The organism is Herbaspirillum sp. (assembly GCF_017744395.1).
Lineage (GTDB): Bacteria > Pseudomonadota > Gammaproteobacteria > Burkholderiales > Burkholderiaceae_D > Herbaspirillum.
Map to the genome: position 1 here is coordinate 1 of NZ_JAGIBI010000005.1, position 114498 is coordinate 114498.

Sequence of the window (114498 nt, forward strand, 5' to 3'; positions counted from 1 at the left end):
AAATCGTTTTGTTTGTCAGCAGCAGAGAAACGAGATTATGAAGTCATTTTTAATTTGCGTCAACTACTTTTTTAACGCTTTCTTAAAAATTTCTGCTGAAGTTTTTTTACTGCCTGACTTCAACAACCCTTCAACTTCCCTCTGCTTCGCTCGCAACTTTCGCTCTGTTTTTCACTTCGCTTTGTGCGCCGCGTCAGCAGGGGGCGAACTATAGCAACCCACCATCCTGTGCGCAAGTACTTTTTGAAAAATAATAAGAAATAATTTACGCCTTCCTTGCTCCGTCGCTCCAGGCAAGGCTTTGCCGCTATTTGACGGCGCAGACAATAACCCCAAAGAACAGGGACCGCCCCTTGCGGGGCGGTCCCTGTTCTTTTTTCTTCGCACTGAGACAGCTCTTGCCGCCGGCATTAACCGGTCTTGACCGTCAGCTCGCTCTTCACATCCTTCACTCCATCCACTCCCGCCGCCAACTGCAATGCATGCTGGCCGACCTCGGCGCTGGGTACCGCCCCCTTCAGCGTCACCACGCCATCCTTGGTGGTGACCGTGATCTTCATGGCCGAAACCTGCTTGTCCCCCACCAACACCGCCTTGACCTTGGCGGTAATGACCGAGTCGTCTATATAGGCGCCGGCTTCCTGGCCGTTCTTGGGCGCATCGCCAGCGTCAGCGGCCTGTACCGCCGGCACTGCCGCGGCAGAGGCGGCAAGGAAAGCGGCTGCCAGCAGCCTAGGGACGAATTTGGTCTTTTCCATGATGAGCTCCTTATATAGAGAGATGGGAAAACGGTGGGCGCCCGAAACGACGCCGCCTTCCCCAAGCTCCGCAAGCCCCATGCCACCCATTGGTTTCTTCAGCATTTTCAATGGTTTAGCGAATCTCCCCTATCTACGCATGAGCTCCAGGCCCATCCACATACCGGTTTTCCGTCGCTCCACAGCGACAGGCTGCCCCATCAAAAGAGGCAACCCATTGATTTCCAAAGGATTATGCGTGTCGCTCCGCAATGACACTCTCCTCCCCGCCCCTGAACATGCGCGGATCGAGTCCGTTCTTCTGCAGCAGGCGATAGAACTCCGTGCGATTGCGGTCCGCCAGGCGGGCGGCGTCCGAGACATTGCCATCGGTCAGCTTCAATAGCCGGATCAGGTAGTCCCGCTCGAATTTCTGCTTGGCCTCGGCATAGCGCAGCATGTCCAGCGTCGGCGTGCGCAAGGCGCGCCGCACCAGCGAAGCCGGGATCAGCGGCGCCGTCGACAAGGCGCACACCTGCTCCACCACGTTATAAAGCTGGCGCACATTACCGGGCCAATGCGCCAGGCTCAGCAATTCCAGCGCGTCGGGCGCGAAACCGGTCAGGCGCCGCCCATACCTGGCGGCGACCAGCTTGAGGAAATGGTTGGCCAGCAGCGCGATGTCTTCACGCCGTTCGGCCAGCGCCGGCAGGTGCAGCGCCACCACGTTGAGCCGGTAGTACAGGTCTTCGCGGAACTGCCCTTCGGCCATCGCCGCCTCCAGGTCGCGGTGGGTAGCCGAGATGATGCGCACGTCGATCGCGCTGGGCTGGTTGGCGCCGACCTGGCGCAGCGTCTTTTCCTGCAGCACGCGCAAAAGCTTCACCTGCAAGGGCATCGGCATGTCGCCGATCTCATCCAGGAACAGCGTGCCGCCATCGGCGGCCTGGAACAGCCCTTCCCGGTTGTCCATCGCGCCGGTGAACGCCCCCTTGACGTGGCCGAACAGTTCGGATTCCAGCAGCTGCTCGGGAATGGCGCCGCAATTGACGGCCACAAACGGCTTGTCCGCGCGCTGGCTGGCGCGGTGGATGGCGCGCGCCAGCAGTTCCTTGCCGGTGCCGCTGTCGCCACGGATCAGGATGCTGGCGTCCGAGGCCGCCACCAGCCGCGCCTCGGCCAGCAATGCCGCGACCCGCTGGCTGCGGCTGATCAGGTCGGCCCGCCAGGCCTGGTCTTCCATCTCCAGCGCCGGAGCGGCAAGGCTCAGGGCCTGGGCCACCTTGTCCAGCAGCAGCGCGCCGTCGAACGGCTTGGTCAGGTACGCGAAAGCGCCGCGCGTGGTCGCCTCGACCGCGTCGGGAATGGTGCCATGGGCTGTCAGCAGGATCACCGGCAAGGTCGGATGGCGGCTGCGGATCTCATCGAACAGCGCCAGCCCGTCCATGCCCGGCAAGCGGACGTCGGTGATCACCAGCGACGGCAGCGAGATGGCCAGTTGCGCCAGCGCCGCCTCGGCGCTTGGCGCGGCCACCACGCGATAACCGCTGGCATTGAGGCGCAGCGTCAGCAGGCGCAACAGGTCGGGATCGTCGTCGACCAGCAATAAGGGGGAAGAATGTCCCATCGGGGCTCCTGTTCCTGGAATGGAAACGGGCCCGACGGGGGATGGCGCTGTTACTTGCCGCCGGCCGGCAGGCTCCGTTCTATGTTCTTGAGGGCCTCAAGCTTGTCGTTGAGCTGGTCCACCTTGCGCTGCGCGTCCTTGAGCTGGACGGACGACTTCTCGGCGTTGTCGGCCACGCGGCGCAGGTCGGCGCAATAACCGACCAGCAGTTGGACCAGCGGCTTGAGCTTCCCCGCTTCGACGCTGTTATCGGCCATGACGTTCCACAACTGGGCCTCGGCCTTGGTCAGATCGATGGGATCGCGCGTCATCGACAGCGCCATCGCGCGCCGCACGCTGTTCGAAGGGCCGGCCGGATAGGCATTGATACGCTGCAGTTCGCGCCCCAGCTCGGCCGGCTGCATCTTGCGCAGCGCGGCGTTATACGCCAGCAGCTCATCAATGCTGCTGGCCGAATACACCAGCTTGATATTGGAGGTCGGCGCATCCGGCGGCGAAACGCACGCCGCCAGCAACAGGCAACCGACCAGCAGCAGGATGTTATTTTTCATCTGGCAACTCGATTCTGAAATGCGCCCCGCCCTCGGAGGTCATCAATTGCACATGGCCGCCGTGCGCCTGCACATATTCGCGCACCACCGACAGGCCGATGCCATTGCCGCGGCGCGCCCCGCTAGGCTGGTGCAGGCCCTGGTAAAACGGCTCGAAGATCCGGCCGGCGTCGGTCGGCGCCACGCCGGGGCCCTGGTCGACGCATTCTATGCGCACCATGCCCGGCGCATCCGTCAGCAAGAAGCGCACGAAGCCGCCTTTCGGACTGAAGCGCACCGCGTTCGACAACAGGTTGCCGAGCACGATGGCCATCTTTTCCGGATCGACCACCACCGTGCGCGCGGCGCCTTCGATCTCCACCTTCAGCTCGCGCGCCAGCCATTGCAGGCGCTGGTCGTCGATCACCTTGTGCAGCAGCGCCCGCAGGTCGACCGGCACCGGCTGGATATGCTGGGCATCGAAGGCCACCTCGTTATAGCGCAGCAAATCCTCGATCTGGGTCTGCAGCGCCTGCGTATTCTGGCGCAGGATGCGGGCGATCTCGCGCTGGTTGTCGGAAAGCTGGCCGGCCACGCCGTCGTCCAGCAAGGCGGCGCCTTCGCACAGGGCCGACAGCGGCGTCTTCAGCTCGTGCGACACATGGCGCAGGAAACGCGACTTCTCCGCCTCCAGGTCGGCCAGGCGCCGGCGCAGCCAGTCCAGCTGCTGGCCCAGGCGGCGGATATCGGCCGGCCCCTGCACCTCGATGCGCTGGTCGAAACGGTTATCGCCCAGGCGGCCGATGGCATGTTCCAGCTGCGCCAGCGGGCGCGACAGCCACAGGCCGAAGCCAAACGCCAGCAGCACCGCCAGCACGATGGCGCCGACCACCTGCAGCGTCAGCATCCGGCGCTGCTGCTCCAGCGCCGCCGACAGCGCATTGTTGCGGCGCTCGACCTCCAGCCGGCTCTCCTGCGACATGCGCTCGTTCAAGGCCGGCAGGCGGGCGAAATCCTGGAACATCTTCAACTGTTCCGACTTGTCCTTGCGTTCTTCGGAATCCAGCACGGCCGCGGCTTCGTCGGCATACGCGCCCCACTGGCTGAAAATGTCGCGCGGCGCCATCGGCAGCGAACCGGACAGCTCGCCCAGCGCTTGCCGGGCCTGGTCGCGCGCCTCCATGAAACGGTCGCGGAAAGCCGCATCGTCCAGCACCAGGTATTGGCGCGCGCTGCGCTCCATCGCCACGGTGCGCTCGGCCAGGCGCCGCGCGGCCTCGGTCAGTTGCACCGCCTGGCGCGCCGTGTCGCTGCTGTTGGTGGCCATGCGGTCCAGCGTCAGCAGCGCATGGATCGAAGTGCCGCTCAACAAGGCGGCGATCAGCAGGAACGCCGCCAGCAGCAACTGCCGGAAAGACAATCCAAGATAGCCCTGCCTGGCGGCGGGCTGTCTTACTAAATCAGGCGTGTGCTCGATGACGTTCTGCATGCGATGGATCTCGGGTCTTCACAAGATTGTCGGTGTCTCCTGGCGGCCGGGCCTGCGGGCAAACCTGCCCAAGGCCGTTCCGGGAACCGTACCGATATGCTTTCGGAATAAGCAAGGTGCAACGCTCAGGAAATCGCGCGGTCCCACAGCCTACATCGTCGCGCTCTTTTGTTTGTTATCGGTCGACGACTGGCCGCAGGAAAACCTGACGCGGGTTCCCTATTGTAATCAAGATGAGCTTGCTAGAAAAATTTCCAGGCATTGCCATATCGACAATGCCTTCGCGTCAATGCAACCGGCGACGTCCCCGGACCATCAAGCCTGCGGGCCGACGAAGTCCAGCAGCGTCAGCGCCATCACCTTGGTCGCCTTCTTCAGGTCTTCCAGCGCCAGGTTCTCGTCGGCCTGCTTGGCGTTGGATTCCATCAGCGTGCGCGGGCCGGCGCCGAACAGCACCACCGGGATGCCATGCTCGCCATACAGGCGGGCGTCGGTATAGAGCGCCGAACCGTTGGTGGTCAGGGTCTCGCCCATCACTTCCTGCGCGTTGCGCAGCAGGCTGTCGACCAGCTTCTCGTGGCCCGGCAGCGGACGCAGCGCGCGCGCCAGCAGCAGGCGGCGGATCTCGACGCGAATACCGGGCAGGCCGGCCACCGCATCCTCGATCAGCTTGCGCACGCCGGCTTCGACCTGCGCCGGATCCTCTTCCGGAATCATGCGGCGATCCATCTTCAGCACCACCTTGCCCGGCACCACGTTGGTATTGGTGCCGCCGTCGATGCGGCCGACGATCATGGTCGGATGGCTGATGCCGGGAATGGCAGAACGGATTTCCTTCAGGCCCGGCACCGCCGCATAGATGGCATTGAGGATGGCGGTGGCCGCCTGCAAGGCGTCGTGGCCGGTTTCGGGCATGGAGCCGTGGGTCGCCTTGCCGTGCACGGTGACTTCAAACTGCAGGCAGGCATTGTGGGCGGTGACGACGTTGTAGCTGAAACCGGCGGCGATCACGAAGTCCGGCTTGGTCAGTTTCTGCTCCAGCAGCCAGCCCGGGCCGAGCAGGCCGCCGAATTCTTCATCGTAGGTGAAATGCAGTTCCAGCGCGCCGCGCAAATCGGCGCCCAGCGCCTCCAGCGCGCGCACCGCAAATATATAGCTGGCGAAGTCGCTCTTGGACACTGCCGCCGCGCGGCCGTAGATGCGGCCGCCGTCGATCTCGCCGCCGTAGGGATCGTGCTTCCATCCTTCTCCCGGCGGCACCACGTCGCCGTGGGCATTGAGCGCCACGGTCGGCCCGCCGGCGCCATACGGGCGGCGCACGATCAGGTTGGTCACGCTCTGCATGCCGTAGTCGGCCACCTGCTGCTGCGGCACCGCATGTTTCTCCGCGTTCCAGCCCCAGGCCTTGACCAGCTCGGCCACCGCATCCGCGTGGGGCGCATTGTTGCCGGGCGGGGTATCGGTGGGAATACGGATGAGCTGCTGCAGGACGCCGACTTCCTCATCGAAATGCTGGTCGATCCATGCGCACAGGCGCTGCGACAACTGGTTCTTGGACATGCTTGGCCACTCCATCATCAAACGCGCCGGCCGCGCCGGCGCAAGCCGCCATCATAGCGCACCGTTACGGCCCCGGACACCGCCGCCAGCAAACCGCCGGTTTCCCCGCTATCATTAACTGCCCCTCATCCGAGGCCGGCCCTTTACAAATAAACGACGGACCTTGCCGCCGGCAAGCGTACCGCCCCTCACCCGCCAAACACATGTCATCGTTGCCCCCCTCCAGCGGCGCCGCCAAACCCGCCCCCCACCTGGTCACCGCCGGCGAAGGCCTGCCACCTGAACAACGCGGGCGCGCCATCCTGACGCTGCTGATCGCCGTCGGCCTGGCCACGCTGGACACCGCCATCGCCAACACCGCCCTGCCCGCCATGGCGATCGACCTCAACACCACCCCGGCGGCCTCGGTCTGGATCGTCACCGCTTACCAGTTGGCCATGATGGTGTCGCTGCTGCCGCTGGCGGCGCTGGGCGAAATCATCGGCTACCGCCGCATCTACGTCTGGGGACTTGTACTGTTTACCGCCGCCTCGCTGCTATGCGCGGTCGCCTGGTCGCTGCCCACGCTGGTAGTGGCGCGCTTCCTGCAAGGGCTGGGCGGGGCCGGGATCATGAGCGTCAATACCGCGCTGATCCGCTTCATCTACCCCACCCGCTCGCTGGGCCGGGGCGTCGGCCTGAACACGCTGATCGTGGCGATCTCCTTCACCATCGGCCCCAGCGTCGCCTCCGGCATCCTCGCCATCGCGCCGTGGCCGTGGCTGTTCGCGGTCAACGTGCCGCTGGGCGTCATCGCCGTCGTGCTGGCGCTGCCCTCGCTGCCGCATACCGCGCTGTCCAGGCATGCCTTCGACATGCGCAGCGCGCTGCTCAACGCCGCCGCCTTCGGCCTGCTGATCCTGGCCATCGGCGAAGGCGCGCACCAGGCCGCGGCCAGCGTGGTCGGCCTGGAACTGGCGGCGGCCATCGTCTGCGGCCTGTTCCTGCTGCGCCGGGAAGCGGCGCATCCGGCGCCGATGCTGCCGGTCGACCTGTTCCGCCACCCGATGTTCTCGCTGTCGGCGGTGACCGCCGTGTGCTCATTCGCCGCGCAAGGCCTGGCCTTCGTCTCGCTGCCGTTCTTCTTCCACCACGACCTCGGCCGCAGCCAGGTCGACATCGGCCTGCTGATGACGCCGTGGCCGGTGGCCGTGGCCATCATGGCGCCGATCGCCGGCCGCCTGTCCGACCACTACCCGGCCGGCATCCTCGGCGGCTTCGGCCTGGCGCTGCTGTGCGCCGGCCTGCTGTCGATGACCTTCATGCCGGCCGCGCCCAGCGTCTGGGACATCACCTGGCGCATGCTGTTGTGCGGCATGGGCTTCGGCTTCTTCCAGTCGCCCAACCTGAAGGCGCTGATGACCAGCGCGCCGCCGCACCGCAGCGGCGGCGCTTCCGGCATCGTCGCCACGGCGCGCCTGCTGGGCCAAAGCATAGGCGCGGCGCTGGTGGCGCTGTGCTTCAACTTGTCGGAAAGCCAGGGATCGCGCTTCGCGCTGGGCTGCGGCGCCGCCTTCGCCGGCGTCGCCTGCCTGGCGAGCTTCCTGCGCCTGCTGACCAGGAACCCGTACGCGCCGCCGCTGAAGAAATAAACGGCGCGGTAAAAACAAAACGCCGGGGCCAAATGGACCCGGCGTTTTTGTTTGCGGCCTGTCCGCGCTCAGTCGCGTTGCGTGAAAGCCGCGGTCGAAGCCAGTTCGTTGAGCAGCGCCACGGTGGCGCAATTGGAGACCAGGTAAGGGTTCAGTTCGCCGCACACCGAGTACTTCAGCAACAGCGAGCGGTTGACCTTGTCCAGCCGGATCTTGCCCATGGTCCACGAGGCATACTGCCGCTCGTCGATCGACTCATACCCCAACAGGACCAGATCGTGATGGCGCTCGTCGCGCTGCAACTGGCCATACATCTGGTTCACCTGGTCGCGGCCGCCCTCCAGCACCTGCACGAAGATGTTATCGCTGTAGCACAGCGCGCCGGTAATCCCCTTGGGAGGATTGTTCTTGCGCGCGCTGGCCAGGATGGCCTCGACAATCTCATGGGAAATCGGGTCGCGCGCGCGGCTTGCGTAAATCAAACGAACCAGCATGATTAACCTCGTTGACGTTGGGAAATCAGCGCCAGGAATTCGCGCCGCAGGTTGGCGTCGCGCAGGAAGGAACCGCGCATGACGCTGTTGATCATCTTCGACTCCATGTCCTTCACGCCGCGCCAGTGCATGCAGAAGTGGTCGGCCTCCATGACGATGGCCAGGCCGTCCGGCTGCAGCTTCTGCATCAGCAGGTCGGCCGCCTGCGACACCGCCTCTTCCTGGATCTGCGGGCGGCTCATCACCCATTCCAGCAGGCGCGCGTACTTCGACAGGCCGATCAGGTTGGAATGCTCGTTGGGCATCACGCCCACCCATACCTTGCCCATGATCGGGCACAGGTGGTGCGAGCAGGCGCTGCGCACGGTAATGGGGCCGACGATCATCAGCTCGTTCAGGCGTTCGATATTGGGAAACTCGGTCACCGGCGGCGGCGCCTGGTAGCGTCCGCGGAAGACCTCGTTGAGATACATCTTGGCCACGCGCTTGGCCGTGTCCTGGGTATTGTGGTCGCTCTCGACGTCGATCACCAGGCTTTCCAGCACCGCCGCCAGCTTGCCCTGCACTTCGGCCTGCAGTTGCTCAAGCTCGCCTTCCTCGATGAAGGCCGCGATGTTGTCGTTGGCATGGAAGCGCACGCCGGCCGCCTTGATGCGGTCGCGGATGCGCGCCGAAACGAGCTGGTCATGAACGCTCGGCGCGCCGGGCTGGTTTTTTTCTGTTGCCATGGTGGGATGCAGACGCCGCGAACGGCCTCTTCGGTATCGGTAAACAGCTGCCATTATGCCCCGAAAAGACGCATCGCAGCGGGCTTGGCGCCGTTCCCTGCCCCACCGGGCCGACACGCTCAGAAAGTTTGCCAGTCGTCTTGCGCGATACGTCCCGAGGCCGGTGCGGCAAGCGGCAACGCCGCCACCGGAGCCAGTGGCATGAGCCGCGTCCCCGCATCCAGCCTGAAAACGCCTACCAGCTGGCGCAGGTTCTGCGACTGGTCCTGCAGCGATTGCGCGGCGGCGGCAGCCTGCTCCACCAAGGCCGCGTTCTGCTGCGTGGCCTCGTCCATGTGGGTGATGGCCTGGTTGACCTGCTCGATCCCGGCGCGCTGCTCCTGGGTGGCGTCGCTGATCTCACCGACGATGCCGGACACGCGCCTGACGCTGGCGACCACCTCATCCATGGTCGAACCGGCCTCCAGCACCAGGCGGCCGCCGGCGTCCACCTTGGCCACGGAATCATCGATCAGCTCCTTGATCTCCTTGGCGGCGGTCGCCGAACGCTGCGCCAGCGAGCGCACTTCCGACGCCACCACGGCGAAGCCGCGGCCCTGCTCGCCGGCGCGCGCGGCCTCCACCGCCGCGTTCAACGCCAGGATATTGGTCTGGAACGCAATGCCGTCGATCACGCCGATGATGTCGACGATGCGCCGCGACGCTTCGCTGATGCCGTTCATGGTGGACACCACCTGCTGCACCACTGCACCGCTGTGGGAGGCGACATCCGACGCGCTGGCCGCCAGCTGATTGGCCTGCTGCGCGTTCTCGGCGTTCTGGCGCACGGTCGAGGTAAGCTCCTCCATCGCCGCCGCGGTCTCTTCCAGCGAGCTCGCCTGCTGCTCGGTGCGCGCGGACAGGTCGAGGTTGCCGCCGGCGATCTCAGCCGAAGCCGTGGCAATGGTCTCGGCGCCGCCGCGCACTTCGGCGACGATGCGGGTGAGGCTGCCGTTCATCTGGCTCAGTGCCTCCAGCAGCTGGCCGATCTCGTCGCGCGCGCCGGGCTCGATGCGGCTGCACAGGTTGCCGCCGGCGACCTGCTGCGCCACCTCCACCGCGTGGCGCACCGGGCGCGTGATGGAGCGCGTGGTCCAAACCGCGAAGCCGCCGCCCAATAGCACTGCCAGCGCCGCGATGGACAGCATAATCAGAGTTTTGCTGCGGTATTGGTCGGCCGCTTCCTGGCTGCTGCGCTCCATCATCATCGAACCGACCGCGATATAGCCCTTGACGCGGGCGATGTACTTTTCCTGGTCTTCCCGCAACGTGGTCAGCAGCAGTTGCGAAGCCTCCATGGTGGCGCCGGTGGAGGCCAGCTTCAGGTATTGCTGCTGGTCTTCCCGGTACTTGGCCCGCAGCGCGGCGATCTCGGCGAAGGACTTGCGGCCCTGGTCGCTGGAAAGGCGCTCCTGCAGCTTGCCCAGGTCGTCGGTAATGGCCTTCTCGCCCTCATCGACCAGCCTGATCTCCTCCAGCAACCTGGCATGATCATCGAGCAGCAGCAGGTTGCGCATCGTGCTGGCGTTCTCACTGATCTTGAGCAGCACGTCATTGGCCAGCAACACCTGCGGATAACGGTCCTTGACGATGCGCTGGGTGCCCTGGTGCAAGGTATCGAGGCTTCCGATGCCCAGCGCGGTGACGCCCGCCAGCAGCGCCAACACCAGGCCGAATCCCAGTCCCAGCCGGGCGCCCAGTTTGAGGTTTGCGATCATGAAGTACTCCGCATGCGAACCGCGGCCGGCGCGACGCATGCCGGCCACGACAATGATTCATGGAAAAAACGGCGGAGGGAAAATGCTCTCCCCCCGCCCAAGGCACTACGCACTGCCACCCCGCTCCAGGGATGGCAGAGGTAAAACAAGACTATTCGCGAAAGGATGCGCGAGCCATCAGAACGAGTGGTGCATGCCGATGGTGGTGACGAGCTGGCCTTGCCCGCCGGACACGCCGGTGGAACCCGAGGCGCCGGTACCGTTCATGACCGCGAAGCGCGCGTCGCCGCCGGCGCGCTGGTAAGCGGCCTGCACATACCACTGCGTGCGCTTGGAGAAGTCATGCACATGCGACAGGCTGAAAGTGTTCCAGCGCGCCCCTTCCAGCTTGGACAGGCCGTAACCGAAGTTGATGGTGTCCAGCGTGGCGTAGCGCCATGCCGCCCCCAGGTCCAGGTTCTTCTGCTTGGGCGAAACGCCGGTAGGCAGGTCCAGCTTGACCTGGGTATAGGCGGCGTTCATGCGCACGCTGCCGAGGGTGTAGCCGATGCCTCCGGCGTAGGTGGTCAGGCTGTTGAATACAGTGCCGGCGTTACCCAGGCCGACACTGCTGAGAAAAGTACCGGCATAACCGGCGGCGCGGTCGTTCAGCTTGGAATACGCCAGCGCCGCGCGCAATGGGCCATTGCCATAAGTGACGCCGGCGCTGATGTTGCGGCTTTTGCTATTGTCGCCCGCCACTTCGCCGAAGCCGTACATCAGGCTGCCCTGGAAACCGCCGGCCGTCGGCGAGGTATAGCGCACCGCGTTGTCGAACTGGTAGGTGTTGGCCAGGCTGTCGAGGTTGCCCGGGTGGAACAGGTACCAGTTGGTCAGCTGGAAACCGTTGGACAGCTTGCCGACATAATCGAACACCACGTCCGGCATGTGGCCCAGGGTCACCGCGCCGAAGTCGCCGGACAGCCCGATGGTGCTGTAGCGGTTGAACAGCTTGGACGAGTTGGGCACGCTGCCGGTATCGGTATAAAAGCCCCCTTCCAACTGGAAGTTGGCCTTCAGATTGCCGCCCAAGTCCTCGGTACCGCGAAAACCGATACGGTCGGGCTGCATGGTGCCCTGGTCCAGGCGCGACACCGAACTGCCGCCGAGGTTGTTGATGTAGGCCACGCCAGCGTCGAGGCTGCCGTAGATGGTGACGCTGCTCTGCGCAAAAGCGCCTGCCGAGAGACAGGATGCCGCTGCGGCAATCATTAACTTCTTCATTAAACTCCCCTTCAACGAAGTACCAACATGCGCGGCACAAGCCGCATTCACTCACTGCTTCCATTCGCCCTGTGCGAAAGGAAGGTGACCCTGCCGGCGTCCTGCCGCTGTACGCTGGCCTTGCCGGGTGGCGCGTGATCGGGCGATTTTTGTCTCACCTATGGATCAACGTTCCACTAAATTCATCAGGCTCAAAAAAATGCCCGACGCATCTGCGCGGGCATCGGCGTCGAGCGCGCCTTGCTAGAGATCCAGCACCAGGCGTTGGCCCTTGCAACCGGACACGCACACCATCATGGTCTTGCCGGCGGCACGCTCCGACTTGCTGAGCACACCGTCGCGATGGTCCAGTTCGCCTTCGATCACCTTGGTTTCGCACGCGCCGCACACGCCCTCGCGGCAGCTATGGTCGACGCTGATGCCGGCATCCAGCAGCGCGTCCAGCAACGACTTGCCGGCCGGCACCGTGACGCTGCTCTTGCTGCGCGCCAGTTCGGCGACATAGCTGCCGCTTTGTATCGGTGCCACCTTCTCGGCGGCGAAACGTTCGATATGCACGTTAGGCAAGCCCAGTTCTTCGCAGATCGATTCGAAGGCGTTCAACATCGGCGTCGGGCCGCAGCAATAGAAGTGCGCGTCCTTCGGTCTGGCGGCCAGGAAGCCGCGCAGGTCGGGCGGCGCGCCGGCCTCGTCGTCGAAGTGGCTGGCCACGCCCGGCTGCCCCAGCAGCTCGGCGGTGAAGGCCGCTTCCTTGCGCGAGCGCGCGCAATAGAACAATTCGACGGATTTGCCCTGCCGCACAAGATGCCCGTACATGCAGGAGATCGGCGTAATGCCGATGCCGCCGGCGATCAGCACCGAATGCGCCGCGGATTCATCGAGCGGAAAATTGTTGCGCGGCTCGGAGATGGTGATCAGCGACCCGACGCGCAATTGCTCGTGCACGTAGCGCGAACCGCCGCGGCTGTTGCGGTCGTTGAGCACGCCGACCACATAGCGGTGGCGCTCGGCGGGAGAATTCGACAGCGAGTAGCTGCGCACGATGCCGTTGGGCAGGTGCAGGTCGACGTGGGCGCCGGCCGCGAAAGGCGGCAGCTCGCCCCCCTCGGGCTGGCGCAGCTCGATGCTGACCACGCCCTGCGCTTCGAAGCGCATGGCCTGGACCCGGACTGAAATAGTTGGACTGCTCATGGATGCCACTTCCAGATAAAGAACTTCAGGAAACCACTTCTTGTATCGACCGCTGCAGGTCGACGCCCAGCCGCGCAAAGGCGTCGATCTCGACAACCAGCTCCGGAAACACCAGGCCGCTGACCTCGACCAGCGTCGAGCATGGATACGGCGCCCGGAAGAAATCGCGGCGCGCGCGCCCGACCTCGTCCTTGTCGCCGATGTCCTTCACGTAGATCACCAGCTTGTAGATGCTGCCGACGCTGCCGCCGGCGGCCTCCACCAGGTCGCGCACCTTGCCCAGCACCACCAGCGTCTGCTCATAGGCGCCAAGCTTGTTTTCGCGCGAGGCGGGATGCGCGGTCATGCCGGACATGACGATCTCGTCGCCGATCACCAGGCAGTTCGACCAGGTGGCCGTGGCCGGCTCGGTCACCCTGGCGCTCTTGACGCGGCGCACCACGCCCGGCTCCATCGGCGCGTTCATGCCGCCTTGGCTGCCGCTTTGGCCGCGGCCCGCTCTTCTTCGCGCGCGATCTGCTCCTTGGCCAGGCCGCGCATATGGCGGCGCAGGCGCACGATGCCCATGTCATGCTGGTACAGCATCTCGCGCTGGTTGGCGTCCGGCTCCATCAGCTCCAGCACCACGCGGTCTTGTTCCAGCACGTTCCAGTGGCGCGCTTCCAGGCGGTTGCGGTACAGGAAACGCCAGGTGTCCTTCTGCCAGCCGCTCAGCTTGCGGCAACGCCAGTGGAATACAGCGGCGACGTTGTCGACGATGGGGGTGTAGCTGCCGATGATCACGAAGCTGCCGCCGGGGCCGCCGGTCTTCGGATAGGGAATCGCCAGGCGCATCCAGTGCAGGCCGGTGTCGCCCCATTCGGTCCAGTCGAAGTTGACGTCGCGCTGGCCTTCCTTCTCGAACACGAAGCCGATGTCGGTCTCTCGAATGCCGAAGCTGGCCGTGTTGTCGCCCTCGGCCATCGAGTGCGACTGCTTGTGCAGGAAAGTGCCGTGCATCGGGTCCATCACGTTGTCCAGCACATAGCGATAATCGCCCTTCCATTCGGTGTAGCACAGGAAGTTGGAATACTCGGGGCTGGTCAGTTCTTCCGGCAGGCGCAGCGGCGGCGGCGTGTCAACGTCTTCCAGGCTGTTGTAGAGGAAGATGGCGCCGGCCGCCTCGGTCACGTGGAAGCGGCGGGTGGCCTTGGCGCCTTCCAGCTTGCAGCCAGGGCTGCCGGGCACGCTGGTGACCACGCCGTCGAAGCGCACCTGCACGCCGTGGTAGCCGCAGGCGATGCGGTCGCCCATGGGGATGCCCATGGACAGCGGCGCGCCGCGGTGCGGGCAATGGTCTTCAAGCGCGTGCAATGTGCCGGAAGGTTCGCGCCACAGCACGAGCTTCTTGCCCAGGCGGCGCAGCGAGACGGGCTTCTCGGCCACGAACTCGGACGGGCAGATCGGGTACCACAAGTCTTTCAGGCCGACGGCGAGTACGGCGTCGACGGGATCATTGGCTGTCGTTCTCATTTCTGGTCTCTCCTGTTGGCTGGCACGGGCGGCGCATTGCTCACGCGGCCAGGCGGGCGATTTCTTCCTGGTAGTTCTGTTCGGTCCACACGCCGCCGTTGTAGGGGCAGCTCGGCCCGGTGCGGTTCAGGTGCGCCACCAGGGCACCCAGTTCATGCACGCCGGCGGCGTAGGCGCGCTCGATGGAGTCGCCCAGCAGGTCTTCGTACTGGGTCGGCGGGCGGCGGCGTGCCTGGTGCGGATTGAGATAAACGTCTGTGACTGTTGCAACCATCATTGGCCTCCATTTCTGACGCGCTCGCGGATGCGCTCGCGCACGGGAACAAAATCGTAGGTGGGGTAGCACTCGGTGCGGAACACGCCCCAGGCCGAGCGTTCGAGCTCGACGTTGACCAGCGGCAGCAGCGCCGGCGGCAGCTCCAGGGTGACGATCTGGCCCAGGCCCATGGCCACGGTCCAGGACACCACGCGCGTGCCTTCGACGGGAAAACGCTCCCACCAGTCCACCTTCTTCATGTGCGACTGGATGTCTTCCAGGTTCTTGGACTGGTCATGCTTCAACACGATGGTCAGCAGCATGGTGTCCGCTTGCTTCTCTTGGCTCATGTCGGCTCCGGCGCTTCAGGCGGTCTCGACTTCCGGTTCCGGCTGCAGCGGCACCTTCCAGGCGTCGTAGCCGTATACCCAATCGGCGTTGCCGCCTTCGCGCAGCCAGTTGTTGCCGCGCGAACCGATCTGTATCTTCGAGGCGCGCGCCATGCGCAGCTGCTGGTAGGCCTGCAAGGAACCTGCCACCTCCTCCAGCGTCGAGACAGCGGCCAGGCAGCGCGCCAGCACCACCGCGTCTTCGATGGCCATGCCGGCGCCCTGCGCCATGAAAGGCATCATCGGGTGGCAGGCGTCGCCCAGCAGTGCCATGTTGCCCTTGGCCCAGGCCGGCAGCGGATCGCGCTCGTACAGCGCGGTCTTCAACACCTCGTCGCAAGCGTCCAGCAGCGCGGTGGCGTCGGGATGGAAACCGGCGTAGCTGTCGCGCAGCTCCTGCACGCTGCCCGGCGTGGTCCACGATTCGAGATGCCAGCTCTCCTGCGCGGTGGTGGCGAAGATGAAGATGTCTTCGCCGCGGTTGAGCGGGAAAGTCACGATCTGGCTTTCCGGATTCGGCCCCCACCACTTGGTGAAAGCCTGCAGGTTGGGTACGCCTGCCACCTTCTCGGCCGGCACCACGGCGCGGAACGCCACCACGCCGGTGAAGCGCGGGCTCTCGGCGCCGAACATGGCGGTGCGCACGGCGGAATGGATGCCGTCGCCGCCGATCAGCACGTCGACGCGGTCGCTGCTGCCGTCGGTGAAATACAGGGTGACGCCGTCGGCCTGTTCGTCGATCTTCTCGGCGCGCTTGGCGAAACGCACCTGTTCCAGCGGGAACACATCGGCCAGCGCCGCCAGCAGGTCGGCGCGATGGATGGTCAGTTGCGGCGCGCCGTACTTTTGCTCGGCGGTGTCGCCCATGGCCAGGCGCGAAGTTTCCTCACCGGTATCCCAGGTACGGCTGATGCGGTGGGTCGGGCGCGCGGCGGTCTTGCGCACGGCGTCACCGATGCCCAACCCGTCCAGCGCGCGCACCGCGTTGGGCGTGAGATTGATGTCCGCGCCCACGCGCAGAAATTGCTTGGACTGCTCATACACGACCACCTCGTGGCCGGCGCGGTGCAGGGCGATGGCGGCGGTCAAACCGCCGATGCCCGCACCCAGGATTCCGATCTTGAAGGACATATGTTTTCCTCTGCTGAATGAAATTATTTACCGCTCGGCGCGCGATCGGTCAGGAACTTGCCGCTCGGGCCCTGCGCGTTCTTCTGGCGGCGCGTGTTGCCGTCGATGCCGCCGTCGATGGCCCATTCGGCGAACACCGTCGGGCCCGGCTCGAACTCGCGCGGCTCCCAGTGTTCGTCGAGCTGGTCTTCATCGGCGTAGTACTCGATCAGGCCGCCGGCCGGGTTCTTGAAGTACCAGAAGTAGGCCGAAGAGATCGGATGGCGGCCAGGGCCGAGCTGGGTATCCCAGCCGCTGCGCGACATGTGCATGCCGCCGCCGAACACTTCATGGATGTCGCGCACGGTGAAGGCCACATGGTTCAGGCCCGAGCGCGCTTCCGGCGGCTGCAGCAGGAAGATGTCGTGATGCCCGCCGACGTCGGCGCAGCGCAGGAAGGCGCCGCGTTCCGGATAACGGTCGGAGGGGACGAAGCCGAAGTTCTCGCAATAGAACTTCTCGCAAGCCTTCACGTCCTTGACGAAGAACACCACATGGCCGACCTCGATCGGCGCGGCGCGCTCGTAGACCGGGCTGCGCTCGTTGATGCGGTTCTTCTCGTTCCAGGTGTTCATGCGCGCGCATTCGACCTTGACGTCGCGCTTGACCGAGACCTGGAAACGCACCGCCAGGCCGTTGGGATCGGTACAACCGACACGCTTGCCGTCATTGACGTAGCCCGGCAGCTGGCTGATGCGGCCGGCGAATTTGTCCAGCACCGCCTGCGAAGACACTCCCCACACCACTTCGCGCAGTGTCGGGCCGGCTTCGATGGCCGGCGGCAGGCCGGGATCGGCGCTGTCGCGCACGATCACGCGGCAGCCGTTCTGCGATTCGAACACCAGGCCGGCGGCGCTGTCCTGCGCCAGCGTCATGCCCCAGTCGAGGAAGAACTGGCGGCACTTCGGCAAGTCGTCCGCGCCGTAGGTGATTTCGTCGATACCCAATACGTCCATGTGCTTCTCCTGATCCTTGTTCATTGCCGGGCGGCTCAGCCGGCCCACGGCAGCGGCTGTTCGTTCAAGCCCCAGTACATGGCCTTCTGCTCCATGTACTGAAGGATGCCCAGCCGGCCCTTCTCGCGCCCCAGGCCGCTGTCGCGCCAGCCGCCGAACGGGGTCGAGATCGAAAACTGCTTGTAGGTGTTGATCCAGACGTTGCCGGCCTGCACCGCGCGGCCGAAGCGCCATGCCTTCTTGTAGTCGCGCGTCCAGATGCCGGCGGCCAGCGCGTACACGCTGTCGTTGGCCTGCTCGATCAACGTCTCTTCATTGTCGAAGGGCATGGCCACCAGCACCGGGCCGAAAATCTCTTCCTGGCAGATGCGCTGGTCGTTGGTCACGCCTTCGATGATGGTCGGGTTGTAGTAGTAGCCGCGCTCGAAAGCGGCGCCTTGCGGACGCGTGCCGCCGGTACGAATGCGGCCGCCGTCGGTAATGCCGATGTCGACGTAGCGCTCGATGCCCTCGCGGTGGCGCGCGGTGATCAGCGGCCCCATCTGGGTGCGTTCGTCGGCCGGGTCGCCCACGCGCAATGCCGCGGCGCCTGCGGCCAGGCGTTCCATGAAGCCGTCATAGATGGCGCGGGCGACGAACAGGCGCGAACCGGCGATGCAGGATTCTCCCGAGCTGCTGAAGATGCCGTACAACACGCCTGCCACCGCATGGTCGATGTCGGCATCCTCGAACACCATGGTGGGCGACTTGCCGCCCAGCTCCAGCGAGACCGGCATCATCTTGTCGGCGGCGATGTGGGCGATATGCTTGCCGGTAGTGGTGCCGCCGGTGAAGGAGACGCGCTTGACCAGCGGATGCAGGGTGATGGCGTCGCCGATCACCGAACCCTTGCCCGGCAGCACGCTGACCAGGCCCGCCGGCACGCCGGCTTCGATGCAGATCTTCGCCAGTTCCAGCGCGGCCAGCGGCGTGACTTCGGCCGGCTTGACCACCACCGCGTTGCCGGCGGCCAGGGCCGGCGCCATCTTCTGCGCTTCGCTGGCGATCGGCGAATTCCACGGCGTGATCGCGGCCACCACGCCCATGGGTTCGTAGACGCTCATGGTGAGGTTGTCGCCGCGCATGGGCGTAATCGTTTCCTCCAGGGTTTCGCAGGCGGCGGCGAAGAACTGGAAGGTGCCGGCGGCGCTGGCCACCAGGTTGCGCGTCTCGGAAATCGGTTTGCCGTTGTCCAGGCGCTGCAGCTGGGCCAGCTCCTCGCCGCGTTCGCGGATCAGCTGGGCAACGCGGTACAGCACGGCGGCGCGCTCGTGCGGCTTCCGCTGCGCCCAGCCGCTGGTGCGGAAGGCATGGTCGGCGCCGGCGATGGCTTCCTCGACGTCGGCCACGCTGGCCGCGTTGAGGTGCGCTACCGCTTCGCCGGTGGCCGGGTACAGCGTGGCGTAGCGGTCGCCGCCGCCGAGGCGCCATTGTCCGGCGACGCAGATGGGCAAGGTTTCGTTCAGGTTCATCATGTCCGGTTCAACTCAATCAGATCGACAGCGCATGGGCGCGATTTCCCAGCGCGCGCACCACGCTGTAGACGGTCAGCGCCGAGGTCTTGGGATTGGCCGCCAGCGGCTTGCCGCGCATGGTCAGCTCAAAGCCGCCGAAGGCGCCGCGCGCTTCCACGTGGTGCACGTTCTCGGTCACGCCCGGGTCGGCGTACAGGCGTACCTTGGTCTGGTCCAGCCCCAGGCCGGCCAGCGACAGCGTGGCGGCAACGTTGGCGTTCTTCGGGTACAGGCGCGCGGCCTCGCGCGCGCTGCCCTCGAAGATCACCGTGGCCTCCGCCAGCGCATCCAGGTCGAAAGCGCCGTCGGCCGGGGTGTCCTTCCAGGCCCGCGGCGGCTTGCGGCCGGTGTAGACCACCGATTCCAGGCCGCCGACCTTGGCCGCGGCCAGCGCATCGATGGCGCCGATGGCGCCCGACAGCAGTTGCACCTGGGTCTTGCCGGTGCGGGCGGCGGCTTCCAGCTTCTCCACCAGGCCCGGCTCGGACAGCGCGCCGATCGACACCACCATGCAGGCAATGCCCCGCTCCAGCGCCGGGATGATGTGCTCGCCGATGGCCTGGTGGCCGGCGCATTCGATCAGCAGGTCGGGGCGTTCTTCACCCAGCCGCGAGACCACCCTGGCCGCCGGCGCCAGCGAAGACACCACGCCGCGCGCGTTGTCCATGTGCGCCTCGGGCACCACCACCATGTCGAAGGCGACCTCGGGATCGCTCTTGAGAATCTCCATCACACCCGCGCCAATGGCGCCGCAACCGATCATCGATACGTGCAACATGGCGGCTCCTCAGGCTGCGGTGGCGGCCTCGACCGCAGCTGCGGCGGCCTTTTCCTTGCCGTTTACCGGCGGGCCGGCGAAGGCGGTCTTGAAGCTGCCGATCGAGAGCATGTCGATCTCCAGCAGGAACGGGCCCGGCTGCGACAGCGCCTCGCCCAGGCCGGCGGCGACGTCGGCCAGGTTGGAGACGCGCTTGTGGCGCAGCTTGAGCGCCGAGGACAGCTCGGCATAATCGGGCGTGTGCAGGTCGACGTAGTGGCGGCGCCCGCCGTATTGCACGTCCTGGATGTTCTTGATGACGCCGTAGCCCTTGTCGTTCATCAGCACGATGACCATGTCGGCCTGCTCCTGCACCGCGGTGGCCAGTTCGCCCAGGTTCAGGATGAAGCCGCCGTCTCCGGCCAGCGTGAAAGTCTTCTTGCCCGACTGCGTGACGGCCGCGCCGACCGCGGCGCCAATGCCCATCGCCAGGCCCTGGCCGATGCCGCCGCCCAGCGCATGCACGCCGGCGCGCGGGTCGAAGATGCGCAGGTAGCGGTTGCCCCAGGTGCTGTTGGAGACGGTGACGTCGCGCACCCAGTTGAATTCGCGGCCGGCGGCCTTTTGCAATTGCTCGACCAGCGCGCTGTAGGGACCGAGGCCGTCGACCAGTCCGCTGACGGCGGTATCGCGCGCCTTCTTCAGGTCATCCATGAAAGCCGGGGCGACCTTGATGCGGCCGAGGCGGTCGGCCAGGCCTTCCAGCACCAGCGCGGAGTCGCCGCAGACGAAATAGTCGCTGGTATAGCAGCGGCCTTCGGCGGCCGGATCGGCGTCGACGCGGTACAGCGGGCGCGGCAGCTTGAGTTCGTACTTCAGGGTTTCATTGCCGCGCAGGCGCGAACCGACCACCAGCATGGCGTCGCAGCTCTGGTAGAAATTCTCGACCGGCTTGTGCAGATTGAAGGCGCCCAGCGAGCGCGGATCGTCCTCGGCCACGATGCCGCGGCCCTGGGTGCTGGTGACCACGCCAAAGCCGAGGTCCATCAGGCGTTGCACCTGCGCGCCGGCATGGCGCGCGCCGCCGCCCAGCCACAGCAGCGGGCGCTTGGCCTTGAGCAGGCGCTCGGCCAGCTCGTCCAGCGCGCGCGCCGAGGGCACGTTCTGCGGGATCGCCAGCGGCTGCAGGTCGGTCGGCTCGGGGATCAGCGCGGCCTGGATGTCGATCGGGATCTCTACCGACACCGGCCCCATCGGCGGCGTCAGCGCGGTCTGCACGGCCAGCTTGATGGTGCTCAGCGCGGTCTCGACGCTGCGGATGCGGAAGGCAGCCTTGGAGATCGCCTTGAGCATGGCCAGCTGGTCCGGCGCTTCGTGGATGTAGGCCAGGCTCTGGTCGAGGTAAGGCGTTTCGATCTGGCCGGTCAGGTGCAGCAGCGGCGTGCCGGCGGTCAGGGCTTCGACCATGGCGCCGGCGGCATTGCCGGCGGCGGTGCCGGTCGAGGTCAGGCACACGCCCAGGCCGCCGGTGGTGCGGGCATAGGAGTCGGCCATGTTGGCGCCGCCGGCCTCGCCGCGCGCCGGGATGAAGCGGATCTTGCCGCGCTCGCCGAAGGCATCGAGGATGGGCATGTTGTGGATCGAAATCACGCCGAACGCCGCCTTGACGCCGCACTGTTCGAGGAAAGCCGCGATGGCGCAGCCGACGGTTACTTGCTTGGTGGTATTAGGCATGGCGGGAAAGTCCTCCTGAAACATCGATATGGCTGCCTGTTGTGTACGAGGAAAGCGGCGTGGCGAGGAACACGATCGCGCGCGCGGCTTCCTGGGGAAGGCCGAGACGGCCGAGTTGGATATTCTTTTTCTGCGCCAGCGCAGCGGTCCATTGCTGCCAGTCCTGGCCTTGCTGTTCGGGCGGGCGCGCATCGAAGCGGCGGCGCCACTGGCCGGATTCGACCAGCCCGATCAGGATGCCGTTGACGCGCACCCGTGGCGCATCGCCCTTGGCGAATTCGGTGGCCAGCGAGCGCACCAGGTTGTGCACGCCGGCGCGGGCGGCGGAGGTCGCCACCATGTGCGGCTCGGGCTGGGTCGCCAGGAGCGAATTGACGCACACGATGGCGGCGTCGCCGTGTTCGGCGCTGGTCTTTTGCAACTGCGGCAGGAAGGCGCGGGTCGGGTAGATCACCGAGAAGAATTTCAGGCGCAGTTCCTCGCTCCAGGCTTCGTCGGCAGTGTCGGCGAAGGTGGAGACGCGGCCCTGGCCGGCGTTGTTGACCAGCATGGCGACCGTGCCAAGCTCGCGCTCGACGGCGGCGGCGAAGGCTTGCACCTGTTCCTGCGACAGCACGTCGCAGGTAGCGGTGTACAGGCGGGCCTGCGGGAAGCGTCCGCGCAGCGCGGCCTCGGCCTGCTGCAGGCGGGCGGCGTCGCGGCCGCAGAAGGCGACAGCGGCGCCGGCCTCCAGCAGCAGCTCGACGGTGGCAAGGCCGATACCCGACGAACCGCCGGTGACCACCGCCACCTTGCCCTGGAGTGAAGTCATCGCTGCGTTCATCGCCATCAGCTCCGCCACATGTTGATGACCTTGCCGTCAGACTGCTCTGGCGAATGGTCGAGCAGGCGCGACAGCTCGGCCGCGGTCTCGCGCACGCGCGCCACGATGCCGTCCAGCTGGCCGGCGTCGATATGCGGCGACGGGATGGTGGCGCCCAGGGCGGCCACCACCAGGCCGGAGTGGTCGCGCACCGGCGCGGCCACGGTGGAGATGCTGGTCTCGAAGAAACCTTCCTGCAGCACGAAGCCGCGTTCCTTGTCCGCCTGCACCATGTCGAACAGTTCGACCACGGTCTTGGGCGTATTGCTGGAGAAGACTTCCAGGTGCTCTTCCGGATACAGTTCGCGCAGCTGCGGCAGGCTCAGGTCTTCCAGCAGCACGCGGCCCAGCACGGTGGCGTGCGCCGGCAGGCGGGTGCCGACGTTGACGTGGCTGGTGAAGGCGGTCTGGGTGACCGACTTGGCGACGTAGACGATGGAACGGCCGTCGCGCACCACCAGGTTGCAGGAGTAGCCGATTTCATTGCGCAGGCGGTCCAGCAGCGGGCGGCCGATCTCGGTCAGCTCCAGCGAGGCCAGGTATTCGAAGCCCAGGCGCAGCACCGCCATGCCGAGGCGGTATTCGCGCCCGCCGTCGGTGCGTTCGACGAAACCCATGCGCTCCAGCGTAGCCAACAGGCGGAACACGGTCGAGCGCGGCACGTCGAGGCGGCGCGCCAGTTCCGGCGCGCCCAGGGTCTTGTCCTGGCGGCTGAATTCGCACAGCAGGCGCAGGCCGCGCTCCAGGCCGGGAACGGAGTACTTGTCTTGCGATTCTTCTTCTGGCAGCACTGGCTTGTTCATGGTTTTATGTGGTTCAGTTCTGGTTGGGTTGGGCGGATTGCTCGCGGATCATCTCCGCGAACGCCGCCGGTTGCTCGATATAACAGGCGTGGCCGGCGGCCTCCACCAATTTGAAGGGCACATCAAACTTCCTGGCCAGCCCTTCGCTGGCCTCGGGTGTGGTCACCACGTCGAGCGCGCCGCAGGCCACCGACACGCCGCGCATCGGCGCCGCGCCGAGATAAGCGCCGATATCGTCGCCGCACAGCAGGTGCACCGCCTGGGTATAGCCGGCCGGGTCCAGCCATTGCATGTTCCAGCTAACCCAGTCGTGTTGCGCCTGGCCGGCGTGTTCCGAGAGCAGGCGCGAACGCTTGCGCGCCATGCCGTCGATGCCCAGCGTGCGCAGCGCGCCCAGGCGCTCCTGCTCCACCTCGCGTGCGCGCTCGCGCTTGTCCGCGGCGCCGTAGCCCTGGGCCGGGTCGGCCAGCAGGACGCGGCGCGCCCGGCCATCGCCGCCGGCCAGGTAGGCGGCGGCCATCAGGGCGCCCAGCGAATGGCCGACCAGCACGCAGTCGGCGACATCCAGTGCCTGCAGCATCTGCTGCAGGCGCGCGGCATAGTCGGATGCCCGGGGCCTCGTCATCGGCAACGGCGTCGAACGGCCGTAGCCGGGCGCGTTCCAGGCGATCACGCGGGCGCCTTCCTCCAGCTTGAGCGCGCACTGCAGCCAGGATGCGGCTCCCGAGCTGATCCCGTGCAGCAGCACCACCGCGGGCCCCGTGCCGCAGCTGCGGTAGGAGACCACGCCGCTGCCGACCTCGACGGTACGTTCGGCGAAACGGCCTTCCAGCAGCGCGAGCTGGTCCTTGAGCTCATCGGCGCAGTTGGCGGCAACGGGTGCGTTCATGGCTGGAGCTTTCCCTGCGTTCAGCGCTTGATCGACGCCAGCGGATGTTCCGGCGGATAGGTCGGGGTGATGGGCTTCTTGGAACCCAGCATCACGCACATCAGCGCATCTTCGTCGCCGATGTTGATTTCCTCGCGGTACACGCCGGGAGGCACCGAGACCACGTCGCGGTCGGTCAGGATGGTTTCGAAACGCTCGCCATCCTTCTCCAGCACCAGCTTCAATTTGCCGCGCATGACGAAGAACACTTCCTCGACGTCGATGTGCAGGTGCGGCGGGCCTTCGTGGCCGGCCGGGATGATCATGGTGGAGAAGGTGAAATGCTCGGACGGGATGACGTTGGCGTCATGCGCCACGCCGGTGCCGCCGGTGCCGATGTAGCGCATCTGGGCGCGGCGGAACTTGGGGTCGTAGTCGGACTGGAACTTCAGCGCGTCCCAGTCGTACTTGCGGGTGGACAGGCGCGCCACGCGCGACTCCATCCAGTCGGCGAAGCTGGCGCCTTCGGGGCGGTCCCAGCTGCGGGCGATGTTTTCTTGTTCGGACATGTCGGTCATGCTGTTCTCCTTGCGTTAAATCGGGTTAGTTCAAAACGAAACCGCCGTTGACCGCCATCACCTGGCCGGTAAAGAAGCGCGACATGTCGGACAGGGCGAACACAACGGCGCCGCAAACGTCCTCCGGCAGTTGGTCGCGCTGGATGGCGCGGCGGTCGAAATAGGTCTGGTGGCGTGCCTTGGGCACGTATTCGGTGGCTTCCACCAGGGTCAGGCCGGGCGCCACCGCATTGACGGTGATGTTGTCGCCGCCCAGTTCGCGCGCCAGCGAGCGGGTCATGCCGATCACCGCGCTCTTGCTGGCCACATAGGCCAGCAGGTTGGGCGCGCCCCACAGCGGGGTATCCGACGACAGGTTGACCACCGCGCCGCGCTTCGATGCGCGCAGCGCGGGCAGGCAGGCGTTGGTCATCAGCCAGGTGCCGCGAACGTTGACATCCATCACGCGGTCCCACATCTCCACTTCCAGTTGCTCGCTGCTCTTGCCGCCGGAATTGGTGATGGCGGCGTTATTGACCAGGCCGTCGAGGCCGCCCAGCCAGCCGGTGGCGGCGGAGGCGCAGGCCTTGACCGACTCCGGGTCGGCCAGGTCGACCACAAACCCTTCCACCTTGAAGCCGCGCTCCTTCAGCGCTGCCACCGATGCGGCCAACTGCTCCTGCAGGATGTCGGCCATCGCCACGGCGGCGCCCGCTTCGGCAATGGCGGCGGCGAAGGCCAGGCCGAGGCCGCGTGCGGCGCCGGTGACCAGGATGCGCCGTCCCGCCAGAAGGGTTGCCGTATTTGCTGCGGACATGTTTTCGCTCCTGTTATCCATCGCTCAGACAGTGCTGGTATTGGCCTTGGGGATGTAGTGCAAGACCTTGCGTTCGGCCCACACCACGAAACCGTAGGTGACTACGCCGATCATGGTCAGCGCCACGATGGCGACGAATACGGCCGCGGTGTTGCCCTGCCCCTCGCCGTCCACCAGCAGGTAGCCCAGCCCCTGGTTGCCGCCCACCAGCTCGCCCACGGTCACGCCGATCACCGACAAGGTGGAGGCGATGCGCAGGCCGGAGAACAGCGCCGGCAGCGCCGAGCGGAACTCGACCAGATGGAAGATCTGCCAGCGGCCGGCATTCAGGGTGCGCACCAGGTTGACCATGTCGGGGTCGACGGTACGGATGGCCGACAGCACGTTGATCATGATCGGGAAGAACACGATCAGCACGGCGACAATGATCTTGGGATAGATGGTGTAGCCCAGCCACATCACGAACAGCGGCGCGAAAGCCACTTTAGGCGCGATCTGCAACGCCAGGATGTAAGGCGAGAGCATGGCTTCGGCGCGCGGCGACAAACCCAGGGCCACTCCCACCGCCAGGCCCAGCAGCGCGCCGAACAAAAAGCCGAACACCACTTCCATGGCGGTGATGCCGAAGTGCTGCAGCAGCTGCGCGCCGTTCCACATGACGACCGATTCGCGCACCACCTGCATGAAATTGGGCAGGATGTATTCGGGCATGCCCAGCATGCCGGGGCCCCATTGCCAGGCGGCGATGAACAGCACCAGCAGCGCCAGGCTGCCGCATACGGTGCGCGCTTTTTCGCTAAACGCGGGAACGGACGGCCGGCGATCGGGCGCAGCCAATTCTTTCGCTGTAGTGGTATTCATGATTACTTCGCGACTCCGATGAACTGATTGGTGAACAGGTCATTGACCGGCGTCGCCTTGGTGACGATGCCTTCGCTGACGTAGAACTTCTGCACGGCATCCATACGGCTCGAATCGATCTGGCCCAGGGTCTTCTGGTTGGCGTACACATATTTGTTGTACATCTCGAAGGTGGCCTGGATGCTCGCTTCCTTGCCCTTGTAGCTGGGCAGCGCGGCGACGTAGTCGGCAGCGGCGGCCTTCGGGTCTTTCATGATGTCCTGCATGCCGCGCAGGGTGGCATGCACCAGTTTCTTCAGCAGCTCCGGGTTCTTCTTGATGGTGTCATCGGAAGCCAGGATGGCTTGCGCCATGCTCTTGAACCCACCGTTGTCGAGCAGCTCGACCTTGGCGCCCGCATCGGTAGCGGAGACGACCCAATCAGGCACACCGGCGAACGCCTGCGACTTTCCCGAGGTGAACAACTGCCACACGCCGGATGGACCGGCGGCCTGGATCTGCACATCGGTCTTGGTCAGGCCGGCGGTCTTGAGGCTGCCGAGGAAGGCATAGTAGGTGGTGTCGGTATAGGACATCACGGTGACGGTCTTGCCCTTCAGGTCCTTCAGACCCTTGATGCCGTCGGCCGGGTTGGCGGCGACCATGGTCACCGAACCCGCGCCCAGCACGGCGATGGCCTTGACCGGGATGCCATTGGCGCGCACCACGATCGGGGTGTCGCCAATGGCGCCGCCGATCACAGCATTGCCGGCGCCGATCTGCTTGGCCACATCGACGCCGCCCTTGGCGACGATAAAGCTGACCTTGAGATTTTCATCGGCGTAGTAGCCCTTGTGCTGGGCCAGCACCCAGGGCGCGAAGGCTGGCGAATTCGGCGGCGCCGGCAGCAGGTAGGTGACTTCTTCCGGCGCGGCGTAGGCGATGGCGGGGACGACAGCGGCGCCGAGGACGGCGCTCAGGGCCAGTGCGCCACAGGCGGATACGAAAAATTTCTTCATGTTTCTAGCTCTCCCTAGGGGTCTTCGTTGACGTGGGTTTCGGCGTGAAATCAGTGCAGTTCGGCAGTCTCTTTGCCGACCTTGAGCAGCTCCATCAGGCGGCCCTGCAACGGACCGATTTCGGGCAGCTTGCGGCGTTCCAGCGGGTTGTCGCGGAACGGCAGATCGACCTCGATCTCCTCGACGATGGTGCCCGGGCGCTCGCTCATGACCAACAGTCGGTCGGACAGGGCAATGGCTTCGACCAGGTCATGGGTGATGAAGAGCGCGGTTTTCTTTTTCTCGTAGAGCATCTTGGCCAAGTCCTGCTGCAGGACCATCTTGGTCTGCGCATCCAGAGCCGAGAACGGTTCGTCCAGCAGCAATACCTGCGGATCGACCGCCAGGGTGCGCGCCAACGCGGCGCGCTGGCGCATACCGCCCGACAGCTGGTACGGGTAATGTTCCTCAAACCCTTTCAGGTGGCATTTGGCCAGCAGCTCGTCGGCGATGCGGCGGCGCTCGGCCTGCGGCATGCCGTCGATTTCCAGTCCCAGGGTGACGTTGGCGCGGATGTTGCGCCAGGGCATGAGCAAATCCTTCTGCAGCATGAAGGCCACCTTGCGCACCGGCTTGGTCACCTTCTCGCCGCCGACGAATACCTCTCCCTCGGTGGGCAGATACAGTCCGGCACCCATATTGAGCAGCGTGCTCTTGCCGCATCCCGAAGGGCCGATAATGGAGACCACCTCGCCGCTTTTGATGGACAGGTTGACGTTGTTGACGGCAGCGCGCGGTTGCGCTGTCTGGCGGTCGATGAAGCTCTTGCCGACCTTGCGGAATTCGATTTCGATCATGTTGCCTCTGCTGATTGGCTTGGCGCCCGGTGGCGCCCCAGCTATTCTTCCCGGCCTTCCGCCTCTTCTGGGCGGGTGTCTCCAGCCGGGCACCGAAACGTTCCATATATGAAACAACAATTTATATATGGGAGATATGTGCATTGAATATAGCAGATATTTCTGGACAAAATGACTTATTTTGTTCCATATATAAACTGATGGTTTATATAAAAACCGTTTCCCGTGTTTTATGCAAAGTATGTGCCAAGCCGCAAAGGCCGATTTCAGCGCGGATTGCGGCTGCCGGCTCACCAAACGGACGCGGCGCGAACCTCGCCGGTGCAGGCGATGCACTTTGTCGAGCGCTTGTGGCAAGGACGATACAAGGCGGGATGACAACGGCCAGGAATTCCAGCCGGGCAAGGATGACGCGGCTTCGGCGCAGTCCCGGCGAGCCCGGAACCAGGACTTAACGCCCGTTGATTTTTGTTTGCCGGCATTTACACGGCGCTAACCGCCGCTTACACCATTCGCGCACATCATCCGCAACACGAGCCGCCGCGTTCCGCATCCACTGCATTGCGCCCTGAGGCGGCCCGGCAGCGCCGGACATCCAGTCCGGCCGTCCAATTCCGGGGGTGTCGCCATGAAGTTCCAATACCGTCTGTCCGGCGCGTGCGCGCTGGCCGTATCGCTGTCCGCCTGCTACAGCCCGGCGCCCATGGTGACCGGCCCGACCAGCGTGCGGCCGTCCTATCCGGTGGCCAACGTCGAGAACAACGGCGCCATCTTCCGCGTCTCCAGCGCGCAGTTGTTCGAGGAGCCGACCAGCTACAACGTCGGCGACATCATCAAGATCGACATCTCCGAATCCATCAGCAGCAGCAACAAGGCCGCCACCAACAACAGCCGCGATACTTCCCTGTCGCAGAAAGGCCCCGGCTCGGGCGCGCCGCTGGGCGGCCTGTTCACCCAGCTGTACGACGCCAATTACTCGGCCTCGGGCAGCAATACCTTCAAGGGTTCGGGCGACAGCAGCAATACCAACACCATGACCGGCACGCTGATGGTTTCCATCGTCGAGGTGCTGCCCAACCGCAACCTGGTCGTGGCCGGCGAAAAGCGCATCGGCGTCAACGGCAACATCAACACGCTGCGCTTCTCCGGCGTGGTGCGCACGCGCGACATCCGCGGCGGCATCGTGGCCTCCTCCAATGTGGCCGATGCGCGCCTGGAACAGGTCGGCGGCGGCGCTATCGCCGACGCCAGCACCGACAACAATTTCTTCCGCCGCCTGCTGACGATCTGGTGATGCGTTGCCGGTGCCCAGGAGAAGCGGAAACAAAAACGGCAACCAAGGTTGCCGTTTTTGTTGCTTGCCGCTTTTTGCTTGATGGAGATGGCGCGGATCAGTAACCGCCCATGCCGCCGCCGGGCCCATTGTCGGCGATGATGGCGGGATTGCCCGGCAGCAGCGCGTCGACCAGCGGCCCCAGCTTCTCGCCGACCGAGGCCCACTTGTCCTGGCCGAAGGCGCCGATGCGGTATTGCGCCGAACCCAGCACGCGGCCATCGCGGCGCAGCGTCAGCGAAGCGAAGGTGAGATAGGGTGTATAGGCAGCGGCGAAGGCCTTGGTGTCCCATTTGACGTAGCCGGTATAAGTCAGCGTCACCGGACAGGCGACGGCCTGGGTGCCGGCATCGTAGACGCGGCTTTGCACGCCGTGCTTCTGCAGCTCGCCCTGCAGGCCCGGCACGAAATCGCTCAGCGCCACGGCGCCGTTCCACTCGATGCAGACCTCGCGGATAGCCTCCTTGCTGTAGACGATGGGATTGGCAGGCGCATTGGGCGCAATCGACTTCACGCCGGACGCGGCGTATCCGACCAGGCTGGCGGCGTCGACCAGGGCGCTGGTGGACGTCACCACGCAACCCGGCAGCGACGAGACCAGCAAGAAGGCGATGATGATGGTACGCATGGCGGCTCCCCCGAGCGGAACCCGCGTTGTTGGGCGGCAGCGGGATTCCAGGCCGCCCATCATATCCGCGCCGGTTCCGGCGCCAGGCCGGTTTTACCTTGATTTACGCTGCTCCCCGCGCCGCTTTACACCATGCGCGCCGCGCCCGGCGCGCGCGATGCTGGCACAATACCGGGCAGGCATTTCCGTCCGCAACAGGAGACTTCCGATGAAACGATTCCTTCCTTCATCCCTGCTGGCCGCCGCCGCGCTGGCCGGCGTGTGCCATATTGCGCAGGCCGATACGCTGAAGTCCGAAGCCGAGGTCCGCGCGCTGGCCGACAAGGTCATGGCCCAGGCCGGCGCCGGCCGCACCGACGACGCCTACGGCGCCATGTCGCCCTATTCGCTGATCGACATCCGCGCGCTCGAAGCGGCGCGCGCCAATGCCCGCAATTCGCGCATGGCGATCGAGGCGCAGGTCGGCAACTCGGTGGGCTACGAATTCATCCGCTCGGAAAAGGTCGGCGATTCGCTGATCAAGCTGACCTATATAGAGAAGACCGAACGCCAGGCCATCCCGTGGCAGTTCATCTTCTACAAGTCGCCATCGGGATGGGGCATCAGCGCCTTCAGCAACGGCGACAATGTGGATGCGCTGTTCGAGCGTTGACCGCCCGCCCTTCGCTCCGGCTCAGATCGCCCGCTGCGGGCTCAGGTCGCCGCTCTCGATCTCGGTCTCCACGCCCGACACCTTATCGGCAATGACCCGGCTGGCGCCGCAGGCGGTGGTCCAGCCGTTGGAACCGTGGCCGGCGTTGAGCCACAGGTTGGGATAGCGCGTGGCGCCGATCAGCGGCGCGCCGTCCGGCGTCATCGGGCGCAGGCCGGCCCAGTACTCGACCCTGGCCAGGTCGGCGCCGTGCGGATACAGGTTCTTGAGCGACTTGATCGCGGTCGCGCAGTCGCGCGGCGTCACCTTGGTATCCCAGCTGCCGATCTCGGCGGTGCCGGCGGCGCGGATGTTATTGCCCATGCGCGTGATGGCGACCTTGTAATACTCATCCATGACGCCGCTCCTGGGCGCGCCGGCGGGATCGGCCACCGGCACCGTGATGGCGTAGCCCTTGACCGGATAGATCGGCAAGTCCAGCCCCAGCGGCTTCAACATCGGCACCGAAGCGGCCGCGCAAGCCACCACATAGGCATCGGCGCGCAGCGTGCCGCCCTTGGTGCGCACGCCCTTCACCTGCCCGCCTTCGACTTCAATCGCCTCGACCTCGGTCGACAAGTGGAACTCCACCCCATGCGCCTGCAGCCAGCCGGCCAGCGCGCGCGCGAACAGCGGGCAGTTGCCGGTTTCGTCCATCGGCATCAGCAAGCCACCCTTGATCTCATGGCGCGCCGCGTGCAAACCCGGATCGAAGGCCACGCAGCCATCGGCGTCCAGCAGTTCGAACGGCACGCCGGCCTCGGCCAGCACCTTGGTCGACAAACCGGCGTTGTCCACGCCTTCCTGGTTGCGGAACAACTGCAGGTTGCCGCCGCTGGTCTGCTCGTACTGGATGTTCAGGCGCTCGCGGATCTGCTTGAGTTGCGTATGGCTGTAGCGCGCCAAGCGGCCCATGCGCGCCTTGTTCACGGCATAGCGCTCGGGCGTGCATTGCGCCAGGAACTGGCGCAGCCACTTCCACTGGTGGGTATCCATGCGCGGCATGAAGCGCAGCGCGGCCTCGATGCCCAGCCAGCTCTGCAGCGTCCATTTCAGCGACTTGACCGGCATGCCCGGCGCCGCCCACGGCGTGGCGTAGGAGGGGCAGACATGGCCGGCGTTGCCGACGCTGGTCTCGGCCGCCACTTCGGCGCGGCGCTCGACCACGGTGACTTCATGGCCGCGCTCGCGGAGGAAATAAGCGGTAGTGACGCCGACGATGCCGGCGCCGAGCACGATAATGCGCATGGTGTTCTCAGGTAGATAAGGTATTCAGAGCGTGAGTCCGCCGTCCACATGCCAGACCTGGCCGGTGACGTAAGAGGCGGCCGGACTCAGCAAGAAGGCAATGACGTTGGCGATCTCCTGCGGCTGTCCCAGGCGGCGCATGGGGATGCGTTCCAACGCGGCCTGCCAGGCTGCCGGGTCGATGGCTGACTTGGACGGGTCGCTTTTCTGCACATAGCCGGGCGCCACCGCGTTGACGGTCACGCCTGAAGCTGCCAGCTGCGCCGCCAGCGATTTCACCAGCGCCTCGATGCCGGCCTTGGCCGCGGCCGATGCCGGAAAGCCCGATTCGCCCAGGCGGAACACATGCGCCACGAAGGAACTGACCGCCACCACGCGCCCCGCGCCGGAGGCCTGCAGCGCGTCCTTGCAGGCGGTCGTCAGCCGGAAGAAACCCGACAGCAAGGCATCCAGCGAACGCGACCAGTCGGCGTCCGACAACTCGCCGATGCGCTTGCGGTCGGCGAACCCGGCATTGGCCACCAGCGCATCGAGCCGGCCGAATTCATCCAGCGCGGTGTCGCGCAGCAAGGCGGCGGTACCCGGCTCGGCCATGTCGCCGAACGCCAGCACGCAACGCGCACCCTGCTCCCGGCAGCGCTGCGCGACGGCTTGCAACTCGGGAGACTCGCTGCGCGCGTGCAGCACCAGCGACACCTCCGGCGCCGCTACCGTAGCGGCGATTGCCGCGCCGATGCCGCGCGCGGCGCCGGTAATGAGGATCGTGCGCTGCGGGTTGGCAGCGTCGGCAGAAACAGCGGGGGAAGAAACCTGGCTCATGGTCATTTTTGGATTAGGCGCTTTCCCAATCGCTGGGAAAGCCGGCGAACGGCGCATTCAAGTGCGCTGTGGCAAGTGCGTTATTTTAGAACTCATTTCATCAACCGGCGTGAAATGGATTCACCTGAAACGCCGCTGTGGCGTGGCCTGCATGTGGCCGCCGCCTGCCGTTCTCCATTACAATTGCCGGCAACAACGGCGGCCCTTGCCCCGGACCAGGCTTCTGGTTCATCTTGAATCGTATTGAAGGAAAAACGCAGATGTATCAATGGGACTTCGGCTCGCTCTGGCAATTCAGGAGCATCATCGGCATCGGCTTCGTCTACACGCTGGGCTATACCATTGTCTGTATCGCGCTGGGCCTGTTCGTCGGACTGGTGGTGGGCCTCGGCCGCCTCTCTTCCAACCCGTTCATCTCGGGGCCGCTGCGGGCCTTCGTCGAAGTCTTCCGCTGTACGCCGGTGCTGGTGCAACTGGTGTGGTTCTACTACGCGCTGCCGGTACTGCTGGGCGTCGAGATGTCGGCCGGCACCGCGGCCTTGCTGTCGCTGTCGCTGTACGGCGGCGCGTTCTATTCGGAAATCATCCGCGGCGGCATCATCTCGATCGACGTCGGCCAGTCCGAAGCCGGCTGGGCGCTGGGCATGACGCGCTTCCAGCTGATGAAACGCGTGATCCTGCCGCAAGCCTTCAAGCGCATGACGCCGCCGCTGGTGAACCAGTCCATCATGCAGTTGAAGAACACCTCGCTGCTGTCGGTGCTGGCCGTGCCCGACCTGCTCTACCAGGGCCAGATCATCGCCCACGAGACCTACCGTCCGCTGGAAATCTACACCATGGTCGCGGTCATCTACTTCGTGATCCTGCTGCCTGCCACCATCTGGGCCAAGCGCCTGGAAACCCGCCTGTCGGCGCAGCACGGTTGAGGTGAACACAATGAGCAATAACGCGATGATCCAGATCAGCAATCTCAAGAAGGCCTTCGGCGACCACGTGGTGCTGAAGGACATTTCCATCCAGATCGAAAAGGGCAGCGTGGTCGCCATGATCGGGCCGTCCGGCTCGGGCAAGTCGACCCTGCTGCGCTGCCTGAACCTGCTGACCGTGCCCGACTTCGGCGCGGTGCGCATCGGCGAGCGCCATTTCGAGTTCGACGGCAAGAAGTCCCATCTTCCCAAGGACAAGGAACTGGCCGGCTTCCGCGCCCGCACCGGCATGGTGTTCCAGCACTTCAACCTGTTCCCGCACATGACCGCGCTCGAGAACGTGATGGAAGGCATGGTCACCGTGCAGCGCGTGCCCAAGGCCCAGGCCCGCGAGCGCGCCATGGCGCTGCTGCAGAAAGTCGGCCTGGCCGAACGCGCCGACATGTATCCGCAAAAGCTTTCCGGCGGCCAGAAGCAGCGCATCGCCATCGCCCGCGCGCTGGCCATGCAACCGGACGTGATGCTGTTCGACGAAGCCACCTCGGCGCTCGACCCGGAACTGGTGGGCGAAGTCCTGAACGTGATCCGCGGCCTGGCGGCCGACGGCATGACCATGATCCTGGTCACCCACGAAATCGCCTTCGCGCGCGAAGTGGCCGACCAGGTGGTGTTCATGCGCGACGGCGTGGTGGTGGAAGCCGGCCCGCCGTCGCAGGTCATCGACAACCCGCAGCAGGCGGCGACCCAGGCCTTCCTGGCCCGCTTCAATGGATAAACCCGACGTCCAATGAAAACGCGGTTCGACACCCTCGACGACACCGACCGCAACCTGATCGCGCTGCTGCAGGTGTCGGCGCGCGAAAGCGTGGCCAACCTGGCGCGCAAGCTGGGCGTGGCGCGCACCACCGTGGTGGCGCGCCTGGCCCGGCTGGAAAAGAACGGCATCATCGCCGGCTACACCGTCAAGCTGGGCCAGGAAGTCACCGACAACGCCCTGCACGCCTATGTCGGCATCACCGTCGAAGCCAAGACCGCGCGCGACGTGCTCAAGCGCTTCAAGCGCATGCCCGAGATCGAACTGCTGTGCTCGGTCTCCGGCGAGTACGACTACGTCGCCTGGCTGCGCGCCGCTTCCGCCGAACGGCTCGACCAGTTGCTCGACGAGATCGGCGAGATCGACGGCGTTACCCGCACCACCACCTCCATCGTGTTGTCGCGCAAGATCGAGCGTTGAGCCGGCATGCAAGGCGCGCGCGGACTTGTCCGATGCTCAAGCCTTGTTTTCCGCCGCGGCGCGCCGCTTGGATCCACGGGCCTTTTCGTTTTCCGGCACGCCTGACGCATCGCCCTTGGCCTTTTCCTCCCGCGCAAGCGGCGTCAATGTAATCCGCTCCGAATCCTTGTCGAAGCCCACGTCGACCCGGTCGCCGGAGCGGATCTTGTCGCCGAGGATGTCCTTGGCCAGCAGCGTTTCCAGTTCCTGGCGGATCTTGCGCTTGAGTTCGCGCGCGCCGAACTCGGGCTGGTAACCGACCTGCGCGAGATGGTCGACCACCTCGTCCTTCACGTTCAGCACGATGTCTTGCGCGGCCGCCGTCCGCACCACCCGCCCCAGTTGGATCTGGATGATGGAACGGATATTCTCGCGCGACAGGCTATGGAAGACGATCACCTCGTCGATCCGGTTCAGGAATTCGGGGCGGAAATGCCCCTTCAGCACTCCCATCAGCTTGTCGCGCACCTCCTTTTCGGGAGTGCGGCTTGCCGCATCCTTTTCCAGGTTGTCCATGATGATGGATGCGCCTAGGTTGCTGGTGGCAATGATGATGGTATTGCTGAAGTCGACCACCCTGCCTTTGCCATCGGTCAGGCGGCCGTCGTCGAACACCTGCAGCAGCACATTGTTCACATCGGGATGGGCCTTCTCGATCTCATCGAGGAGGATCACGCTGTACGGCCTGCGGCGCACGCGCTCCGTGAGCTGCCCGCCTTCGTCGTAGCCCACGTAGCCGGGGGGCGCCCCGATCAGCCTGGCCACGGCATGCCGCTCCATGTATTCCGACATGTCGATGCGGACCACCGCCTGTTCATCGCCGAACACGGATTCGGCCAGCGCCTTCGCCAGCTCGGTCTTGCCGACCCCGGTCGGCCCCAGGAACAGGAAGGTGGCAATCGGCCGGTTGCTCTGGCCCAGCCCCGCGCGCGACAAACGCACCGCATCGCTCACGGCAACGACGGCCTCGTCCTGGCCGATCACGCGCTGGCGCAGCAGATTCTCCATGTCGACCAGTTTCTGGCGCTCTTCCTTGGTCAAGTCGCTGACCGGAATGCCGGTCAGGCGCGATACCACCTCCGCCACCGACGCCACGGTGACCTCCAGCGTTTCCGAACCGGTCTTGCGCTGCCAGACATCGGTTTGTTCGTCCAGGCTGGCCTGCTTCTCCTTGATCCGCTCTTCGAAGCCCTTCGCCTCGTCAAAGCGCTTGCGCGAAGAGGCGTAATCCTGCTCGCGCTTGAGCTGGGCGATTTCCGCCTCCAGCTCAAGCATGCCGGCCGGACGCGAGGTCGACTGGATCCTGACCCGCGCCGCGGCCTGGTCGATCAGGTCGATCGCCTTGTCCGGCAGGAAGCGGGACGTGATGTAGCGGTCCGACAGCTCCGCCGCGGCGACAAAGGCGTCATCCGCAAACGTGACCTGGTGGTGCGCCTCCAGCGTATCGCGCAAGCCGCGCAGGATCACGATGGTTTGCTCCACGCTCGGCTCGGCCACCAGCACCGGCTGGAAGCGCCGCTCCAGCGCCGCATCCTTCTCGATATGCTTTTGGTATTCGTTCAGCGTGGTCGCGCCGATCAGGCTCAGCTCGCCCCGGGCCAGCGCGGGCTTGAGCACGTTGGCGATGTCCAGCCCGCCTTCGCCGCCGCCCTGGCCGGCCCCGACAATGGTGTGCAGTTCGTCGATGAAGACCACCAGTTCGCTCTGCCGGGCCGTTATCTCGTCGATCAGTTGCTTGGCCCGCTCTTCGAATTCGCCCCGGTACTTCGCGCCGGCCACCATGGAGTTGATGTTGATCTCGACCAGCCGCTTACCGCGCAGGTTTTCCGGGACGTCGTCGTTGACGATGCGTTGCGCCAGCCCTTCCACGATCGCCGTCTTCCCGACTCCCGGCTCGCCGATCAGCACCGGGTTGTTTTTCTTGCGCCGCGCCAGTACTTCGATGGTGCTTTCGATTTCCTGCGAGCGGCCCAGAACCGGGTCGAGCTTTCCCTGCCGGGCCATCGCGGTGAGGTCGCGGCCGAACTTGTCCAGGGTAGGCGTGCCTGTCGGCGCATCGACGCGCCCGTCCTCCGCGCCCTTGCCGACCACCTTGACGATCTTCTGGCGCAGGGTTTCCGGCGTCACGCCGTATTTCTTCAGCAGCCCGCCAGCGATGCTTTCGGGCACCATCGCCAGCCCGATGAGCACGTGTTCGGGGCCGACATACGAGTGCCCCAGTTCGCGTGATGCCTGGAAGGCATGCTGGAACGCTTTCTTCAGGCGCGGCGACACCGCCAGCTCGTCGGCGGATATCTCGGCTCCCGCAACGCCCTTTTTGGCGTGCTCGTCGATATAGGCCTTGATATCCTGGGGCGCGAGCTTGATCTCCCGCAACAGCGCCGAGACCACATCCGTATCCGCCAGCACATACAAGACATGTTCCGTATCCAGTTCCGTGCGATGCAGTTCAACGGCTTTTTCAGCGGCGCGCTGCAGCAGTTCCAGCGTCTGTTGGCTGAAGGCGTCGGTGATATCCACCGATTCGCGCGGCACGGACGCCCTCAGCCCCCGCTCCCCGGCGCCATCGCCGGAGAACAAACCCGGCAATCCCCCGCCGAGAAGGGTGTCGAAGGGATTGAGCATGCTCTGGTGCCGCATCAGCTGGCGATAGTCGTATTCGCAGATCGACATCGACTTGCGCTCGCCGTCCACCACCGCCGTGACCTGGGCGACCGCCGGACGGGCATTACAGATTTCGCAAAGAGTAGCCATGATGAGTCCTTCCGAAAGTAGAGGAAAAGAAAGGGGGAAGCCTGAAATCCTTCGGCGCGCCGGAAGCGGATGGTCTTGGGCGCCTCAGGATTTCGCCGCCATCACCAGCAGGTGGAACGGCAATGCCAGCAGCGCCATGCCCAGCACGCCCGCCAGCCACAGCAGCAGGAACCAGACATACTGGCGTTGCGCCAGCTTGCGTAGCCATAACTGAATCCGGAACATAGTTGTGTCCTCCGACCGATATGCGGTTCAAGTCAGTTGATACGGCAGGTGCGGCTTGACCGGCTCTGGCAGCGGCAACTCGCACAGCTCGCAGATCGAACGCTCGATGTTGCGGGCCATCGCGTCCAGGGCCAATGCGTTCGGGGCCAGCCCGAAAGGTTCCGCGACTTCCCCGGCGATGGCCTCCAGCGCAATCAATGTATAGGCCAGGAAAAGGCACAGAAGCGGGGTGAACAATTCCGTGGCATCCACCAGGCCGAACGGCAGCAAGATGCAGTAGGTGTAGACCGTGCGATGCAGCAGCACGCTGTAGGCGAACGGAATCGGCGTATAGGCGATGCGCTCGCAGCCGCCCACGGCCTTGCCCATCTCGGCGAGCTGGGTATCCAGCGTCCAGAACTGCACGTCGGACACCTGCCCTTCCCGGTTCAGCTTCACCAGCCTCGCGCGCAACTCATGCAGCAAATCGCTCGGCTTGTAGACCTTGCCGGCCAGTTTCCCGCAGGCATCGGGGCCGAGGAAACGGCGCAGGTCCTCCGTCGGATCGGTGTGCCGCAATTCATGCTTGAGCGCGTAGACCACGGCGAAGATGAGCTGCGCCAACTCCTGCACAACCTCGCGGCGCGGTATATAGCACAGCATCTGCGAGATGATCTGGCGGGAGGCGATCAGCAGGTTGCCCCACAGATAGCGCGCCTCCTTGAAACGATCATAGCTGGCCGTGTTGCGAAAACCCAGGAAGATCGCCAGCGTCAATCCGAACAGGGTCAGCAGCGTGGTGTTGAGCGGGATCTTCTCGCCGAAGATGCGCCCATGCGTGAGCACCGCCACGCAACTGACCGCCCCGATGAAGAGCAATTGCGGCAGGATGGACTGGAGCACGGAGCCGTTCCAGACGAACAGCAGCCTGAGCCAGCTTTGCGGTGGGCGTACGATCATGATGCGTCGTTCCTGCCCAGGTCAGTGGTAGCCGGCATCGCCATGGCGCACCTTGCCGCGGAACACCCGGTACTGCATGACGTTGTAGACCAGGATGATGGGCAGGACCACCAACGTCCCCACCAGGGCGAAGCTCTGGCTTTCGGGGCTTGAGGAGGCACTCCAGATGCTCAGCGAAGGCGGCACGATATTGGGCCAGATACTGATGAGGAGGCCCGTGTAGCCCAGGAAGCACAGCGCCAGCGTGAGCAGGAAGGGCTGCACTTCATGGCGCTGACGGATCGACCTGAAGATGCCTGCCACGCATACCGCCACCAGCACCGGCACCGGCAGGAACCAGCCCAGCAGCCCGCTGCCGAACCAGCGCTGCGCCACGGCGGGCAGGCCCAGCACCGTCCAGATGCTGACGATCGACACCATGACGAGCAACACGACTACCAGCGGCCGCATCGCCACGCGCATGCGACGCTGCAGTTCGCCGTCCGTCTTGTAGATCAGCCAGCCGCAACCGAGCGTGGCGTAGGTCACCAGCACGCCCAGGCCGCAGAAGATGCTGAATGACGACAGCCAGTCGAACGGCCCGCCGGCGAAGCGGCCGTCGACCACGCGCGTTCCCTGCAGCAGCGAGCCCAGCACCACGCCCTGGCAGAACGCGGCCAGCGCCGAACCGCCGGTAAAGGCCAGATCCCACGCATGCTGGGTACGGCGGGCCTTGGAGCGCAGCTCGAAGGCGGCGCCGCGAAACAGCAGCCCCACCACCATCAGGATCAGCGGCAGGTAGTTGGCGGGCAGCAGGACCGAATAGGCGATCGGAAAGGCGCCGTACAGGCCGGCCCCGCCCAGCACGAGAAAGGTTTCGTTGCCGTCCCAGACCGGCGCGACGGTATTGAGCATGACCTGCCGCTCCTCCTTGTCTTCAAAGAAGGGGAATAGCAGGCCGATGCCCAGGTCGAAACCGTCGAGCACCACGTAGAGAAAGACCCCCAGGCCGATGATGGCGGCCCAGACGATGGGAAGATCGATATGCATGATGGGGCTCCCGTTCAATGGAAGGACTGGAATTGGTCGCGGTTGCTCAGGCTCGGGCGCACGGCGTGGTCGTTATCGTGTTCGACATGCGGCTGCGGTCCCTGGGCCATGATCTTGAGCATGTAGTACACGCCCACGCCAAAGACCAGGACATAGGCAACCACCAGGATCAGCAGCGACACGCCCGCCTGCTGGCTGCCGATGGGCGATGCCGAATCCACCGTGCGCAGCAAGCCATACACCGTCCAGGGCTGGCGGCCGACCTCGGTGGTGACCCATCCCGCAATCAGCGCGACCAGTCCCGATGGCCCCATGCAGAACACGAAGCGCTGGAATGCCCGCGATTCGTACAACCGTCCGCCCCGGCGCAGCACCAGCCCCAGCACGGCCACCAGCAGCATCAGCGTTCCCAGCCCGGCCATGATGCGGAAGGACCAGAAGACGATGAGCGAATTGGGCCGGTCCTCCTTGGGGAATTCCTTGAGCCCGCGGATCTCGCCATCCCAGGAGTGCGTCAGGATCAGGCTGCCCAGGTGCGGCACCTGCACGGCATATTTGGTTTCCTCGGCCTCCATATCGGGGATGCCGAACAGGTTGAGCGCGGTGCCGCCCTTTTCCGTTTCCCACAGCCCTTCGATCGCGGCGATCTTGGCCGGCTGATGTTCACGCGTGTTGAGGCCGTGCGCATCCCCCACCAGGATCTGGACAGGCGCGAGCAGCAGCAAGATCCACAGCGCCATCGAAAAACTGCGCTTGACCGGCTCGTCGCGGCGCCCCTTGAGCAGGTGCCACGCGCCGCATGCCGCCACCATGAAAGCGGCGACGATGAATGCCGCAATCGTCATGTGCAGCAACCGGTAGGGGAACGAGGGGTTGAAAATGACCTGCCACCAGTCGGCCGCGACCAGGCGGCCGTCACGGATCGCATAGCCCTGCGGCGTCTGCATGAAGCTGTTCGAGGACAGGATCCAGAACGTCGAAATCAGCGTCCCCACGGCCACCATCACGGTAGCGAAGAAATGCGCGCGCGGGCTCACCCGCTTCCAGCCGAACAGCATCACGCCGAGGAAACCCGCCTCCAGGAAGAACGCGGTGAGCACTTCATAGGTCAGCAGCGGCCCCGTGATGTTGCCCGCGTAACGCGAGAACCCGCTCCAGTTGGTGCCGAACTCGTAGGCCATCACGACGCCGGAGACCACCCCCATGCCGAAACCGATCGCGAAGACTTTCGACCAGAAGAAGAACATGTCCTGGTAGACCCGGTTGCCGTTGGCCAGCCAGCGCCATTCGAGCACGGCCAGGAAACTGGCCATGCCGATGCTGATGGCCGGAAAGATGATGTGCACGGCCACAGTGAATGCGAACTGCAGCCGTGCCAAATGAAGGGTGTCGAACATTTCCATAATGAGGCTCTCCTGTCGGTTGCGGGGGAACGCCAGGGCGAGCGCCCCCCGGCCCTCCCTGAAGATGGAGGGCTTCCGTTCCGTCTCGTTTTTTCAGTGGATCAGGCTGCTTGCGATACTGGCGGCGTTCCCGCTTCCTGGCGCAGCACGCGTACAGGAATCGATTTGTACGACGGCGTGCCGCACTCCTCGTCGATGTAGTCGAGCGGCACCAGCACGTTGGCCTCGGGATAGTAGGCGGCCACCGATCCCGCCGCGATGTCGTACTCGATGACCGTGATGCCGCCCAGCCGCAGGTTGCGGTCCTTGGAGATCGTCTCGATCTCGACCAGGTCGCCGTGTTCGAGGCCGCGGGCGGCCAGGTCGGCCGGGTTCATGAAGAGCACGTCGCGCCGGCCGAACACGCCGCGGTAGCGGTCGTCCAGGCCGTAGATGGTGGTGTTGTACTGGTCGTGGCTGCGGATGGTGATGAGGCGCAGCACGTCGTCCTCCCACGGCAGATAGTTCTCGCGCACGCCGGGGAATACCGAGAACACGGCCTTGCCCGAAGGCGTCGGCCATTGCCGCTCCGTTGGCGGCAGCGGCATGCGGAACCCGCCAGGGACGCGGATGCGCTCGTTGTAGCTCTCGAATCCGGGGATGGTGCGCTCGATCAGGTCGCGGATCCGGTCGTAGTCGTCCACCAGGCGCATCCAATCGGTCTTGCTGCCGGTGAGCGTGGCGGCGGCCATGCCGGCCACGATGGCCGGTTCCGAACGCAGGAACTGCGAAGCGGGCTGCAGGCGCCCGGCGGAGGCGTGCACCATGGACATCGAGTCTTCCACCGTGATCGACTGGGGGCCGGTCGCCTGCGTGTCGAGTTCCGTGCGGCCGATCACGGGCAGGATGAAGGTCTCCTTGCCCACCAGCAGGTGCGAACGGTTGAGTTTGGTGCCCAGGTGGACGCTGAGGTCGAGCTGCTTCATCGCCGGGAACGCAAGCTGGGGATCCGGCATCGCCACCGCGAAATTGCCGCCCAGGCAAATCAGCGCCTTCGACTTGCCCTCGACCATGGCCTGCATGGTCTTGACGGCGTCATGCCCGTGCCCCTGCGGCGGCTTGAAGCCGAAGACTTCTTCGAGCTTGCCCAGGAACTCCTCCGACGGCTTTTCGGTAATGCCCACGGTGCGGTTGCCCTGCACGTTGGAGTGCCCGCGCAACGGGCAGATGCCGGCGCCGGGCTTGCCGATGTTGCCGCGCATCAGCAGCAGGTCGGCGATCAGGCGCACGTTCCAGGTGCCGGTGTTGTGCTGCGTCAGGCCCATGCCGTAGGTGATGATCGTCGCGTTGGACTTGGCGTAGGCCTCGGCCACCTGCTCCAACTGGGATTGCGTGAGGCCGCACTCCTTTTCGATCTGCGGCCACTGGGTCGCGGCCAGGTCCGCGGCCAGCGCGTCGAAGCCTTCGGTATGTTCGGCGATGAAATCACGGTCCAGGACGTTGCCCTGGCTGGCATCCAATTCCAGCAGCGCCTTCATGATGCCCTTGAGCGCCGCGGCGTCGCCGCCGGCCCGCACCTGGAAGTAGGTCGAGGCGATCGCGGTCGAGCTGAACGTCGCCATCTCGACGATGTTCTGCGGATCGGCAAAGCGCTCCAGCGCCCGCTCCCGCAACGGGTTGAACACGATGATCGGCACGCCCCTGCGCGCCGCCTCATGCAGCGTGCCCATCATGCGCGGGTGGTTGGTGCCGGGGTTGTGACCCATCGAGATGATGAGATCGGTCTTTTCGAAATCGTCCAGCGACACCGTTCCCTTGCCGATGCCGATGGATTGCGGCAAGCCCACGCTGGTCGCCTCATGGCACATGTTGGAACAGTCGGGGAAATTGTTGGTGCCGAACTCCCGGGCAAACAACTGGAACAGATAGGCGGCCTCGTTGGAGGCGCGTCCCGAGGTATAGAACTCGGCCTGATCCGGTGTTTCCAGACTCCTCAGTGCCTGGCCGATGCGATCGAACGCGACATCCCAGCTCACCTCGCGGAACTTGTCGCTGGCCGCGTCATACGCCATCGGATGCGTGAGACGGCCAAAATTCTCCAGTTCGTAATCGCTGAGTTTGAGCAAATCCGTGACCGTATGCTGGGCGAAGAACTCGGGCGTGACCCGTTTGCTGGTGGCCTCCCAGGTCACGGCCTTGGCGCCGTTCTCGCAAAACTGGAAGGTGGAGCGATGCTCCTTGTCCGGCCATGCGCATCCCGGGCAGTCGAAGCCTGCCGGCTGGTTGGTACGCATGAGCACCAGGGGCGCCTCGACCACTTGCATCTGCTCATGCACGGCTTGCGCGGTAGCCTTCAACGCGCCCCAGCCTCCGGCGGGGGCCTCGTATTTGCGGATACCCGGAACTTGTCGTTTGCTCATTTGAACCTCCTTGGCGCGGTCAATGTTGATGTGCTGTTATAGGAATGACTTTATTCCGCAAAGGACAAGGCAGAGGAGTCCAGTTCACGCCATCGGCAAGGGCACAGTTAGCGCACATCATTGGCCGCATGCATCCCCGGGAAATCCGTCCGCCGAACTATTTCCTTCGTTCAAGTCATTCTAAAAGTCGTATTCGCCCTGGCTAACCCCTGCCCACCCGATATCACATATCGGAAACTTCACCATAATCCATTCCCGCCCCCTGGCGCCACTCAATGTCCATCGAGCAGCATCCTGGGAATCACGGCCTTGAACAATTCGAGCATGACCCGGATACGGGAAGGATGCGGCCGCTGGGGCAAGGCCAGCATGTGCAGCTCCAGCGGCGCCACCCGATATGCGGGCAGCACCCGCACCAGCGTGCCCTGGTTCAGCGCCTCGGCGCATGCGAATACAGGGGCGATGCCGATACCCATCCCTGCCGCGATCATTTCGAACATGGGGCGCCAGTGGCTGCTCGTGATGGCCGTGCGGATCGGAACGACACGCGCCGTCCCGGCTTCATCCTCAAGCGGAAGATGCCCATCTTCCAATGCGCCGTTCACCCGCAAAAATGGCAATGCGCCCAGCGCATCCGGCGAATCAATCTCATCATGGGCAGCCAGGAAACCTGGCGCCGCCAGCAATGCTTGCTCGACCGAACCAAGCGGATAGGCAATGACGGAAGCGTTGGCCAATGACCCAAGACGCAATGCGATATCCGCGCCCTCGGTCACCAGATCGGCGTTCCTGTCATTGAGGGCCAGATCCAGCGTCAAGGCGGGATATTCACGACAGGCATGCATCAACAGCCTCGGCATCAGCGTCTCCCCGATACAATGCGGGGCCGATATCCGTACGCGTCCTTTGGGCTGGTGCCACTCCTTGGTGATCTCCGCCACGGCATGGTCGGCGTCGGCCAGCAGCTTGGTGCTGCGGTGGTAAAACGCTTCCCCTTCCCAGGTCCATTGGAACGACCGCGTGCTGCGCATCAAGAGGCGGCATCCGAGATGCTGCTCCAGCCGGTCGATGCGCTCGCTCACCGCCGCCTGTCCCAGCCTCAGATCGCGGGCCGCGGCGGAAATGCTTCCCCGCTCCACGACGCGCACATACACGCGCATAGCCTCAAGCAGGTTCATAAAACCGCCCCGCGCCGCCCGATGGCGACGCATCCATATTTCTGGCTGGCTTCATCCGCCCTTTTTCGCGACATTTCACCGTAGCCCCATACCGAATTTCCATGGGTATCAGGATGCCTGCAGAGCGCCCGGGCGGTGGGGTACACACTTGAGCCGCATCAAGGAGTACAGTGGAGCCCTGGATGGCACATCTGTACCCTTCCTTTGCACACCCTCCACTTCAAGGCATCCCATGAAGCTCTACGAGAAGCTGGCCAAAGACATCGAACAGCAGATACTCAAGGGGGTATACCGCGACGGGGATCGCCTCCAGTCGGTGCGGGAGACCAGCAGGCAACGCCAGATCAGCGTCAAAACCGTAGTGCACGCCTACCTGCTGCTGGAAAGCCAGGGACTGATCGTGAGCCGGCCGCAATCGGGTTTCTTCGTCACCACGCGCAACCACGCCCAGGCTTGCGCCGCGGATGCGCTTGAGCGCCCGCGCCCCATTGCCATCTCTTCTTCGGTCGACGTCAGCCGCCTTGTGCTGTCCACGCTGCGCACGATCTCGTCGGGCGATGCGATCCCGCTGGGCTCCCCCTATCCCGATCCGGCCGGCTTTCCCGTGGACAAGATCAACCGCTATGCCTTTGCCGCCGGCAAGGATGCATCGCAGCACGACCTCCGCAATGCGCTGCCGCCGGGACATCCACAACTCCTGCGGCAGATCGTCCGCAGGCACCTCGACCAGGGGCTGGCGGTGGAGCCGACGGAAGCGATCGTCACGATCGGCGCGACCGAGGCGATCAACCTGTGCCTGCAAGCCGTGGCCAAACCCGGGGATGTGATCGCGGTGGAATCGCCGACCTTTTACGCCATGCTGCACGCCATCGAGCGCATGGGCATGAAAGCGGTCGAAGTCCCCACCCATCCGACCCTGGGCATCGACCTGGACATGCTGTCCCAGCTCACCCGCGAACTGCCCATTGCGGCTTGCATGGTGATGCCCAACTTCCAGAATCCGCTCGGCTACCGCATGCCGGACGAGCGCAAACGGGCGCTGGTGCGGCTGGCCAACGACCGCGACATCCCCATCATCGAAAACGCCGTCTACAACGAGCTCTACTACGGCGAGGCGCCGCCCAGCACGCTCAAGTCCTTCGACACCAAAGGCTTGGTGCTGTACTGCTCCTCGTTCTCCAAGACGCTGACCTCGGCCTACCGGATCGGCTGGACCCTGCCGGGGCGTTATCGCGACCAGGTCGAAAAGCTGAAATTCCTGAACACGCTGACTACCCCGTCCATCCCCCAACTGGCCATCGCCGAATACCTGGAGCGCGACGGATACGACCACCAGCTCCGGCGGCTGCGCAAGACCTACGAGCAGAATGCCAGGCTGATGCGCCACACGGTCACCCGCTTCTTCCCCGAAGGAACCCGCGTCTCCAATCCCGAGGGCGGCTATGTGCTCTGGGTGGAACTTCCCGGGAAAATCGACGGCATGCAGCTCTATCAGCAGGCCCTTGAACACGGGATTACGATCGGCCCCGGCTATATGTTCTCGGTTTCCAACCGCTTTCCCAATTTCATCCGGCTCAACTACAGCAGCGAGTGGACGCACGAAGTGGAACAGGCGGTGATCACCATCGGCAAGATCGCCGCCAATGCCATGCGCTGAGTTCGGCAAGGGTGAGGTGCAAAATGAAGCGCTAGCTGTTTGGGAAATTGGATGCCCGCTTCTGGCTAAAAAGTAGACATTCACAGTACTGAGACATGCCGCACCCGACAAGCCTGCAACGCGCCAAGCGAACTGATCTGATTAGATCAGGCCGAGCGTCAGGCCTTTCAGGGTAGCCGCCGCACGCGTAGAACATCCCAGCTTGCGAAAGATGCTCTCCACATGCGTGCGTACGGTGGACGGGCTGATCTGCATCACGCGCGCCGCCTCTTTGTTGCTCTCTCCCAGACTGATGCGGCGCAGGACCTCGACCTCGCGCTCCGACAGCAGGCCCTTGCGCGCAGGCGCTATGCCTCCCTCGCCCTCGCCGCCGGCGGCCGCGATCACGAAACTGGCTGCAGCCGCATCGAAGCGGCCTGCCTGGCCTTCTTCTTCCAGCAATTGCGCCGCCTGCTGTGGCGGCAGCGCCGTGCGCCAGGGGCGCGGTGCGCACAGCGCCGCGTAGGCGCCGGCCGCGGCCAGCAGGCGCTGCGGCATGTCCAGCGCTTCGCGTTCAAGGCTGCGGAAATAACCGCTGCCGTCCAGCCGTTCATACATGTGCGAAGCCAGCGCGGCCTCCTCGCGCAGTTCCGGCACCAGCGCGCCGGCGCGCGCGGTCCAGTAGGGCGCCAGGCGAATCTTTTCCCAGTCGGCGCTGCCAGGCTTGCCCGCTCGCTCCCATATCGTGTTGGCTACCGAGGCGCGTCCCACTCCGTGCACCAGCGCGGCGCGTGCCAGCCTTTTCTGCTGCTCCGGCGGCAGCCCGGCCAGCGCCGCCGCGCGCCCGGCCAATTCGGCCACGCGGCGCGAATAGCCGGCCAGCCAGGGTAACTTCAGTTCAACCAGGTCAGCGACGATGGACAGCGCTACTTGGTGTCCCGGCAAGGCGCCGTCTTCATCGGGCCCTTCCAGCGCCGCCAGCAAGGCGTCGGCGTGTTCTGCCGCCAGCGCTGCTAGCACGGCCGGATACTTGGCGCCACCCCAGGCCTGGATCATTCGCATTGCTGTCTGCGCGTCATGCGTGCGCGCCAGGATCTCCAGATCACCGGCCAGGCTGGTGTAATAGACCACCGCCGGGATAGCCGGTGCGCGCAACTGCTGCGGCGCGCCGCCGCCGTCGTAATGTTCCCACACGTGGCGCAGGCCGGCCTCGACCCCGGCGGGCAATCCCAGCATGCCGGCGAGGTCGCCCGCCACCTCGCAATGGATGCGCGCCAGCGGCTCGACATTGGCGAAGGTGAGCGGATGCCCGGCCGGCAACGCGTGCCGGAGCATGGCGTCGCGCCCCGCGACGTCATCGCCCAGCAGGACTGCGAAGCCGGCGGCGTTGGCAGTGCAGCCCGACCAGCGCAGCAACGCCACCAGGCGCGCATGCGTGGCGACCTCATCGCCAGCCCCGTCCAACAGGGCCAGCCGGCCCGCCAGACGCGCCGAACGCGTCGATTGGTCGGTTGGCTGGCCCATGCTGAGGTCACCGGCCATCGCCAGCAAGCGCACGGCGGCATGGGCGGAGACGGTGGTGGAAAGGATGTTGTCGGATGGCATGCCGGCACTCTAGCGGCAATGGCTGAAGTGGGCAAGGCGATGAAAACAGCGGGGTCGGTCAATTGACCGATACCGGCGCGCGCGGGACTTTTCTAGACTTGCCTCACCGATTCAGTACTACCCCCAAACCACCATCCCTATCAAGGAGAATGTCATGAAAGCAATGCTCAACCTGAAGACCGGCCTCACCCTCCTCGCGGCAGCAGCCGCCTTTTCCGGCGCCAATGCCATGGCCGCCGGCCCCGACGAGCAGCCCTCGGTCGTGATCGTGCACGGCGCCTTCGCCGACGGCTCCGACTGGGCCAAGGTGATCCCGCTGCTGCAAGCCAAGGGCATCAAGGTCACCGCGGTGCAGAACCCCCTGACCTCGCTGGCCGACGACGTCGCCGCCGCCAAGCGCGCCATCGACAACCAACCCGGCAAGGTGGTGCTGGTAGGCCATTCCTGGGGCGGCACCGTGATCACCGAAGCCGGCGACAACGACAAGGTCGCCAGCCTGGTCTACGTGGCGGCCTTCGCTCCGGATGCAGGCCAAGCCACTGGTGACTTGGGCAAGGACCTGCCGGTACCCCCGGGCATCGCCAAGCTGGCGGTGGATAAGGCCGGCTTCGCCAGCCTGCCGGCCGCCGCCGTGGCCGCCGATTTCGCCCAGGATGTGCCGGCCAAGCAAGCCGCCGTGATGGCTGCGACCCAAGGCCCGATCGCTGTCAAGGCCTTCGGCGAGAAGGTCGGCACCGCCGCCTGGAAGACCCGCCCGAGCTGGTACATCGTCAGCAAGAACGACCGCATGATCCAGCCGGACCTGGAACGCACCTTCGCCAAGCAGATCAATGCCAAGACCATCGAACTGCCGACCAGCCACGTGCCGCAGCAGTCGCGCCCGGCCGATGTGGCCAAGGTGATCCTGGATGCGGTGGCCGCCAGCAAGTAAGCCACGCTCCGCACGTTAAATCCCCGTCCCGCATCTGCGGACGGCGGATTTTCGTATTGGTATCGCCGGCTCGCTGTGAGAACGGGTGCAATGGCGGCGTGCCGGGCCTCAAAAGGCGCTCTTGACGACGCCGCCATCCACGCGAAGCGCCGCGCCGGTGGTCGCCGATGCCAGTGGGCTTGCCACGTAGGCGACCAGCGAGGCAACTTCCTGCGGCGTTCCGAAGCGCTGGATCAGCGAGGTTGGGCGAACGTGCTGGAAGAACTCGGCTTCGACCTGCTCGAAACTCTTGCCAGCATTCTTTGCCATGTCATCGACGAATTCGCCGACGCCGCGCGACTTGGTCGGCCCGGGCAGAATGCTGTTGACCGTAATGCCGGTGCCGGCCACCGTTTCCGCCAGCCCGCGCGACACCGCCAGCTGGGCGGTCTTGGTCATGCCGTAGTGAACCATCTCGGTGGGGATTTGCACTGCGCTTTCGCTTGAGATGAAGATGATGCGGCCCCAGTTGGCTCGCTTCATTGCCGGCAACACCAGGCGCGCGAGACGCACTCCGCTCAGGACGTTGACGTCGAAGAAGCGCAGCCAGTCCTCATCAGGAATATCTTCAAAGGCCTTGGGCTCGAAGATGCCGAGGTTGTTGACCAGGATGCTGATGCCAGGATGGCGCCGCACCACCTCGCCGGCCGCCTCGGCCTGGCTGAGATCAGCGGCAAAACCCAGGACCTTGCCATGGGTGTCGGCGCGGATACGCTCGACCGCCTCATCCACGCCTGCCTGCGTCCTGCCGTTGACGATCACCTGCGCCCCCTCGCGGGCCAGCGTATGCGCGATCGCGTAACCGATACCTGCCGTGCTGCCGCTCACGAGGGCGAGCTTGCCCTCCAGTTGCAAATCCATGTCGCTTCTCCTTGGTTGACTACGGAAAATGCTGCCAGGATCAGGCGTCTTCTGGTGCTTGCCATCTCGGCCGCCGCACCACTCTAGCAGGAAGTTGCCGACGTCGACCCAGGATCGCCCACGCGTCATTGACTAATTGACAACGCGCTGATGTTTTCATTTTCATACCCGGACGGTATGCCGCAGGAAAATCGCCGAACGCCCGCACAGGCCGCACGGTTTATGTCAGTATCCGCAGGCGGGTCCATCCGGTCTGGCCAACATATGGGGGTTCAAATGCGAAAGATTTTTGCTCTATTGCTCTTTGTTGTTTCCCTGCTGCCTGTCGCGTCATACGCCGCGACGAAAGCCTTCACCTTTCCGGCCGGTTTCAAGAACCAGAAGATTGCCGTCAACGGCACCCGCTTGTACGTGCGGGTCGGCGGCCAGGGTCCGGCGGTGGTCCTGCTGCATGGCTTTGGCGAGACCGGCGACATGTGGGCGCCGCTTGCCGCCAAGCTGGCGGCCACGCACACCGTCATCGTGCCCGACCTGCGCGGCATGGGACTGTCTGATCACCCGGACGGCGGCTTCGACAAGAAAAACCAGGCGGCGGATATTGCCGGCGTGCTCGATACGCTCAAGGTCGGCAAGGTCGATGTGGTCGCGCACGATATTGGCAACATGGTGGCCTATGCCTTCGCCGCGGGCCAGCCTGAGCGGGTGACCAAGCTGGTGCTGATGGATGCGCCGGTACCCGGCGTGGGCCCCTGGGATGAGATCCTGAAGAGTCCGTTGCTCTGGCATTTCCGCTTTGGCGGCCCCGACATGGAACGGCTGGTGAAAGGCCGTGAACGCATCTATCTCGACCGTTTCTGGAACGAATTCTCGGCCGACCCGAAGCGCTTCGACGAAGCTTCGCGCCAGCATTACACCAAGTTCTATGCGTTGCCCGGCGCGATGCATTCCGGCTTCGAACAATTCCATGCCTTCGATCAGGATGCCGTCGACAATAAGGCTTATCTGGCGAAAGGACCATTGCCAATGCCGGTACTTGCCGTGGGTGGCGAAAAGTCGTTCGGCACCACCATGGAAACCGTGGCCCGCGCCGCGGCGAACAATGTCCAGGGAGCCGTGGTTCCGAATTCGGGTCATTGGCTGATGGAGGAGCAGCCGGAGGCAACCATTTCGGCGATCACGAACTTCCTTCAATGAAATAGCTGGCCACTTGACCGGGACAGGTGGCGCTTCGCATCTTGAATTACGCGATGACTGCCCCGCCGCCCAAAGTCAACCACCGCTTTTATACCTAGACAGGAAATTTCATGCGTAACGCCGGCAGCTTCCGCGATTACCTGCGGCCACTTCTTTCGTGCCTGGTCGCTTCGCTTTTTCTCTTCAGCGCAAATACCAACGCGCAATCAACGGATGCCAGGAAAGTAAGTTCCAAACGATCTTACCAACAAGCCTTTTGCGATAAATTCGAAATGGCCCAGGATACGGTTGACGTTGAAACCTTGATGGAAGACATGGCGGCCTCGCCTTATCCGGAAAGCTTCAATGAATTCTGGACGACGCCGGCATGCCATGCGCCAATGAAGAACGACACGGAGGTCCCGATCATCTTCAATACCGCCTCGGATCCGGTCCGTTCCGAGAACTTTCCCGGCACGGTACACGACTACTTCATTGAGGACCGGAAAGACCGGAAAACCTGGCTGCAAGCCATCAATACAACGACCAGCGATGGCTATACCTTCCTCGACTATCTCCAGTACAACATTGAAAGAGGCCATTACTCGCTTAAGCGCACACAAGAAGCTGCCGGCAAAATCATTGCCTATGTCTGCCGGCATGGCGGCGTGTATGCGAAATATAAGAACACTGTGAAATGTTCCGCACAGCCTTAGGAAATTGGGGAATGCCGGTTTATTCCCGATAAAAACAAGAACGCCCGCAAATGCGGGCGTTCTCTATTCAGGCACGTCTCGGCCAGGCGACGATCAGATCTCCACCTTGGTCCCCAGCTCCACCACCCGGTTGGCCGGGATGTTGAAGAAGTCCGAAGGCTTGGCGCCGTTCTGGTACATCCAGGCGAACAGCCGCTCGCGCCACAGCGACATGCCCAGCAGCTTGCTCGGCACCACCGTGTCGCGCGCCAGGAAGAAGGAGGTGTCCATCAGGTCGAAATGGTGGCCGAACTGCTGCTCGGTCAGCGCCATCACCTTGTTGACTTCCGGCGTTTCCTTGAAGCCGAAGGAAGCGCGCAGCAGGTAGACATTGCCGCCCAGGTCCTTGATGGTCAGGCGTTCGCTGTCGGCCACGTAGGGCACGTCCCAGATACTGATCTTCAGGAAGAACACGCGCTCGTGCAGGATGCGGTTGTGCTTGAGGTTGTGCAGCAGCGCCACCGGCACGGTATTGATGTTGCCGGTCATGAACACGGCGGTGCCGCCCACGCGGTGCGGCGGGTGCGCCAGCAGGCCTTCGACGAAAGGCTCGATGGGGATGCCGTCGTCCTTGATGCGCGTGCGCAGCAGCATGCGGCCGGAGTACCACGTCATCAGCAGGAAGAACGCCGCGCCGCCGATGACCAGCGGGAACCAGCCGCCTTCGGTGAGCTTCAACAGGTTGGCGGCGAAGAAGGCGACGTCCACCACCATGAAGCAGCCGATGGCCACCACCACCGCCGGCAGCCGCCATTTCCAGATATGCAGCATCACCACGCCCAGCAGCATGGTGGTGATGACCATCGTGGTGGTCACGGCCACGCCGTAGGCGGCGGCCAGGTTGTCGGATTTCTTGAAGGCCAGCACCACCGCCACCACCAGCACCAGCAGCATCCAGTTGATCAGCGGGATGTAGATCTGGCCCTGCTCGTCCTCGGAAGTGTGCAGGATGCGCATGCGCGGCACGAAGCCCAGCAGGATGGCCTGGCTGGTCAGCGAGAAGGCGCCCGAGATCACCGCCTGCGAGGCGATCACCGTGGCGCAGGTCGACAACAGCACCATGGGCAGCACCAGCGCGTCGGGCACCATCAGGTAGAACGGGTTCTGGATCGCCGAGGGGTTGGCGATCAGGTTGGCGCCCTGGCCGAAGTAATTGAGCAGCAGCGAGGGCATCACCGTGAAGATCCAGGCGAAGCGGATCGGCTTCATGCCGAAGTGGCCCATGTCGGCATACAGCGCCTCGGCGCCGGTCAGGACCAGCACCACCGAACCCAGCACGACGAACGCCTGCAGCGCATGGTCGGCCATGAAGCGCACGGCGTAGTAGGGATTGATCGCCACCAGCACTTCCGGCGCCTTGGCGATGTTGTACAGGCCCAGCACCGCCAGCGACAGGAACCAGATGAACATCACCGGCCCGAAGAAACGCCCCACCACGCTGGTGCCGTGGCGCTGGATCAGGAACAGCACCACCACGATGATGATCGTCAGCGGGATCACCACGTGGGCGGTTTGCGGCGCGGCGATTTCCAGCCCTTCCACCGCCGACATCACCGAGATGGCCGGCGTGATCACCACGTCGCCGTAGAACATACAGGCGCCGAACACGCCCAGCATCATCAGCAGCTTGGCGCGCGGCGTGCCTGAGGCGGCCGAGCGCAGCGACAGCGCCATCAGCGCCAGCACGCCGCCTTCGCCGTTGTTGTCGGCGCGCAGCACGAACAGCACGTACTTGATGGTCACCACGATGGTGATGGCCCAGAACAGCATGGAGATGATCCCCAGCACCGCGCCGTGGGAGAAGGCGATGCCGTGGTCGGGACTGAAGCACTCCTTGAGCGCGTACAGCGGGCTGGTGCCGATATCGCCGAACACCACGCCAAGCGCCGCCAGGGTGATCAGGTGCAGCTTCTGCGACCGAAAGGAAAGATTTGGATTGGTTTGAGATGAACTCATCGGACTCCCTTTGCTTCTTCAAATGATCGCTGCCGACGGTGCGGGCCTCGCGTTGACAACGCTGATCGGGGCATCCGACCGGGCAGGAGGCGTACTTTATCGCACTCTACTCGCAGTGCGTTCAAATAGCCCGGGCTGCCGGCAAGACGTTGCGCGACAGCCTCTTTCCAACCCTCCAAAACTTGACATCGCAGCAATACGACAGTCCGGATTTGCTGACTGGGGCCTGACATTCCATTCCTTTGCCTGCCGCCGTGGCTGGCATGCCGCAAAGAGCCATTCGCTACAAGGTTCTCCCGTCTATACAGCAGCCTCATATGGATATGCGGTAATCGAGTTTTTCTTTCTCCTGCGCCCTTTATATACTCCAGACGAATAAAGAACCACGGTTTTTCAACTAGACGGTTCTAAGCCAAATTCCCCGATGGCCGTGCGGCCTCCCCACTGATAACGACAGGACACCATGCAACCAGCCCGCCCCACCCCGGGACGCCTTCGCCGTCTCCTTTCCCAAACCCTCGCCGGCTCGGCCGCCGGCGCCCTGGCGCTGTCGCTGCTGGGCGCGCCGGCAGCGGCGCGCGCCGAAGGGCAATTGCGCATCGCCGAGCAGTTCGGCATCGTCTACCTGCTGCTCAACGTGGCGCAGGACCAGCAACTGATCGAAAAGCACGGCCGCGCCGCCGGCGTCGACATCAAGGTCGAATGGCTCAAGCTCTCCGGCGGGTCGGCCATCAACGACGCGCTGCTGTCCGGTTCGGTGGATATCGCCGGCGCCGGCGTGGGGCCGCTCCTGACCATCTGGGACCGCACCTACGGCCGCCAGAACGTGCGCGGCGTGGCCTCGCTGGGCAACTTCCCCTACTACCTGGTGAGCAACAACCCGAACGTGAAGACCATCGCCGACTTCACCGAGAAAGACCGCATCGCCCTGCCGGCGGTGGGCGTGTCGGTGCAGTCGCGCGTGCTGCAGTTCGCCTCGGCCAAGCTATGGGGCGACGCCCAGTACAACAAGCTGGACAAGATCAGCATCGCCGTGCCGCACCCTGACGCCACCGCCGCCATCATCAGCGGCGGCACCGAGATCACCGGCCACTTCGGCAACCCGCCGTTCCAGGAACAGGAACTGGCCGGCAATCCCAAGGCGCATATCGTGCTGAACTCCTACCAGGTGCTGGGCGGTCCGTCGTCGGCCACGGTGCTGTACGCCACCGAGAAATACCGCCGCGACAATCCCAAGACCTACGGCGCCTTCGTCGGCGCGCTGGATGAAGCCGCAAAATTCATCGCCGCCCATCCCGAGAAAGCCGCCGACATCTACCTGAAGGTCAACAAGGGCAATACCGACCGCAAGCTGCTGCTGCAGATCATCAAGAACCCGGAAGTGCAGTTCAAGATCGGCCCGCAGAACACCTACCCGCTGGCCGAGTTCATGCACCGCGTCGGCGCCATCAAGAACAAGCCGGCTTCGGTGAAGGATTACTTCTTCGAGGACGCGCACATCCAGGGAGGTAGCTGACATGCTGCCGGTACGACGATTCATTCCGGCCTTCGCCGCCGGCCTCATCGCCCTGGGCGTCGCCGGCCATGCGCAGGCCGAAGGCCAGATCCGCATCGCCCAGCAGTTCGGCATCGGCTACCTGATCCTGGATGTGGTGCAAGACCAGAAGCTGATCGAGAAACAGGGCAAGAAGGAAGGCATCGACATCAAGGTCGAATGGAACAGCCTCTCCGGCTCCACCGGCATGAACGAGGCGCTGCTGGCCGGCGCGCTGGACGTGGTGTCGGCCGGGGCGCCGCCGGCGCTGGTGCTGTGGGACCGCACGCGCGGCCGCCAGAACGTCAAGGCGATCGCCTCGCTGGGTTCGATGCCCAATTACCTGCTGTCCAATAATCCGGACGTGAAGACGGTGAAGGACTTCAGCAGCAAGGACCGCATCGCGGTGCCGGCCGCCGGCGTCGGCTTCCAGTCGCGCACGCTGCAGATCGAGACCGCCAGGCTGTACGGCAAGGAAAACTACAAGCGCTTCGATGACATCAGCGTGAGCCTGTCGCACCCGGACGCCACCGCCGCGCTGCTGGCCGGCGGTTCGGAAATCAACGCCCATTTCTCCAGCCCGCCGTTCCAGTACCAGGCGCTGGAAAACAAGAACGTGCACAAGGTGATCAGCTCCTACGACATCCTGGGCGGCCCGGCCAGCTTCAACTTCCTGTACACCACCCAGAAATTCCACGACGACAATCCCAAGACCTATCGCGCCTTCTACAACGCGCTGGTGGAAGCGGCCGAGTTCATCCGCAACAACAAGGCCCGCGCCGCCGACACCTTCATCCGCGTGCAAAAGTCCAAGCTGGCGCCGGCGTTCGTGCGCAAGATCGTGGAAGACCCGGAAATCCATTTCACCGTCTCCCCCGAGCGCAGTTTCGTCTATGCCGAAAAGCTGTATGAGATCGGCGTGCTGAAGAACCGCGCCACATCGTGGAAAGACTACTTCTTCGAGGAAGCGTATGCACAACCCGGCAGTTGAAACGGCCAGCGTCTCCGCCGTCGCGCAAGCGGCCGCGCCGCTGCTGCAGGTCGACCGTGTCAGCCTGCAATACCGCACCGCCTCGGCCGTGGTGCAGGCCACGCACGAGGTCGGTTTCGATGTCTACCCGGCCGACCGCTTCGTGCTGCTGGGCCCTTCCGGCTGCGGCAAGTCGAGCCTGCTGAAATCGGTGGCGGGTTTCCTGCCACCGGCGTCCGGCGAGATCCGGCTGGACGGCCAGGCGGTGCGCCATCCGGGGCCGGACCGCATCGTGGTGTTCCAGGAGTTCGACCAATTGCCGCCGTGGAAGACGGTCTTGCAGAACGTGATGTTCCCGCTGCTGGCGTCGAAGACGCTGGGCAAGCGCGAAGCCGCCGAACGCGCCCGCCATTATCTTGAGAAGGTCGGTCTGGCGCGTTTCGCCGACGCTTATCCGCACACGCTTTCAGGCGGCATGAAGGCGCGCGTGGCGATCGCCCGCGCGCTGGCGATGCAACCCAAGATGCTGCTGATGGACGAGCCCTTCGCCGCGCTCGACGCGCTCACCCGCCGCAAGATGCAGGAAGAGCTGCTGGCGCTGTGGGACGAGGTGCGCTTCACGCTGCTGTTCGTCACCCACTCGATCGAAGAGGCGCTGGTGGTGGGCAACCGCATCCTGCTACTGTCGCCGCATCCGGGCCGCGTACGGGCCGAGATCAACAGCCACCAGTACGACCTCTCCAGCCTGGGCGGCGCCGGTTTCCAGCAAACCGCGCAGCGCATCCACCGGTTGCTGTTCGATGAAGGCAAAGGTGCGAACACATCCGAAGCTGCGCAAGACAAACCGATCAATTTCGGCGACGTGCGCTTCTCTTATTGAAGCCAGGCGCCGCCATTGGAGTATCCGCCATGAGCCTCACCCCACCCGTTCGCGAGGAATACGAAATCCCGCTCGCGCCCCTGCCCGGCCTGGTGCTGGAGCGCCGCTTCTCGCTGCCGCAGCGGATCTGGCAGCAAGCCTGGATCCGCAAGGGCGCGATCCTGCTGCTGCTGGCCATCGCCTGGGAAGCCTTCGGCCGCTGGCAGAACAACGACCTGCTGCTGCCGACCTTCGGCCAGACCGCGCAAGCCTTCGTCGACGGCATCGCCAGCGGCGAACTGTTCGGCAAGACCTGGCTGTCGCTGCAGGTGCTGTTGAAGGCTTATGTGCTGGGCATCGCCGCCGCCTTCGTGCTGACCACGCTGGCGGTCTCCACCCAGTTCGGCCGCGACCTGCTGAGCACGCTGACCTCGATGTTCAATCCCCTGCCGGCCATCGCGCTGCTGCCGATCGCATTGCTATGGTTCGGCCTGGGGCAAGGCAGCCTGATCTTCGTGCTGGTGCATTCGGTGCTGTGGGCGCTGGCGGTGAATACCTACGCCGGTTTCCTCGGCGTGTCCGACACCCTGCGCATGGCCGGGCGCAATTACGGCCTGGGTGGCCTGTCGTTCGTGCTGCAGGTGCTGGTGCCGGCGGCGCTGCCCTCGATCCTGGCCGGCCTGCGCATCGGCTGGGCCTTCGCCTGGCGCACGCTGATCGCCGCCGAGCTGGTGTTCGGCGCCACCAGCGGCAAGGGCGGGCTGGGCTGGTACATCTTCCAGAACCGCAACGAGCTCTACACCGACAAGGTATTCGCCGGGCTGGCGATGGTGATCCTGATCGGCTTGCTGGTGGAGAACCTGGTGTTCAATACGCTGGAGCGGGTGACGGTGAAGCGCTGGGGCATGCAGCGCTAAGCAAGGATCGCCAAGCGGCCGCCGGCTACAACAGCGGCAACTGGTTGGGATCTTCGCGCCGCCGGTGCTGCACCTTGCGGCGCGGGTCGATCGCCTGGCCGGCATCGCGCCCTTCGGTGGAAATGCCCTCGATGGCCAGCAGCGCTTTCTTGGCCGGCAGGCCGCCGCCGAAGCCGGTCAGTTCTCCGCCCGCGCCGATGACACGATGGCAGGGCGCGATGATGGAAATCGGATTGCGGCCATTGGCCGCGCCCACCGCGCGCACCGCCTTTTCATTGCCGAGCTGACGCGCAATCTCAAGGTAGGTACGCGTCTGGCCGTAGGGAATGGTGAGCAGCGCGGCCCACACCCGCTTCTGGAAATCGGTGCCTTCGAACACCAGCGGGACATCGAAGCCGGTACGCCGTCCGGCGAAGTACTCGGACAACTGGCGTTGCGTCTCGAGCAGCACCGGGCAGTCCTCGTCCGGCACCATCTCCCCCAAACGCACGCGGCCGGCGCGCTCGTTGTCCCAGAGGATGGCGGCCAGTTTGTCACCCTTGGCCACCAGCGTGAGCTGGCCGACCGGCGAATCGATGAGCTTGTATGCGTAATCCATTGCTGCCTCCCTGCTTCAAGGCCATCGATTCTACTGCGGAATCCGCCACCGGACCGCATGCGCTAAGATGCCGCATGTCCGCCACTCCCATCGCCCAACTCCGCCTGCCCTACACGCCGCCGTTCGACTGGCCGCGCATGCTGCGTTTTTTCAACGGCCGCGCCACGCCGGGCGTGGAAGCGGTCGAGCACGGCGCTTACCTGCGCGCCATCGAATGGGAAGGTGATGCCGGCACTTTGGCGGTGACGCAGGACGCCGGCAAGCACTGCCTGGTCGCCACGCTGTCGGGGCCGGTGGCGCGCCATGCCGATGCGCTGGAAGCGCCGCTGTCGCGCATGTTCGACCTGCACGCCAACCCTGCCGCCATCAAGAAAGTGCTGGGCGCCGACCCGTGGTTCAAGCCCATGCTGAAGGCCGCACCCGGCCTGCGCGTGCCGGGCGCGTGGTCGGCCTTCGAACTGGTGGTGCGCACCATCGTCGGCCAGCAGGTCAGCGTGAAGGCGGCCACCACCATCGTCGGACGCGTGGTACAGCGCGCCGGCGAACGCATTCCCGGCCACGCGCACGAACACACCGCCTGGCGTTTCCCGACGCCGTTCGCGCTGGCCAATGCCGACCTCTCCGCCATCGGCATGCCCGGCAAGCGGGTGGAAGCGCTGCAAGGCTTTGCGCGCGCGGTGGCCGAGGGCGCCGCGCCGATCGACCCGCCGGGCCAGCCTTATTCGTCCGCGCAATTCGCCGGCCTGCGCCAGACGCTGCTGGCCCTGCCCGGCATCGGCCCGTGGACCGTGGAGTACGTCGCCATGCGCGCCTGGCGCGACGCCGACGGCTGGCCGGCCAGCGACCTGGTGCTGATGCAGGCCATCGCGGCACGCGACCCGGGCCTGCTCAAACCCGCGCAGCAAAAGCAGCGCAGCCAGGCCTGGAGCCCCTACCGCGCCTACGCGGCGCAACACCTGTGGAATGAAATCGCCGACCGCGCCAGCGGCGAACGCGGCGGCTGAGGATCGAGCGCGCCTCCTATTGGGAACGGAAGCGCATTCTCGGCGCGTTCGGTCTCCACCCAAGGCTGGAGAAATAAATCATTGCAGATCGCGAAACTTCGCGCGCCGGCTGATGAGCCCGCCGGCCACCATGAATTCGCCGTCGCCCTTGTAGTGCACGGTCTTCGGATTCTTCGGCGTGCGCGCCACGTGCGCCTTCACCACTTCGAAGATGAAATAGTTGTACTTGTCGATGAGCCGGCCGTCGTACAGCCGGCACTCGAAGCTGGCATGGCATTCGCCGATCAGCGGCGCGCCCACCAGTTCGGCCGGCAGGGCCGTCAGGCCGAAGCGCTCGAACTTGTCGCCCTCGGTGCCGGAACAATTGCCGATGCCCACCACCTGGTCGATCAGCGCGACCGTGGGCAGGTTGATCACGCACTCGCGGCTTTTGCGGATCAGCCCGAAGCTGTGGTTGCCGGCGGCGATCACGCAACCCAGCAGCGAAGGCGCGAACTCCATCACGGTATGCCAGCCCATGGTCATGATGTTGCGCTCTTTGCGGTAGGCCGAAGAGACCAGCACAATGGGGCCGGGTTCAAGGTAGCGGCGAATCTGGTGAACCGGGAAATCCCGGAGAACGGGCAGACGCGGCATGGCGGCAAGCGCGCGCCCGCGCGCTCAGATGGTCAGTATCGAATACCCGCTCTCGTCCAGTGCGTCATAGCAACGGGTGCAGACGCGGCAGAACAGATGGGAACGCTTGACGTGGTGGTGGCGCAGCACCAGTTGCAAGGCCACGCCCTGGCAATGCGGGCATGCTTCGCGCATGGGGCCGACCGGGACGATGTCGGCGGCAAGGAACCCTTGTTCGGTCATCTCGCCATCGACGACCTCGCGCGGGTCGAGTTCGACCAACGACAGCAACAGCGGGGCGTGGCGTTGTTCCAGGTGCGATGTGGCGCGCGATCCTCCTGCGGAGGTAAACAGCGGTGGCGGGGACTGCCTGATATCAGGGTGATGGATTGCAATGCTCATCGAGGTCTCCTTGGGTGAGAGCGGCAGAGACTTGCATGGAAGAACTTCTGGACGAGGACTGCCGGCGCGTGGCCGCATCAGGCAATCCTGAAGGCCGCCTCCCGCATCGGCGTGAACCGGTCTGCGACGCGGCGGAGACTTCACTCTAGTCTCCGCGGCGACCGACTTCAATGGCGGCGGCAAAAGAATTTTTCAATCGCGGACCGGGCGCATATGCATATGCGCTAACCGGCCGATTGCCGCCACCGGCTATCCCTTCCCCGCCGGCGATAGCCCGCAAATTTCCGATCCCGTTTTTTTGGGCGAATACAAATTTCCCCGTCCGGCTTATCGATTTTTCGCCATTCCGCGGCGGCGCCGTCAACAAACGCTACAAAACGGTGCAATACCTCTACAATCCCGGAATGACTACACTCAATGACATCGAAGCGGCCGCCCGCCGGCTGCAAGGCCAGATCCTGGAAACGCCCTGCGTCGAATCGCGCACGCTGTCGCAGATCGTCGGCGCCCAGGTGTTCCTCAAGTTCGAGAACCTGCAGTTCACCGCCTCCTTCAAGGAGCGCGGCGCCTGCAACAAGATGGTCGACATCGCCCAAAGCGGCGCCGGCGCACGCGGCGTGGTCGCCATGTCGGCCGGCAACCATGCCCAGGGCGTGGCCTACCATGCGCAGCGCCTGGGCCTGCCGGCCACCATCGTCATGCCGCGCTTCACGCCCGGCGTGAAGATCGAACGCACGCGCGGCTTCGGCGCCAATGTGGTGCTGCACGGCGACACGCTGGAAGCGGCGCGCGCCCATGCCTACGAGCTGGCGGAAAAGGAAAACCTGGTCTTCGTCCATCCCTACGACGACGAAGCCATCATCGCCGGCCAGGGCACGGTGGCGCTGGAGATGCTCAAGGCGGTGCCGGACCTCGATACGCTGGTGGTGGCCATCGGCGGCGGCGGCCTGCTGGCCGGGATGGCGGTGGCGGCGCGCGCCATCAAGCCGGAAATCGACATCGTCGGGGTGCAGACGCGGCGCTTCCCGAGCATGGTCAACGCGGTCAAGGGCACCGACCATCCGCTGGGCAGCAGCACCATCGCCGAAGGCATCGCGGTCGGCACGCCCGGCACGCTCACGCGCGCCATCATCGCGCGCGAAGTCAACGAACTGCTGCTGGTGGACGAAGGCGACATCGAGCAAGCCGTGCTGATGCTGCTGGAAATCGAAAAGACCCTGGTCGAAGGCGCCGGCGCGGCCGGCCTGGCGGCGCTGCTGCGCCACCCCGACCGCTTCCGCGGCAAGCGCGTGGGCCTGGTGCTGTCGGGCGGCAACATCGACCCGCTGCTGCTGACGGCCATCATCGAACGCGGCATGGTGCGCGCCGGCCGCCTGGCGCGCGTGAAGGTCAGCTCGCGCGACGTGCCCGGCACGCTGGCGAAGATCACCGGCATCGTCGCCGAAGCCGGCGCCAACATCGACGAAGTCCACCACCAGCGCGCCTTCACGCTGCTGGCGGCGCAGAACGTCGACATCGAACTGGTGCTGCAAACCCGCGGCCGGCCGCACCTGGCGCAAGTGCTGCAGGCGTTGCGCGGAGCAGGGTTCGAGGCGGAAGAGCTGCATTAAAGCGGAGCCGGCCGGCGTTGCCGGCCCCCCCTCAATAACGCTCTACATCCGCCAGCGCCGCGTTGATGTCCATATCCGCCGCACAAGCGCCGGCCACACGGTAAGCAACATGCGACAAGCTGTGGCCGTCGCTTCCCTTTCCTTTCGCCAGGATCATTTCCACTCGGTGGCCGGCAGCGCCAACCTTGTCGGCGAAACGTTTCTGCAAAAAGAAGCGGGTATTGGTGTCATACGGATTGGCGACGAGATAGATCCTGCGCTGCGGATCAGCGGCGATGCCATCGACATGGTCGATGACTTCATACTGGTCGCAATAGTTGGTGACATCGCAACCGGGCCGAGGCCGCAGATTTCCCATTGCCCGCTTGATTTCAGCCAGCTCGGCCACGGCATAGACGCCCGAGGAAGCGACGGCGCATTTGATGTCGGTACGGCCCAGCGTCAGCAATGCCGCCGTGGTATAGGCGCCGCCCGATTGCCCGGCCAGCACCAACTGGCGTAATCCATACCTGGCCTTGATGGCATCCACCGCGGCATTGAGGGAATAGCTTTCCTTGAGACGGCGCCGTTCGCTGTGATTACCCGAGGAACCGAACACGCCCGGCCGGGCGACCATGATGAACGGCACGTTGAAACGGCGATGGTAGAACTCCAGCTCCTTCACCAGCGTAGCCGGGCTGACCTTGCCATAGTTGCCCAGCGGCTGGCTGCCGGCCAACCGGTCGCCATGGAAATAGATCACGGCAATACCGGGCGCATCGGCCGCGCCAGTTTCCGGCAATCCCGCCGAAACATAGAAACGGATGCATTCCGTGCCCAGCCGATGGCTGACCCAGACCGCATTGGGCAAGCGGGCGCATTCCGCCTGGGCAATTTCCTTGCCGTAGGACAGCTCGTGCTCGGAGAAAGTCTCGGTGGAGATAACGGAGGCGGCACCTGCCTCCCCGTTTGTGCGTTGGCCACGCCCTGCAGCGCCAGTGCCGCCACGCAGGCCATCAAACCAGCGACGCCATGCAAGCGCCGGATGCTTACTGCCATTCCCCCTCCCCCCGTTCATTCCTCACCGCTTCAACGGCGGCGATGGAAAGTCACCTTCTGTTCCAGCGGCGGCCGGGCATCGCCCGCATCGCCGCAGCCATCGCAGGCGCCGCCGCCGCAACCGCCCGCCGTGCGCGGCGGCAACAGGCGGCGGCCGAGCGCTTGCCAGGGTGCCGAACCACGCCGCAGCAGCCAGGCTGCAAGACGGGCCTGCCAGCGCCATGCCGCCGACGGCGCCAGCTTGCGCAGCATATAGCCCGCGCTGGCGGCGACCAGCGCGGCGATGACCGCGTATTGCCACCACAGCGAACTCATGCCAGCCACCTTGCGATCTGGTAGGTGGCGAACGAGGCGGCATACGCCAGCACGAACATGTAGCCGAACGACAGCGCCACCATGCGCAACGATTGCGTCTCGCGGCGGATGATGGCCAGCGTCGACATGCACTGCGGCGCGAAGGCGAACCACACCATCAGCGACAGCGCGCTGGCCAATGAAATGTGGCTGGCCAGCGCCTGCTGCAGCACCATGCCTTCGTCGCCGCCCACCGCATAGACGGTGGCCAGCGTGGCGACGGCGGTCTCGCGCGCGGCGAAGGCCGGGATCAGCGACAGGCTGATCTGCCAGTTGAAACCCAGCGGCGCAAAGACGTATTGCAGCGTGTGGCCGATGTAGCCGGCCAGGCTGTAGTTGATGGCGGCTTCGGTGGCGCCCGCCGGCGGCGAGGGGAAGGTGCAGATGGCCCACATCAGCACGGTCAGGGCCAGCATCACGCCGGTCAGGCGCTTCAGGAAAATGCTGCCGCGCTCCCACAGGCCGATGCCGACGTCGCGCCATTTGGGCAGGCGGTACGCCGGCAATTCCATCAGCAGCGCGCGCTCCTGGCGGGTGCGGTACAGGCGCTTGGCGATCCAGGCCACCAGCATGGCGGCGGCGATGCCGGCGAAGTAAAGGCAAAACAAGGTCAGCCCTTGCACGTTGAAGATGCCCAGCACCATGCGATGCGGAATGAAGGCGCCGATCAGCAGCGCATACACCGGCAGGCGCGCCGAGCAGGTCATCAGCGGCGCCACCAGGATGGTGGCCAGGCGGTCGCGCGGGTCGGTGATGCTGCGCGTGCCCATGATGCCCGGAATGGCGCAGGCGAAGCTCGACAGGAGCGGGATGAAGGAGCGCCCGGAGAGCCCCACCGAAACCATCACGCGGTCCAGCAGGAACGCCGCGCGCGGCAGGTAGCCGGATTCCTCCAGCACCAGGATGAAGAAGAACAGCACCAGGATCTGCGGCAGGAAGCCCAGCACCGTGCCCAGGCCCGACAGCAGGCCGTCGGTGACCAGGCCGCGCAGCGGGCCTTCGGGCAGCCATTCGCCGACCGCGCCGGCAAGCGCGCCGAAGCCGCCGGCGATGGCGTCGGTGAGCGGCTTGCCGATCGCGTACACCGCCTGGAATACCAGGAACATCACCAGCGCCAGCAGCGCCACGCCCAGCACCGGGTGCAGCGCCAGGCGGTCGATCGCATCGTCGCGGCGGTCGGTCGGGGTCGGCATGGAAACGGTGTCGGCCAGGATGGCGCGCACTTCGGCGTGCAGGTCTTCCACCGCAGTCCCGGCGGCCACGGCCGGCAACGCCGCCTGGTCGATCGCCGCCACCAGCGCTCGGGCGCCGCCGCGCCTGACGGCGACGGTCTCGATCACCGGCATGCCGAGCCGGCGCGCCAGGCCGGCGATGTCGATGGCAATGCCGCGGCGGGCGGCGGCGTCCATCATGTTCAGCGCCAGGATCATGGGCCGCCCCAGGCGCCGCACTTCCAGCACGAAACGCAGGTGCAGGCGCAGGTTGGTGGCGTCGGCCACGCACACGATCAGGTCGGGCGCCGTCTCGCCCGGATAGCGTCCCTGCAGCACGGCCTGGGTCACGCGCTCGTCGGGGCTGACCGAGCTGAAGCTGTAGGCGCCGGGCAGGTCGACCACGCGGATGGCGCGGCCCGAAGGCGCGGTGAAGCTGCCCGACTTACGCTCGACGGTCACGCCGGCGTAGTTGGCCACCTTCTGGCGGGCGCCGGTCAACTGGTTGAACAGCGCGGTCTTGCCGCAGTTGGGATTGCCGACCAGGGCGATGTTGAGTCCGCCGGCGCTCATTGCGCGCTCCCTGCGCGCACCCGCACCCGGTCGGCCTCGGCGCGGCGCAAGGCGAAGCGGGTGGAACCGATCTGCACCAGGATGGGGTCGGCGCCCCAGGGCGCGACGGCGACGATGCGCACCGGTTCGCCGTCGACGAATCCGAGGTCGCGCAGGCGCCCGGCCACCGCGTCGGCGTCATGGGTGTCTGCGACGTGGTCAACGATGGCGCGTGCGCCCCTGGCGAGTTCGGTCAAACGCATGGTCTTGGGAAAATGAATCGATAAGCATTCTCATTATATAAGCCATGCAGCGCTTGCGCCCGCCACATCCATATAGTCCGGAAATGTAATTTCGCCCCCTTTTTTTAATATCCAGATAATAATCGGGCTGGTCGCTGTGGCTTCCATGTCGAAACCAACAAAATTTTTACGCGGATTTTTTGCGCCGCACTATACTTCGACAATTTCCACAAGGAAATAAACTGAGAGGCGCGGCAGCGTCCGGGGGTGGCGGCGAAACCGTATGGGAACGGTTGCGCCGGCGCGATTGATTTGATGCAAACAGGCTGTGCGGGCCATATCGGCCGGCGTCCTGCGACAACCATAAGCACATGAATCCAACGTCACCGGATTCGGCCGAGTCCGACATGCCGCAGCAGATGCGGCTGCGCACGCTGATCGACGAGATCGGTGCGCTGACGCTGCATGTCCAGCAACTGAGCCGCATGGCCGAAGAAGCGCGCAGGCTGTACGAACAAGGCGTCTTGCCGCCGCCGGAGGACCCGCGCCGGCTGGTGGACGACGTCGACGCCTTCCGCCGGAAGCTGGAATACGCCATCGCCGGCATCTTCGAGGAAATCTTCGGGCCGCGCACCGACACCATCGAACGCCAGATGAGCATGCGCCTGATCGCCGAGATCGGGCCGGCCGCCTTCGTGCAGAAGGTGCTGTGGGGCGAGGAAATCAGCGACATCGCGCTGACCATCGCCCTGGAACGCATGATCCCCGCGCTGGAAAGGCTGGTGGAGCAATACCCGGCCGCCTTCCTGGAACAAGCCAACTCGGTGCTCGACCAGTTCAAGAACAAGTAACGCCGCGTCGCTGCAGCATCACTGCCGCAGCACGCGCCGCAGGTGCTCGGCAAAGCGCGACGCCGCGATCGACTGCCGATGGTATGCCAGCGACAACTGCGCGCGCGGCGCCGGCTCCCGGATTTCAACGTAACGCACCTGGTCGAGCTGCACCTGCTCGATCGCCTCGGGCACGATGGAAATGCCCAGCCCGGCCGCCACCAGGTTGATCGCCGAGGTGAGCTGCGGCGCCAGCTGGATCACCTGCGGATCGAAACCCGCCGCCTGGCAGGCGCTGAAGATTTCGTCATACAGCGCCGAACCCTTGCCGCGCGGGACCATGATGAACTGCTCCTGCGCCAGGTCCTGCAGCCGCAGCGACTTGCGGCGCCCCAGCGGATGCGCGCGCGGCAGCGCCACCTTCAGCTTCTCGGCCGGCAGCTCGACCACGCCCATCTCGTCGGACGGAGTGCCGGCGATGCGCACGAAGGCCGCGTCCAGCTGCGAGCCGGCGATCGCGGCCAGCAACTGCTCGGTGATGCCTTCGCTGAGCGAGATCTCCAGCCCGGGATGGCGCTCGCGGAATGCCTGGATCGAATGCGACACCTGCGGATGGAACACCGCCGACGAGGTGAAACCCATGCGCAGCAAACCCAGCTCGCCGCTGGCGGCCTGCCGCGCCACCCGCAGCGCCTGGCCGGCCGCCTCCACCGCCTTTTGCGCATGCGGCAGGAAGATCTGCCCGACTTCGGACAATTCCACCCCGTGCGAAGTGCGGCGAAACAGCGGCGCCCCCACCTGTTCTTCCAGCGACTTGATCTGCATCGACAGCGGCGGCTGGCCGATGCCGACCTGTTCGGCGGCGCGGGTGAAGCTCAGGTGCTCGGCGACGGCGAGGAAGTAACGCAGGTGACGCAGTTCCATGATATCTGTTTTATAGATGGAGATAGCCAATGATATATATTGGACAATATATCCGATTTCTTCCAGACTGGCGCCATTCGAATCCATCGGCGCCCTTCCCTCTCCCTGCGCGCGCCGGCAAGGAAGCCCAACATGCAATCCCTCTCCGACTCCGCCCAGGCAACGCCGCATACCGTCCCCGCTCCCAAGGCCCAACCCGCTGCCGCCGCGCAAGGCGCCGTCCGCGGCTCGGCGGCCTACCGCCGGATCACGCTGGCGCTGTTCTGCTCCGGCTTCGCCACCTTTTCGCTGCTGTATTGCGTGCAGCCGCTGCTGCCCGCATTCGCCCGCGAATTCCATGTCGGCGCGGCCGGCGCCTCGCTGGCCCTGTCGCTGTCGACCGCGCTGCTGGCGCTATCGATCGCGCTGGCCGGCATCGTCTCGGAACGCTACGGCCGCAAGGAGCTGATGCTGGCCTCGATGGCCCTGGCGGCCTGCTGCAACCTGCTGGCCGCGGTCGCGCCGAACTGGCACATGCTGCTGGCGGCGCGCGCGCTGGAAGGCTTCGCGCTGGGCGGCGTGCCGGCGGTGGCGATGGCCTACCTGGCCGAAGAGATCGACCCCAGCGGCCTGGGCTTCTCGATGGGGCTGTATGTGGGCGGCAACGCCTTCGGCGGCATGATGGGCCGGGTGGCGATGAGCCTGATGGCCGAATCGTTCGGCTGGCGCGGCGCCATGCTGGCCATCGGCATCTTCGACCTGGCGCTGGCGGCCGCCTTCATGCTGCTGCTGCCGGCATCGCGCAATTTCGTGCGCAACGGCGCGATGAAGCTGGGCGCCCACTTCGCGCTGTGGAAAAGCCATCTCGCGCACGGCCGCCTGCCGCTGGTGTTTTGCATCGGCGCGCTGGCCATGGGCATCTTCGCCACCTCCTACAACTACGCCGGCTTCCGGCTGATGGGCGCGCCCTTCTCGCTGTCGGCCACGGCCACCGGGATGATCTTCAGCGCCTACCTGTTCGGCATCGTCTCCTCGTCCTGGGCCGGCGCCCTGGCCGACCGCTTCGGCCGCGCGCCACTGGTGGCGGCCGGCATCGCGATCTCCTGCGCGGGCCTGTTCCTGACCTGCATGCCGGTGCTGGCGCTGGTGATCCTGGGCATCGTGCTGCTCACCATCGGCTTCTTCACCACGCACTCGGCCGCCAGCAGCTGGGTCGGCCGCATGGCCACGACCGGCAAGGGCCACGCCGCGTCGCTGTATCTCCTGGCCTATTACCTCGGCGGCAGCGTGCTCGGTTCGGTGGGCGGCTGGTTCTGGGAGCACTCGGGATGGAATGCGGTGGCGGGCTTCATGCTGCTGCAGGTGATGCTGGCCGGATGGCTGGCCTGGAAGTTGTGGCGTCCGGGCCGCGCCTGAACAATCGCGCGGCAAGCCATCCCCTTCGCCCGGCGGACATTGCGGCGCAACGAAAGCCGCCGGGCCCCGGCCTGCGCCGGGACGACGAGGCATGACCTGAGGCTCCGCCGAATCGTCTCCGATTCCACGCCCATCCGGGCTTTCCGGCGAGGCCGCCTTGACGCATGGCAGCAATGCGCATGCCTCCCGGCAACGGCGCTGCTTTCCGCCGTCTGGCATCGTTTCCGCCTTCTTTTCCCCGTTTTCCGCCCCGGCGAAAGCCGCTAACCTGCACGGACAACCTACAACAATACATCCCGAGACCCCTGGGCCCCCGGCCCATTTTCTTCCGAGGCACCATGAATATCCTGGCCAACATGCGGATCTCCAGCCGCCTGACCATCGGTTTCGCCATCGTATTGTTGCTGGCGATCCTTTCCACGTCGGTATCGCTCTACAACGCCAAGCGCAACGCCGACGCCACGCGGCAGATGATGGAAGCGCCGCTGGCCAAGGAGCGGCTGGTGGCCGACTGGTTCGTGCTCACCTATTCCGCCATCGTGCGCACTTCGATGATCGCCCGCAGCAGCGACGCCGAACTCTCCAACACCTTCAAGGACGACATCGAGGAAAGCGTCAAGAAAGGCAGCGCCATCATCAAGAAGATCGAGCCGCTGCTGTCTTCCGATGAAGAGAAGGCGCTGATGGCGGTGATCATCGACGCCCGCAAGAAATACCAGAGCGCCAAGGAACTGGTGATGGAAACCCGCAAGACCGGCGACGCCGCCGCTTCCGAGAAGGTCTACAAGGAAGCCTTCGATCCGGCGGCCAAGACCTACGGCGCGCAGGTCAACAACCTGCTGGCCGCACAGCGCCAGGCGATCGACCGGCTGGCGGCCGACATCGACCGCCACAGCGAACGCAGCATGCAGCTGATGATCGTGCTGAGCATCTTGCTGGTGGCGCTCAGCGCGGTGGCGGTGGTGATCATCTCGCGCAGCATCACCGCGCCGCTGAAGCGGGCGCTGGATGTCGCCAGGCGGGTGGCCTCGGGCGACCTCTCCGGCGCCATCGAACAGCGCGGCAAGGACGAAATCGCCGAACTGATGCGCGCCCTGAACGACATGAACGACTCGCTGCGCGCCATCGTCAGCGAAGTGCAGGTCGGCACCGAGTCGATCACCACCGCAGCGGGCGAGATCGCCTCCGGCAACTTCGACCTGTCGTCGCGCACCGAGCAGCAGGCCGGTTCGCTGGAAGAAACCGCGGCCTCGATCGAGCAACTGACTTCGACCGTCAAGCAGAACGCCGAGAACGCGCAGCAGGCCAACCAGCTCGCCATGGATGCCTCGGAAGTCGCCCGCAAGGGCAGCGGCGTGGTGTCGCAGGTGGTGGAGACGATGAACGAGATCAACCATTCGTCCAACAAGATCGTCGACATCATCAGCGTGATCGACGGCATCGCCTTCCAGACCAACATCCTCGCCTTGAATGCCGCGGTGGAAGCCGCGCGCGCCGGCGAACAGGGCCGCGGTTTCGCCGTGGTGGCGTCGGAAGTGCGTTCGCTGGCGCAACGTTCGGCGGCGGCGGCCAAGGAAATCAAGGGCCTGATCGACGACTCGGTGGGCAAGGTCGACGCCGGCAGCAAGCTGGTCAACGAAGCCGGCACCACCATGGGCGACGTGGTCGACAGCATCCGGCGCGTGACCGACATCATGGGCGAGATCTCGGTCGCCAGCCGCGAACAGAGTTCCGGCATCGAGCAGATCAGCCGCGCCGTCACCGAAATCGACGACGCCACCCAGCAGAACGCGGCGCTGGTGGAGCAGGCCACCGCCACCTCCGACATGTTGCGCGCACAGGCGCAGAAACTGGCCGAAGCCGGGCGCAAGTTCCACCTGGGCCAGCAACTGCCGGCCGGCGCGGCCCGCCGCGAACGCGACATCACGCCGTCGCCGCTGCAACTGACGCCTTCGGCCTGAACCGCTCCACAAGCATGCGGCGCGCGGCTTTCCGCCGTGCGCCGCATTTTTTTGCGCCCGTTTCCCATAGAAAAAACCGATTGTTCTGGTTTTGGGAATTATGTATTCCGGTTTTGCGGCTTTTTCTTGGCGCTTCCGATCCTTACACTTGGTTTCACGATGCAAACGAACAGCGACCGATCCACCACATCGGCCGGACTGGATCGCGCATCTTCTCTCTCACAAGGAAACGATCATGAACACCAAGAACATTGCCAGGAATATCATTGCAGGCCTTCTGTTGAGCAGCGCCGTCGGCGCCGCGATGGCCGAAGCGCCCTATCCTCCCGAAACCACCATCGTGTCGACCAAGTCGCGCGCCCAAGTGCTCGCCGAGCTGCAGCAAGCCCGCGCCAACGGCGAAGTCCTGGTCACCGACCGCTATCCGGCCGACAAGCCCTTCGTCTCGACCAAGACCCGCGCCGATGTCGTCGCCGAACTGAAGCAAGCCCGTGCCAACGGCGAGCTCATGGTCTCGGACCGCTATCCCGAAGACCAGCCTTTCCGTTCCACCCTGACCCGCCAGCAAGTGCAGGATGAATTGCAGCAAGCCCGCACGCAAGGCAATGCAGTAAGCAACAGCAACGCGCTGTAAGCAAGCCGGCAACGCGGCGACATCCGCGCCCGTTGCCAAGGACGCCGGCAATCCCGGCGTGCCAGGTTCTCCCAGGCGGGCCCCATGAAAGCGACGTTCTCTCCCCTCGGTCGCCGGTAGCGGGGCCCGCCTACCTTTTCAGCCCGCCCTTTCCCGACACGGTTCAGGCGCCGCCCTCCCTGGGCGAACCGTCGATGACGGTATCCAACGCATCGGCGTCGTTGCGCGAGCGCACCTCGGCGCGCAGGCGCGGCAGCGCGTGGGGATAACGCTGCGCGATGAAGGCGATCATGTGTTCGCGGATCCGGCAGCGCAGGTCGAAGGCGCTGCCGGAGTCGGCGGCGGACACCAGCAGGCGGAGCTGCATGCCGCGTTCCCCGGCATCGGTCACGTGCATCACGCAGACGCGCCGGTCCCACGAGGGCAAGGTCTCGCAGAAGCGTTCGAACTCGGCGCGCACTTCCTGCGTGGGCACGCTGAAATCCATCCACAGGAATACCGTGCCGAGGATGGAGGAGGAGGTATGGGTCCAGTTCTCGAACGGGTTTTCGATGAACCATTGCAGCGGCACGATCATGCGCCGCTCGTCCCAGATCTTGACCACCACGAAGGTGCCGGTGATCTCCTCGACGCGCCCCCATTCGCCCTTGACGATGAGCACGTCGTCGATGCGGATCGGCTGCGAAAAGGCGATCTGCAGCCCCGCGAAGAAATTGCCCAGCACCGGCTTGGCGGCGATACCGGCGACGATGCCCGCCACGCCGGCCGAAGCCAGCAGGCTGGCGCCGAACTGGCGCGCGCCCGGCAGCGTCAGCAGCACGAAGGACAGGCCCAGCAGCGAGATGAGGAAATACGCGCTGCGCGAAAGCACCCGGGTCTGGGTCAGGATGCGGCGCGCCCTGAGGTTGTCGGCGACATCGTAGGGATTCAACTTGATGACGGCGACGCTGACCGATTTGACGCAGCGGATCAGGAACCAGGTGAGCGCCAGGATCAGCGCCACCGACGTCAGGTAAGAGGCCGACGTGAGGCCCGGCGTATTGTCCGGCGCGCCGGTCAGCACCAGCCGCAGCAGGAACAGCACCAGGCACATGCGGCTGGCGTTGTAGGCCACTTCGGTGGCGCTGGTGGTGAACGGATGGCCGCGGGCGATGCGGCGGATCAGCAGGATCCCGACCCGATGGACGATGACGGCCACGATCGTCGCCGCCACGGCCACGCCCAGCACGACCAGGCCGGAACGCAGCGGGCCTTCGCCGATGTTGTAGAGAAAATCCAGGTTCATCGCACTCCTTCCAGGTTGTCGCCACGGCATTACCGGGCATGCACGCGCGGCATCCGCGTTCGAACCGGGAAGGAAGGATTTTGTTTCCGCTGTCTTGCCTGGCGGCACTCAGGCCCGTGCCGGGGCCGGGCAGAGCGCCGCCGCCAGCAGGCACAGGGTTGCCACCGCGTCGGCCTGGGCCAGCTGGATCGGCGCCGGGCGCCGGCGCGACAATTCATGCAAGGCCGCCGCGTCGCGCGCGGCCAGCGCCGCGCCCATCTCCTGCAGCCAGGGCGCCAGGCCGGCCGGGCTTTGCTGCGGATGCGTCCAGACATGGCTGGCGGCAGCGGCCAGGCGGCGCGACAGGGCCACGGCGGTGCGGCCGGCGCCGCTCTCGCCATCGGCCAGGCGACGCTCGCGCATCAGGCGTTGCAGCAGCAGGCCGGCTTCGACGTTGGCCACGCAGGCATCGCGCCGCCGCGCATGCATGCGGGCGACGTCGGCGCTGCCGTGCCCGACGCAGGTGGCATCGGCCAGATAGGCCAGGTTGAGCTGCACCATGCGCAGCAATTGCGCCCGCAGATCGACCGTCTGGCGGCGCGGCCAGAACAGGTAGCTGGCCAGCACCGCCACCGCCGCGCCGATCACGTTGTTGCCGGCGCGCAGCGCGGCATTGGCCAGCTGCTGCGCGGGATCGACCGCCACATCGGCCACCAGCACGAACACCGGCGTCAGGAACGTCGCATACAAGCCGTAGCTGACCGGGCGCAGGGCCATGGTCAGCACCGTCAGCGGGAATACCAGCACCGCCAGCGCCAGCGGCGAATGCACCACCAGGCACAGGGCCAGCGCCAGCACGCCGCCGACGATGCTGCCGACGGCGCGCTCCATGCTGCGCGCCCAGCTGTCGGCGATGGTCGGCTGCATCACCAGCATGGTGGCCATCGTGGCCCAGTAGCCGAAGGGCAGTTCCAGCAGGTGCACGACCAGGTAGGTAGCGCCGGCGGCGGCCGCGCAACGCCAGGCATGATGCATCTCGGCCGAACGGGCATTGGCGTGCAGCGCGGCCTTGCGCCACAGCGCGCACAGGCGATGCAACAGCAGGCGCAGGGTGCCGTACCCGTCTTCACCGGCCACGCGCGCGGCCTGCTTCAATCCGGCCGGATCGACGGCGCCGGCCGCCAGCGGCGCTTCCACCAACTGCAGCACGCGGCCGGCGCCGCTGGGCAGGCGCGCCACCAGCTGGCGCAAGCGCAGCATGATGCGCGCGTCGTCGGCGGCCTCGATACGGTCGCCGGCGGCCATCGCCATCTGCATGCCTTGCAGCAGTTGCGCCATGCCCGCCAGCACGCGCGCGGTGCGGCGGCCGGCGGCGGGGTCCTGGTAATGCGTCAGGCGCAGGTCGGCCAGCACGGTGATGCAGTCGAGCAGTTCGCCGGCGCGCGCCAGCCTGACCAGCAGATTCTCGTACAGGCGGCGCGATTCGGTGCGCTCGCCGGCCACCGCATCCAGCGCCCGCCGCGCATTGGCGATGTCGACCCGCGCATGGCGGCGCGTGCGGGCCGCCAGCTCGGCGGCATGCGCCGACTGCGCGGGATCATGGCCGTTATCGCTGGCGGCGGCGAGCGCCGCCAGTTCCGCCAGCGCGCCGTAGACGCGCGCCACCGCCTTGCGCGCCGGCGCGAAAGGGTGGATGCGCCAGACCGTCAGCCCCAGCAGCATGGCCCACAGGCAGCCGCCGAAATAGATCAGCACATGGCTCTGCGACAACGGCCACAGCACCACCGGCGTGTCGGCCATGATGGCCGAGACCCCGGCCGCCAGCATCAGCACCAGGCCGGCGGCGGCGCCGTAGATGCGCGAGAAGCCGGCCACGCCGGCGCAAGCCATGATGGCCAGCAAACCCGCCTCGACGCTCCAGCCGGCGACCGTGGCGGCGAACATGCCGCCCAGCGTCGACGCCAGCGCGAAACCGCCCATCGACGCCAGCCGCTCGCGATTGGAGCCGGCGCTGTCGGCCAGACAGGTCAGGAAGGCGCCGATCGCGGCCCATGAAAACAGCGGATTGCCCAGCCACTCGCCCAGCAGCAGCATGGCGCTGGCGCCGCAGGCTGCGCGCAGCCCTTCGGACAGGCTGGCATTGCGCAGCGGGAAATCGGCTTGCCAGCGTTCCAGCCGGGCGCGGACGCGGCGCCAGGGCAAGTTGAGCAAACCACGCAAGAAGGAAAAACCGGAAAAGGATAGCGGCGGCGGCATGCTAAGAGGGAGAGGGCGGGGCGGTCTGGAGTGAAAAGGCCGATGCCCGCGCGCTTTATTCCCGCAGCGGCGTCATTCCGGGTCCGCCGCCGCGGCCGGCGGCGCAGCGGGCATTGGCAGGGTGCAGTATAGGAAGGCGGGAATATTCTTTGTATGACTTAAGTGCTTATGTTGTATTCCAAAGGAGAATAATTTGGAAAGCGCATTCAAGCACCCGACTTGCCCCCGGCAAACAACTCCCCGCTGATCTCCATCCACGCCCGCGCCGCATGCGACAGATAGCCGCCGCGCGTGACATAGGCGACCTGCCACTGCACCTCCGGTTCGACCAGCCGCACCGCCTGCAGCTGGTCGGTGGCGATACGGTGGATGAAAGGCTCGGGCAACAGGGCCGCGCCCATGCCGGCCAACGCCATCGCCACCAGCCAGTCCCACTGGCCGCTTTGCGCGGCGACCTGCGGGGCGATGCCGAGCTGGCCGAAGGTGCCGCGCAGGCTGCGCGTGAGGCCGAATTCGTTGTTGAGCATCACCAGCGGCAGGCCGTCCAGTTGGGCGCAGCGCAGGGTGGCCCGGTTCTTCTGGAAACTGCCGGCCTGGGCCACGGCCCAGATCGGATAGCGCGCCACCGGCATCACTTCCAGCTCCAGTTCGGGATCGGCGGGCAGCACCGTCATGCCGATTTCCAGCTCGCCATTGGCCACGCGCTGCTCGATCTGCGGGCCGGTGTCTTCCTTGAGGTTGAGCGCGATTTCCGGATGGCGCTCGCGGAAGGCCTTGAGCACCGGCGTGCACAGGATGTTGATCATGGGCGGAATGCCGATGTCCAAATGGCCCAAGCGCTGCGCCTTGGTGTCGCGCACCTCCGCGTTGAGGCGTTGCATCGAAGCCAGGATCTGCTGGCCCTGTTCGTAGACCACGCGGCCGGTGTCGGTCAGCGCCAGGTGGCGGCCGTCGCGGATCAGCAGCGGGGCATCCACCTCGTCCTCCAGTTGCCGCACCATCTTGCTGACGGTGGACTGGGTCACGTGCAAGGCGTCGGCGGCGCGGCTGAAGCTGTTCAGGCGTACCGTTTCGGTGAAATAGCGCAGGGCGCGGATATCCATGTTGGCCAGGTTTTCGAGGTGGAGGCGAGGGCCGCCGAAGTATGCAGATTCCGACTGGAACCGCAGAATTTAAATCATACAGCGCATACAGGCCGGCTCCTATACTGGATCGAAACAAGAATGAAAGAAGTCCGTTCCACGGCCCATCATTGCCCGCCGGCGCGGATGCACTTCTCTTTTCCAAAAGAAACCGAGCAGGAGCACACCATGGATAGCCAGCGCATCCGCCAGCCGCAATTGGCCGGCAAACTCATGTCGGCCGACGAGGCCGCCGCCTTTTTCCACAACGGCATGACCATCGGCATGAGCGGCTTCACCCGCGCCGGCGACGCCAAGGCCATGCCGCGCGCCTTGGCCGAACGCGCCAGGCGCGAGGAACTGCGCTTCACCGTCATCACCGGCGCTTCGCTGGGCAACGGCAGCGACGGCCTGATGGCCGAAGCCGGGCTGCTGGCGCGACGCCTGCCGTTCCAGGTGGATGCCACGCTGCGCGGCAAGATCAATGCCGGCGAGGTCATGTTCATCGACCAGCATCTTTCTGAGACCGCCGAACAACTGCGCAGCGGTACGCCGTCGCGCATCGACATCGCCGTGATCGAGGCGGCGGCCATCACCGAGAACGGCATCGTGCCGACCATGTCGGTAGGCAATTCGGCCAGCTTCGTCGAGCAGGCCAAGCAGATCGTGATCGAACTCAACACCAGCGTGCCGCTGGCGCTGGAAGGCCTGCACGACATCTACCTGCCGGCCGAACGCCCGGCGCGCGGCCCGATCCCGCTGACCGCCGCGCAACAACGCATCGGCCGCGCCACCATCCCGTTCGACCCGGCCAAGGTGGTCGCCATCGTGCTGACCGAAACGCCGGACAGCCCGTCCTCGGTGCTGCCGCCGGATGCAGAGACCAACGCCATCGCCCGCCACGTGATCGGTTTCCTCGAATCGGAAGTGGAAGCCAAGCGCCTGCCGCACACGCTGGCGCCGCTGCAGGCAGGCATCGGCACCATCGCCAACGCGGTGCTGCACGGGCTGGTGGAGTCGCCGTTCCGCAACCTGACCATGTATTCGGAAGTGCTGCAGGACAGCGCCATCGAGCTGCTCGACTCGGGCCAGCTGGCGTTCGCCTCGGCCTCGTCGATCACGCTGTCATCGGCCAAGTACCGGCACTTCATCGACAACCTCGACAAGTACCGCGACAAGCTGGTGCTGCGCCCGCAAGAGATCAGCAACCACCCGGAACTGGTGCGGCGGCTGGGCATCATCGGCCTCAACACCGCGCTGGAATTCGACATCTACGGCAACGTCAACTCCACCCACGTCGGCGGCACGCACATGATGAACGGCATCGGCGGCTCGGGCGACTTCGCCCGCAACGGGCAACTCTCGATCTTCGTCTCCAAGTCGGTGGCCAAGGGCGGGGCGGTTTCCAGCGTGGTGCCGATGGTCTCGCATGTGGACCACAGCGAGCACGACGTCGACGTGCTGGTCACCGAATGGGGCCTGGCCGACCTGCGCGGACTGGCGCCGCGCGAGCGGGCGGTGCAGGTGATCGAGCACTGCTGCCATCCCGACTACCGCCCGCAATTGCGCGACTACTTCGAGCGCGCCTGCCGGGCCGGCGGCCACACGCCGCACCTGCTGGGCGAGGCTTTCTCCTGGCACCAGCATTACGCGCAGCACAAGACCATGCGCTTGAGTTAAGCGCCGTCCTCCTTGCGGGCGGCAGGCTGCCGCCGCGCCAGCGCATCCCAGCCGACCGCGCCGCGCACGGCGCCCGGCATGGCTTCCTTCATGGTATCGATGAAGTGGCGCAGCCGCGCCGGATAAAAGCGCGCATAGGGGTACAGCAGCGACACCGGCAGCGATGCTGGCTCCCATTCCGGCAGCAACTGCACCAGCCGGCCGGCCGCCACATCCTCGGCCAAAATCCATGACGACCCGACCGCCACGCCCACGCCTTCGATGGCGGTGTTGCGCAACGCGTACAGGCTATCGGTCACCAAATGCGGCCGGAACGCGACATGCCTTTGCTCGCCGGTATGCACATGCGTGAGCGTCACCTCGCGCCGGTAAAAGGCGGGAATGGCGATCCAGGGCAGGGCGGCGAGGTCGGCCGGATGCTGCGGCGTCGGCCGGCCGGCCAGCAATGACGGTGCCGCCACCGTCATGCGCGGCACCTCGGCCAGGTGGATCGCCACCACGGAAGGGTCATGCACTTCGCCCACCTGGATCGCGCAATCGATGCCCTGGGTAATGAAATCGGCGGCGCGATCATGCAGCAGCCATTCCACCGCGACCAGCGGATGGCGGCGCATGAATTCCGTCAACGGACCGATCAGCTGCTTTTGCCCGAACGCATGCGGCACCACCACCCGCAGCGCGCCTTCGGCCTGCAGGCGCGCCCCGCGCAATTCGCTTTCGAACTCATCCCACCCGGCCAGCAAGTCCTTGGCACGCTCGTAGCAGCGCTCGCCGTCGTCGGTCAGCTTCATCGCATGGGTGGAACGCTGCAGCAGGCGCACGCCCAGCGAACGTTCCAGCGCCTGCAGGCGGCGGCTGATGGTGGGCTGGGTGATCCCCAATTGGACGGCCGCGGCCGACAGGCTGCCGGCTTCGACGATGCGCACGAAGGTCTGCATCAGCTCGATGCGGTCGGTCAGGCCGGCAGCCGTCAGCGAGGCTGTTTGGGAGGAAGGGGAGGAGGGCGATGGCTTGGTCATACGCCTAACGTATATTAATTCTGCTTCCCACGCTACTACCGTCTGCCCGGGCACAAGCGCAGAATCCGCTTCAACGCTGGCAAACAAAGGTTTTTCCGGCCAGTCCGAGGCAAAACCATCGTAGATATCTCAGGAGTTTCATCATGAATAACATTCCTAATGCGCATATAGCCACCGGCGCGTTGGCACCCAAGGCCCATCCGCAGGCGCACGGCCTGTCGCCGGCCTTGATCCTGCTGCTGGCCACCGGCGCCGGCCTGTCCGTCGCCTCCCTGTACTACTCGCAGCCGATGCTGGGCGTGCTGGCCGACGATATCGGCGCCTCCGAGCGCGCCGTCGGCATGGTGCCGATGTCGACCCAGCTCGGTTACGCGCTGGGCATCCTGTTGCTGGCGCCGCTGGGCGACCGCTACGACCGCCGCCGCATCATCCTGATCAAGGCCGCGGTGCTGACCGCCGCGCTGCTGCTGGCCGGCGCCGCCTCCGGCATCGGCATGCTGCTGGCGGCCAGCCTGGCCGTCGGCCTGGCCGCCACGATGGCGCAAGACATCGTCCCGGCCGCCGCCACCCTGGCGCCGGAACAGCACCGCGGCCGCATCGTCGGCACCGTGATGACGGGGCTCTTGCTGGGCATCCTGCTGTCGCGCGTGGTGAGCGGCTTCGTGGCCGAGCACTTCGGCTGGCGCGCCATGTTCGTCGGCGCCGCCGGCAGCATCGCGCTGATCGGCGCGGCCGCATGGCGCGGCCTGCCGCGCTTCCGTCCGACCACCCACCTGTCGTACGGCGCGCTGCTGGGCTCGCTGGGCAGCCTGGTCAAGAAGCATGGCGCCTTGCGCCGCGCCGCGCTGGCCCAAGGCTTGGTAGCGATCGGTTTCTCGGCCTTCTGGTCGACCCTGGCGGTGATGCTGCATGGCGCGCCGTTCCACCTGGGCAGCGCCGCCGCCGGCGCCTTCGGCCTGGCAGGCGCAGCTGGCGCCCTGGCCGCGCCGCTGGCCGGCCGCATCGCCGACAAGAAGGGCCCGGAACTGGTCACCCGCCTGGGCATCGGCCTGGCGACCGTGTCCTTCGCCGCGATGGCGCTGGCGCCGTGGTTTTCGACGGAAGGCCAGCTGATCCTGATCGCGGTGGCCACCATCGGCTTCGACCTCGGCGTGCAAGCTACGCTGGTGGCGCACCAGAGCATCGTCTACAGCATCGAACCCGGCGCCCGCAGCCGCCTCAACGCGGTGCTGTTCGTGGGCATGTTCATCGGCATGGCCGGCGGCGCGGCCCTGGGCAGCCTGGCGCTGGCGCAGTGGGGCTGGATCGCGGTGGTCGGACTGGCCGTGCTGACCTCGCTGCTGGCGCTGACGGTGCGCCTGTGGCCGGGCGCAGCCAAGGCGCACTGAAGACCTCGGCTTGCCTTTTTACTATAGCGGCTCCGGTGCAAACCGGGGCCGTTTTTGCATCTTGCCGCCGGGGAACAGGCGCCAATATCTTCCCGCCGACGTCGCCCGGCTGCCCAACATCTTTTATAATCGTCGGCAGGAGACAACCCATCGCGGCATGACGCGAACAACGACGGTGGATGGCATGGCACTGTATTTCAAAAACAAGAAACCCAAGACCTTCCTTGGCGCGCCCGTGGGCTGGCCATTGATGTGTCTGATGGCGCTCGACTTGTTCATCGCCGGCCTGATGTTCCTTTCTGAACACATCTGGAGCGGCCTGATCCTGCTGTACCCCCCGGTCGCGCTGGCCCTCGCCATGATCGCCGACTCCCGCAAGGAAAAACTGGCCGCGCAAGAACGGCGCCGCCGCTGATCCGCCCTTGAGCCGCATCGCCGTACGGACCTCCCGTCCCGGCGCTTTCACGCCACCCTCCCATGACGACACCACAAGACCGCCCCGCGCTGCTGCAGGTCAGCAAGCTCAATTTCGCCTATCCCGGGCATGAACTGTTCAAGAACCTGTCCGCCGCGATTCCCGCCGGCATCACGCTGGTGCGCGGCGGCGACGGCCGCGGCAAGACTACCTTGCTGCAATTGCTGGGCGGGCTGATGCCGGTGAAGGACGGCGTGCTGGAACTGGACGGCATCCGCCTGGATGAGGACAGCGAAGCTTATCGGCGCAAGGTGTTCCACGTCGATCCGCGCACCGAGGCGTACGACCAATTGACGCCGCCTGAGTTTTTCGATGCCATGCAGAAACGCTTTCCGGGTTTCGACCATGCGCGCCTGCCGGCATTGATCGAAGGCCTGTCGCTGGCGCCGCACCTGGAGAAGAAGCTGTTCATGCTCTCCACCGGCAGCAAGCGCAAGGTCTACCTGGCCGCCGCCTTTGCCGCCGGCGCCACGCTGAACCTGCTGGACGATCCCTTCGCCGGGCTGGACCGCGCCTCGATCAACTTCGTCACGCAAACCCTCGACGCGCAGGCAGGCAGCCAACGGCAAGCCTGGGTGGTGGCCCTGTATGAAGCGCCGGCAGGGGTGGCGCTGGCGGCCTCCATCGACCTGGGCGACTAAGCGCCTCTCATTGCCGCACCACAATTCCCCCATTCCGAGAATTGCCGGTGCTTTATGCCGCTGCTCCCGCTTAGCGGCGGCCGCCTTTGTTATCTATGATGATAAGGCACCGTCGCCACCGGTCTTGCCCCGTCTCCCGAGCCATCCGGCCGCATCCTCACCCCGGCGATCCCGCCGCCACGGCGCATGCGATACGCATATCCAACACACATGTCGTCCGCGACAGGGGGAACCGCCATGCATATTTCCAACGTAACTATCCGCGTGCGCCTGTGGCTGGGGTTCGGCCTGCTGATGGCGCTTATCCTGGTCATGGCGGCGTCGGGCATCGGCCGGCTGGCGCAGCTTAACCGGCAGATGGGCGACGTCATCCATGACAAATATCCCAAGACCATGGTGGCCGGCGACATCGTCGACCAGCTCAACCTGGTGGCGCGCTCGCTGCGCAACATCCTGCTGCTCAAGGACGAACAGCAGATCAAGAGCGAGTCGGACCGCATCACCGGCGCCGACCGCGCCACCCGCGAAGACCTGGCCCGGCTGGACAAGATGCTCACCGACGACGCCAGCCGCGCGCTGCTGGGCAAGCTGCTGCAAGCGCAGGACGCCTATCTCGCCAAGCGCGACAAGGTGCTGGCGATGGTGGCGCAAGGCGTGAAGGAAGGCGCCATCGATGTGCTGATCGGCGAGGTGCGCCCGGTGCAAAGCGCCTACATGAACGCCGCCGACGCGCTGATCAAGCAGCAGCACGAGCTGATGAAAACCGCCGGCGAAGAAGTGGAAGCCGGCTACGCCCAGGCGCGCAACCTGCTCATCGGCCTGGCCGCGGCCGGCTTGCTGGTGGCGGTCGCGATCGCCTGGATGATCACCCGCAGCATCACGCAGCCGCTCGACCGCGCGGTGCAGGTCGCCGAAACGGTGGCCGCCGGCGACCTGACCTCGGCCATCGACCACCACGGCCGCGACGAGACCAGCAAGCTCCTGCGCGCGCTCAAGAAGATGAACGACAACCTGCTGGAGATCGTCGGCCAGGTACGCGTTTCCACCGACACCATCGCCACCGCCAGCACCGAGATCGCCCAGGGCAACCTCGACCTCTCTTCGCGCACCGAACAGCAGGCGGCTTCGCTGGAAGAGACCGCCTCGTCGATGGAACAACTGACCTCCACCGTCAAGCAAAACGCCGACAATGCGCGCCAGGCCAACCAGCTGGCCGCATCCGCCTCGGATGTGGCCGGGCGCGGCGGCGCGATGGTCAACCAGGTAGTCGACACCATGAACGCGATCAACGAATCCTCGAAGAAGATCGTCGACATCATCGGCGTGATCGACGGCATCGCCTTCCAGACCAACATCCTGGCCCTGAATGCCGCCGTGGAAGCGGCGCGCGCCGGCGAGCAGGGCAGGGGCTTCGCGGTGGTGGCCTCCGAAGTGCGTTCGCTGGCGCAACGCTCGGCGACCGCGGCCCGGGAGATCAAGGAACTGATCAACGACTCGGTGGAGCGCGTGGGCAACGGCAGCAAGCTGGTGGAACAGGCCGGCGCCACCATCCATGAGGTGGTCGAGAGCGTGCAGCGCGTGAACTCGGTGGTGACCGACATCAGCGCCGCCGGCCAGGAACAGAGCACCGGCATCGAACAGGTCAACCTGGCCATCGTGCAGATGGACCAGGTCACGCAACAGAACGCCGCGCTGGTGGAACAAGCCGCCGCCGCCGCGCAGTCGCTGCAGGACCAGGCCGCGCATCTGGCGCGGGTGGTCTCGGTGTTCAAGCTGGATGGACGGGAGCAGCGGCCGTTGCGCACCATCAATCCGCCGCACAACCTGCAACTGGCTTAAAAATAATCTCCCGTCGTCCTGACGAAGGTCAGGACCCAGCGTCGTTCAACGCCCATCGAGGCACCACGAAAGCCACTGGATCCCGGCATCCGCCGGGACGACGAAATCGCAGCGGCATAGGCAACAACATAGGGGCGCCACTAAACAGCATGGCCGGCGCGGTATGATATCGCCCGTCCCCAACGCATTCCGCCGCCTGCAGTCCACCATCCATGAAGCCCCAACGCGCCGCCGCCGATCCCCAGGAAACCCTAGACCAGAACGTGTACGAGGCGATCTTCAACGCCGTCATGCACGGCCGGCTCAAACCCGGCACGCGGCTGCAGGAGGCCAGCCTGTGCGAACAGTTCGGCGTCAGCCGCACGGTAGTGCGGCAGGCGCTGCGGCGGCTGGCGGAGCTGCGCATCGTCGACATCGTGCCCAACAAGGGCGCGGCGGTCGCCACGCCGGGGCCGAAGGAAACACGCGACGTGTTCGCCGCGCGCCGCGCCATCGAAGCCGCCATCGTGCGCGAAGTGGCGCGCCAGATCGACCACGGCGAAGTCGCCAAACTCAGGCAACGCCTGCAAGCCGAACACGCCGCGCTGCACGAAGGCGACCACCCGCGCTGGGTGGCGCTGGCCGGCGGCTTCCACCTGGCGCTGGCCGAACTCTCCGGCAACCAGGTCTTGCAGCGCATGCTGACCGAACTGATGACGCGCTGCTCATTGATCGTGGCGCTCTATGAAATACCGGGCGAAGCCCATTGCGAGCACGACGAGCACACCCGCCTGGTCGACCTGCTGGCCCTGCGCGACGGCAACGGCGCCGCCGCCGAAATGGACAGGCACCTGCTGGCGCTGGAAGCCCGCCTGCGCCTGCCGCAAGACAATCCCGACGCGCTGCGCCACGCTTTCTGATTCCCCCCGCCTGAACAACCGGCCATCCCGGTGCCTGCCCGCCGGCGGTGCGCCGGGTGGATTTTGTCCGTTTTGCGTGCAGGATATAAAATGTATACAATCATAAATAATTCATTAAATTCTTTTAAATCAATTATTTGATTATGATTTTTGGCTGGCACTCAAATTGCATGTATACGATCAATGGCGACTTTTCGCCAGCGATCGATCCATTCAATCAAGGAGTCTTGCCGCCATGAACCGCCGTCAATTCTTGCTCGCCTCGGGCGCCGCCGCCCTGGCCGCCTCTTCGCAACCCTTCGCCGCGCTGGCCGCCGCCCCCAAGCTCAAAATCGGCTTCATCTATCCCGGCCCGGTGGCCGACATCGGCTGGTCGTTCCAGCACGACCTGGGACGCCGCATGCTGGAGAAGGAATTCGGCGCGCGCATCGAAACCGTATTCGTCGAACGCGTGCCGGAAACGCCGGAAGCCGAGCGCGTCATGCGCCAGCTGATCGACGACGGCTGTAAGATGATCTTCGCCACCTCGTTCGGCTTCATGAACCCGGTGCTGCGCGTGGCCAAGGAAAACCCGGACGTGATCTTCGAACACTGTTCCGGCTACACCATGGCGCGCAACGTCGGCCTGTACCAGACGCGCTTCTACGAAGGCGCCTACCTGCTCGGCACCATCGCCGGCCGCATGACCAAGACCAACACGCTGGGCTACATCGCCCCGATCCCCATCCCCGAAGTGATCCGCAACCTGGACGCCTTCGTGCAAGGCGCGCGCAGCGTCAACCCCAAGGTCAACGCCAAGGTGGTGTGGATCAACGCCTGGTACGACCCCAGCCTGGAACGCGACGCCGCGCAGACGCTGGCCGGGCAAGGCGCCGACGTGTTCTACCAGAACACCGACTCGCCGGCGCCGGTGCAGGTGGCAGAGAGCAAAGGCCTGTTCGCCTTCGGCCAGGACTCCGACATGAGCCGCTTCGGCCCCAAGGCGCACCTGACCGGCAACACCCTCAACTGGGGCGTGTACTACGTGCACAAGGTGCGCGACGTGCTGGAAGGCAAATGGAAAGCGGAAGACACCAAGTGGGGCATGAAGGAAGGCATCGTCCAGCTCGCCCCCTACAACGCCGGACTGCCCAAGGACGTGGTGGCGCAGGCGGAAGAACGCCGCAAGGCGATCGTCGCCGGCACGCTGCATCCCTTCACCGGCCCCATCAACAACCAGGCCGGCCAGCTGCAGGTCGCCGCCGGCAAGACCGTTCCCGAATCCGAACTGTGGACCATGAAGTGGTACGTGGAAGGCATCCAGGGCAAACAGCCTTGACCGCCCGACGCCAACCGCAACCTGCAACAAGCCGCACGCACCTGAACCGCCATGACTGAAATCGACTTCGCCGAAATCGGCGTCTACCAGCGCTACAAACTGATGGCCAGCCTGATCGTGCCGCGCCCGATCGCGCTCATCACCACGCTGGGCGAAGACGGCACAGTCAACGCCGCGCCGTTCTCCATGTTCAACATGCTGGGCGAAGACCCGCCCATCGTGATGGTCAGCATCAACCGCCTGCACGACGGCGCGCTGAAAGACACCGCCGCCAACATCCTGCGCACCGGCGAATTCGTCGTCCACCTCACCGACGAAGCCATGTGCGCGCAGATGGACGCCTGCGGCGCCGCGCTGCCGCCGCACCATAGTGAACTGGAACACGCCGGCCTACACGCCGTGCCGTCCCGCACCATCGCCCCGCCACGCATCGCCGAAGCGCCGGTCGCCTTCGAATGCGTGCTGCACGAGAAGCTGGAAACACCCAGCCGCTACATCTTCATCGGCCGCGTGCAATGGCTGGCCGCGCGCGACGGCCTGGTCGACACCGAGCAATGGCGCGTGCGGCTGCAGGACTACCACCCCGTGGGGCGTTTCGGCGCCAGTTTCTACCTCAATTCCAGCGGGCGGTTCACGCTGGACAAGGCGCCGAACGCCTCTTCCACCCCCATCGACGAAATGTGAGGACGACATGAGCAACAAACCCGTTACCGGATTCACCGAACAAGACGTTGCCGCCATGCGGCTGGCGATCGACGCCTCCAAAGAGGCACTGAAGCGCGGCGACATGCCGTTCGGCGCGACGCTGGTTTCGCCGGCGGGGCAGGTGCTGATGGTGGAGATGAACAACCAGAACACCGCGGCCGATTGCACCGGGCATGCGGAGATCGTGCTGGTGCGGCGGGCGCAGAAGGAACTGGGGCTGGAAGCGATGCGCGGCACGACGGTTTATGCCAGCGGGGAGCCTTGTGCGATGTGTGCGGGGGCGATGTTTTGGGGAGGGGTGAAGCGGGTGGTGTTTGGAGCGCCTACGCCGTTGATGGGGGAGATATTGGGTGGGGCGACGTTGCCGTTGCGGGCGGCTGGTGTTGTTGCGGGGGCGGTGCCTGGGGTTAGTGTGGAGGGGCCGTTGTTGGAGGAGGAGGCTGTGGCTGTGTTGCAGAAGTTTGAAGGCTAAGAGAGCAACAACCTCAAACCCTCCAACGCGCCGCAAGGCAAACCGACCTTGTTTGCGCCTTTCACCAACCATTCACGCGGATTGATGCGAATCAGCGGCGCTCCCAAATTTTCGCTCATGCGCCGCACGGATGGCACAGCCGTACCGGCGCCAATCTCGATCACCACCGGGCGCTTTGCCGCATCCATCCAAGCGCGCATACGGGAGTACTGCGCATCGGTGCGGCGCTCATTCCAGCGGTAGTCGTTGAACATCAGAATATTCGGCCGCGCCACCGCACCGCATGACGGACACAGCGGCAAGGGCGAACTCAACCGGCAATGCGTCATGTCCACTTGCGGCGTTACCGCATCTGCGGGCCAGATCGCACCAGTGCAGTCGTCACTGCATTGCAGGTGATGGATGCTACCGTGGCACTCGACGATGTGCTCCTCGGCCACGCCGGCCTTCTGGAACTGACCATCGACGTTGCTGGTGAAGACGAACATGCCTTGAGGTTTCGTCTTTGCCAGTTCATTCAGCAGCACAAACCCAGCGTGCGGCATGGTCTCGCGATACAGCGCCAGGCGGTGGCCATAAAAACCCCAGGATTGCATCGGATCTTCAGCGAAGGCATCGCCATTGGCAATTTCGGTGAAGGTGATGCCGGCTTTGGCCAGCGGGGGATAGGCTTGCCAGAAACCTGCGTTTCCGCGGAAGTCAGGAAGGCCGGAGTCTACGCCCATGCCGGCACCGGCTGTGATGATGAGGCTGTCGGCTTCTTGGAGCCATTGACGGGCACGGGCAAGAAGGGCTGGATCGATTGAAAGTGTCGAGGGCGTGGCTAGCATCTTGAGCTTGAGTGGTGGCGCATGATAGCGCTTGCAGAGATAGGATCGCTAAGCAAAGTCCCATAGATAACATGCGAGAGCCGGGAAGATAATCGCTGTATTTTGATAAAATGTAACTCAAAGTGTGCCTTAACAACCTTTAAGTTGATAGCTCGTTCCTCTAAGACGCCGGAAGCTAGGGCGCATGAAAAAAACCAAATCCCAACCTGCTGCTCGTGAAATCTTTGGATTGAACGTCCGGCGTGCACGCCGATTTAAAGAGATATCGCAAGAAGAACTTGCTTTTCAGGCCGAGATTAGTCGCAACTATTTGAGCGATGTGGAACGCGGAGTGCGCAATGTTTCCATTGACAACATGGAAGCGTTATCCAAAGCACTTGGGATTAGTCTTGCCGATTTATTAAAGCCAGATCTGTTCGCAATGAACACGGATGATCTCGAAGAATGAGCTCGCAATTGCAAACTCATTTCATTTGAAGCGGGCTCATTTTTGAGCCCGCTTTTTTTCGCTCCATAAAAATTTATAACGAGGTACACTCCGCTAGATAGAAAATCGAATAAATTCGATATTCCAACGTAACCAAGTTGGAACATCTCAGCCTAGCGAAAAAAATGAAGAAGCGAATTGGGGAATTGGCTTCCAGAGATGCGGTATTGGAAGCCATTGGGGAATACAACCGATTGGGGACAGAGGGTTTCCTCAAGACATACAAGTACACGTCGTCCTACAAATATCAACTGCGGCAGGGACAAGCGCTATACGACGCACAAGCGATCGTAGGAGCAGCCTTCTCTTATGAATTTGGAACCAAAATTTCGCAAAATAGGATCGAATCCGACGCGAAAGACATTCCTCTCGTCTTGGCGAGACTCGGCTTCAATGATGTAGTAGAACGCCTGCACCCTGCACTCCATCTCGTAAAAGGCAACGTCTATACCCGTACGCAACTGAATGATCTGTATGGGGGACAACTCCAGTCTGGCATTTGGACACCAAGAGAATTCCCGGTTGTATTCATGTTCTCCGGCGAGAGCGGTGCCGCTTATGGCTATCACGATCAATGGACATCCGATGATGTCTTCGAATATGTCGGTGAAGGTCAGGCCGGTGATATGGAATTCACCAAGGGCAACAAAGCCATCGTGGACCACCGCAAAAACGGTGAGGATCTTTTGCTTTTCAAAGACCTGGGGAAACGGAAAGGTGTACGTTACGAAGGTCTATTCGAATGTCTTGATGCGCGTTTTGATGACGGCGTAGAAAAAGCTAAGGATGAAGAAGGCAGGCAAAAGAAGCGCAAGATCATCGTATTTAAGTTGGTGCGAGTTGGTGTGCTCGTTGAGGAATACAGTATCAACGAGGGACTGGAAGCCACCTCAAATTTAACACTTGATCAATTGCGACAGGCGGCACTCGATGCTGTAACACCTCCAGCCGAACAGAAAAAAACGGGTGAAACTAGATCATCTTGGTATGTCAGAAGTCAGACTGTGCGCAGCTACGTGCTAGCACGTGCAAAGGGCATTTGCGAGGCTTGTGGACGACCTGCGCCGTTTAAGAAGAAAAATGGTGAACCGTACTTGGAGACGCATCATACGACTCGACTAGCTGATCAGGGACTTGATCATCCAGATTCTGTTGGAGCTGTCTGTCCAACTTGCCACCGGAATATACATTCTGGTCTTAATGGCGATCAGATAAATGCGCAATTGAAAGAAAAGTTGCATTGCCTCACCAGCCCATTACACGCCGCTGATAGCATTCCTAAATAATATCCAGAGAGAAGAAATGGAATTTCCCAGTATACCAATCGGCGGAGTTTGGACTCTTGTTAAATGGCTACCAACGTTCTTATTGAAACGCCATTTTTCGAAGGACAGGTTGGCAGAGCTGGTTTATGTTGACTTAAGACCGCGACATGATTCAGCGGTTGTCGACTTCGGAGAAAGTGCCTCATATGATCTTTGGCTTAATATTATTAACTTGTCTCCGTTTGAAATAGAACTAGATCGCGCTGAGTTTCGTTTTGTCTTCGGAGGCATTCGTCTTACCTCCGCAATTTTGAAAAGGCAACGCATCCACTCTGGAGAGATCGCGCAAATACATGTCTCCGCGGTGATCCCGGATGGCACGGCAAATCAAAGCGTAAGGAACTACACCCTGAATCCAGAAATCACTGGATGGCTTGAAGGAAGCATTGAGTTTAATTGCTCATTACACTCATTTCCTAAAGAAATTAGGAACTTGAGTGGAGTAACGCCGCGTGTTCGAAACGAAAAGTTTCGACAGAATAGGGAATAAGAAATTTCACAGCGGACCTCAGAAAGACGTTCAATGAACTTTCAGGACAACCTAGATTTTATTCTCTGCGGCCACCCGACGGATGAAAAGAACGGCGCAAGCCGATAACCGCACGCGCTTATTTTTTCTCAGATGCTCCACCGCTAGGGCCTCGGTCATCTCCTGCGTATCGTCGTATACTCAACCGTGCATTAAGCGTCGGATCAAAAATAAAGGAAATATCTTATGGCTGAAATCACCCGCCGCCGCACCGGCGAATTGCTGCGCGAGTTATTCAGTATTTTAATAGCTGCGCCCGAAGGGCTGCAGGCCAGTGCGGCTCTGCATATCCTCGCCTCACGCGTCACGCTAACGCCCTACGAAGCCGATAATTTCGAGTCTGGCGGACGGCGGTTCGAGAAGATCGTTCGTTTCGCTACAGTGGATTGCGTCAAAGCCGGCTGGCTGTTGAAGGACAAGGGAATTTGGTCTATCACTGACGCGGGCCGGACCGCGCATGCTGCTCTGCTAGACCCTGAGGCTTTCTACAAACGCGCCTGCAAGCTGTACGCCGAATGGAAGGCGGCGCAACCCGAAGCCGAGAGCGGTGTGGAGACTGTAGCGTCGGCTGCCAGCTCCGTTGAGGATGTCGTCGATAACAATGCCAAGGCTGCAAGCGTGACGTTTGAAGAGGCCGAAGAGCAGGCATGGGCAGAGGTCTCGCACTACCTGCGGGCGATGAATCCCTACGACTTTCAAGATCTAGTGGCAGATCTATTGCGCGCCATGTCGTACCACGTCACCTGGGTGTCGCCACCCGGCAAGGATGGCGGAGTGGACATCCTCGCCTGGCCTGATGCTCTGGGTACGCGCCCGCCGCGCATCAAGGTGCAAGTGAAGCGCCAGCAGCAGGCGGTGAGTGTGGATGGCCTGCGTTCTTTCATGGCGGTGCTGGGCGACGAAGATGTGGGTCTGTTCATTTGCACCGGTGGATTTACCAAAGACGCCGAAATCGAGGCCCGTACTCAAGAGAAGCGTCGCGTTACCCTAATTGGTCTAGAGAAGCTGTTTGACCTCTGGGATGAGCATTACGACAAGCTGACCGACCGGGCACGGCGCCGCTTACCTCTCCGATCGATCCGCTTCCTTGCTCCTGGTGGTTAATCTGATGATCAGATACACCAGCGATTCCCCCTGAAGCTCCACAGGCGAGGTGCCCTATTACCGCACTTGGTGAGGAATGTCTTCTATTAACGACAGTTTCAACCGGTGAACGCGCCCGTGCAGCGACAGGAAACAGGGACGCCTGATCGACTTCCGCTTGCCTGATTCCGATTCGCGAGGACGCCGCCGAGAAGTGCTTTTGTTTCAACCAGGCGCACCATCAGCATTCGTCTCCGCTGGTCAAGTTAAACAGGTTCACAAGTGTGTTGAGACGCCTTCAGCTTAGTCTGAATCGCCTGCAGCTCTGATAGTTTCAGTATCTCGCCCAGGCTGCCGTCATCATTCACCCACCGCAGGCGATTGCCATCAGGCGTGAGGAACAAGACCTTGCCGTACGCGGGTGGGAAGTGCTGCGATTTACGTGAAGCGTCCTTGGTACTTTCCTTGGTTTCCAGCAATCGCTGCATTGGAGCTTCACCTGGTTCATGCGAAACACAGACGACGAAATCTGGATAGAAATAGTGTTCGTGCTCTGCTCGCACCACGCGCACTGAGTACGGTTTTTTATCAGGATTCCGATGCCACCAGTGAACAAAGTCAGCCTCGTCCAGCGCTCTGGCGAACGCCTGCTCCAGGTTATTTAGCTTTACCCATCCGTCATACCGGCCGATACTGAAGGTGCTTCCGTCATCGAATGTGAATATCTGATCTGCCCACCAATTTCGCTCATCCATGAAGAGCACAGTTTCCACTGCCTGAGCATCCTCGGTGGACGGCGGCAACACGCCATAGATGTTCTTTCTAGAAGCTTCTAATGCGAGGTCTTCTGGGAAGATCATCACATTGGGTAGGGGCTGGGCATCGACCTGCTTGGCCTGGTCTGCAATGGATTGGAAGATCGCTTCGCGAAGTTCCTGCGCACAGTCACGAATGACCCAATGGGCCGCATCTCGGGACATGCGGACAAGGTCTTTCTCTGAGAGAGCTACTTGGGAAGGAGTAGCCTCAAGAACAATATCCAACGTGGGCCTCAAGCGGGCTGCAATAGCCTGCACGATGATGCGATAGTCCTCTTCCTCTGCATGTGGAAGCTCCTCCAGAGCAGTCATCGCCTCTCGCGCCAAGGCTGCCCGATCCGTGACAACCTGGATGTCCTCGGCGTAATTGGTGCCTTCGGTAAGTTCCTTATGAAGTTCTTTCTGCTGCACGCGGTTGAGTGCTGCATTCACTGCCATCTGAGCCAGCGTCGAACTTATCTCCAAAGACTGCGCGACCTGCAGTGAGATGGCAGACAGATCGACCAGCGACGGCTTTTCCTCCGACTTGAGCGCCGCATCCAGAGTAGGCAAGTTGCTCTTTCGGTGAAAAGTCCTCAGCCTGTTCTCGGCCAAAGCCTCCAACACCTCCGAGCGCGTGCGTGGTTTATCGATGCGCGACGACTTTTTCTGTGCGGGTTCTGCTGCTTGAGTGTCGAAAGTCCAAGTGGGATCGCCGAACAGATCCTGTCCCAAAGGTTGTGGAGTCACGCCACTTGCTGGAGGCAGCCATGACGGCGATGGCGCTGCGGACTCGGAGGCTGGCAGCGGGGCCGTCGCCTGCGTACCCGGTAGCCCCATGCTGTAGCTTAGGGGTTGATCTGCCGTAGGCCGGTTGGTGTAGACGACGCCCCCCGCAACGGTGTGACGGATCATCAGCTTCTCAGTTTGCCCCTCCAGCTGGCTCTTGACTGCGCTGGTGGCCTGCACCGCGGCTTCAAAGCCTGCCTGCGCCTGCGCATTGCCTAGATACACATAGGCGGTGTTTAGCTCGGCTGGGATGGGCTGTGGCTTTGGGAAACCGTCGCGAACCTGCCGTGCCACTCGCATGACACGGCCGATGAACTGCATGGCGAAGTCCGTGTCATTGACGGGCTTTGTGCTGGCTAGGACAAAGGCGCGTGGCGCGTCAAAGCCCGTGCCTGCAGACTGCTTGAAGATCAGCACCTGTTTGGTACTGTCGTTGGCAATCGCTGCCATCAACACAGGGTCTGGTTCATCCGCAGAGTGCTTGCCGATGGCTTCGGGCGGCACATTGCATTGGCGCATCAGCTCCTCAGCGGCCTCCTCTACGGTGCGTTCGCCATTAGCAACCTGCACTAGTAGCAAGGGTGTACAGATGACACCGGCTTGCTGCAGCCGTTGGCCGATCAACACATTGCGCGCCCAAGCCTGGCGCAGCACCGTGCGCCGCAAGTCGGTCACCTGCTGCATAGTAGTGCCCAAGCTATACACCACTGCCTCGATGTACTGCTTGTTCAGCCGGGCCTTGACGACATCATCGCGGCTGACAGAGAAGTGTTCCTGCCCGCTGTAGCCGGCGTGCGCCACGAAGTCAGTCAGCCGTTGGTCCTTGGGCGTAGCTGTAGCCATGAGAAGGTAGTCCGCCTGCAGCCAGTGCGCAAACTTGCCGAATTCGGTGCTCTTGTCCAGACCAATGTGCGCTTCGTCCACCACCAAGCCAATTTGTAGGCCCTTCGCACGAGCGCGGGCAACCAAGGCAGCCAAGGTGCGCACGTCGTCGTCGGCATCGGCGTCATAGCCTTTGGTCCGCCATTGAGCACGGGCCACGCTCTGAGCAGTGGAAATGAGTACTGTCCCAGCACCCACGTCCTGGTTGCGGCCTTGTGAGAAGAGCACGGGTGACAAGCCTGGGGCATGATGTAAAAGCGAGTCCAGCGTTTGCCCCACGAGCGTTACGAAGGGCACAAACCAGAACCACAACACATTACGTTGCGCCCCTACGCGCTCCAAAACCTGGCCCATGACAAAGGTCTTGCCAGAGCCAGTTGGCGCACGCAGCAGGCACGGAGGCGCGGGCGTGCGAAGCAACGCCTTGCTTATGTTGTCCATCAGTTCCACCTGGAACTGCTCGGGTTGATGCGTTGAGGCTTGAACCGGCAGGTCCAGAGCCGCTTGGAACTTAGCTTGTGTCTTAGGCATCGCTGTTGTCGTTATGTCGGGCGTATTCATTGGCGGCCCCCCTGGCCTTGAATCAGTGCTTGGCGCAGGGTGTGGACTTGCGCCTCTACTCCTCGCTCAGCCAGCAAGGCAACCAAGGCTTTGGGGCGTGGGGCGTACACTACCAGTCGTGTCACTTGGTGCCGGTTCGGCAGGTCGCACAACTCGTCCAGCACCTGAGCGTTGACGAGGGGGCACAGTACCATTAGCCAGTCGAGACCCTTCGCGATGAGGCGGACTGAGCTGCTTTGGTGTGTCACAGGTACCGCCGCTGCGTGACGCAAAGTCAGCAGTGTAGCTGCGTGCTCTGCTGTGGCATCCAGGGCCACATCCGCGGCATCCAACTTGTCGAGTTGCAGGTAGGCGAACTCCCCTCCTCCCGCTACGCTGTGGCCGTCCTTGGTCCCATAGCCCTGCATCACGCGTCGTATGCGTGCCGCACAAACATCGCGGCACAAGTTTTTGCTAGGCTCCTTGTCGTTAGCCTCCGTACTGCTACATAGGATGAAACGACGTTCCCCCCCGTCTTCAGTATTGAGTTCAAGGACAGCCTGCCCCGTAGTGCCGCTGCCTGCAAAAAAATCCAATACGATGTCCGATGGTTTCGTTGCTTGAGTAAGAAGGCCCTTGATTAAGGAGTTGGGCTTTGGATATGGGAATGCATTGAATCCAAGAATTTCGTTTACCGAGTGCTCCCCCGTTCCGCTGCGTTGAGCAGCGAGCCCGACAGTGAACTCATCTAAGCTTTCCTCTTCAACCGCCCCGCGCACCCAGCTGGATACAGGGCGAACTTCGCTTTGCAGGTCTGACAAATGTCGCTTAAACCATGGTCGATCAAAGCCTACTGGCTTGCCAACCCAGAAGTCTAAATCTGGCAATTCGGCTGTCAGTAGAAGTGTCTTAGTTTTAGGTCGAACCGGTACCCGCCCGGAGGCGATAGCGTTAAGGAGTTCTTCGCGAGTCTTCCATATCACCACCTCTTCTGAGCCATCGGTGGGAAATATTACCTTTCCTTCTCGAATGTACTGTTCCATGGTTTTCGCTCGGAGTGTGCTAGGGTCGGCGACTCTTGTCTCTGAGGCAAATGCCCACACCCGACTTGGATTGCAGGGGTACCAAATCCCCGTTTTGGGGTTTTGAATTGGGTAATAGCTATTTGGCCGCTCAAGATATGTTTTTGACTGCGTCAGGTCGCCTGTTTTCCATCGTCCCCTTGGATCATTGTCCAAGTTTTTGTATTGACTAAAGTCCTTGAGTGAACCATTGAAAGCGAAACCAGGATTGCAATAGACAAGCACATGCTCATGGTCAATTGATAGACGTCCGCCAGATTCATCGTTAGAACCGGACCTAGTTTTCCAAACAAAGCTCCCAAGACGTCGCCCGGGAAACACTTCATCCATCAGCATTTCTAGTCGCGCGCGGTTTTCGTCGTTAATGCTGACAAGGATTGCGCCATCCGCAGTCAATAAATCTCGTGCGAGCACCAAGCGTTGAAAGAGAAACTCTAGCCATTGACTATGTCGCCACCGATCGTTTTTCCCAACATAGTTATCGTTGTAGACCCAGTCTTTATTGCCGGTGTTGTAAGGCGGGTCGATATAAATTACCCGCACCTTGCCGGAATGGGTGGCCCGCAGCAAACGCAAGCTGTCGAAGTTATCGCCTTCGATGATCAAGTTCCGATGCTCGGTGCAGTCCTCGGGGGTGTGGCTCAATTCGGGCACCAGGCGCGGGAGCACGACGTTGGCATTGAGCGCTTTGTCGTGTTCAATAGAGTTACGCTCCCAGTAAAGGCCCAGTTTCTGCCGGGTCAGGTGTTCGGTCAATAGTCGACGCAGCTCAGGGGCAGACATTTGCCCCAAGCTATCCAGCAGGTTTTGTTTTCCAGTGTTGTTCATGGCTTCTGCGAAGGGCCCTCTGGCCAGTTTCCGTTGCTTGTGTTGTTACGTGCGGGCGTGCTTTGCAACCCGGTTTGTGTCCATTTTGCTGCGCGGCCTCTGCAAGTGGGGATAATTACTCCCTCAGCTTTCATGCCGCGCAGAACTACGCGCACCATGTCACGGCTGATTCCAGAGCAGGCTTCCTCGATCACGGAGATGGAGAGCAGGTCTCGCATTGGTGACGGCATGGTTTCAAAGAGGCCCGAGAAGTGATAGCGTGAGATTTTAGCTTTTGTTATGACCTCGATAAACGTATTAGGCCAATCATCCAAGATATTTCTTGCGGCAGCCAAATATTTCACTCTTTCAAAACGGGGAGTTGAGATATTGATTTTGTACCGGGGGTAGCACGGGGCAAATTTATCTGCCAACGATCCATGAACCAATATTTTTACCACGAGCGATTCGAATGCTACGAAGCGTTTAGCCCCTGAGAAACTACAAAGCCAACCCATACATGGGTTGGCTTTGTAGTTTCTTGAATCACAAACCTGTCAATGAACCGGCAGTTGACCACTTTCTGCGTCATCCGACACGACACGAACTGAGCTATCGGACCGCACCGTTTGATAAAAATCTCAACGGATGCCGCTCAAAATGTCACATTATGGTTCCCGCTACAAATATTTACACATCAATATTCCCCGCCTGCAGTGCATTGGATTCAATGAACGCCCGACGCGGCTCCACATCATCCCCCATCAGCGTCATAAAGATCTGATCCGCAGCAATAGCATCCTCAATCTGCACCTTCAACAAACGGCGCACAGTCGGATCCATCGTGGTTTCCCACAGCTGCTCAGGATTCATCTCGCCCAGGCCTTTGTAGCGCTGCTTGTTGACGCCGCGTTCGGCTTCGTCGCGCAGCCATGCCATGGCCTGGCGGAAATCGGTAATGACCGATTCCTTGCGCTTCTCGCCCTGGCCGCGGGCAACGGTGGCGCCCTTGCGGATCAAGCCCTTGAAGGTTTGCGCGGCGGTCGAGAGCACCTGGTAGTCGGGGCCGGAGGTGAAATCGGCATCGATCACGGTGGCCTTGATGTTGCCGTGGTGGCGGCGCTGGATGTGCAGGGCGAGCTTTTCGGAAAGTTCGTCCTGCTTGGCCAGCACTTCGACGGTCGGGTCGTTGATGGCCTTGGCCAGCTCCGCGGCGGAGGCTTGCGCTTGCGCCAGCGTTTCCAGGTTGAGCGTGACGCCGACGTTCATGATGGCGTTGAGCGCGGCTTCGTCGATGGCGCGGGAGAGGCGCATGATGATCGCGTTGGCGGTGTTGAACTGGCGTGACAGTTCGACCAGCGCTTCGCCGCTGATGCTCGGCGCGTCTTCGGCCGGCTTGATCTCGGCGTCGTTGAGGGCGATCTGCATCATGTATTGCGCTTCTTCCAGGTCGTCCTTCAGGTAGCGCTCGTCCTTGCCGGCCTTGACCTTGTACAGCGGCGGCTGGGCGATGTAGATGTGGCCGCGTTCGACCAGCGCCGGCATCTGGCGGTAGAAGAGCGTGAGCAGCAGGGTGCGGATGTGGGCGCCGTCGACGTCCGCGTCGGTCATGATGATGATGCGGTGGTAGCGCAGCTTGTCCGGGTTGAATTCGTCGGCGCCGATGCTGGTGCCGAGCGTGGCGATCAACGTGGTGATCTGCTCGGAGGAGAGCATCTTTTCGAAGCGCGCCTTTTCGACGTTCAACACCTTGCCGCGCAGCGGCAGGATGGCCTGGAACTTGCGGTCGCGGCCTTGCTTGGCGGAGCCGCCTGCGGAGTCGCCCTCGACGATGTAGAGCTCGCACAGGGCCGGGTCGCGTTCCTGGCAGTCGGCCAGCTTGGAGGAGAGGCCGAGGCCGTCCATCACGCCCTTGCGGCGGGTCAGTTCGCGGGCCTTGCGGGCGGCTTCGCGCGCGCGGGCGGCTTCGACGATCTTGCCGCAGATGATCTTGGCGTCGTTGGGCTTTTCGGCGAGGAAGTCGGTCAGGGTCTTGGCGACGATGTCTTCGACCGGGCCGCGCACTTCAGAGGAGACCAGCTTGTCCTTGGTCTGCGAGCTGAACTTGGGTTCGGGCACTTTCACCGAGAGCACGCAGGTGAGGCCTTCGCGCATGTCGTCGCCGGAGACTTCGACCTTGGCTTTCTTGGCCAGGTCGTTTTCTTCGATGTACTTGTTGATGACGCGGGTCATCGCGGCGCGCAGGCCGGTCAGGTGAGTGCCGCCGTCGCGCTGCGGGATGTTGTTGGTGAAGCAGAGTACTTGCTCGTTGTAGGCGTCGTTCCATTGCATGGAGACGTCGACCGAGATGGTGGTGCCCTGGTCCGATTGCTTCTCGCCGGTGGCCTGGAAGATGGTCGGGTTGAGCACGCTCTTGTTCTTGTTGATGTATTCGACGAAGCCGCGGGTGCCGCCTTCGAAGGCGAAGTCTTCTTCCTTGCCGGTGCGCTGGTCGGTCAGCTTGATGTGCACGCCGTTGTTCAGGAACGAGAGTTCGCGGATGCGCTTGGCGAGGATCTCGTAGTGGAATTCGACGTGGGTGAAGATTTCCTCGTCGGCCCAGAAGTGGACTTCGGTGCCGTTCTTGTCGGATTCGCCGATGACCTTGATGGGGGAGACCTGGACGCCGTCGATGGTTTCCAGTTCGCGGTTCTGCACGATGCCCTTGGCGAATTCCATCGCGTGCACCTTGCCGTCGCGGCGGATGGTCAGCTTCAGGCGCTTGGAGAGCGCGTTCACGCAGGACACGCCCACGCCGTGCAGGCCGCCGGAGACCTTGTAGGAGTTCTGGTCGAACTTGCCGCCGGCGTGCAGTTCGGTCATCACGATTTCGGCGGCGGAGCGCTTGGGTTCGTGCTTGTCGTCCATCTTCAGGCCGGTGGGGATGCCGCGGCCGTTGTCGGTGATCGAGATCGAGTTGTCGGCGTGGATGGTGACGTGGATTTCGCTGCAGTAGCCGGCCAGCGCTTCGTCGATGGAGTTGTCCAGCACCTCGAACACCAGGTGATGCAGGCCGGTGCCGTCAGAAGTGTCGCCGATGTACATGCCTGGACGTTTGCGCACCGCTTCCAGGCCTTCCAGGATCTGGATGGAGGAGGCGCCGTAGCTTTGTTGCGCGGGGTTGGTGTTGTCTGCTGGGCTGGAGGACATGGTTACCTTCTGAAAAAGCTAGCCAAACGACTAGGAAACTGCGGGTGAAACGACAAAAAATTGCAGGGGTACGGCTTAAAACCGGCTGGAATCAGCTGGAATCGGAATTCTTAAAAGCGACTGAGGGGCCGTCTCGGACGGCCCCTCGTTCGCTTGCAACCGGCAACGCTTAAATGCGCATCGGCATGACGACGTATTTGAAGTCGGCGTTGTCCGGGATGGTGACCAGGGCCGACGAGTTGGCATCGCCCAGGGCGATGTTGACGTAGTCGTTCTTCAGGTTGTTCAACACGTCGAGCAGGTAGCTGACGTTGAAACCGATGTCGACGGTGTCGCCGCCGTAGTCGATTTCCAGTTCTTCGACCGCTTCTTCCTGGTCGGCGTTGGTGGAGCTGATCTTCAGGCTGCCGGGAGCGATCACCCAGCGCACGCCCTTGAACTTGTCGCTGGTCATGATCGCGGCGCGCTGCAGCGAACGCAGCAGCTGTTCGCGGCTGATGGTGAAGCTGTTCTTGTAGCCCTTGGGCACCACGCGGGTGTAGTCGGGGAACTTGCCTTCGACCAGCTTGGAGATCAGCTCGATGTCGGCGAAGGTCAGCTTGACCTGGTTGTTGGCGATTTCCAGCTTGACTTCATCGTCGCTCTCGTCGAGCAGGCGCTGCAGCTCGATGATGGTCTTGCGCGGGATGATGACTTCCTGGCGCGGGAATTCCTGTTCGGTGGCGACCTGGCAGAAGGCCAGGCGGTGGCCGTCGGTGGCGACCGCGATCACGTTCTTGCCTTCGACGACCAGCAGCAGGCCGTTGAGGTAGTAGCGGATGTCTTGCTGGGCCATCGAGAAATGGACCATGTTGAACAGGTGCTTCAGGGTCTTTTGCGGCAGGGTGACTTGCGCGTTGTACTGCTCGGCCTGGGCGACGGTGGGGAACTCCTCGGCGGCCAGGGTCTGCAGCGCGAAGCGCGATTTGCCGGATTGCACGGTCAGGCGCTTGTTGGCCAGGGAGATGGAAACTTCGCCGGAGTCCGGCAGGGCGCGCAGGATGTCGAGCAGCTTGCGCGCGGCGACGGTGGTGGCGACGGCTTCGCTGCCGGAGCCGACTTCGGCGTGCGTGGTGATCTGCACTTCGATGTCGGTGGAGAGGAAGGAGACTTTCTCGCCGTCCTTGCGGATGAGGATATTGGCCAGAATCGGCAATGTGTGCCGACGCTCGACAATACCGCTCACGATCTGCAGAGGACGCAGGAGCGTGTCTCTTTGGGTCTTAACCAATTGCATAGTCTGTTTGTCCTTGCTAATAGTGGTTTAAAGGATGCCGTTGGCTGAATGCGGCTCATGCAAATGTCGCGCGTGTTCCTCCTCTGGTGAAAACAGCCGGAACCTGCCTGGAATACGCAACGCTCCTGCATTTGCACGGCCTGCCCGCAGCCGGTCCGAAACCTGTTCCAAGCCGCCGGCAAGCATTTTAGGAGGCTGATTGTTGTGTTTTTAATCACACACCCGGACCGTCCTGCGCGCCGGACAGCGCGTTAGGAACATTTGAAGGCAAATCCCCCATTTTTAAAGAGGTTTTCTCCGAAGTTTCCTTGATATCCCGCGAATTTTCTGCTCGTTGGGCGGCCCTGGCGTCCGCCGGCGAAATATCGCCTTCCATTGTACCAATCATCCCCCTTCAAAGTAAGTTTTTGCTTGGTAAACAGGTACGTTGGACGCCGGATTGTGGGGGGATCGGCATGGCTGGAAAAATGGCCCGGAAATGATGGGGGCCGGGTAATCCCGTCCGGTTAATCCCGGATTTATCTCCGTCGCCCTGACGCAAGTCAGGGCCCAGCGTCGTTCAACGTCTATCGGAGCGCAACGAAAGACACTGGGTCCCTGCTTTCGCCGGGACGACGGGTTGGAAAGCGGCGGGCAGGGACCGTCCCAACCGCGCCAGCCGCAAATGAAAATGCCGCCCCAGGCTGCGGGCGGCATTTTGGCGGCATCGGCGAACGCTGGCCGGGTCAGCCCTTGAGCGTCTGCTCCAGCACGTGCAGCTCGTGGTTGCATTCCGGGCTCTTGGCGCGGTCGGCGGCGATCTTGCGCACCGCGTGCAGCACCGTGGTGTGGTCGCGGCCGCCGAACAGGTCGCCGATTTCCGGCAGGCTCTTCTGGGTCAGCTCCTTGGCCAGGTACATGGCGATCTGGCGCGGGCGGGCGATGTTGGCCGGGCGCTTTTTCGAGTACATGTCGGCGACCTTGATGTTGAAGAAGTCGGCCACGGTCTTCTGGATGTTTTCCACCGAGATCTGGCGGTTCTGCACCGACAGCAGGTCCTTCAGCGCTTCCTTGACGACGTCAATGGTGATGTCCTTGCCGTGGAAGCGCGAGTAGGCCAGGATCTTGCGCAGCGCGCCTTCCAGCTCGCGCACGTTGGAGCGCAGGTGCTTGGCGACGAAGAAGGCGACGTCGTCGGACAGCACGACTTCTTCGGCGGCTGCTTTCTTCATCAGGATCGCCACCCGCATTTCCAGTTCGGGCGGCTCGATCGCCACCGTCAGGCCGGAGTCGAAGCGGGAGATCAGGCGGTCGTCCATGCCGCTGATTTCCTTGGGGTAGGTATCACTGGTGATGATGATCTGCTTCTTGGCCGCGATCAGCGCTTCGAAGGCGTAGAAGAATTCTTCCTGGGTGCGGCTCTTGCCGCCGAAGAACTGGATATCGTCGATCAGCAACAGGTCCAGCGAGTGGTAGTAGCGCTTGAAGTCGTCGAAACCCTTGCGCTGGTAGGCGGTGACGACGTCGCGCACGTATTGCTCGGCGTGGATGTAGCGGATCTTGGCGCCGGGGTTATCCACAAGCACCTGGTTGCCGATGGCGTGGATGATGTGGGTCTTGCCCAGGCCGACGCCGCCGTACAGGAACAGCGGGTTGTACGACACGCCGGGGTTGTTGGCGACCTGGGTGGCGGCCGCGCGGGCGAGCTGGTTGGCCTTGCCGGTGACCAGGTTGTCGAAGGTCAACACCGGGTTGATGCGCGACTGTTCCTGGCGCGGGGCGACGGCGCGCACCGGTTCCGGTTCGGGCTCGTAAGCCTGGGCCGCGGGCAGGCCGAGGCCGGAAATGCCGTTGCCGCCGGCGGCGGGAAGGCCGGCATCAGCGCCGCCATTGGCGGCCACGGCGGCGCGCCGGGCCTGGCCCACGCGCGGGTCGAGCACGAATTGCACTTCGATCGGGGATTCCCAGTATTCGCTGGCGAGATTGGTGATACGGCTGGCGAACTGGGCCTTGACCCAGTCAAGCTTGAAACGGTTGGGCGCGGCGATGCGCAGCAGCCCGTCTTCGTAGTCGAGCGGCACCAGCGGCTTGATCCAGGCGCTGTATTGCTGCGGAGTCAGTTCCTGCTCGAGTTTGGTGGAGCAGGTCTGCCAGAAATTTTCCATGAAGCTTTCTTATTGAATAGGTGTGCGGCGCCGTTGAACGGATTCAGGTCAGGACCGATGGGTGGAAAAACAATGTCGGCCGAGGCGCAAACAAGGGACGCATTTTACCTTGGCGGGGAAAAGTTATCCACAGGAGGCGAGGCAGTTTGGCAGAGTAAAAAATCATATCCATCGGCGGGAAATGGCCGATTCGGACATTATTTTCTTGGCAACGGCGGCACCATGCGGTTTACCGGGGACAAAGTCGATGAATTTTCATTTCGACAATGTTTTTATGGGGACAGTGTTTGCCGCGAGCATCATTCCCGTTTCGGGGAGACTGCGCGGCTTTGTCCCTTTTTGTGGCTTTCAGGCAAGCACTTCGCCATCGACGAATACCTTCAGTTCGCCCGGCTGGTATTGGGTCCAGACTTCGTTGTTGGTCAGCGGCTGGGTGACGATCACTGCGACGCGGTCGTTGACTGTGGTGACCTGGGCGAAATCGACCGACAAGTCGTCGTCCGACAGCTTGGCGGTGGCGAAGGGGTGCTGGCGGATGATGTAGTACAGGTTGGTGGAGCAGTGCGTGTAGAGCGCCGAGCCGTCCGAGAGCAACATGTTGAAGGTGCCGTGGCCGGCGATGTAGTCGGCGATCTCGCGCAGCGCGGTGCGCAGCTCAGCCAGCGGCGGCAGTTCGTCGCCGAAGCGCTTGCGGAATTCCTGCAGGATGTAGCAGAAGGCCAGTTCGCTGTCGGTGGTGCCGACCGGGCGGTAGGGGCCGTCGAGCTCCGGGGTGAAGTTCTTGAGGTCGCCGTTGTGGGCGAATACCCAGTAGCGCCCCCACAGCTCGCGCACGAAGGGATGGCAATTGGCCAGCGCCACGCGGCCCTGGGTGGCCTTGCGGATGTGCGCGATGACGTGCTGCGACTTGATCGGGTATTGCTTGATCAGCTCGGCCACCGGCGAATTGACCGCGGCCTGGTGGTCGACGAAGGTGCGCACGCCGGAGCCTTCGAAGAAGGCGATGCCCCAGCCGTCGCTGTGATGATCGGTCAATCCCCCGCGGGTGGCGAAACCGGTAAAGCTGAAGACGATATCGGTCGGGGTATTGCAATTCATCCCAAGAAGCTGGCACATGGTATTTGAGGCTGAGGCGTGAATAAGTATTACTGATCAGCCAACGTTATCACGATTGCCGCCCGCCGGGAGCGGCGGCACTTTGCTCGCGCATAAAAAAACCCCGCGAGCTTGCGCTTGCGGGGTTAATCCTTCCTAAAGAGGGAGGAGGAGACACGATACGTACTACAAAACCTCAGACTATTTACTACTGACTACTGACCAGAAGCCGGCTGGCCGGGAACGGCGCTTGCTTAGTCGCGTGCAGCCATGTTGCGCAGTTCGTTGGCGAAATTCGGTTGGGTCAGGCTGTATTCGTTGGCCATGCGGTTGAGCATGCGCTTGCCGCTGAACTTGTGCGCCAGGATGCGCTGTTCCAGCGACTTGCGCGGCTTGAATACCAGCACGACGGCTTGCACCAGGCCCATGAGCAGCGGCTTGAACACCATCAGGGCGGTCACCAGCGCTCCCAGGCCCAGGGCCGGGCGCAGGTAGGCGGCCAGCATGCCCATCAGCGTCTGCATATAGGGAAACGCGGTCTCGACGGGGAAGGCGATGTTCAGGAAGGACATGATATTTCTACCTCTGATAATTCTATTTAGGGCGCTTCAGGCGCGTTCAATCTCACTGTTGTTGCATTGCAGTATATGTTTCCCCCTGTTATATCGCCACTTTAGAGTTCTCATATCAGATATAGGAATGATGAATATGGCTGTTCCGGGCGCCCATGCGCTCAACTCGTCGCCCTGACGAAGGTCAGGGCCCAGCGTCGTTCAACGGCCACTGGGGCATGACGAAAGTCACTGGATCCCGGCATTCGCCGGGATGACGGGTTAAATATCTGCGCCGAACCGTACCCACGAAAAAAAACCCCACAGGCATGGCCTGCGGGGTTAATCCTTCCTAAAGAGGGAGGAGGAGACAACGGATCGGTGTCCAGACGCGTTGATCGAATCAGCGTCAACACAGGCGCCGTACGCGCCTGAACAACCGAAATCCTGGTACCGGGCAGCCGGCCGTCTGGGCCTGCCGCCGTGCCGCGCAACGTATGGCGCGCGACCGGTTGAAACTTGAGTCCTGTACTACCGTGCCGCCGGCGCTTTTTCAGTGCCCGTGCGGCGGGTGTTGCAAATTAGCCGCGGGAAGCGATGAAGCGCAGTTCGGCAGCCAGGTTCGGCTGGGTCGCTTCGAACTTCTCGGCCATGCGGTTCAGGTGGCGCACGCCGGTGGCGCGTTCCTGCTCGGAAGCGACCAGGGCGACGGCTTGCAGCTCATGGGCCTTCACGAAGTGGATGAAGATGTTGCGCATGACGGCTGCGAACTTGCTCTTGAAAGTGGTATTGACGGTGCTTTGTGCGATGGTTGCCATGATTCGATCCTTGACGTTGTGTGTTATGTTGCATTGCAGTGTAGTGAACTCGTATTTGTTTGACCAATTTCCTTTTCGGATATCAGTTATATAATTCGTGAATAGCGATTCCCTGAATTCATCCGCGGCCCACTTTCAGCCGCAAAGGCCCGCCCTATGAGCTTTCTCACCCTGGACCTGAATCTGCTGCGCGTCTTCGATGCCGTCATGACGGAGCAGAACCTCACGCGCGCCGCCAACCTGCTGGCGATGACCCAGCCGGCTGTCTCCAATGCGCTACGGCGGCTGCGCGATACCCTCAACGACGACCTGGTGATCCGCACCGCGCACGGCGTCAAGCCGACGCCGCGCGCCGAAGAGCTGTGGCCGACCGTGCGCCGCGCGCTGTCGGAGCTGGAAGCGGTGATCGCGCCGGAAAGCTTCGACATCTCGCGCGCCCAGAACACCTTCCGCATGGCGATGGTGGATGCGACCGCGGCGCTGTGGCTGCCCTCGCTGGTGCGCACCATCATGCGCGACGCGCCGCGCATCAAGGTGCGCATGATGCCGCTGACCACCCGCGACCCGCGCGCCATGCTGCTGCGCGGCGACATCGACCTGGCGGTGGGCTTTTTCCCCGGCGTCACGGCCCAGCTGGCCGACGGCCAGGGCATGGCCAAGAGCCAGATCAGCCACGCCCGGCTCTACACCGGCCAATACGTGTGCGTGATGAACAAGAACCACCCGCTGGCGAACCAGCCGCTGACGCTGGATTCCTACTGCGCCGCCGACCACCTGCTGGTGAGCCTGTCGGGCAAGCCGCACGCGGTGATCGACGACGTGCTGGCAGGCATGAACCGCGAGCGCAAGATCCTGCTGACGGTGAACCAGTTCTTCACGGCCGGGCGCATCGTCGCCAGTTCCGAGCTGCTGACGGTGCTGCCGCGCCACCTGGTGGCCGCCACCGGCATGGCCGACGTGCTGGTAGTCAAGGAATTGCCGTTCCAGACGCCGGAAGAGCATGTCGACATGCTGTGGCACGAGCGCGATGCGCGCAATCCGGCGCACAAATGGCTGCGTTCGCACCTTTCTGCAACGACTCATGACGAATTCGGTCGTATCAACATGAAGCGCTGATGCGGCGTACGCAGGCATAGGCATCCCGTTCCACCAATCGGCCGCCGGGGACTGGCGGCCGGGGTGCTCGCCTGCGCCGGACATATCCGCCATCTCCGCATCGGCGCATGTTGATCCACCCTCACGGGAACAAGCATGCCAATGCCGCGTATCCGAAAAATAATCCTGTGGCTGCTGGCCAGCCTGTTCATCGCCATCGCCGCCGCGGTGGTCTTCTTCCTCACCTTCGACTGGAACCGGGCCAAGCCCTGGATCAACCAGCGCGTCTCCGAATCGCTGGGGCGCGAATTCGCCATCAACGGCGACCTGTCGCTGCAATGGCAGCGCACCGCACAAACCGCGCCGGCGCAATCGGGCTGGTCGAGCTGGGTGCCCTGGCCGCGGCTGCAGGCGCAAGACATCACGCTGGCCAACCCCGAGGCCTTCAGCCGTGAGGGCAAGATGGCCACGGTCGGACAGGTCGTCTTTACGCTCAATCCGGTGCCGCTGCTGGCGCGTGACATTTCGCTGCCGACGCTGGAAATCAGCAATCCGGACATTTCCCTGCTGCGCGACAAGGACAACGCCAACAACTGGACCTTCAAGAGCAGCGAACCTTCGGCCTGGAACCTGAAGCTGGGCCGGCTGATCCTGCGCCAGGGCACGTTCCAGCTAAACGATGCCGTCAAGAAGATCGACATCAAGGCCGAGATCGACACGCTCGATCCCGACAAGGAAAAAGTCTACGGGCTGGGCTGGAACCTGAAAGGCAGTTTCAATGGTGCTCCGGTCTCGGGCAGCGGCCGCGCCGGCGGCGTACTGTCGCTGCAGGACCAGCGGCAACCTTATCCGCTGCAAGCCAGCGTGAAAGTCGGCAAGACCGCGATCGCCATCCGCGGCACGCTGACCAAGCCGTCCCAGCTGGCGGCGCTGGACCTGCGCCTGTCGGTCTCGGGCGCCAGCATGGGCAACCTGTATCCGCTGACCGGGATCCTGCTGCCGGAAACCCCGCCATTCGCCACCGAAGGCCACTTGTTCGGCAAGATCGACGCCAGACATAGCGAGTGGCGCTACGAAGACTTCAGCGGCAAGGTCGGCGGCAGCGACGTGGGCGGCAGCCTGTCCTACACCACCGGCGGCCCGCGGCCGCAACTGACCGGCGCCATCACGTCCAACCTGCTGCGCTTCGAAGACCTGGCGCCGCTGATCGGCGCCGATTCCAACCAGGAAAAGGCGCAGCGCGGCGCGGAGGAACGCCAGCCGGCCGGCAAGGTGCTACCGGTCAAGCAATTCAGCACCGATGCCTGGGGCACGCTGGACGCCGACGTCAAACTGACCGGCAAGCGCATCGTCAAGCAGAAGGACCTGCCGATCAGCGACCTGCAGGCGCACCTGGTCCTCAAGGACAAGGTATTGGCGCTGGATCCGCTGGGCTTCGGCGTGGCCGGCGGCAACCTGAATGCGGCGATCCGCCTCGACGGCCGGGAACCGCAGATGAAGTCGGACATGCGCCTGTCGGCGCGCCGCATCAAGATCCAGAAGCTGTATCCGGAACTGGACGCCTCCAAGACCAGCTTCGGTGAAATCAACGGCGACGCCAGGCTGACCGCCAGCGGCAATTCGGTGGCGGCGATGCTGGGTTCGGCCAATGGCGAGGTCAAGACCCTGGTCAACCAGGGCGCCATCAGCAAATTCCTGCTGGAAGCTGCCGGCCTGAACGTGGGCAATATCGTCATCAGCAAGCTGTTCGGCGACCGGGAAGTGAAACTCAATTGCCTGGCCGGCGATTTTCCTGTGGACAATGGCGTGATGAACCTGCGCACCTTCGTGCTCGATACCGACGATGCGCTGATCAGCGCCGACGGCACGGTGGACATGAAACAGGAAAAACTGGATGTGACCATCCATCCCAAGAGCAAGGGCCTGCGCATTATTTCGCTGCGTTCGCCGCTGTACGTATCGGGCACCTTCAAGAATCCCGACGTCGGCGTGAACAAGGCGGTACTGGCGCTGCGCGCCGGCGGGGTAGTGGCGCTGGGCTTGCTGGCACCGGTGACGGCGATCCTGCCGCTGATCAATGTGGACGGCGAGCAAAAGGCCGATTGCGCCAATCTGTTGGAAGAAGTGAAGAAACAACCGCAGGCGGGAAAAACTGCCGTGAAGAAAGTTGCGCCTAAAAAATAGGCACAAAAGAAATTGCCGTTTTTGCCATCATCGGCCGGGGGATAACTCTTCCGGCTTTTTTCATTTTGGGGCGGCGATTTGAGGAGGCTGGTTTTCCGGCAAAGCGGGAGAACGCCCGAAATCGTCCAAAAATGCTTTGGAAACTGCCTGTAGCCCCCCGAAAACCGATGAAAACAGGCCTGAAACGGCAAAGAATGCGGGATTCCTGAAAATTGCCCCGTTGACCACGCTATCCACAAAAAGCGGCCCAGCCTGTGGATAAAGGTCTGGATAACTTTTTCATCGATTGGGGAAAACCGGGAAAGTTATCCAAGGCCGTTTTTTTATCCAAGAACTGTCCGCCGGCCATACACGCCTTGCCAAGCGTTTATCCTTTTTCCAACTCCATGATTTATTTCCGGTAAACCGGGTTATCCACAGAAATGGACCTGCGTTAACTATTACCTACTATTTATATATATCTACTTATCCTAAAAGACAGAAAACCCGGATTCGGCGTCGGCTGCGCATTTCCTGCATTCAAAAAACCATTTCCAGGGAATCGAAAACGGCAAACCTGGCTTATTTCTTCAAGTCGACCGCATCGGGAACGTCCAGCACCAGATCGGATTGTGCTTCGGCAACGCAGGGCAGGATCCAGCCTTCCTTTTTTTCTTCCCTGGTCAGCCCGGGCCATTCGATCTGGTAACTCACCGTGCCGGATACCAGCATGCACATGCAGGTGCGGCAAGAACCGTTGCGGCAGAAATTGGGAAGGCGGATGGATTGGGTCAGCGCCGATTGCAGCAGCGATTGGGATGGACGCTGCTCAAAGTGCAGGCCGGCAGGCTGGATATCGATGCGATGTGGCACGGCTGGGTCTATTGGGTGGAAAAACCGGGGTTTTCAGGGATGTCTTCCAGGCAATTGTGGATAAGTCTTTGTATATCTGCTGCGCGAATTGGGAATATCTCGGCAAGTTATCCCAAGGCGAAAATTTGTCCAACAATTGTTCCTGAACTATGCAGAAGCTTACCAAGCGTTTATTCAGGACGTAAATAACTGATTCGATTCGGGTTAACCGACTTATCCACAGAAAAGTCCTGCGTTAACAATCATTACTATCTTTATATATAAACCTTTAATTTAAAAAACAGAAAAGCGGAATTGCGGGGACAACCTGGAAAAGCGCTGCAAAAGCGTATTCGCGTATTCAGAAAATCCGATGCAAGATGGAAACAACGACCGTGCGCTCAAGAAACACCGGCGATGGCATCCAGTGCTTTGGTTCGGCAATAAGGAGGGAAGAAGGGGAATGGCCTGCAGGCTCAAGACCCGCAAGCCGAAAGGGAATGGCAGTTCAATGCTTCCAGATTTCCTGGAGCAGCTGGAATACCGCCTTGATGGCGTCTTCGTTTTGGCGTTTCTCCAGGGTAATGAAGCGCAGTTCGGTAGACAGCTCGACCGCATCGGCAATCACCAGGCCATGGGCATGGGCCTGGCTGAGGGCGATCGATTCGCGCGCCAGCGACAATCCCACCCCTGATTTCACCAGGTCCAGCATGGAAGACTCCTGGTCGACCAGGGCGACGGTATCTGGTTGCACTTTATGTTGTGCAAATACCTTGCTCAGCAGGCGGTGGTGTGCCGACTCCGGCGGGGTCCAGATCCAGGGCAGGCGCGACAGCTCTTTCCAGCCCTTGCCGGAAACCCGGCTTTTCCAGCCGGCCGGGGCGATCACGTTGTAGGTGAAGGGCGTCAGCGTCATGGCATGGAAGCCCTTGCCCGGGTCGCCCAGGAAGAAACCGACATCCAGCCGCCCGTGCCGGATCTCGTTCAGGACCGAGCCCGACATATGATGGGATAGTTTGGTGGATAGCTGCGGGTGGCGCTCGACCAGCAATTTCAGGAAGGCGCCGAGGCGGATGAATTCCGGATCGAGGATGGTGCCGATGGCCAGCGAACCGGACAGGCTGTCGGCGCTGGCCTGCAAGGCCGCGGCATGGCGGCGCAGTTCCTGCAGGTCGGCCAGGACCCGTTCGGCCAGCGGCAGCAGCTTGTTGCCTTCCACCGTCAGCACCATGCCGGCGGCGGTGCGGGTGAACAGGGCCAGCCCCAGGTGTTCCTGCAGGGATTTGATCTGCAGGCTGACGGCGGGCTGGCTGACGTGCAGCTTTTCCGCGGCGCGGGTCAGGTTGCCTTCGCGGGCGACGGTGATAAAAGCGCGTAACTGTACGATATCCATCGTTAACTCTTGCTAAATCCTTTTTTCATGCATCAAACCGCAGGGTAGAAAAATCGATGTTTTATAAGTCATTCTTATATTGCTGTTGATAATAACTCATTGGATAGGATCGAATTAGCGCGATATTCTTCCAACGTCTGCTTAATCCAGCTTTTGTCGACGTTTATGCCGCAGGCCAACAGGATAGTGAGACAAATCCGGCCCGGCTTGATATCAATAACCAAAGGAATACTTATGAGCACCCCGCACATCGACCATTTCATCAACGGCAAGCTGACGCGTTCGGAAAGCGGCCGCAGCCAGGACGTGTTCAACCCGGCCACCGGCGAGGCAACCGCCAAGGTGTCGCTGGCTTCGGTAGCGGAAGTCAATGCGGCGGTGGCGGCCGCCAGCGCGGCGGCGCCGGCCTGGGCCGAGACGGCGCCGCTGAAGCGGGCGCGGGTGCTGTTCAAGTTCAAGGAGCTGATCGAGCAGAACCAGGACGCGCTGGCCAAGGCGATCACGCTGGAACACGGCAAGGTATTTTCGGACGCCAAGGGCGAGGTCACCCGCGGCCTGGAAATCGTCGAGTTCGCCACCGGCATTCCGCAACTGCTCAAGACCCAGTTCACCGACAACATCGGCGGCGGCATCGACAACTGGAACCTGCGCCAGCCGCTGGGCGTGACGGCCGGCATCACGCCGTTCAACTTTCCGGTGATGGTGCCGCTGTGGATGGCGCCAATCGCCATCGCCACCGGCAACAGCTTCATCCTGAAGCCTTCCGAACGCGATCCGTCGCCGTCGCTGATGCTGGCTGAACTGTTCAAGCGCGCCGGCTTGCCGGATGGCGTGTTCAACGTGGTGCAGGGCGACAAGGTGGCGGTCGATGCGCTGTTGGAACATCCCGAGGTGCAGGCGGTGTCGTTCGTCGGTTCGACGCCGATTGCCGAATACATCTACCGCAAGGCCACCGAGCGTGCCGGTACCTTCCCGCTGCGCGCGCAGGCGCTGGGCGGCGCCAAGAACCACCTGGTGGTGATGCCGGATGCCAACCTGGAGCAGGCGGTCGATGCATTGATCGGCGCGGCCTACGGCTCGGCTGGTGAGCGCTGCATGGCAATTTCGGTGGCGGTGGCAGTCGGCAGCGTGGCCGACAAGCTGGTGGAAGCGCTGATTCCGCGCGTGAAGGCCTTGAAGGTCAAGAACGGCATGGAAGGCGATGCCGAGATGGGGCCGCTGGTCACCGCCGCCCACAAGGCCAAGGTCGAGGGTTATATCCAGAGCGGCGTCGATGCCGGCGCCAAGTTGCTGGTGGACGGCCGCGGTTTGAAGGTGCCGGGCCATGAAAACGGTTTCTTCATCGGCGGCACGCTGTTCGACAACGTCACGACCGACATGAAGATCTACCAGGAAGAAATCTTCGGCCCGGTGCTGTGCGTTGTGCGGGTGCCGGACTTCGCCGAGGCGGTCAAGCTGATCAATGCGCATGAGTACGGCAACGGGGTGTCGCTGTTCACCGCCGACGGCAATACCGCGCATGAGTTCTCGCGCCGCATCCAGGTCGGCATGGTGGGCATCAACGTGCCGATCCCGGTGCCGATGGCCTGGCATTCCTTCGGCGGCTGGAAGCGCTCGCTGTTCGGCGATACCCATGCCTACGGCGAAGAGGGCATCCGTTTCTATACGCGCTACAAGTCGATCATGCAGCGTTGGTCGGCGACCATCGGCAAGGGGGCGGAATTCACGATGCCGGTGGCGAAGTAATTTTCGTGTAGGGAAAGCCTGCTACCGTCATCTTGGCTGTGCCGGGATGACGGTAGCAAGAGCGGCAGCAGACAAGAACAACCAATAAAAAACGGAGACACCATGCAATCGGCAGGGCAATACGACTACATCATCATCGGCGCCGGCACCGCCGGCTGCGTGCTGGCCAACCGCCTTTCCAGGCAACCGGGCGTGAAGGTGCTGCTGCTGGAAGCCGGCGCCAAGGACGACTACATCTGGATCCACATCCCGGTCGGTTATCTTTATTGCATCAATAATCCCCGCACCGACTGGATGTTCCGCACCGAGGCCGATCCCGGCTTGAACGGGCGCAGCCTGATCTACCCGCGCGGCAAGGTGCTGGGCGGTTGTTCTTCGATCAACGGCATGATCTACATGCGCGGCCAGGCGCGCGACTACGACGAGTGGGCCGGCCTGACCGGCGACGACAGCTGGCGCTGGGATAACGTGCTGCCGCTGTTCAGGAAGAGCGAGAACTATTACCGCGGCAGCGATGCCTTCCACGGCGCCGGCGGCGAATGGCGGGTGGAGAAGCAGCGCCTGAAATGGGACATCCTCGATGCCTTCCGCGAGGCGGCCGCCGAAAACGGCATTCCCAAGGTCGACGATTTCAACCGTGGCGACAACGAAGGCTGCGGTTACTTCGACGTCAACCAGAAACGCGGCATTCGCTGGAATGCGTCGAAGGCCTTCCTGCGGCCGGCGATGAAGAGCGGCAACCTTGAAATCATGACCGGCTCGCATGTGAAGAAGCTGCGCTTCGCCAATGGCGCGAACGGCCCGGTTTGCACCGGCGTCGAATTCACCGGCGGCGGCAGCGAGTGGTTCGCCGAAGCGAAGGAAACCATCCTCGCGGCCGGCGCGATCGGCTCGCCGCATATCCTGCAGCTGTCCGGCATCGGCAACGGCGAACTCCTGCAGCAGCACCAGATTCCGGTGGTGCAGTCTTTACCGGGCGTGGGCGAGAACCTGCAGGACCACCTGCAGATCCGCCTGGCGTTCAAGGTCAGCGGGGCCAGGACCTTGAATACGATGGCATCCTCGCTGGCCGGCAAGATGCGGATCGGCCTGGAATACCTGCTCACGCAAAGCGGCCCGATGTCGATGGCGCCGTCGCAGCTCGGCGCATTCGCCCGTTCCGATCCGTCGCAGGCCAGCGCCAACCTGGAATACCACGTGCAGCCGCTGTCGCTGGAAAAGTTCGGCGATCCGCTGCATCCTTTCCCCGCCTTTACCGCCAGCGTGTGCAACCTGCGCCCGACCTCGCGCGGCCATGTGCGGCTCGCTTCCGCCGACCATGCGTTGGCGCCCAGGATCACCACCAATTACCTCTCTACCCCGGAAGACCTGAAGGTCGCCGCCGATTCGCTCAAATTGACGCGCCGCATCGCGGCATCGCCGGCATTGTCGAAGTACCGTCCTGAAGAGTTCAAGCCGGGCCCGCAGTACCAGAGCGAAGAAGACCTCTACCGTGCCGCCGGCGAAGTGGGCACGACGATTTTCCATCCGGTGGGCACCTGCCGCATGGGGCGCGCCGACGATGCGGCGGCGGTGGTGGACTCGCAATGCCGTGTGCGCGGGGTGGCGGGACTGCGGGTGGCGGACGCTTCCGTGATGCCGACCATCACCTCCGGCAATACCAATTCGCCGACCGTGATGATCGCCGAGAAAGTCGCGTCAGGACTGGTTTCCAGGCGCTGAGACGACAATGCCGGGAGCCCGGCCGATACGGTACTTATACGTATTGTAGGAATGGTACGACTCGGCTACTATGCGCCAAATATTAAAAACAGCTTCTCGAATCGCCAGATAAGAACGACGGTCCCTTATGCAGAAAGTGTCAGGCTGCGTCAGGCGATCCGCAGCAAGGCAGGCCTCGATGACCGGATCAACCGGCGCGGGCATCAAAGGGAAAGATGAAACTATGACAGACGTCATTCTGGAGACAAGGAACCTGACGAAGGAATTCAAGGGTTTCACGGCGGTAAGCGCGGTCAATCTGAAAATTGAGCGCGGCCATATTCATGCACTGATCGGCCCCAACGGCGCCGGCAAGACTACCTGCTTCAACCTGCTGACCAAGTTCCTGGTGCCGACCTCGGGCCAGATCCTGTTCAACGGTAAAGACATCACGATGGAAGCGCCGGCGCAGATCGCGCGCCAGGGCATCATCCGTTCGTTCCAGATTTCCGCGGTGTTCCCGCACATGAGCGTGCTGGAAAACGTGCGTATCGGCCTGCAGCGCAAGCTCGGCACGTCCTTCCATTTCTGGAAGAACGGCGACAGCCTGAAGCAGCTCGACGCGCGCGCCATGGAATTGCTGGAAGAGGTCGACCTGACCAGCTTCGCCCACACCACCACGGTGGACCTTCCCTACGGCCGCAAACGCGCGCTGGAAATCGCCACCACGCTGGCGATGGAACCGGAGCTGATGCTGCTGGACGAACCGACCCAGGGCATGGGCCACGAAGACGTGGACCGCGTCACGGCGCTGATCAAGAAGGTCTCGGCCGGCCGCACCATCCTGATGGTGGAGCACA

At 63.6% G+C, this 114498-nt stretch carries 103 protein-coding genes and 1 pseudogene (1 of these 104 only partly in view); 39 read left to right on the forward strand and 65 right to left on the reverse strand.

Features of this window, described 5'->3' with window-relative positions; translation table 11 throughout:
- Positions 1 to 214: hypothetical protein (locus J7548_RS13695; RefSeq protein ID WP_290975171.1), on the forward strand; the 214-nt coding region annotated here is incomplete at its 5' end.
- Between the two features lie 196 nt (positions 215 to 410).
- Here J7548_RS13695 and J7548_RS13700 read toward each other — a convergent pair.
- From J7548_RS13700 to J7548_RS13720, 5 genes are all read right to left on the reverse strand, one after another.
- On the reverse strand, positions 411 to 758 hold the full coding sequence (locus J7548_RS13700; protein WP_290975172.1) for a BON domain-containing protein: 348 nt from the start codon (positions 756 to 758) through the stop codon (positions 411 to 413).
- Positions 759 to 990: 232 nt separating this feature from the next.
- Positions 991 to 2364 (reverse strand): sigma 54-interacting transcriptional regulator, encoded by a 1374-nt coding sequence (locus J7548_RS13705; protein ID WP_290975173.1) that lies wholly within the window; start codon positions 2362 to 2364, stop codon positions 991 to 993.
- Positions 2365 to 2414: 50 nt separating this feature from the next.
- On the reverse strand, positions 2415 to 2915 hold the full coding sequence (locus J7548_RS13710; RefSeq protein WP_290975174.1) for a hypothetical protein: 501 nt from the start codon (positions 2913 to 2915) through the stop codon (positions 2415 to 2417).
- Positions 2905 to 4383 carry a HAMP domain-containing sensor histidine kinase gene (locus J7548_RS13715; RefSeq protein ID WP_290975175.1) on the reverse strand — a complete coding sequence of 493 codons (1479 nt, stop codon included), beginning with the start codon at positions 4381 to 4383 and terminating at the stop codon, positions 2905 to 2907. Before J7548_RS13715 ends, J7548_RS13710 begins: the two co-directional genes overlap by 11 nt.
- A 315-nt stretch (positions 4384 to 4698) precedes the next feature.
- A complete protein-coding gene (locus tag J7548_RS13720; protein WP_290975176.1) occupies positions 4699 to 5943 on the reverse strand; it encodes an ArgE/DapE family deacylase in 1245 nt (414 codons plus the stop codon).
- A 203-nt stretch (positions 5944 to 6146) separates the two neighbouring features.
- Between J7548_RS13720 and J7548_RS13725 the strand changes: the two genes are divergently transcribed.
- The gene (locus tag J7548_RS13725; protein WP_290975177.1) at positions 6147 to 7574 is read left to right on the forward strand and encodes an MFS transporter; all 1428 of its coding nucleotides are present in this window, start codon (positions 6147 to 6149) and stop codon (positions 7572 to 7574) included.
- A gap of 68 nt (positions 7575 to 7642) precedes the next feature.
- On the opposite strand, the gene J7548_RS13730 is transcribed toward J7548_RS13725, so the two are convergent.
- From J7548_RS13730 to J7548_RS13835, 22 genes are all read right to left on the reverse strand, one after another.
- Entirely contained in the window at positions 7643 to 8068 is a 426-nt protein-coding gene (locus J7548_RS13730; protein ID WP_290975178.1) for a BLUF domain-containing protein, read from the reverse strand.
- Between the two features lie 2 nt (positions 8069 to 8070).
- Positions 8071 to 8796 (reverse strand): GTP cyclohydrolase I, encoded by a 726-nt coding sequence (folE, locus tag J7548_RS13735; protein WP_290975179.1) that lies wholly within the window; start codon positions 8794 to 8796, stop codon positions 8071 to 8073.
- A 119-nt stretch (positions 8797 to 8915) separates the two neighbouring features.
- Positions 8916 to 10553: a methyl-accepting chemotaxis protein gene (locus tag J7548_RS13740; RefSeq protein WP_290975180.1), complete on the reverse strand. Its 1638-nt coding sequence runs from the start codon at positions 10551 to 10553 to the stop codon at positions 8916 to 8918.
- Between the two features lie 177 nt (positions 10554 to 10730).
- A complete protein-coding gene (locus J7548_RS13745; RefSeq protein ID WP_366005545.1) occupies positions 10731 to 11804 on the reverse strand; it encodes a porin in 1074 nt (357 codons plus the stop codon).
- Positions 11805 to 12059: 255 nt separating this feature from the next.
- Positions 12060 to 13007: a PDR/VanB family oxidoreductase gene (locus tag J7548_RS13750; protein ID WP_290975182.1), complete on the reverse strand. Its 948-nt coding sequence runs from the start codon at positions 13005 to 13007 to the stop codon at positions 12060 to 12062.
- A gap of 25 nt (positions 13008 to 13032) precedes the next feature.
- The gene (locus J7548_RS13755; protein ID WP_290975183.1) at positions 13033 to 13473 is read right to left on the reverse strand and encodes a RidA family protein; all 441 of its coding nucleotides are present in this window, start codon (positions 13471 to 13473) and stop codon (positions 13033 to 13035) included.
- Positions 13470 to 14519 (reverse strand): aromatic ring-hydroxylating dioxygenase subunit alpha, encoded by a 1050-nt coding sequence (locus J7548_RS13760; protein WP_290975184.1) that lies wholly within the window; start codon positions 14517 to 14519, stop codon positions 13470 to 13472. Before J7548_RS13760 ends, J7548_RS13755 begins: the two co-directional genes overlap by 4 nt.
- Before the next feature lie 40 nt (positions 14520 to 14559).
- Positions 14560 to 14793, reverse strand: a complete 234-nt coding sequence (locus J7548_RS13765) for a recombinase-like helix-turn-helix domain-containing protein (RefSeq protein WP_290975585.1) — start codon at positions 14791 to 14793, stop codon at positions 14560 to 14562.
- On the reverse strand, positions 14793 to 15125 hold the full coding sequence (locus J7548_RS13770; protein WP_290975185.1) for a hypothetical protein: 333 nt from the start codon (positions 15123 to 15125) through the stop codon (positions 14793 to 14795). Before J7548_RS13770 ends, J7548_RS13765 begins: the two co-directional genes overlap by 1 nt.
- Before the next feature lie 15 nt (positions 15126 to 15140).
- The gene (locus J7548_RS13775; protein ID WP_290975186.1) at positions 15141 to 16295 is read right to left on the reverse strand and encodes an FAD-dependent monooxygenase; all 1155 of its coding nucleotides are present in this window, start codon (positions 16293 to 16295) and stop codon (positions 15141 to 15143) included.
- A gap of 23 nt (positions 16296 to 16318) precedes the next feature.
- Positions 16319 to 17290 carry a VOC family protein gene (locus J7548_RS13780; RefSeq protein WP_290975187.1) on the reverse strand — a complete coding sequence of 324 codons (972 nt, stop codon included), beginning with the start codon at positions 17288 to 17290 and terminating at the stop codon, positions 16319 to 16321.
- A gap of 35 nt (positions 17291 to 17325) precedes the next feature.
- Positions 17326 to 18801, reverse strand: a complete 1476-nt coding sequence (locus tag J7548_RS13785) for an aldehyde dehydrogenase (protein WP_290975587.1) — start codon at positions 18799 to 18801, stop codon at positions 17326 to 17328.
- A gap of 19 nt (positions 18802 to 18820) precedes the next feature.
- On the reverse strand, positions 18821 to 19621 hold the full coding sequence (locus J7548_RS13790) for an aspartate dehydrogenase (protein ID WP_290975188.1): 801 nt from the start codon (positions 19619 to 19621) through the stop codon (positions 18821 to 18823).
- Positions 19622 to 19630: 9 nt separating this feature from the next.
- Positions 19631 to 21334 (reverse strand): thiamine pyrophosphate-binding protein, encoded by a 1704-nt coding sequence (locus tag J7548_RS13795; RefSeq protein ID WP_290975189.1) that lies wholly within the window; start codon positions 21332 to 21334, stop codon positions 19631 to 19633.
- Positions 21327 to 22145: an SDR family oxidoreductase gene (locus J7548_RS13800; protein ID WP_290975190.1), complete on the reverse strand. Its 819-nt coding sequence runs from the start codon at positions 22143 to 22145 to the stop codon at positions 21327 to 21329. Before J7548_RS13800 ends, J7548_RS13795 begins: the two co-directional genes overlap by 8 nt.
- 17 nt (positions 22146 to 22162) lie before the next feature.
- A complete protein-coding gene (locus J7548_RS13805) occupies positions 22163 to 22999 on the reverse strand; it encodes an IclR family transcriptional regulator (RefSeq protein WP_290975191.1) in 837 nt (278 codons plus the stop codon).
- A gap of 13 nt (positions 23000 to 23012) precedes the next feature.
- Positions 23013 to 23888: an alpha/beta hydrolase gene (locus J7548_RS13810; protein WP_290975192.1), complete on the reverse strand. Its 876-nt coding sequence runs from the start codon at positions 23886 to 23888 to the stop codon at positions 23013 to 23015.
- A gap of 20 nt (positions 23889 to 23908) precedes the next feature.
- Entirely contained in the window at positions 23909 to 24445 is a 537-nt protein-coding gene (locus J7548_RS13815; protein ID WP_290975193.1) for a cupin domain-containing protein, read from the reverse strand.
- A gap of 25 nt (positions 24446 to 24470) precedes the next feature.
- Positions 24471 to 25241, reverse strand: a complete 771-nt coding sequence (locus J7548_RS13820) for an SDR family oxidoreductase (RefSeq protein ID WP_290975194.1) — start codon at positions 25239 to 25241, stop codon at positions 24471 to 24473.
- Between the two features lie 24 nt (positions 25242 to 25265).
- On the reverse strand, positions 25266 to 26102 hold the full coding sequence (locus tag J7548_RS13825; protein WP_290975195.1) for an ABC transporter permease: 837 nt from the start codon (positions 26100 to 26102) through the stop codon (positions 25266 to 25268).
- A gap of 2 nt (positions 26103 to 26104) precedes the next feature.
- Positions 26105 to 27100, reverse strand: a complete 996-nt coding sequence (locus J7548_RS13830; RefSeq protein ID WP_290975196.1) for an ABC transporter substrate-binding protein — start codon at positions 27098 to 27100, stop codon at positions 26105 to 26107.
- Between the two features lie 50 nt (positions 27101 to 27150).
- Positions 27151 to 27936, reverse strand: coding sequence for an ABC transporter ATP-binding protein (locus J7548_RS13835; RefSeq protein WP_290975197.1), 786 nt, complete (start codon positions 27934 to 27936; stop codon positions 27151 to 27153).
- Positions 27937 to 28564: 628 nt separating this feature from the next.
- Here J7548_RS13835 and J7548_RS13840 point away from each other — a divergent pair.
- Positions 28565 to 29230 (forward strand): flagellar basal body L-ring protein FlgH, encoded by a 666-nt coding sequence (locus J7548_RS13840; protein ID WP_290975198.1) that lies wholly within the window; start codon positions 28565 to 28567, stop codon positions 29228 to 29230.
- A 97-nt stretch (positions 29231 to 29327) separates the two neighbouring features.
- Here J7548_RS13840 and J7548_RS13845 read toward each other — a convergent pair whose 3' ends face one another.
- Complete coding sequence (locus J7548_RS13845; RefSeq protein ID WP_290975199.1) at positions 29328 to 29897, reverse strand: cell division protein FtsI; 570 nt, start codon at positions 29895 to 29897, stop codon at positions 29328 to 29330.
- A gap of 208 nt (positions 29898 to 30105) precedes the next feature.
- On the opposite strand from J7548_RS13845, the gene J7548_RS13850 reads away from it, so the two are divergent.
- The gene (locus J7548_RS13850; protein ID WP_290975200.1) at positions 30106 to 30549 is read left to right on the forward strand and encodes a hypothetical protein; all 444 of its coding nucleotides are present in this window, start codon (positions 30106 to 30108) and stop codon (positions 30547 to 30549) included.
- A 21-nt stretch (positions 30550 to 30570) separates the two neighbouring features.
- On the opposite strand, the gene J7548_RS13855 is transcribed toward J7548_RS13850, so the two are convergent.
- A complete protein-coding gene (locus J7548_RS13855) occupies positions 30571 to 31836 on the reverse strand; it encodes a D-amino acid dehydrogenase (protein ID WP_290975201.1) in 1266 nt (421 codons plus the stop codon).
- 24 nt (positions 31837 to 31860) lie between these two features.
- Positions 31861 to 32655, reverse strand: coding sequence for an SDR family NAD(P)-dependent oxidoreductase (locus tag J7548_RS13860; RefSeq protein WP_290975202.1), 795 nt, complete (start codon positions 32653 to 32655; stop codon positions 31861 to 31863).
- Between the two features lie 260 nt (positions 32656 to 32915).
- Here J7548_RS13860 and J7548_RS13865 point away from each other — a divergent pair, with 260 nt between their 5' ends.
- From J7548_RS13865 to J7548_RS13875, 3 genes are read left to right on the forward strand one after another with little or no spacing between them, the layout of a single operon-like run.
- Complete coding sequence (locus tag J7548_RS13865) at positions 32916 to 33581, forward strand: amino acid ABC transporter permease (protein ID WP_290975203.1); 666 nt, start codon at positions 32916 to 32918, stop codon at positions 33579 to 33581.
- Between the two features lie 10 nt (positions 33582 to 33591).
- Positions 33592 to 34356: an amino acid ABC transporter ATP-binding protein gene (locus J7548_RS13870; protein WP_290975204.1), complete on the forward strand. Its 765-nt coding sequence runs from the start codon at positions 33592 to 33594 to the stop codon at positions 34354 to 34356.
- A 12-nt stretch (positions 34357 to 34368) separates the two neighbouring features.
- Positions 34369 to 34815, forward strand: coding sequence for an Lrp/AsnC family transcriptional regulator (locus J7548_RS13875; RefSeq protein ID WP_290975205.1), 447 nt, complete (start codon positions 34369 to 34371; stop codon positions 34813 to 34815).
- 36 nt (positions 34816 to 34851) lie between these two features.
- Here J7548_RS13875 and J7548_RS13880 read toward each other — a convergent pair whose 3' ends face one another.
- The 7 genes from J7548_RS13880 to J7548_RS13910 form a co-directional block, all read right to left on the reverse strand.
- Positions 34852 to 37608: an AAA family ATPase gene (locus J7548_RS13880; RefSeq protein ID WP_290975206.1), complete on the reverse strand. Its 2757-nt coding sequence runs from the start codon at positions 37606 to 37608 to the stop codon at positions 34852 to 34854.
- Between the two features lie 84 nt (positions 37609 to 37692).
- Positions 37693 to 37833 carry a hypothetical protein gene (locus J7548_RS13885; protein ID WP_290975207.1) on the reverse strand — a complete coding sequence of 47 codons (141 nt, stop codon included), beginning with the start codon at positions 37831 to 37833 and terminating at the stop codon, positions 37693 to 37695.
- Between the two features lie 27 nt (positions 37834 to 37860).
- Entirely contained in the window at positions 37861 to 38772 is a 912-nt protein-coding gene (locus J7548_RS13890; protein ID WP_290975208.1) for a bestrophin family ion channel, read from the reverse strand.
- A 21-nt stretch (positions 38773 to 38793) separates the two neighbouring features.
- A complete protein-coding gene (cydB, locus tag J7548_RS13895; protein ID WP_290975209.1) occupies positions 38794 to 39801 on the reverse strand; it encodes a cytochrome d ubiquinol oxidase subunit II in 1008 nt (335 codons plus the stop codon).
- 14 nt (positions 39802 to 39815) lie between these two features.
- On the reverse strand, positions 39816 to 41204 hold the full coding sequence (locus J7548_RS13900; RefSeq protein WP_290975210.1) for a cytochrome ubiquinol oxidase subunit I: 1389 nt from the start codon (positions 41202 to 41204) through the stop codon (positions 39816 to 39818).
- A 101-nt stretch (positions 41205 to 41305) separates the two neighbouring features.
- Positions 41306 to 43603 carry an FdhF/YdeP family oxidoreductase gene (locus J7548_RS13905; RefSeq protein ID WP_290975211.1) on the reverse strand — a complete coding sequence of 766 codons (2298 nt, stop codon included), beginning with the start codon at positions 43601 to 43603 and terminating at the stop codon, positions 41306 to 41308.
- 272 nt (positions 43604 to 43875) lie between these two features.
- On the reverse strand, positions 43876 to 44781 hold the full coding sequence (locus tag J7548_RS13910) for a LysR family transcriptional regulator (RefSeq protein WP_290975212.1): 906 nt from the start codon (positions 44779 to 44781) through the stop codon (positions 43876 to 43878).
- A gap of 232 nt (positions 44782 to 45013) precedes the next feature.
- Between J7548_RS13910 and J7548_RS13915 the strand changes: the two genes are divergently transcribed.
- Entirely contained in the window at positions 45014 to 46438 is a 1425-nt protein-coding gene (locus J7548_RS13915) for a PLP-dependent aminotransferase family protein (RefSeq protein ID WP_290975213.1), read from the forward strand.
- Between the two features lie 141 nt (positions 46439 to 46579).
- Here the strand turns inward: J7548_RS13915 and J7548_RS13920 are convergent, their stop codons facing one another.
- Positions 46580 to 48022 carry an HD domain-containing phosphohydrolase gene (locus J7548_RS13920; protein ID WP_290975214.1) on the reverse strand — a complete coding sequence of 481 codons (1443 nt, stop codon included), beginning with the start codon at positions 48020 to 48022 and terminating at the stop codon, positions 46580 to 46582.
- A 154-nt stretch (positions 48023 to 48176) separates the two neighbouring features.
- Between J7548_RS13920 and J7548_RS13925 the strand changes: the two genes are divergently transcribed.
- On the forward strand, positions 48177 to 48953 hold the full coding sequence (locus tag J7548_RS13925; protein ID WP_290975215.1) for an alpha/beta hydrolase: 777 nt from the start codon (positions 48177 to 48179) through the stop codon (positions 48951 to 48953).
- Positions 48954 to 49061: 108 nt separating this feature from the next.
- Here the strand turns inward: J7548_RS13925 and J7548_RS13930 are convergent, their stop codons facing one another.
- Positions 49062 to 49853 (reverse strand): SDR family oxidoreductase, encoded by a 792-nt coding sequence (locus tag J7548_RS13930; protein ID WP_290975216.1) that lies wholly within the window; start codon positions 49851 to 49853, stop codon positions 49062 to 49064.
- 276 nt (positions 49854 to 50129) lie between these two features.
- On the opposite strand from J7548_RS13930, the gene J7548_RS13935 reads away from it, so the two are divergent.
- Positions 50130 to 51047 (forward strand): alpha/beta hydrolase, encoded by a 918-nt coding sequence (locus J7548_RS13935; protein WP_290975217.1) that lies wholly within the window; start codon positions 50130 to 50132, stop codon positions 51045 to 51047.
- 110 nt (positions 51048 to 51157) lie between these two features.
- Positions 51158 to 51742, forward strand: coding sequence for a hypothetical protein (locus J7548_RS13940; RefSeq protein ID WP_290975218.1), 585 nt, complete (start codon positions 51158 to 51160; stop codon positions 51740 to 51742).
- A gap of 93 nt (positions 51743 to 51835) precedes the next feature.
- Here J7548_RS13940 and J7548_RS13945 read toward each other — a convergent pair whose 3' ends face one another.
- Positions 51836 to 53737 carry a potassium transporter Kup gene (locus J7548_RS13945; RefSeq protein ID WP_290975219.1) on the reverse strand — a complete coding sequence of 634 codons (1902 nt, stop codon included), beginning with the start codon at positions 53735 to 53737 and terminating at the stop codon, positions 51836 to 51838.
- Positions 53738 to 54200: 463 nt separating this feature from the next.
- Between J7548_RS13945 and J7548_RS13950 the strand changes: the two genes are divergently transcribed.
- Genes J7548_RS13950 through J7548_RS13965 form a run of 4 tightly spaced genes read left to right on the forward strand, consistent with a single transcriptional unit; the run spans position 54201 to position 58017 of the window.
- Positions 54201 to 55253 (forward strand): ABC transporter substrate-binding protein, encoded by a 1053-nt coding sequence (locus J7548_RS13950; RefSeq protein WP_290975220.1) that lies wholly within the window; start codon positions 54201 to 54203, stop codon positions 55251 to 55253.
- Between the two features lies 1 nt (position 55254).
- A complete protein-coding gene (locus J7548_RS13955; RefSeq protein WP_290975223.1) occupies positions 55255 to 56262 on the forward strand; it encodes an ABC transporter substrate-binding protein in 1008 nt (335 codons plus the stop codon).
- The gene (locus tag J7548_RS13960; RefSeq protein ID WP_290975225.1) at positions 56243 to 57121 is read left to right on the forward strand and encodes an ABC transporter ATP-binding protein; all 879 of its coding nucleotides are present in this window, start codon (positions 56243 to 56245) and stop codon (positions 57119 to 57121) included. Before J7548_RS13955 ends, J7548_RS13960 begins: the two co-directional genes overlap by 20 nt.
- Before the next feature lie 29 nt (positions 57122 to 57150).
- On the forward strand, positions 57151 to 58017 hold the full coding sequence (locus tag J7548_RS13965; protein ID WP_290975227.1) for an ABC transporter permease: 867 nt from the start codon (positions 57151 to 57153) through the stop codon (positions 58015 to 58017).
- Positions 58018 to 58042: 25 nt separating this feature from the next.
- Here the strand turns inward: J7548_RS13965 and J7548_RS13970 are convergent, their stop codons facing one another.
- Entirely contained in the window at positions 58043 to 58615 is a 573-nt protein-coding gene (locus J7548_RS13970; protein WP_290975229.1) for a methylated-DNA--[protein]-cysteine S-methyltransferase, read from the reverse strand.
- A 74-nt stretch (positions 58616 to 58689) separates the two neighbouring features.
- Between J7548_RS13970 and J7548_RS13975 the strand changes: the two genes are divergently transcribed.
- The gene (locus J7548_RS13975) at positions 58690 to 59619 is read left to right on the forward strand and encodes an AlkA N-terminal domain-containing protein (RefSeq protein ID WP_290975231.1); all 930 of its coding nucleotides are present in this window, start codon (positions 58690 to 58692) and stop codon (positions 59617 to 59619) included.
- Between the two features lie 78 nt (positions 59620 to 59697).
- Here J7548_RS13975 and J7548_RS13980 read toward each other — a convergent pair whose 3' ends face one another.
- Positions 59698 to 60255: a flavin reductase family protein gene (locus tag J7548_RS13980; RefSeq protein WP_290975233.1), complete on the reverse strand. Its 558-nt coding sequence runs from the start codon at positions 60253 to 60255 to the stop codon at positions 59698 to 59700.
- 24 nt (positions 60256 to 60279) lie between these two features.
- Complete coding sequence (locus tag J7548_RS13985; protein ID WP_290975235.1) at positions 60280 to 60636, reverse strand: hypothetical protein; 357 nt, start codon at positions 60634 to 60636, stop codon at positions 60280 to 60282.
- A gap of 404 nt (positions 60637 to 61040) precedes the next feature.
- On the opposite strand from J7548_RS13985, the gene J7548_RS13990 reads away from it, so the two are divergent.
- Complete coding sequence (locus J7548_RS13990) at positions 61041 to 62246, forward strand: threonine ammonia-lyase (protein WP_290975237.1); 1206 nt, start codon at positions 61041 to 61043, stop codon at positions 62244 to 62246.
- A 31-nt stretch (positions 62247 to 62277) separates the two neighbouring features.
- Here the strand turns inward: J7548_RS13990 and J7548_RS13995 are convergent, their stop codons facing one another.
- From J7548_RS13995 to J7548_RS14010, 4 genes are read right to left on the reverse strand one after another with little or no spacing between them, the layout of a single operon-like run.
- On the reverse strand, positions 62278 to 63303 hold the full coding sequence (locus J7548_RS13995; protein ID WP_290975239.1) for a hypothetical protein: 1026 nt from the start codon (positions 63301 to 63303) through the stop codon (positions 62278 to 62280).
- An 11-nt stretch (positions 63304 to 63314) separates the two neighbouring features.
- Entirely contained in the window at positions 63315 to 63599 is a 285-nt protein-coding gene (locus J7548_RS14000) for a DUF6587 family protein (RefSeq protein WP_290975241.1), read from the reverse strand.
- Complete coding sequence (locus tag J7548_RS14005; RefSeq protein WP_290975243.1) at positions 63596 to 65422, reverse strand: ferrous iron transporter B; 1827 nt, start codon at positions 65420 to 65422, stop codon at positions 63596 to 63598. Before J7548_RS14005 ends, J7548_RS14000 begins: the two co-directional genes overlap by 4 nt.
- Positions 65419 to 65664, reverse strand: coding sequence for a FeoA family protein (locus tag J7548_RS14010; RefSeq protein WP_290975245.1), 246 nt, complete (start codon positions 65662 to 65664; stop codon positions 65419 to 65421). The genes J7548_RS14005 and J7548_RS14010 overlap by 4 nt, the downstream gene beginning before the upstream one ends.
- Before the next feature lie 350 nt (positions 65665 to 66014).
- Here J7548_RS14010 and J7548_RS14015 point away from each other — a divergent pair, with 350 nt between their 5' ends.
- Entirely contained in the window at positions 66015 to 66494 is a 480-nt protein-coding gene (locus tag J7548_RS14015; protein ID WP_290975247.1) for a hypothetical protein, read from the forward strand.
- An 18-nt stretch (positions 66495 to 66512) separates the two neighbouring features.
- Here the strand turns inward: J7548_RS14015 and J7548_RS14020 are convergent, their stop codons facing one another.
- Positions 66513 to 67397, reverse strand: coding sequence for a LysR family transcriptional regulator (locus tag J7548_RS14020; protein WP_290975249.1), 885 nt, complete (start codon positions 67395 to 67397; stop codon positions 66513 to 66515).
- Between the two features lie 132 nt (positions 67398 to 67529).
- On the opposite strand from J7548_RS14020, the gene J7548_RS14025 reads away from it, so the two are divergent.
- From J7548_RS14025 to J7548_RS14035, 3 genes are all read left to right on the forward strand, one after another.
- Entirely contained in the window at positions 67530 to 68792 is a 1263-nt protein-coding gene (locus J7548_RS14025; RefSeq protein WP_290975251.1) for an MFS transporter, read from the forward strand.
- Between the two features lie 338 nt (positions 68793 to 69130).
- Complete coding sequence (locus J7548_RS14030; RefSeq protein WP_290975254.1) at positions 69131 to 70753, forward strand: methyl-accepting chemotaxis protein; 1623 nt, start codon at positions 69131 to 69133, stop codon at positions 70751 to 70753.
- 235 nt (positions 70754 to 70988) lie between these two features.
- Positions 70989 to 71387 (forward strand): DUF4148 domain-containing protein, encoded by a 399-nt coding sequence (locus J7548_RS14035; RefSeq protein WP_290975256.1) that lies wholly within the window; start codon positions 70989 to 70991, stop codon positions 71385 to 71387.
- A 163-nt stretch (positions 71388 to 71550) separates the two neighbouring features.
- Here the strand turns inward: J7548_RS14035 and J7548_RS14040 are convergent, their stop codons facing one another.
- The 3 genes from J7548_RS14040 to J7548_RS14050 form a co-directional block, all read right to left on the reverse strand.
- Entirely contained in the window at positions 71551 to 72672 is a 1122-nt protein-coding gene (locus tag J7548_RS14040) for a mechanosensitive ion channel family protein (RefSeq protein ID WP_290975258.1), read from the reverse strand.
- 108 nt (positions 72673 to 72780) lie between these two features.
- Positions 72781 to 74871, reverse strand: a complete 2091-nt coding sequence (locus J7548_RS14045; RefSeq protein ID WP_290975260.1) for an FUSC family protein — start codon at positions 74869 to 74871, stop codon at positions 72781 to 72783.
- Positions 74872 to 75113: 242 nt separating this feature from the next.
- Positions 75114 to 76010, reverse strand: coding sequence for a LysR substrate-binding domain-containing protein (locus tag J7548_RS14050; RefSeq protein ID WP_290975262.1), 897 nt, complete (start codon positions 76008 to 76010; stop codon positions 75114 to 75116).
- Positions 76011 to 76217: 207 nt separating this feature from the next.
- On the opposite strand from J7548_RS14050, the gene J7548_RS14055 reads away from it, so the two are divergent.
- Positions 76218 to 77708: an acetyl-CoA hydrolase/transferase family protein gene (locus J7548_RS14055; protein ID WP_290975264.1), complete on the forward strand. Its 1491-nt coding sequence runs from the start codon at positions 76218 to 76220 to the stop codon at positions 77706 to 77708.
- Here the strand turns inward: J7548_RS14055 and J7548_RS14060 are convergent.
- Positions 77705 to 78727 carry a LysR family transcriptional regulator gene (locus tag J7548_RS14060; RefSeq protein WP_290975266.1) on the reverse strand — a complete coding sequence of 341 codons (1023 nt, stop codon included), beginning with the start codon at positions 78725 to 78727 and terminating at the stop codon, positions 77705 to 77707. The genes J7548_RS14055 and J7548_RS14060 overlap by 4 nt on opposite strands.
- Before the next feature lie 143 nt (positions 78728 to 78870).
- Between J7548_RS14060 and J7548_RS14065 the strand changes: the two genes are divergently transcribed.
- The 8 genes from J7548_RS14065 (at position 78871) to J7548_RS14100 (ending at position 86464) form a co-directional block, all read left to right on the forward strand.
- On the forward strand, positions 78871 to 80115 hold the full coding sequence (locus tag J7548_RS14065) for an MFS transporter (protein ID WP_290975268.1): 1245 nt from the start codon (positions 78871 to 78873) through the stop codon (positions 80113 to 80115).
- A gap of 10 nt (positions 80116 to 80125) precedes the next feature.
- Positions 80126 to 80530, forward strand: coding sequence for a hypothetical protein (locus J7548_RS14070; protein ID WP_290975270.1), 405 nt, complete (start codon positions 80126 to 80128; stop codon positions 80528 to 80530).
- 62 nt (positions 80531 to 80592) lie between these two features.
- A complete protein-coding gene (locus tag J7548_RS14075) occupies positions 80593 to 81231 on the forward strand; it encodes an ATP-binding cassette domain-containing protein (RefSeq protein WP_290975272.1) in 639 nt (212 codons plus the stop codon).
- A 237-nt stretch (positions 81232 to 81468) separates the two neighbouring features.
- The gene (locus tag J7548_RS14080) at positions 81469 to 83070 is read left to right on the forward strand and encodes a methyl-accepting chemotaxis protein (protein WP_290975274.1); all 1602 of its coding nucleotides are present in this window, start codon (positions 81469 to 81471) and stop codon (positions 83068 to 83070) included.
- A 212-nt stretch (positions 83071 to 83282) separates the two neighbouring features.
- Positions 83283 to 83969, forward strand: coding sequence for a GntR family transcriptional regulator (locus J7548_RS14085; protein WP_290975276.1), 687 nt, complete (start codon positions 83283 to 83285; stop codon positions 83967 to 83969).
- A 235-nt stretch (positions 83970 to 84204) separates the two neighbouring features.
- Positions 84205 to 85287, forward strand: coding sequence for a BMP family ABC transporter substrate-binding protein (locus J7548_RS14090; protein ID WP_290975278.1), 1083 nt, complete (start codon positions 84205 to 84207; stop codon positions 85285 to 85287).
- 51 nt (positions 85288 to 85338) lie between these two features.
- On the forward strand, positions 85339 to 85971 hold the full coding sequence (locus J7548_RS14095; RefSeq protein WP_290975280.1) for a flavin reductase family protein: 633 nt from the start codon (positions 85339 to 85341) through the stop codon (positions 85969 to 85971).
- A gap of 7 nt (positions 85972 to 85978) precedes the next feature.
- Positions 85979 to 86464, forward strand: a complete 486-nt coding sequence (locus J7548_RS14100) for a nucleoside deaminase (protein WP_290975282.1) — start codon at positions 85979 to 85981, stop codon at positions 86462 to 86464.
- Here the strand turns inward: J7548_RS14100 and J7548_RS14105 are convergent.
- Positions 86461 to 87294 (reverse strand): Sir2 family NAD-dependent protein deacetylase, encoded by an 834-nt coding sequence (locus J7548_RS14105; RefSeq protein ID WP_290975283.1) that lies wholly within the window; start codon positions 87292 to 87294, stop codon positions 86461 to 86463. The genes J7548_RS14100 and J7548_RS14105 overlap by 4 nt on opposite strands.
- A 184-nt stretch (positions 87295 to 87478) precedes the next feature.
- On the opposite strand from J7548_RS14105, the gene J7548_RS14110 reads away from it, so the two are divergent.
- The 4 genes from J7548_RS14110 to J7548_RS14125 all read left to right on the forward strand — a co-directional run bounded on the left by J7548_RS14110 (position 87479) and on the right by J7548_RS14125 (position 90739).
- Positions 87479 to 87742: a helix-turn-helix transcriptional regulator gene (locus tag J7548_RS14110; RefSeq protein WP_290975285.1), complete on the forward strand. Its 264-nt coding sequence runs from the start codon at positions 87479 to 87481 to the stop codon at positions 87740 to 87742.
- 164 nt (positions 87743 to 87906) lie between these two features.
- Complete coding sequence (locus J7548_RS14115) at positions 87907 to 89067, forward strand: HNH endonuclease signature motif containing protein (protein WP_290975287.1); 1161 nt, start codon at positions 87907 to 87909, stop codon at positions 89065 to 89067.
- Positions 89068 to 89083: 16 nt separating this feature from the next.
- Positions 89084 to 89596, forward strand: coding sequence for a hypothetical protein (locus J7548_RS14120; RefSeq protein WP_290975289.1), 513 nt, complete (start codon positions 89084 to 89086; stop codon positions 89594 to 89596).
- Positions 89597 to 89821: 225 nt separating this feature from the next.
- Positions 89822 to 90739: a restriction endonuclease gene (locus J7548_RS14125; RefSeq protein ID WP_290975291.1), complete on the forward strand. Its 918-nt coding sequence runs from the start codon at positions 89822 to 89824 to the stop codon at positions 90737 to 90739.
- A 245-nt stretch (positions 90740 to 90984) separates the two neighbouring features.
- Here J7548_RS14125 and J7548_RS14130 read toward each other — a convergent pair whose 3' ends face one another.
- The 10 genes and pseudogenes from J7548_RS14130 to J7548_RS14175 all read right to left on the reverse strand — a co-directional run bounded on the left by J7548_RS14130 (position 90985) and on the right by J7548_RS14175 (position 104688).
- Positions 90985 to 93747 (reverse strand): DEAD/DEAH box helicase family protein, encoded by a 2763-nt coding sequence (locus J7548_RS14130; protein WP_290975293.1) that lies wholly within the window; start codon positions 93745 to 93747, stop codon positions 90985 to 90987.
- Positions 93744 to 95636 (reverse strand): site-specific DNA-methyltransferase, encoded by a 1893-nt coding sequence (locus J7548_RS14135; protein WP_290975295.1) that lies wholly within the window; start codon positions 95634 to 95636, stop codon positions 93744 to 93746. The genes J7548_RS14130 and J7548_RS14135 overlap by 4 nt, the downstream gene beginning before the upstream one ends.
- Positions 95633 to 95839: pseudogene (locus J7548_RS14140) on the reverse strand (cell filamentation protein Fic); the annotation flags it as partial. The gene J7548_RS14135 and the pseudogene J7548_RS14140, both read right to left, overlap by 4 nt.
- Before the next feature lie 466 nt (positions 95840 to 96305).
- Positions 96306 to 98804, reverse strand: coding sequence for a DNA topoisomerase (ATP-hydrolyzing) subunit B (gene gyrB, locus J7548_RS14145; protein ID WP_290975297.1), 2499 nt, complete (start codon positions 98802 to 98804; stop codon positions 96306 to 96308).
- A 169-nt stretch (positions 98805 to 98973) separates the two neighbouring features.
- Positions 98974 to 100080, reverse strand: a complete 1107-nt coding sequence (gene dnaN / locus J7548_RS14150; protein WP_290975299.1) for a DNA polymerase III subunit beta — start codon at positions 100078 to 100080, stop codon at positions 98974 to 98976.
- A 214-nt stretch (positions 100081 to 100294) separates the two neighbouring features.
- A complete protein-coding gene (locus J7548_RS14155) occupies positions 100295 to 100468 on the reverse strand; it encodes a hypothetical protein (protein ID WP_290975301.1) in 174 nt (57 codons plus the stop codon).
- Between the two features lie 337 nt (positions 100469 to 100805).
- Complete coding sequence (gene dnaA / locus J7548_RS14160; protein WP_290975303.1) at positions 100806 to 102224, reverse strand: chromosomal replication initiator protein DnaA; 1419 nt, start codon at positions 102222 to 102224, stop codon at positions 100806 to 100808.
- Between the two features lie 348 nt (positions 102225 to 102572).
- Positions 102573 to 103340, reverse strand: coding sequence for a class II glutamine amidotransferase (locus tag J7548_RS14165; RefSeq protein WP_290975305.1), 768 nt, complete (start codon positions 103338 to 103340; stop codon positions 102573 to 102575).
- 233 nt (positions 103341 to 103573) lie between these two features.
- Positions 103574 to 103891 (reverse strand): hypothetical protein, encoded by a 318-nt coding sequence (locus J7548_RS14170; protein ID WP_290975307.1) that lies wholly within the window; start codon positions 103889 to 103891, stop codon positions 103574 to 103576.
- Between the two features lie 560 nt (positions 103892 to 104451).
- A complete protein-coding gene (locus tag J7548_RS14175; RefSeq protein ID WP_290975309.1) occupies positions 104452 to 104688 on the reverse strand; it encodes a hypothetical protein in 237 nt (78 codons plus the stop codon).
- A 156-nt stretch (positions 104689 to 104844) separates the two neighbouring features.
- On the opposite strand from J7548_RS14175, the gene J7548_RS14180 reads away from it, so the two are divergent.
- Positions 104845 to 105804, forward strand: a complete 960-nt coding sequence (locus J7548_RS14180) for a LysR family transcriptional regulator (RefSeq protein WP_290975311.1) — start codon at positions 104845 to 104847, stop codon at positions 105802 to 105804.
- Positions 105805 to 105945: 141 nt separating this feature from the next.
- Positions 105946 to 107967 carry an AsmA family protein gene (locus J7548_RS14185; protein ID WP_290975589.1) on the forward strand — a complete coding sequence of 674 codons (2022 nt, stop codon included), beginning with the start codon at positions 105946 to 105948 and terminating at the stop codon, positions 107965 to 107967.
- A gap of 561 nt (positions 107968 to 108528) precedes the next feature.
- Here J7548_RS14185 and J7548_RS14190 read toward each other — a convergent pair.
- On the reverse strand, positions 108529 to 108819 hold the full coding sequence (locus tag J7548_RS14190; RefSeq protein WP_290975312.1) for a 2Fe-2S iron-sulfur cluster-binding protein: 291 nt from the start codon (positions 108817 to 108819) through the stop codon (positions 108529 to 108531).
- 487 nt (positions 108820 to 109306) lie between these two features.
- Positions 109307 to 110191, reverse strand: a complete 885-nt coding sequence (locus tag J7548_RS14195) for a LysR family transcriptional regulator (RefSeq protein WP_290975314.1) — start codon at positions 110189 to 110191, stop codon at positions 109307 to 109309.
- A 234-nt stretch (positions 110192 to 110425) separates the two neighbouring features.
- Here J7548_RS14195 and J7548_RS14200 point away from each other — a divergent pair, with 234 nt between their 5' ends.
- The 3 genes from J7548_RS14200 to J7548_RS14210 form a co-directional block, all read left to right on the forward strand.
- Entirely contained in the window at positions 110426 to 111937 is a 1512-nt protein-coding gene (locus J7548_RS14200) for a CoA-acylating methylmalonate-semialdehyde dehydrogenase (RefSeq protein ID WP_290975316.1), read from the forward strand.
- Positions 111938 to 112039: 102 nt separating this feature from the next.
- Positions 112040 to 113659, forward strand: coding sequence for a GMC family oxidoreductase (locus J7548_RS14205; RefSeq protein ID WP_290975318.1), 1620 nt, complete (start codon positions 112040 to 112042; stop codon positions 113657 to 113659).
- A 223-nt stretch (positions 113660 to 113882) separates the two neighbouring features.
- Positions 113883 to 114498 carry the 5' portion of an ABC transporter ATP-binding protein gene (locus tag J7548_RS14210; protein WP_290975320.1) on the forward strand. Its footprint extends 155 nt past the window's final position, so 616 of the gene's 771 nt are visible here — the first part of the coding sequence; it begins with the start codon at positions 113883 to 113885; its stop codon lies off the right edge, out of view.

Coding starts and splice junctions, on each gene's coding strand:
- J7548_RS14025 (WP_290975251.1), top strand. CDS start 67,530: ATGCAATCCCTCTCCGACTCCGCCCAGGCAACGCCGCATACCGTCCCC.
- J7548_RS13770 (WP_290975185.1), bottom strand. CDS start 15,125: ATGAGCCAAGAGAAGCAAGCGGACACCATGCTGCTGACCATCGTGTTG.
- J7548_RS14035 (WP_290975256.1), top strand. CDS start 70,989: ATGAACACCAAGAACATTGCCAGGAATATCATTGCAGGCCTTCTGTTG.
- J7548_RS14005 (WP_290975243.1), bottom strand. CDS start 65,422: ATGAGCGCCGGCGGACTCAACATCGCCCTGGTCGGCAATCCCAACTGC.
- J7548_RS14205 (WP_290975318.1), top strand. CDS start 112,040: ATGCAATCGGCAGGGCAATACGACTACATCATCATCGGCGCCGGCACC.
- J7548_RS14120 (WP_290975289.1), top strand. CDS start 89,084: ATGGAATTTCCCAGTATACCAATCGGCGGAGTTTGGACTCTTGTTAAA.
- J7548_RS13970 (WP_290975229.1), bottom strand. CDS start 58,615: ATGGATTACGCATACAAGCTCATCGATTCGCCGGTCGGCCAGCTCACG.
- J7548_RS13815 (WP_290975193.1), bottom strand. CDS start 24,445: ATGACCGACATGTCCGAACAAGAAAACATCGCCCGCAGCTGGGACCGC.
- folE (WP_290975179.1), bottom strand. CDS start 8,796: ATGGCAACAGAAAAAAACCAGCCCGGCGCGCCGAGCGTTCATGACCAG.
- J7548_RS14000 (WP_290975241.1), bottom strand. CDS start 63,599: ATGAGTTCGCTGTGGTGGCAATACGCGGTCATCGCCGCGCTGGTCGCC.
- J7548_RS13745 (WP_366005545.1), bottom strand. CDS start 11,804: ATGATTGCCGCAGCGGCATCCTGTCTCTCGGCAGGCGCTTTTGCGCAG.
- J7548_RS14010 (WP_290975245.1), bottom strand. CDS start 65,664: ATGCGTTTGACCGAACTCGCCAGGGGCGCACGCGCCATCGTTGACCAC.
- J7548_RS13995 (WP_290975239.1), bottom strand. CDS start 63,303: ATGAACGGGGGGAGGGGGAATGGCAGTAAGCATCCGGCGCTTGCATGG.
- J7548_RS14040 (WP_290975258.1), bottom strand. CDS start 72,672: ATGAACCTGGATTTTCTCTACAACATCGGCGAAGGCCCGCTGCGTTCC.
- J7548_RS13715 (WP_290975175.1), bottom strand. CDS start 4,383: ATGCAGAACGTCATCGAGCACACGCCTGATTTAGTAAGACAGCCCGCC.
- J7548_RS14135 (WP_290975295.1), bottom strand. CDS start 95,636: ATGAACAACACTGGAAAACAAAACCTGCTGGATAGCTTGGGGCAAATG.
- J7548_RS13935 (WP_290975217.1), top strand. CDS start 50,130: ATGCGAAAGATTTTTGCTCTATTGCTCTTTGTTGTTTCCCTGCTGCCT.
- J7548_RS14155 (WP_290975301.1), bottom strand. CDS start 100,468: ATGATTGGTACAATGGAAGGCGATATTTCGCCGGCGGACGCCAGGGCC.
- J7548_RS13930 (WP_290975216.1), bottom strand. CDS start 49,853: ATGGATTTGCAACTGGAGGGCAAGCTCGCCCTCGTGAGCGGCAGCACG.
- J7548_RS14100 (WP_290975282.1), top strand. CDS start 85,979: ATGAGCAACAAACCCGTTACCGGATTCACCGAACAAGACGTTGCCGCC.
- J7548_RS13760 (WP_290975184.1), bottom strand. CDS start 14,519: ATGAGAACGACAGCCAATGATCCCGTCGACGCCGTACTCGCCGTCGGC.
- J7548_RS13755 (WP_290975183.1), bottom strand. CDS start 13,473: ATGAACGCGCCGATGGAGCCGGGCGTGGTGCGCCGCGTCAAGAGCGCC.
- J7548_RS13920 (WP_290975214.1), bottom strand. CDS start 48,022: ATGCCATCCGACAACATCCTTTCCACCACCGTCTCCGCCCATGCCGCC.
- J7548_RS13890 (WP_290975208.1), bottom strand. CDS start 38,772: ATGATCGTACGCCCACCGCAAAGCTGGCTCAGGCTGCTGTTCGTCTGG.
- J7548_RS13960 (WP_290975225.1), top strand. CDS start 56,243: ATGCACAACCCGGCAGTTGAAACGGCCAGCGTCTCCGCCGTCGCGCAA.
- J7548_RS13790 (WP_290975188.1), bottom strand. CDS start 19,621: ATGTTGCACGTATCGATGATCGGTTGCGGCGCCATTGGCGCGGGTGTG.
- J7548_RS13765 (WP_290975585.1), bottom strand. CDS start 14,793: ATGGTTGCAACAGTCACAGACGTTTATCTCAATCCGCACCAGGCACGC.
- J7548_RS14080 (WP_290975274.1), top strand. CDS start 81,469: ATGCATATTTCCAACGTAACTATCCGCGTGCGCCTGTGGCTGGGGTTC.
- J7548_RS13940 (WP_290975218.1), top strand. CDS start 51,158: ATGCGTAACGCCGGCAGCTTCCGCGATTACCTGCGGCCACTTCTTTCG.
- J7548_RS13800 (WP_290975190.1), bottom strand. CDS start 22,145: ATGACTTCACTCCAGGGCAAGGTGGCGGTGGTCACCGGCGGTTCGTCG.
- J7548_RS13730 (WP_290975178.1), bottom strand. CDS start 8,068: ATGCTGGTTCGTTTGATTTACGCAAGCCGCGCGCGCGACCCGATTTCC.
- cydB (WP_290975209.1), bottom strand. CDS start 39,801: ATGCATATCGATCTTCCCATCGTCTGGGCCGCCATCATCGGCCTGGGG.
- J7548_RS13860 (WP_290975202.1), bottom strand. CDS start 32,655: ATGAGCCAGGTTTCTTCCCCCGCTGTTTCTGCCGACGCTGCCAACCCG.
- J7548_RS13810 (WP_290975192.1), bottom strand. CDS start 23,888: ATGAACGCACCCGTTGCCGCCAACTGCGCCGATGAGCTCAAGGACCAG.
- J7548_RS14110 (WP_290975285.1), top strand. CDS start 87,479: ATGAAAAAAACCAAATCCCAACCTGCTGCTCGTGAAATCTTTGGATTG.
- J7548_RS14130 (WP_290975293.1), bottom strand. CDS start 93,747: ATGAATACGCCCGACATAACGACAACAGCGATGCCTAAGACACAAGCT.
- J7548_RS13990 (WP_290975237.1), top strand. CDS start 61,041: ATGACTACACTCAATGACATCGAAGCGGCCGCCCGCCGGCTGCAAGGC.
- J7548_RS13710 (WP_290975174.1), bottom strand. CDS start 2,915: ATGAAAAATAACATCCTGCTGCTGGTCGGTTGCCTGTTGCTGGCGGCG.
- dnaA (WP_290975303.1), bottom strand. CDS start 102,224: ATGGAAAATTTCTGGCAGACCTGCTCCACCAAACTCGAGCAGGAACTG.
- J7548_RS14090 (WP_290975278.1), top strand. CDS start 84,205: ATGAACCGCCGTCAATTCTTGCTCGCCTCGGGCGCCGCCGCCCTGGCC.
- J7548_RS14065 (WP_290975268.1), top strand. CDS start 78,871: ATGAATAACATTCCTAATGCGCATATAGCCACCGGCGCGTTGGCACCC.
- J7548_RS14200 (WP_290975316.1), top strand. CDS start 110,426: ATGAGCACCCCGCACATCGACCATTTCATCAACGGCAAGCTGACGCGT.
- J7548_RS13900 (WP_290975210.1), bottom strand. CDS start 41,204: ATGGAAATGTTCGACACCCTTCATTTGGCACGGCTGCAGTTCGCATTC.
- J7548_RS13840 (WP_290975198.1), top strand. CDS start 28,565: ATGAAGTTCCAATACCGTCTGTCCGGCGCGTGCGCGCTGGCCGTATCG.
- J7548_RS13725 (WP_290975177.1), top strand. CDS start 6,147: ATGTCATCGTTGCCCCCCTCCAGCGGCGCCGCCAAACCCGCCCCCCAC.
- J7548_RS13850 (WP_290975200.1), top strand. CDS start 30,106: ATGAAACGATTCCTTCCTTCATCCCTGCTGGCCGCCGCCGCGCTGGCC.
- J7548_RS13700 (WP_290975172.1), bottom strand. CDS start 758: ATGGAAAAGACCAAATTCGTCCCTAGGCTGCTGGCAGCCGCTTTCCTT.
- J7548_RS13835 (WP_290975197.1), bottom strand. CDS start 27,936: ATGATCGAAATCGAATTCCGCAAGGTCGGCAAGAGCTTCATCGACCGC.
- J7548_RS14165 (WP_290975305.1), bottom strand. CDS start 103,340: ATGTGCCAGCTTCTTGGGATGAATTGCAATACCCCGACCGATATCGTC.
- J7548_RS14085 (WP_290975276.1), top strand. CDS start 83,283: ATGAAGCCCCAACGCGCCGCCGCCGATCCCCAGGAAACCCTAGACCAG.
- J7548_RS13820 (WP_290975194.1), bottom strand. CDS start 25,241: ATGTCCGCAGCAAATACGGCAACCCTTCTGGCGGGACGGCGCATCCTG.
- J7548_RS14050 (WP_290975262.1), bottom strand. CDS start 76,010: ATGGATATCCGCGCCCTGCGCTATTTCACCGAAACGGTACGCCTGAAC.
- J7548_RS13910 (WP_290975212.1), bottom strand. CDS start 44,781: ATGAACCTGCTTGAGGCTATGCGCGTGTATGTGCGCGTCGTGGAGCGG.
- J7548_RS13750 (WP_290975182.1), bottom strand. CDS start 13,007: ATGAGCAGTCCAACTATTTCAGTCCGGGTCCAGGCCATGCGCTTCGAA.
- J7548_RS13965 (WP_290975227.1), top strand. CDS start 57,151: ATGAGCCTCACCCCACCCGTTCGCGAGGAATACGAAATCCCGCTCGCG.
- J7548_RS14125 (WP_290975291.1), top strand. CDS start 89,822: ATGGCTGAAATCACCCGCCGCCGCACCGGCGAATTGCTGCGCGAGTTA.
- J7548_RS13880 (WP_290975206.1), bottom strand. CDS start 37,608: ATGGCTACTCTTTGCGAAATCTGTAATGCCCGTCCGGCGGTCGCCCAG.
- J7548_RS14020 (WP_290975249.1), bottom strand. CDS start 67,397: ATGGAACTGCGTCACCTGCGTTACTTCCTCGCCGTCGCCGAGCACCTG.
- J7548_RS13780 (WP_290975187.1), bottom strand. CDS start 17,290: ATGGACGTATTGGGTATCGACGAAATCACCTACGGCGCGGACGACTTG.
- J7548_RS13925 (WP_290975215.1), top strand. CDS start 48,177: ATGAAAGCAATGCTCAACCTGAAGACCGGCCTCACCCTCCTCGCGGCA.
- J7548_RS14030 (WP_290975254.1), top strand. CDS start 69,131: ATGAATATCCTGGCCAACATGCGGATCTCCAGCCGCCTGACCATCGGT.
- J7548_RS13875 (WP_290975205.1), top strand. CDS start 34,369: ATGAAAACGCGGTTCGACACCCTCGACGACACCGACCGCAACCTGATC.
- J7548_RS13985 (WP_290975235.1), bottom strand. CDS start 60,636: ATGAGCATTGCAATCCATCACCCTGATATCAGGCAGTCCCCGCCACCG.
- J7548_RS14105 (WP_290975283.1), bottom strand. CDS start 87,294: ATGCTAGCCACGCCCTCGACACTTTCAATCGATCCAGCCCTTCTTGCC.
- J7548_RS14195 (WP_290975314.1), bottom strand. CDS start 110,191: ATGGATATCGTACAGTTACGCGCTTTTATCACCGTCGCCCGCGAAGGC.
- J7548_RS14055 (WP_290975264.1), top strand. CDS start 76,218: ATGGATAGCCAGCGCATCCGCCAGCCGCAATTGGCCGGCAAACTCATG.
- J7548_RS14015 (WP_290975247.1), top strand. CDS start 66,015: ATGAATCCAACGTCACCGGATTCGGCCGAGTCCGACATGCCGCAGCAG.
- J7548_RS13980 (WP_290975233.1), bottom strand. CDS start 60,255: ATGCCGCGTCTGCCCGTTCTCCGGGATTTCCCGGTTCACCAGATTCGC.
- J7548_RS13870 (WP_290975204.1), top strand. CDS start 33,592: ATGAGCAATAACGCGATGATCCAGATCAGCAATCTCAAGAAGGCCTTC.
- J7548_RS13845 (WP_290975199.1), bottom strand. CDS start 29,897: ATGCGTACCATCATCATCGCCTTCTTGCTGGTCTCGTCGCTGCCGGGT.
- J7548_RS14175 (WP_290975309.1), bottom strand. CDS start 104,688: ATGGCAACCATCGCACAAAGCACCGTCAATACCACTTTCAAGAGCAAG.
- J7548_RS13955 (WP_290975223.1), top strand. CDS start 55,255: ATGCTGCCGGTACGACGATTCATTCCGGCCTTCGCCGCCGGCCTCATC.
- J7548_RS13795 (WP_290975189.1), bottom strand. CDS start 21,334: ATGCCTAATACCACCAAGCAAGTAACCGTCGGCTGCGCCATCGCGGCT.
- J7548_RS13905 (WP_290975211.1), bottom strand. CDS start 43,603: ATGAGCAAACGACAAGTTCCGGGTATCCGCAAATACGAGGCCCCCGCC.
- J7548_RS13775 (WP_290975186.1), bottom strand. CDS start 16,295: ATGTCCTTCAAGATCGGAATCCTGGGTGCGGGCATCGGCGGTTTGACC.
- J7548_RS13865 (WP_290975203.1), top strand. CDS start 32,916: ATGTATCAATGGGACTTCGGCTCGCTCTGGCAATTCAGGAGCATCATC.
- J7548_RS13950 (WP_290975220.1), top strand. CDS start 54,201: ATGCAACCAGCCCGCCCCACCCCGGGACGCCTTCGCCGTCTCCTTTCC.
- J7548_RS13915 (WP_290975213.1), top strand. CDS start 45,014: ATGAAGCTCTACGAGAAGCTGGCCAAAGACATCGAACAGCAGATACTC.
- J7548_RS13720 (WP_290975176.1), bottom strand. CDS start 5,943: ATGTCCAAGAACCAGTTGTCGCAGCGCCTGTGCGCATGGATCGACCAG.
- J7548_RS13855 (WP_290975201.1), bottom strand. CDS start 31,836: ATGCGCATTATCGTGCTCGGCGCCGGCATCGTCGGCGTCACTACCGCT.
- J7548_RS14185 (WP_290975589.1), top strand. CDS start 105,946: ATGCCGCGTATCCGAAAAATAATCCTGTGGCTGCTGGCCAGCCTGTTC.
- J7548_RS13805 (WP_290975191.1), bottom strand. CDS start 22,999: ATGAACAAGCCAGTGCTGCCAGAAGAAGAATCGCAAGACAAGTACTCC.
- J7548_RS13785 (WP_290975587.1), bottom strand. CDS start 18,801: ATGAACCTGAACGAAACCTTGCCCATCTGCGTCGCCGGACAATGGCGC.
- J7548_RS13975 (WP_290975231.1), top strand. CDS start 58,690: ATGTCCGCCACTCCCATCGCCCAACTCCGCCTGCCCTACACGCCGCCG.
- J7548_RS14170 (WP_290975307.1), bottom strand. CDS start 103,891: ATGTCCTTCCTGAACATCGCCTTCCCCGTCGAGACCGCGTTTCCCTAT.
- J7548_RS13825 (WP_290975195.1), bottom strand. CDS start 26,102: ATGAATACCACTACAGCGAAAGAATTGGCTGCGCCCGATCGCCGGCCG.
- J7548_RS13740 (WP_290975180.1), bottom strand. CDS start 10,553: ATGATCGCAAACCTCAAACTGGGCGCCCGGCTGGGACTGGGATTCGGC.
- J7548_RS13705 (WP_290975173.1), bottom strand. CDS start 2,364: ATGGGACATTCTTCCCCCTTATTGCTGGTCGACGACGATCCCGACCTG.
- J7548_RS14115 (WP_290975287.1), top strand. CDS start 87,907: ATGAAGAAGCGAATTGGGGAATTGGCTTCCAGAGATGCGGTATTGGAA.
- J7548_RS13830 (WP_290975196.1), bottom strand. CDS start 27,100: ATGAAGAAATTTTTCGTATCCGCCTGTGGCGCACTGGCCCTGAGCGCC.
- J7548_RS14095 (WP_290975280.1), top strand. CDS start 85,339: ATGACTGAAATCGACTTCGCCGAAATCGGCGTCTACCAGCGCTACAAA.
- gyrB (WP_290975297.1), bottom strand. CDS start 98,804: ATGTCCTCCAGCCCAGCAGACAACACCAACCCCGCGCAACAAAGCTAC.
- J7548_RS14180 (WP_290975311.1), top strand. CDS start 104,845: ATGAGCTTTCTCACCCTGGACCTGAATCTGCTGCGCGTCTTCGATGCC.
- dnaN (WP_290975299.1), bottom strand. CDS start 100,080: ATGCAATTGGTTAAGACCCAAAGAGACACGCTCCTGCGTCCTCTGCAG.
- J7548_RS14075 (WP_290975272.1), top strand. CDS start 80,593: ATGACGACACCACAAGACCGCCCCGCGCTGCTGCAGGTCAGCAAGCTC.
- J7548_RS14060 (WP_290975266.1), bottom strand. CDS start 78,727: ATGACCAAGCCATCGCCCTCCTCCCCTTCCTCCCAAACAGCCTCGCTG.
- J7548_RS13945 (WP_290975219.1), bottom strand. CDS start 53,737: ATGAGTTCATCTCAAACCAATCCAAATCTTTCCTTTCGGTCGCAGAAG.
- J7548_RS13885 (WP_290975207.1), bottom strand. CDS start 37,833: ATGTTCCGGATTCAGTTATGGCTACGCAAGCTGGCGCAACGCCAGTAT.